Source organism: Vibrio sp. MA40-2, from assembly GCF_047302445.1.
In the GTDB taxonomy this organism is placed as follows: Bacteria; Pseudomonadota; Gammaproteobacteria; order Enterobacterales; family Vibrionaceae; genus Vibrio.
Map to the genome: position 1 here is coordinate 461370 of NZ_CP178628.1, position 115343 is coordinate 576712.

At 39.8% G+C, this 115343-nt stretch carries 99 protein-coding genes, 13 tRNA genes, 3 rRNA genes, 1 other RNA gene and 1 other annotated feature (1 of these 117 only partly in view); of the genes, 54 read left to right on the forward strand and 62 right to left on the reverse strand.

Going from position 1 to position 115343, the window contains the following annotated elements; all coding sequences use genetic code 11:
• A protein-coding gene (locus tag ACLKML_RS09580; RefSeq protein ID WP_413285145.1) for a thioredoxin fold domain-containing protein crosses the window boundary here: on the reverse strand, positions 1 to 575 show its 5' portion. The gene continues 247 nt to the left of window position 1, outside the view; the window shows 575 of its 822 coding nt (coding positions 1-575); the start codon lies at positions 573 to 575; its stop codon lies beyond the left edge, outside the window.
• Positions 576 to 612: 37 nt separating this feature from the next.
• The gene (xerD, locus tag ACLKML_RS09585) at positions 613 to 1506 is read right to left on the reverse strand and encodes a site-specific tyrosine recombinase XerD (protein WP_413285146.1); all 894 of its coding nucleotides are present in this window, start codon (positions 1504 to 1506) and stop codon (positions 613 to 615) included.
• Positions 1507 to 1656: 150 nt separating this feature from the next.
• On the opposite strand from xerD, the gene fldB reads away from it, so the two are divergent.
• The 3 genes from fldB to srmB all read left to right on the forward strand — a co-directional run bounded on the left by fldB (position 1657) and on the right by srmB (position 4320).
• The gene (gene fldB / locus ACLKML_RS09590; protein WP_413285147.1) at positions 1657 to 2175 is read left to right on the forward strand and encodes a flavodoxin FldB; all 519 of its coding nucleotides are present in this window, start codon (positions 1657 to 1659) and stop codon (positions 2173 to 2175) included.
• Between the two features lie 45 nt (positions 2176 to 2220).
• Positions 2221 to 2976 carry a tRNA1(Val) (adenine(37)-N6)-methyltransferase gene (locus ACLKML_RS09595; protein ID WP_413285148.1) on the forward strand — a complete coding sequence of 252 codons (756 nt, stop codon included), beginning with the start codon at positions 2221 to 2223 and terminating at the stop codon, positions 2974 to 2976.
• Positions 2977 to 3090: 114 nt separating this feature from the next.
• Positions 3091 to 4320: an ATP-dependent RNA helicase SrmB gene (gene srmB / locus ACLKML_RS09600; RefSeq protein WP_413285149.1), complete on the forward strand. Its 1230-nt coding sequence runs from the start codon at positions 3091 to 3093 to the stop codon at positions 4318 to 4320.
• 122 nt (positions 4321 to 4442) lie between these two features.
• Here the strand turns inward: srmB and yaaA are convergent, their stop codons facing one another.
• Positions 4443 to 5219 carry a peroxide stress protein YaaA gene (gene yaaA, locus ACLKML_RS09605; protein ID WP_413285150.1) on the reverse strand — a complete coding sequence of 259 codons (777 nt, stop codon included), beginning with the start codon at positions 5217 to 5219 and terminating at the stop codon, positions 4443 to 4445.
• Positions 5220 to 5368: 149 nt separating this feature from the next.
• Positions 5369 to 6787, reverse strand: coding sequence for an alanine/glycine:cation symporter family protein (locus ACLKML_RS09610; RefSeq protein WP_413285151.1), 1419 nt, complete (start codon positions 6785 to 6787; stop codon positions 5369 to 5371).
• Between the two features lie 268 nt (positions 6788 to 7055).
• On the opposite strand from ACLKML_RS09610, the gene ACLKML_RS09615 reads away from it, so the two are divergent.
• Positions 7056 to 7241, forward strand: a complete 186-nt coding sequence (locus ACLKML_RS09615) for a DUF3545 family protein (protein WP_413285152.1) — start codon at positions 7056 to 7058, stop codon at positions 7239 to 7241.
• Positions 7242 to 7342: 101 nt separating this feature from the next.
• Here ACLKML_RS09615 and ACLKML_RS09620 read toward each other — a convergent pair whose 3' ends face one another.
• The 3 genes from ACLKML_RS09620 to nfo all read right to left on the reverse strand — a co-directional run bounded on the left by ACLKML_RS09620 (position 7343) and on the right by nfo (position 10038).
• Entirely contained in the window at positions 7343 to 7888 is a 546-nt protein-coding gene (locus ACLKML_RS09620; RefSeq protein ID WP_413285153.1) for a hemerythrin domain-containing protein, read from the reverse strand.
• Between the two features lie 105 nt (positions 7889 to 7993).
• Entirely contained in the window at positions 7994 to 8683 is a 690-nt protein-coding gene (gene ung / locus ACLKML_RS09625; protein WP_413285154.1) for a uracil-DNA glycosylase, read from the reverse strand.
• A 497-nt stretch (positions 8684 to 9180) separates the two neighbouring features.
• Complete coding sequence (gene nfo, locus ACLKML_RS09630) at positions 9181 to 10038, reverse strand: deoxyribonuclease IV (RefSeq protein ID WP_413285863.1); 858 nt, start codon at positions 10036 to 10038, stop codon at positions 9181 to 9183.
• Positions 10039 to 10387: 349 nt separating this feature from the next.
• On the opposite strand from nfo, the gene grcA reads away from it, so the two are divergent.
• Positions 10388 to 10765, forward strand: coding sequence for an autonomous glycyl radical cofactor GrcA (gene grcA / locus ACLKML_RS09635; RefSeq protein WP_413285155.1), 378 nt, complete (start codon positions 10388 to 10390; stop codon positions 10763 to 10765).
• A 116-nt stretch (positions 10766 to 10881) separates the two neighbouring features.
• On the opposite strand, the gene ACLKML_RS09640 is transcribed toward grcA, so the two are convergent.
• Positions 10882 to 11040 carry a hypothetical protein gene (locus ACLKML_RS09640; protein ID WP_413285156.1) on the reverse strand — a complete coding sequence of 53 codons (159 nt, stop codon included), beginning with the start codon at positions 11038 to 11040 and terminating at the stop codon, positions 10882 to 10884.
• A 153-nt stretch (positions 11041 to 11193) separates the two neighbouring features.
• On the opposite strand from ACLKML_RS09640, the gene ACLKML_RS09645 reads away from it, so the two are divergent.
• From ACLKML_RS09645 to ACLKML_RS09670, 6 genes are all read left to right on the forward strand, one after another.
• A complete protein-coding gene (locus ACLKML_RS09645) occupies positions 11194 to 11757 on the forward strand; it encodes a hypothetical protein (protein WP_413285157.1) in 564 nt (187 codons plus the stop codon).
• A 233-nt stretch (positions 11758 to 11990) separates the two neighbouring features.
• Positions 11991 to 12386: a hypothetical protein gene (locus ACLKML_RS09650; protein WP_413285158.1), complete on the forward strand. Its 396-nt coding sequence runs from the start codon at positions 11991 to 11993 to the stop codon at positions 12384 to 12386.
• Positions 12387 to 12490: 104 nt separating this feature from the next.
• Positions 12491 to 12778, forward strand: a complete 288-nt coding sequence (locus tag ACLKML_RS09655) for a hypothetical protein (RefSeq protein ID WP_413285159.1) — start codon at positions 12491 to 12493, stop codon at positions 12776 to 12778.
• Positions 12779 to 13304: 526 nt separating this feature from the next.
• A complete protein-coding gene (locus ACLKML_RS09660) occupies positions 13305 to 13499 on the forward strand; it encodes a hypothetical protein (RefSeq protein ID WP_413285160.1) in 195 nt (64 codons plus the stop codon).
• 360 nt (positions 13500 to 13859) lie between these two features.
• Positions 13860 to 14111: a type II CAAX prenyl endopeptidase Rce1 family protein gene (locus ACLKML_RS09665; protein ID WP_413285161.1), complete on the forward strand. Its 252-nt coding sequence runs from the start codon at positions 13860 to 13862 to the stop codon at positions 14109 to 14111.
• A gap of 284 nt (positions 14112 to 14395) precedes the next feature.
• Positions 14396 to 15610, forward strand: a complete 1215-nt coding sequence (locus tag ACLKML_RS09670) for an MFS transporter (RefSeq protein WP_413285162.1) — start codon at positions 14396 to 14398, stop codon at positions 15608 to 15610.
• A 59-nt stretch (positions 15611 to 15669) separates the two neighbouring features.
• Here the strand turns inward: ACLKML_RS09670 and thrC are convergent, their stop codons facing one another.
• From thrC to ACLKML_RS09690, 4 genes are all read right to left on the reverse strand, one after another.
• Positions 15670 to 16953, reverse strand: coding sequence for a threonine synthase (gene thrC, locus ACLKML_RS09675; protein WP_413285163.1), 1284 nt, complete (start codon positions 16951 to 16953; stop codon positions 15670 to 15672).
• Complete coding sequence (gene thrB, locus ACLKML_RS09680) at positions 16950 to 17906, reverse strand: homoserine kinase (RefSeq protein WP_317717683.1); 957 nt, start codon at positions 17904 to 17906, stop codon at positions 16950 to 16952. Before thrB ends, thrC begins: the two co-directional genes overlap by 4 nt.
• An 18-nt stretch (positions 17907 to 17924) precedes the next feature.
• Positions 17925 to 20384: a bifunctional aspartate kinase/homoserine dehydrogenase I gene (gene thrA / locus ACLKML_RS09685; protein ID WP_413285164.1), complete on the reverse strand. Its 2460-nt coding sequence runs from the start codon at positions 20382 to 20384 to the stop codon at positions 17925 to 17927.
• A gap of 29 nt (positions 20385 to 20413) precedes the next feature.
• Positions 20414 to 20532: a sequence feature (Thr leader region), on the reverse strand.
• Between the two features lie 395 nt (positions 20533 to 20927).
• Positions 20928 to 21410: a putative 4-hydroxy-4-methyl-2-oxoglutarate aldolase gene (locus tag ACLKML_RS09690; protein ID WP_413285165.1), complete on the reverse strand. Its 483-nt coding sequence runs from the start codon at positions 21408 to 21410 to the stop codon at positions 20928 to 20930.
• An 862-nt stretch (positions 21411 to 22272) separates the two neighbouring features.
• On the opposite strand from ACLKML_RS09690, the gene arcA reads away from it, so the two are divergent.
• Positions 22273 to 22989 carry a two-component system response regulator ArcA gene (gene arcA / locus ACLKML_RS09695; RefSeq protein WP_413285166.1) on the forward strand — a complete coding sequence of 239 codons (717 nt, stop codon included), beginning with the start codon at positions 22273 to 22275 and terminating at the stop codon, positions 22987 to 22989.
• 102 nt (positions 22990 to 23091) lie between these two features.
• Here arcA and arcB read toward each other — a convergent pair whose 3' ends face one another.
• The 3 genes from arcB to ACLKML_RS09710 all read right to left on the reverse strand — a co-directional run bounded on the left by arcB (position 23092) and on the right by ACLKML_RS09710 (position 28253).
• The gene (gene arcB, locus ACLKML_RS09700; RefSeq protein ID WP_413285167.1) at positions 23092 to 25434 is read right to left on the reverse strand and encodes an aerobic respiration two-component sensor histidine kinase ArcB; all 2343 of its coding nucleotides are present in this window, start codon (positions 25432 to 25434) and stop codon (positions 23092 to 23094) included.
• Positions 25435 to 25509: 75 nt separating this feature from the next.
• Positions 25510 to 27255 (reverse strand): diguanylate cyclase domain-containing protein, encoded by a 1746-nt coding sequence (locus ACLKML_RS09705; RefSeq protein WP_413285168.1) that lies wholly within the window; start codon positions 27253 to 27255, stop codon positions 25510 to 25512.
• Between the two features lie 41 nt (positions 27256 to 27296).
• The gene (locus ACLKML_RS09710; RefSeq protein ID WP_413285169.1) at positions 27297 to 28253 is read right to left on the reverse strand and encodes a TIGR01212 family radical SAM protein; all 957 of its coding nucleotides are present in this window, start codon (positions 28251 to 28253) and stop codon (positions 27297 to 27299) included.
• A 579-nt stretch (positions 28254 to 28832) separates the two neighbouring features.
• Here ACLKML_RS09710 and gltB point away from each other — a divergent pair.
• From gltB to ACLKML_RS09740, 6 genes are all read left to right on the forward strand, one after another.
• On the forward strand, positions 28833 to 33380 hold the full coding sequence (gene gltB, locus ACLKML_RS09715) for a glutamate synthase large subunit (protein ID WP_413285170.1): 4548 nt from the start codon (positions 28833 to 28835) through the stop codon (positions 33378 to 33380).
• On the forward strand, positions 33380 to 34852 hold the full coding sequence (locus tag ACLKML_RS09720) for a glutamate synthase subunit beta (protein ID WP_413285171.1): 1473 nt from the start codon (positions 33380 to 33382) through the stop codon (positions 34850 to 34852). Before gltB ends, ACLKML_RS09720 begins: the two co-directional genes overlap by 1 nt.
• A gap of 209 nt (positions 34853 to 35061) precedes the next feature.
• Positions 35062 to 35757: a 5'-methylthioadenosine/S-adenosylhomocysteine nucleosidase gene (gene mtnN, locus ACLKML_RS09725; RefSeq protein WP_413285172.1), complete on the forward strand. Its 696-nt coding sequence runs from the start codon at positions 35062 to 35064 to the stop codon at positions 35755 to 35757.
• 5 nt (positions 35758 to 35762) lie between these two features.
• Entirely contained in the window at positions 35763 to 36716 is a 954-nt protein-coding gene (locus ACLKML_RS09730; RefSeq protein ID WP_413285173.1) for a cobalamin biosynthesis family protein, read from the forward strand.
• 2 nt (positions 36717 to 36718) lie between these two features.
• Positions 36719 to 37546: a vitamin B12 ABC transporter substrate-binding protein BtuF gene (btuF, locus tag ACLKML_RS09735; protein ID WP_413285174.1), complete on the forward strand. Its 828-nt coding sequence runs from the start codon at positions 36719 to 36721 to the stop codon at positions 37544 to 37546.
• 77 nt (positions 37547 to 37623) lie between these two features.
• A complete protein-coding gene (locus ACLKML_RS09740) occupies positions 37624 to 38244 on the forward strand; it encodes a TRIC cation channel family protein (RefSeq protein WP_413285175.1) in 621 nt (206 codons plus the stop codon).
• Positions 38245 to 38329: 85 nt separating this feature from the next.
• Here the strand turns inward: ACLKML_RS09740 and ACLKML_RS09745 are convergent, their stop codons facing one another.
• A complete protein-coding gene (locus ACLKML_RS09745) occupies positions 38330 to 38812 on the reverse strand; it encodes a CinA family protein (protein WP_413285176.1) in 483 nt (160 codons plus the stop codon).
• A gap of 264 nt (positions 38813 to 39076) precedes the next feature.
• Between ACLKML_RS09745 and mutS the strand changes: the two genes are divergently transcribed.
• Entirely contained in the window at positions 39077 to 41638 is a 2562-nt protein-coding gene (gene mutS, locus ACLKML_RS09750) for a DNA mismatch repair protein MutS (protein WP_413285177.1), read from the forward strand.
• 75 nt (positions 41639 to 41713) lie between these two features.
• Here the strand turns inward: mutS and rpoS are convergent, their stop codons facing one another.
• From rpoS to rlmD, 13 genes are all read right to left on the reverse strand, one after another.
• On the reverse strand, positions 41714 to 42709 hold the full coding sequence (gene rpoS / locus ACLKML_RS09755; RefSeq protein WP_413285178.1) for an RNA polymerase sigma factor RpoS: 996 nt from the start codon (positions 42707 to 42709) through the stop codon (positions 41714 to 41716).
• A 63-nt stretch (positions 42710 to 42772) separates the two neighbouring features.
• Complete coding sequence (locus tag ACLKML_RS09760) at positions 42773 to 43729, reverse strand: peptidoglycan DD-metalloendopeptidase family protein (protein WP_413285179.1); 957 nt, start codon at positions 43727 to 43729, stop codon at positions 42773 to 42775.
• 3 nt (positions 43730 to 43732) lie between these two features.
• Positions 43733 to 44359, reverse strand: coding sequence for a protein-L-isoaspartate(D-aspartate) O-methyltransferase (locus ACLKML_RS09765; protein ID WP_413285180.1), 627 nt, complete (start codon positions 44357 to 44359; stop codon positions 43733 to 43735).
• On the reverse strand, positions 44352 to 45104 hold the full coding sequence (surE, locus tag ACLKML_RS09770) for a 5'/3'-nucleotidase SurE (protein ID WP_413285181.1): 753 nt from the start codon (positions 45102 to 45104) through the stop codon (positions 44352 to 44354). Before surE ends, ACLKML_RS09765 begins: the two co-directional genes overlap by 8 nt.
• A gap of 3 nt (positions 45105 to 45107) precedes the next feature.
• Positions 45108 to 46196, reverse strand: coding sequence for a tRNA pseudouridine(13) synthase TruD (truD, locus tag ACLKML_RS09775; RefSeq protein WP_413285182.1), 1089 nt, complete (start codon positions 46194 to 46196; stop codon positions 45108 to 45110).
• A gap of 4 nt (positions 46197 to 46200) precedes the next feature.
• Complete coding sequence (gene ispF, locus ACLKML_RS09780) at positions 46201 to 46677, reverse strand: 2-C-methyl-D-erythritol 2,4-cyclodiphosphate synthase (protein ID WP_413285183.1); 477 nt, start codon at positions 46675 to 46677, stop codon at positions 46201 to 46203.
• 50 nt (positions 46678 to 46727) lie between these two features.
• Positions 46728 to 47435 (reverse strand): 2-C-methyl-D-erythritol 4-phosphate cytidylyltransferase, encoded by a 708-nt coding sequence (gene ispD, locus ACLKML_RS09785; protein WP_413285184.1) that lies wholly within the window; start codon positions 47433 to 47435, stop codon positions 46728 to 46730.
• A gap of 24 nt (positions 47436 to 47459) precedes the next feature.
• A complete protein-coding gene (gene ftsB / locus ACLKML_RS09790) occupies positions 47460 to 47741 on the reverse strand; it encodes a cell division protein FtsB (protein ID WP_413285185.1) in 282 nt (93 codons plus the stop codon).
• A 304-nt stretch (positions 47742 to 48045) separates the two neighbouring features.
• Positions 48046 to 49344 (reverse strand): phosphopyruvate hydratase, encoded by a 1299-nt coding sequence (gene eno, locus ACLKML_RS09795; protein ID WP_413285186.1) that lies wholly within the window; start codon positions 49342 to 49344, stop codon positions 48046 to 48048.
• A gap of 78 nt (positions 49345 to 49422) precedes the next feature.
• Entirely contained in the window at positions 49423 to 51075 is a 1653-nt protein-coding gene (locus ACLKML_RS09800) for a CTP synthase (protein WP_413285187.1), read from the reverse strand.
• Between the two features lie 421 nt (positions 51076 to 51496).
• Positions 51497 to 52288, reverse strand: coding sequence for a nucleoside triphosphate pyrophosphohydrolase (gene mazG / locus ACLKML_RS09805; RefSeq protein ID WP_413285188.1), 792 nt, complete (start codon positions 52286 to 52288; stop codon positions 51497 to 51499).
• A 92-nt stretch (positions 52289 to 52380) separates the two neighbouring features.
• On the reverse strand, positions 52381 to 54606 hold the full coding sequence (gene relA / locus ACLKML_RS09810) for a GTP diphosphokinase (protein WP_413285189.1): 2226 nt from the start codon (positions 54604 to 54606) through the stop codon (positions 52381 to 52383).
• Between the two features lie 160 nt (positions 54607 to 54766).
• Positions 54767 to 56176: a 23S rRNA (uracil(1939)-C(5))-methyltransferase RlmD gene (gene rlmD, locus ACLKML_RS09815; RefSeq protein WP_413285190.1), complete on the reverse strand. Its 1410-nt coding sequence runs from the start codon at positions 56174 to 56176 to the stop codon at positions 54767 to 54769.
• A 134-nt stretch (positions 56177 to 56310) separates the two neighbouring features.
• Between rlmD and barA the strand changes: the two genes are divergently transcribed.
• Positions 56311 to 59097 (forward strand): two-component sensor histidine kinase BarA, encoded by a 2787-nt coding sequence (barA, locus tag ACLKML_RS09820; protein WP_413285191.1) that lies wholly within the window; start codon positions 56311 to 56313, stop codon positions 59095 to 59097.
• A gap of 89 nt (positions 59098 to 59186) precedes the next feature.
• Here barA and acpS read toward each other — a convergent pair whose 3' ends face one another.
• The 11 genes from acpS to rpoE form a co-directional block, all read right to left on the reverse strand.
• Positions 59187 to 59573: a holo-ACP synthase gene (acpS, locus tag ACLKML_RS09825; protein ID WP_413285192.1), complete on the reverse strand. Its 387-nt coding sequence runs from the start codon at positions 59571 to 59573 to the stop codon at positions 59187 to 59189.
• A gap of 4 nt (positions 59574 to 59577) precedes the next feature.
• Positions 59578 to 60309 (reverse strand): pyridoxine 5'-phosphate synthase, encoded by a 732-nt coding sequence (gene pdxJ / locus ACLKML_RS09830; protein WP_413285193.1) that lies wholly within the window; start codon positions 60307 to 60309, stop codon positions 59578 to 59580.
• Positions 60306 to 61034 (reverse strand): DNA repair protein RecO, encoded by a 729-nt coding sequence (recO, locus tag ACLKML_RS09835; protein ID WP_413285194.1) that lies wholly within the window; start codon positions 61032 to 61034, stop codon positions 60306 to 60308. The genes pdxJ and recO overlap by 4 nt, the downstream gene beginning before the upstream one ends.
• A 72-nt stretch (positions 61035 to 61106) precedes the next feature.
• The gene (era, locus tag ACLKML_RS09840; protein ID WP_317717611.1) at positions 61107 to 62078 is read right to left on the reverse strand and encodes a GTPase Era; all 972 of its coding nucleotides are present in this window, start codon (positions 62076 to 62078) and stop codon (positions 61107 to 61109) included.
• Entirely contained in the window at positions 62071 to 62751 is a 681-nt protein-coding gene (gene rnc, locus ACLKML_RS09845) for a ribonuclease III (protein WP_413285195.1), read from the reverse strand. The genes era and rnc overlap by 8 nt, the downstream gene beginning before the upstream one ends.
• Before the next feature lie 10 nt (positions 62752 to 62761).
• The gene (lepB, locus tag ACLKML_RS09850) at positions 62762 to 63658 is read right to left on the reverse strand and encodes a signal peptidase I (protein WP_413285196.1); all 897 of its coding nucleotides are present in this window, start codon (positions 63656 to 63658) and stop codon (positions 62762 to 62764) included.
• Between the two features lie 83 nt (positions 63659 to 63741).
• Entirely contained in the window at positions 63742 to 65535 is a 1794-nt protein-coding gene (gene lepA, locus ACLKML_RS09855; RefSeq protein WP_413285197.1) for a translation elongation factor 4, read from the reverse strand.
• Between the two features lie 145 nt (positions 65536 to 65680).
• Positions 65681 to 66160, reverse strand: coding sequence for a SoxR reducing system RseC family protein (locus ACLKML_RS09860; protein ID WP_413285198.1), 480 nt, complete (start codon positions 66158 to 66160; stop codon positions 65681 to 65683).
• A 5-nt stretch (positions 66161 to 66165) separates the two neighbouring features.
• Positions 66166 to 67158, reverse strand: a complete 993-nt coding sequence (rseB, locus tag ACLKML_RS09865) for a sigma-E factor regulatory protein RseB (protein WP_413285199.1) — start codon at positions 67156 to 67158, stop codon at positions 66166 to 66168.
• Positions 67155 to 67778, reverse strand: coding sequence for an RseA family anti-sigma factor (locus ACLKML_RS09870; protein ID WP_413285200.1), 624 nt, complete (start codon positions 67776 to 67778; stop codon positions 67155 to 67157). Before ACLKML_RS09870 ends, rseB begins: the two co-directional genes overlap by 4 nt.
• A gap of 43 nt (positions 67779 to 67821) precedes the next feature.
• On the reverse strand, positions 67822 to 68400 hold the full coding sequence (gene rpoE / locus ACLKML_RS09875) for an RNA polymerase sigma factor RpoE (RefSeq protein WP_317717604.1): 579 nt from the start codon (positions 68398 to 68400) through the stop codon (positions 67822 to 67824).
• Between the two features lie 412 nt (positions 68401 to 68812).
• Between rpoE and nadB the strand changes: the two genes are divergently transcribed.
• The gene (gene nadB / locus ACLKML_RS09880; protein ID WP_413285201.1) at positions 68813 to 70426 is read left to right on the forward strand and encodes an L-aspartate oxidase; all 1614 of its coding nucleotides are present in this window, start codon (positions 68813 to 68815) and stop codon (positions 70424 to 70426) included.
• Between the two features lie 49 nt (positions 70427 to 70475).
• Here the strand turns inward: nadB and ACLKML_RS09885 are convergent, their stop codons facing one another.
• Positions 70476 to 70793, reverse strand: coding sequence for a hypothetical protein (locus ACLKML_RS09885; RefSeq protein WP_413285202.1), 318 nt, complete (start codon positions 70791 to 70793; stop codon positions 70476 to 70478).
• A gap of 73 nt (positions 70794 to 70866) precedes the next feature.
• A complete protein-coding gene (locus ACLKML_RS09890; protein ID WP_317718697.1) occupies positions 70867 to 71127 on the reverse strand; it encodes a succinate dehydrogenase assembly factor 2 in 261 nt (86 codons plus the stop codon).
• Between the two features lie 176 nt (positions 71128 to 71303).
• On the opposite strand from ACLKML_RS09890, the gene ygfZ reads away from it, so the two are divergent.
• On the forward strand, positions 71304 to 72269 hold the full coding sequence (ygfZ, locus tag ACLKML_RS09895; protein WP_413285203.1) for a tRNA-modifying protein YgfZ: 966 nt from the start codon (positions 71304 to 71306) through the stop codon (positions 72267 to 72269).
• A gap of 794 nt (positions 72270 to 73063) precedes the next feature.
• Positions 73064 to 73270, forward strand: coding sequence for a DUF1107 domain-containing protein (locus ACLKML_RS09900; protein WP_413285204.1), 207 nt, complete (start codon positions 73064 to 73066; stop codon positions 73268 to 73270).
• Positions 73271 to 73423: 153 nt separating this feature from the next.
• Here the strand turns inward: ACLKML_RS09900 and ACLKML_RS09905 are convergent, their stop codons facing one another.
• From ACLKML_RS09905 to ACLKML_RS09915, 3 genes are read right to left on the reverse strand one after another with little or no spacing between them, the layout of a single operon-like run.
• Positions 73424 to 74653: an FAD-dependent 2-octaprenylphenol hydroxylase gene (locus ACLKML_RS09905; RefSeq protein WP_413285205.1), complete on the reverse strand. Its 1230-nt coding sequence runs from the start codon at positions 74651 to 74653 to the stop codon at positions 73424 to 73426.
• A gap of 3 nt (positions 74654 to 74656) precedes the next feature.
• A complete protein-coding gene (gene ubiH / locus ACLKML_RS09910; protein ID WP_413285206.1) occupies positions 74657 to 75832 on the reverse strand; it encodes a 2-octaprenyl-6-methoxyphenyl hydroxylase in 1176 nt (391 codons plus the stop codon).
• Positions 75833 to 75841: 9 nt separating this feature from the next.
• Positions 75842 to 76414: a YecA family protein gene (locus ACLKML_RS09915; RefSeq protein ID WP_413285207.1), complete on the reverse strand. Its 573-nt coding sequence runs from the start codon at positions 76412 to 76414 to the stop codon at positions 75842 to 75844.
• Positions 76415 to 76665: 251 nt separating this feature from the next.
• Here ACLKML_RS09915 and ACLKML_RS09920 point away from each other — a divergent pair, with 251 nt between their 5' ends.
• From ACLKML_RS09920 to serA, 5 genes are all read left to right on the forward strand, one after another.
• Complete coding sequence (locus ACLKML_RS09920; RefSeq protein ID WP_413285208.1) at positions 76666 to 76962, forward strand: cell division protein ZapA; 297 nt, start codon at positions 76666 to 76668, stop codon at positions 76960 to 76962.
• A gap of 59 nt (positions 76963 to 77021) precedes the next feature.
• Positions 77022 to 77207: non-coding RNA, 6S RNA (ssrS, locus tag ACLKML_RS09925), on the forward strand.
• A gap of 3 nt (positions 77208 to 77210) precedes the next feature.
• Entirely contained in the window at positions 77211 to 77795 is a 585-nt protein-coding gene (locus tag ACLKML_RS09930; RefSeq protein WP_413285209.1) for a 5-formyltetrahydrofolate cyclo-ligase, read from the forward strand.
• A gap of 264 nt (positions 77796 to 78059) precedes the next feature.
• A complete protein-coding gene (gene rpiA, locus ACLKML_RS09935; protein WP_413285210.1) occupies positions 78060 to 78716 on the forward strand; it encodes a ribose-5-phosphate isomerase RpiA in 657 nt (218 codons plus the stop codon).
• A 219-nt stretch (positions 78717 to 78935) separates the two neighbouring features.
• The gene (gene serA / locus ACLKML_RS09940; protein WP_413285211.1) at positions 78936 to 80165 is read left to right on the forward strand and encodes a phosphoglycerate dehydrogenase; all 1230 of its coding nucleotides are present in this window, start codon (positions 78936 to 78938) and stop codon (positions 80163 to 80165) included.
• A 114-nt stretch (positions 80166 to 80279) separates the two neighbouring features.
• Here the strand turns inward: serA and ACLKML_RS09945 are convergent, their stop codons facing one another.
• On the reverse strand, positions 80280 to 81176 hold the full coding sequence (locus ACLKML_RS09945) for a LysR family transcriptional regulator ArgP (RefSeq protein ID WP_413285212.1): 897 nt from the start codon (positions 81174 to 81176) through the stop codon (positions 80280 to 80282).
• Positions 81177 to 81291: 115 nt separating this feature from the next.
• On the opposite strand from ACLKML_RS09945, the gene ACLKML_RS09950 reads away from it, so the two are divergent.
• On the forward strand, positions 81292 to 81909 hold the full coding sequence (locus tag ACLKML_RS09950) for a LysE/ArgO family amino acid transporter (protein ID WP_413285213.1): 618 nt from the start codon (positions 81292 to 81294) through the stop codon (positions 81907 to 81909).
• A gap of 98 nt (positions 81910 to 82007) precedes the next feature.
• Here ACLKML_RS09950 and mscS read toward each other — a convergent pair whose 3' ends face one another.
• From mscS to tkt, 5 genes are all read right to left on the reverse strand, one after another.
• On the reverse strand, positions 82008 to 82868 hold the full coding sequence (gene mscS, locus ACLKML_RS09955; RefSeq protein WP_413285214.1) for a small-conductance mechanosensitive channel MscS: 861 nt from the start codon (positions 82866 to 82868) through the stop codon (positions 82008 to 82010).
• A gap of 409 nt (positions 82869 to 83277) precedes the next feature.
• Positions 83278 to 84354 (reverse strand): class II fructose-bisphosphate aldolase, encoded by a 1077-nt coding sequence (gene fbaA, locus ACLKML_RS09960; protein WP_413285215.1) that lies wholly within the window; start codon positions 84352 to 84354, stop codon positions 83278 to 83280.
• Between the two features lie 156 nt (positions 84355 to 84510).
• Positions 84511 to 85674, reverse strand: a complete 1164-nt coding sequence (locus tag ACLKML_RS09965) for a phosphoglycerate kinase (RefSeq protein ID WP_413285216.1) — start codon at positions 85672 to 85674, stop codon at positions 84511 to 84513.
• Positions 85675 to 85802: 128 nt separating this feature from the next.
• Positions 85803 to 86840 (reverse strand): erythrose-4-phosphate dehydrogenase, encoded by a 1038-nt coding sequence (gene epd, locus ACLKML_RS09970; RefSeq protein WP_413285217.1) that lies wholly within the window; start codon positions 86838 to 86840, stop codon positions 85803 to 85805.
• 202 nt (positions 86841 to 87042) lie between these two features.
• Complete coding sequence (gene tkt / locus ACLKML_RS09975; protein WP_413285218.1) at positions 87043 to 89052, reverse strand: transketolase; 2010 nt, start codon at positions 89050 to 89052, stop codon at positions 87043 to 87045.
• Between the two features lie 352 nt (positions 89053 to 89404).
• Between tkt and metK the strand changes: the two genes are divergently transcribed.
• The 6 genes from metK (at position 89405) to ruvX (ending at position 94098) form a co-directional block, all read left to right on the forward strand.
• Entirely contained in the window at positions 89405 to 90556 is a 1152-nt protein-coding gene (gene metK, locus ACLKML_RS09980; protein WP_413285219.1) for a methionine adenosyltransferase, read from the forward strand.
• Positions 90557 to 90717: 161 nt separating this feature from the next.
• A complete protein-coding gene (locus ACLKML_RS09985) occupies positions 90718 to 91221 on the forward strand; it encodes a SprT family zinc-dependent metalloprotease (RefSeq protein ID WP_413285864.1) in 504 nt (167 codons plus the stop codon).
• Between the two features lie 116 nt (positions 91222 to 91337).
• Entirely contained in the window at positions 91338 to 92069 is a 732-nt protein-coding gene (rsmE, locus tag ACLKML_RS09990) for a 16S rRNA (uracil(1498)-N(3))-methyltransferase (protein WP_413285220.1), read from the forward strand.
• A 32-nt stretch (positions 92070 to 92101) separates the two neighbouring features.
• Complete coding sequence (gshB, locus tag ACLKML_RS09995) at positions 92102 to 93055, forward strand: glutathione synthase (RefSeq protein ID WP_317718716.1); 954 nt, start codon at positions 92102 to 92104, stop codon at positions 93053 to 93055.
• A 48-nt stretch (positions 93056 to 93103) separates the two neighbouring features.
• Entirely contained in the window at positions 93104 to 93667 is a 564-nt protein-coding gene (locus ACLKML_RS10000; protein ID WP_317718717.1) for a YqgE/AlgH family protein, read from the forward strand.
• Positions 93667 to 94098 (forward strand): Holliday junction resolvase RuvX, encoded by a 432-nt coding sequence (ruvX, locus tag ACLKML_RS10005; RefSeq protein ID WP_317718718.1) that lies wholly within the window; start codon positions 93667 to 93669, stop codon positions 94096 to 94098. Before ACLKML_RS10000 ends, ruvX begins: the two co-directional genes overlap by 1 nt.
• A gap of 50 nt (positions 94099 to 94148) precedes the next feature.
• On the opposite strand, the gene ACLKML_RS10010 is transcribed toward ruvX, so the two are convergent.
• Positions 94149 to 95189 (reverse strand): type IV pilus twitching motility protein PilT, encoded by a 1041-nt coding sequence (locus tag ACLKML_RS10010; RefSeq protein ID WP_413285221.1) that lies wholly within the window; start codon positions 95187 to 95189, stop codon positions 94149 to 94151.
• A 24-nt stretch (positions 95190 to 95213) separates the two neighbouring features.
• On the opposite strand from ACLKML_RS10010, the gene ACLKML_RS10015 reads away from it, so the two are divergent.
• From ACLKML_RS10015 to hemW, 6 genes are read left to right on the forward strand one after another with little or no spacing between them, the layout of a single operon-like run.
• On the forward strand, positions 95214 to 95924 hold the full coding sequence (locus tag ACLKML_RS10015) for a YggS family pyridoxal phosphate-dependent enzyme (protein ID WP_413285222.1): 711 nt from the start codon (positions 95214 to 95216) through the stop codon (positions 95922 to 95924).
• A gap of 24 nt (positions 95925 to 95948) precedes the next feature.
• A complete protein-coding gene (gene proC, locus ACLKML_RS10020) occupies positions 95949 to 96767 on the forward strand; it encodes a pyrroline-5-carboxylate reductase (protein WP_413285223.1) in 819 nt (272 codons plus the stop codon).
• Positions 96768 to 96823: 56 nt separating this feature from the next.
• Complete coding sequence (locus ACLKML_RS10025; protein WP_317718722.1) at positions 96824 to 97378, forward strand: YggT family protein; 555 nt, start codon at positions 96824 to 96826, stop codon at positions 97376 to 97378.
• Positions 97378 to 97665, forward strand: coding sequence for a DUF167 family protein YggU (gene yggU / locus ACLKML_RS10030; protein WP_413285224.1), 288 nt, complete (start codon positions 97378 to 97380; stop codon positions 97663 to 97665). Before ACLKML_RS10025 ends, yggU begins: the two co-directional genes overlap by 1 nt.
• Positions 97666 to 97700: 35 nt before the next feature.
• The gene (locus ACLKML_RS10035; RefSeq protein ID WP_317718724.1) at positions 97701 to 98300 is read left to right on the forward strand and encodes an XTP/dITP diphosphatase; all 600 of its coding nucleotides are present in this window, start codon (positions 97701 to 97703) and stop codon (positions 98298 to 98300) included.
• A gap of 3 nt (positions 98301 to 98303) precedes the next feature.
• Positions 98304 to 99452 carry a radical SAM family heme chaperone HemW gene (gene hemW, locus ACLKML_RS10040; RefSeq protein ID WP_413285225.1) on the forward strand — a complete coding sequence of 383 codons (1149 nt, stop codon included), beginning with the start codon at positions 98304 to 98306 and terminating at the stop codon, positions 99450 to 99452.
• A gap of 99 nt (positions 99453 to 99551) precedes the next feature.
• Here the strand turns inward: hemW and trmB are convergent, their stop codons facing one another.
• Positions 99552 to 100271, reverse strand: a complete 720-nt coding sequence (gene trmB, locus ACLKML_RS10045) for a tRNA (guanosine(46)-N7)-methyltransferase TrmB (RefSeq protein ID WP_413285226.1) — start codon at positions 100269 to 100271, stop codon at positions 99552 to 99554.
• Between the two features lie 165 nt (positions 100272 to 100436).
• Here trmB and mutY point away from each other — a divergent pair, with 165 nt between their 5' ends.
• From mutY to ACLKML_RS10105, 12 genes are all read left to right on the forward strand, one after another.
• Complete coding sequence (mutY, locus tag ACLKML_RS10050; RefSeq protein ID WP_413285227.1) at positions 100437 to 101516, forward strand: A/G-specific adenine glycosylase; 1080 nt, start codon at positions 100437 to 100439, stop codon at positions 101514 to 101516.
• Positions 101513 to 101785, forward strand: coding sequence for an oxidative damage protection protein (locus tag ACLKML_RS10055; RefSeq protein WP_413285228.1), 273 nt, complete (start codon positions 101513 to 101515; stop codon positions 101783 to 101785). Before mutY ends, ACLKML_RS10055 begins: the two co-directional genes overlap by 4 nt.
• A gap of 57 nt (positions 101786 to 101842) precedes the next feature.
• On the forward strand, positions 101843 to 102982 hold the full coding sequence (gene mltC, locus ACLKML_RS10060; RefSeq protein ID WP_413285229.1) for a membrane-bound lytic murein transglycosylase MltC: 1140 nt from the start codon (positions 101843 to 101845) through the stop codon (positions 102980 to 102982).
• Between the two features lie 192 nt (positions 102983 to 103174).
• A tRNA-Phe gene (locus ACLKML_RS10065) sits at positions 103175 to 103250 on the forward strand.
• Positions 103251 to 103305: 55 nt separating this feature from the next.
• Positions 103306 to 103381: transfer RNA gene (locus tag ACLKML_RS10070), tRNA-Thr, on the forward strand.
• 5 nt (positions 103382 to 103386) lie between these two features.
• Positions 103387 to 103462: transfer RNA gene (locus tag ACLKML_RS10075), tRNA-Phe, on the forward strand.
• A gap of 39 nt (positions 103463 to 103501) precedes the next feature.
• A tRNA-Asn gene (locus ACLKML_RS10080) sits at positions 103502 to 103577 on the forward strand.
• A 660-nt stretch (positions 103578 to 104237) separates the two neighbouring features.
• Positions 104238 to 104313, forward strand: a tRNA-Phe gene (locus ACLKML_RS10085).
• Between the two features lie 47 nt (positions 104314 to 104360).
• Positions 104361 to 104436: transfer RNA gene (locus tag ACLKML_RS10090), tRNA-Thr, on the forward strand.
• Positions 104437 to 104453: 17 nt separating this feature from the next.
• Positions 104454 to 104529, forward strand: a tRNA-Asn gene (locus tag ACLKML_RS10095).
• Between the two features lie 51 nt (positions 104530 to 104580).
• Positions 104581 to 104656 (forward strand) — tRNA-Thr (locus ACLKML_RS10100).
• A gap of 13 nt (positions 104657 to 104669) precedes the next feature.
• A tRNA-Asn gene (locus ACLKML_RS10105) sits at positions 104670 to 104745 on the forward strand.
• Positions 104746 to 105595: 850 nt separating this feature from the next.
• On the opposite strand, the gene ACLKML_RS10110 is transcribed toward ACLKML_RS10105, so the two are convergent.
• The 9 genes from ACLKML_RS10110 to ACLKML_RS10150 form a co-directional block, all read right to left on the reverse strand.
• Positions 105596 to 105672, reverse strand: a tRNA-Asp gene (locus ACLKML_RS10110).
• A gap of 92 nt (positions 105673 to 105764) precedes the next feature.
• Positions 105765 to 105880: ribosomal RNA gene (gene rrf, locus ACLKML_RS10115) — 5S ribosomal RNA — on the reverse strand.
• Positions 105881 to 106175: 295 nt separating this feature from the next.
• Positions 106176 to 109065 (reverse strand): 23S ribosomal RNA (locus ACLKML_RS10120).
• Between the two features lie 438 nt (positions 109066 to 109503).
• Positions 109504 to 109579: transfer RNA gene (locus ACLKML_RS10125), tRNA-Val, on the reverse strand.
• A gap of 61 nt (positions 109580 to 109640) precedes the next feature.
• A tRNA-Lys gene (locus ACLKML_RS10130) sits at positions 109641 to 109716 on the reverse strand.
• A 21-nt stretch (positions 109717 to 109737) separates the two neighbouring features.
• Positions 109738 to 109813 (reverse strand) — tRNA-Glu (locus ACLKML_RS10135).
• Between the two features lie 156 nt (positions 109814 to 109969).
• Positions 109970 to 111510 (reverse strand): 16S ribosomal RNA (locus tag ACLKML_RS10140).
• Together the 16S, 23S and 5S rRNA genes with 4 tRNA genes alongside form the textbook arrangement of a ribosomal RNA operon.
• 628 nt (positions 111511 to 112138) lie before the next feature.
• Positions 112139 to 112753 carry a LysE family translocator gene (locus ACLKML_RS10145; protein ID WP_413285230.1) on the reverse strand — a complete coding sequence of 205 codons (615 nt, stop codon included), beginning with the start codon at positions 112751 to 112753 and terminating at the stop codon, positions 112139 to 112141.
• A gap of 297 nt (positions 112754 to 113050) precedes the next feature.
• Positions 113051 to 114010 (reverse strand): OmpA family protein, encoded by a 960-nt coding sequence (locus tag ACLKML_RS10150; RefSeq protein WP_413285231.1) that lies wholly within the window; start codon positions 114008 to 114010, stop codon positions 113051 to 113053.
• 595 nt (positions 114011 to 114605) lie between these two features.
• Between ACLKML_RS10150 and ACLKML_RS10155 the strand changes: the two genes are divergently transcribed.
• Positions 114606 to 115127 carry a DUF2058 domain-containing protein gene (locus tag ACLKML_RS10155; RefSeq protein WP_413285232.1) on the forward strand — a complete coding sequence of 174 codons (522 nt, stop codon included), beginning with the start codon at positions 114606 to 114608 and terminating at the stop codon, positions 115125 to 115127.
• Positions 115128 to 115343 lie beyond the last annotated feature (216 nt).

Consider the following 115343-nt stretch of genomic DNA (forward strand, 5'->3'; position numbering starts at 1 on the left):
ATTTGTTGAGCAACCGGGCCGTTAGGTCCTTGGCGTGGATACGCTAAATAACGAACCGTAATGCCTAAATCATTATATTGCTCCATTTGACCATGCAATCTTACACAGTAGCCACAGGTTGTGTCGGTAAATACAGTGATAACGTACTTTTCATTTTCTGCCGGATAAACGATCATGTCATCGACATATTGTTCAATTTTTGCTGCATTTAAAGGGGCTTTTCTCTCAGCAATAACGTCCACATATTCACCGTGATCATCTAAAGCATACAACGTACCCGCAATAAATTGATTACCTTGTGCATTAGAGAAAACCAGACCACCACTGGTATCGACTTCAAATAACCCATCAATACTTGCAGGCATAATAGAAATGACTTCTACTCCCATTTTTTCAAATTGAGCTTTTAATGCTTGCTCGTCAAAAGTAGCAGAATTAGGCGTAGATTCACTATCTGTTATCGTCGTTGTTCCAGCTTCGCTGGTGGTTTTTTCTCCTTCAGTTACTTCATTTGCATCACATGCTGCAATGAAGAATGGAAGACTTAAAATCAGTAGATTGCGTAACACGCTCATTAATATCACCTTAATTTTTATTGCTGCTGTATTGGATTTACGCTCTAGGATGATGCTGCGAGTGAATGAGTTTTAATCGCTCAGTTGCAACATGAGTATAAATTTGTGTCGTTGATAAGTCACTATGTCCTAATAACATTTGTACCACTCGGAGATCGGCTCCGTGATTAAGTAAATGAGTCGCAAACGCGTGTCGTAACACATGGGGAGAAAGCAAATCAGTATCGATACCCGCAATAACTGCGTAGTGTTTGATACGATGCCAAAATGTTTGTCGAGTCATCTGTTTAGCTCGTTTACTCGGAAACACCACATCAGAACTCAGCTCACCTAACAAGGTAGACCTTCCATCTTGTAAAAAGGTTTCAATCCAATCCACCGCATTTTCACCCATTGGTACTAATCGTTCTTTATTACCTTTACCGATTACACGAACAACGCCTTGACGAAGACTCATATTTTCCATAGTCAAGCTCACCAATTCTGTTACACGTAATCCCGTTGCATACAGAAGCTCTAACATGGCTTTGTCTCTTAATTGTAAAGGATCGTTGGGATCGGGCGCATCTAAAAGATCATCGACTTGTTGCTCAGAAAGGTCTTTGGGTAGCCTTTTAGGTAACTTAGGACTAATTAAAAGTGCGCTGGGATCATCACTTCGCACTTTTTCCCGATAAGCGTACTGAAATAATCGGCGTATCGCAGATAACATTCTTGCTCTAGATGCTTGCTTATAACCTTTATCAGTCAACCACGCCTGATAATCTTGCAGATCCGTAATAGACACAGAGCTAAAAGACAGGTTTTCAGTTTGCATCCAATTGATTAACTTGATCAAGTCATGTCGATAGGAAGATAAAGTATTTTCCGATAACCCCTTCTCCATCCATACTGAATCTAGAAATTGTTCTATAAAAGCTTGGTCGTTCATCTTCCGTTATCACTCGAAACCGTTGTCAAAATAAATCAGAAAAAACTAAATTACTAACTAAATTAACTTAAAAAGCAACTAATGACTGCAATCATACCTTGTTTGTAGGTAAAATCCTTAGTAAACAGTAAATATGCGAATGAGTATCATATGAAAATTGGACTTTTCTACGGTTCAACAACCTTCTATACCGAAATGGCAGCAGAAAAAATACGAGCAATAATTGGCGAAGAACTCGTTGATATTTATAATGTTAAAGAAACACCATTAGATTTAATGACAGATTATGACTTACTCATTCTCGGCATTTCTACTTGGGACTTTGGCGAACTGCAAGAAGATTGGAGTGCAATTTGGCAGAGTATTGCCCCTATCTCACTAAAAGGTAAACACGTCGCTTTGTTTGGTCTGGGCGATCAAGAAGGGTATGGCGAGTGGTTTCTTGACGCGATGGGGCTGTTACACGATGAACTCAAACCGACTCAAACACAATTTTTAGGGTATTGGCCTACTGACGGATACACATTTGAGGCTTCTAAAGCACTAACCGAAGATGGAAAGAAGTTTGTCGGTTTAGCCCTAGATGAAGACTCTCAATACGAACTCAGTGATGAACGTATTGCCACCTGGTGTGAACAAGTGCTTACCGAATATCAAAACACGCTTTAGTTTTTAAACTTTACTAACTTGTCACCGATACAGCGCAGAGAGACGATGGTTTCCGATAGAACCGCCACCAAAGATTTTTCGTTTAAGCAATTCACTGTGCACGGTGGATTTTCTGGTATGCCGGTGAGTACTGATGGCGTGTTGCTCGGAAGTTGGATTCAAGCGGCTCACAATGCCACCATTCTTGATATTGGAACAGGGACAGGTTTACTGTCGTTAATGTGCGCGCAACGCTTTTACCAAGCGGATATTCATGCAATAGAAATAGATAAAGACGCCTATGACGCGGCGTCACATAATTTTTCACAATCACCTTGGCATAAACGACTCCAATTAACCCATGCGGATATTTTAAGTTGGACTGAATTATTCAAACTGTCGGATAACCTTTTCGACATTATAATCTGTAACCCTCCCTATTTTAATCACGGTCAATCCTCCAAACTAAAACAAAGAGCAATCGCCCGACACACCAATTCATTACCACATAAAGATTTATTGCAAAGTTGCCAAAAAGTATTGAAGCAACAGGGCAAAGCAAACTTTATTCTGCCGCGAGTAGAAGGAGAGGCATTCATTACTCTAGCGAGTACTTTAGGCTGGAAAGTATCCCGCCTTTGCCTAGTATCACCAACAGAATGTAAACCGGCTAATCGTTTACTGATAGAACTATGCCAACAAGATGAAACCATTAATACAAAACAACTTGAAACGGAGCACTCAGAGTTAGTAATTAATCAATGCGGAAAGTACTCCGATAATTTTATTGCACTGACAAAAGCGTTTTATTTAAAGATGTAATAATATAATGATGTAGATATAAGCATTATTCCTCTATAATGCGCGACCGCGTATACTGCTTCATTCAATATATGCACCACCAAACTTTTAACTACTGCTTGTGGAGATCCTATTGTGATCAATAATTTTGCTGACCTTGAGCTAGACGATAACCTCGTTAGAGCAATAACCGATATGGGGTTTGAGCGCCCAACTCAAATTCAGGCCGAGGCGATCCCACTGGCATTAGATGGCCGAGATATCTTAGCTTCTGCGCCAACCGGTACGGGAAAAACGGCAGCATTTGCTCTTCCTGCTTTACAGTACTTACAAGATTTTCCACGCAAAAGAGCGGGTCCTGCTCGCGTACTAATTTTAACGCCAACACGTGAACTCGCCATGCAGGTAGCCGATCAAGCTCGTGAGCTAGCAAAAAATACCAACTTGAATATTGTCACCATCACCGGTGGCGTCATGTATCAAGAACACGCCGATATATTAGCTAAAACTCAAGATATTGTTGTAGCGACACCGGGTCGATTAATGGAATACATTGAAGCGGAACGCTTTGATTGTCGAGCTATCGAATGGCTGATTTTAGACGAAGCCGACCGTATGCTTGATATGGGCTTTGCACCTGTTGTCGACCGTTTGGCAGGAGAATGTCGTTGGAGAAAGCAAACACTGCTCTTTTCTGCCACATTAGAAGGAAAAGGTGTAGAAGGTTTTACCGCGGATCTGTTAACAGACCCAGCTAAAATTGAAGCCGATCCATCTCGTCGTGAACGTAAAAAGATCACCCAATGGTATCATCGTGCCGATACACTAAAGCATAAAAATGACTTGCTTAAGCATATTCTAACTGAACAGGCAGAGCGTTCTATTGTATTTGTAAAAACACGTGAACGTTTAGCCGAAGTGCGTTCATTGTTAGAAAGTGCGCAAATTCCTTGCAGTTGGATACAAGGAGAAATGCAACAAGATCGCCGTAATAACGCGATTCGTCGTTTTCATGATGGTGAAGTCAACGTACTGATAGCAACTGATGTAGCAGCTCGTGGGATTGACCTTCCTAATGTTTCTCATGTAATTAACTATGATCTTCCTCGAACGGCTGATGTCTATTTACATCGTATTGGCCGTACAGCTCGTGCAGGTAAAAAAGGCAATGCAATATCTTTAGTGGAAGCTCATGACCAAGGCATGATGGCTCGTATTGCGCGTTACGTACAGGAAGATGTAAAAGAACGTTTTATCAAAGATATGCGTCCAACGCACAAAAAGCCGAGCATTAAAAAGAAGAAAAAAGTGAAAGCCAAAGTAACGACTAAAGCGTCACCAAAGAAAAAGAAGAAGAAAAAATAACGCCAATTAAGCGTAAAACTGCTAGTCATTAAAATAATAAAGGGCTCATGCCCTTTATTATTTTCAAATCAAACCACACGTTTTTCTGGTACTAATTGTATTTTTCTACTAATAATTGAAAGCTATTTCTGTTCTTCTCTTTTAAACACCAATTCTGTTGCGCTAGACTCTTGTTCTACAAAATAGTATCCAGCTACATCGAAGTTAGTTAGTGATTCAATAGAAGAAATACGATTATCGATAATATATCGAGCCATCATTCCTCGCGCCTTTTTGGCATAAAAGCTAATGACTTTATATTGACCATTTTTACAATCTTTAAAGATTGGCGTAACAACGTTACCATTGAGCTGTTTGGTTTTAACCGACTTAAAGTACTCATTAGAAGCCAGGTTAACCACAATATCGTCTTCTTGTTCACTTAGTGCATCATTCAGTTTGTTAGTAATAATATCGCCCCAAAACTGATACAAGTTACTACCGCGCTCATTCGCTAATCGACTGCCCATTTCTAAACGATAAGGTTGCATAAGATCAAGCGGCCTTAGCAATCCATACAGACCTGAAAGCATACGAAGATGAGACTGAGCATAATCGAAATCATCTTCACTCATGGTTTGAGCTTCAAGGCCAGTATAAACGTCGCCTTTGAACGCCAATATTGCCTGACGAGAGTTTTCAGGAGTAAATGTTTCACTCCATTGCTCAAATCTAGCCACATTCAACCCTGCAATTTTATCGCTAACTTTCATTAAAGTAGCAATATCAACAGGAGTTAACTTACGACACTCGTTAATTAGCAATTTCGACTGATCAATTAATTCTGGTTGCGTGTACTTTTCAATAGCAAGTGGCGAGTCATAATCCAGAGTTTTTGCTGGAGAAACAATAATGAGCATAATTTTCTTCCATCGAAGTTCGATTGATTTATAGCTAGAATATATAAAAAACACCGCTTAGTCAGCACGACTTTTTCAATTTGTTTAATAGCCGAAGCCAATGAAGATTGCGTGCGGTTAGTTTCTATATAGCTAACGATTCATAAACACTAATCGCGCCAAACACCTTTTTCTAATTGCGCTATGAGTTCTGGATATTCTTTCGATTTAAATTTAGGTACCCGTCCCATATTTATTTGCCGGTTATAATCCTTGGCCAATTTAATCACGATACTTGAAAGCAACATAATGGTCATTAGGTTAACCATAGACATCATCCCCATAGAAAGCCCAGCTAACGCCCAAATCATGGGCAAAGAATCTACCGCACCATACATCACCATAATAAGAACCAGAACACGTAAAATAGTCTTATTAATTTTATGATCTTGCTTTAAAAACGTCAGATTGGTTTCTGCATAAGAATAGTTAGCGATAATAGAAGTAAAAGCGAAAAAGAAGATAGCAACGGCAATAAATATACTTCCCCAGTCGCCTACCTGAGAGCTCAAGGCATTTTGAGTTAACTCAATACCTGTGACCGGTCCACCTTGTTGATACTCTCCAGAAAGCAGTATGATAGCGACGGTTGCAGTACATATGACAATCGTATCAAGAAATACACCAAGCATCTGTACATAACCTTGCGAAACAGGATGAGGTGGATAAGGTGTTGCGGTTGCCGCCGCATTAGGTGCCGATCCCATTCCCGCCTCATTAGAAAAGAGACCGCGTTCTGCTCCATTAATAACGGCTTGAGAAATAGAATAGCCGACTCCACCAGCAATAGCTTCTTGAACTCCGAACGCACTCTTAAAGATTAAACCAAGTGCACCAGGTACTTTATCTAAATTAAGAATAATCACTACCGATGCTAACAATAAATAAGCTAACGCCATGAGAGGAACAATTATTTCAGCTGTTTTAGCAACCGTGCGAATACCACCAAAAATAATAAAAGCCGCTAATAAAACCACAAATACGCCAACGTACAAAGAATCCCAGCCGAAAGCCGTTTCCATAGCATGAACAATAGCGTTCGCTTGAACCGCATTAAACACTAACCCAAAGGTAATAATGAGTAGCACAGAGAATAATGCCCCTAACCAACGCATACCTAACCCTTTATGCATATAGTAAGCTGGCCCACCACGAAAATGACCATTATCATCTTTGATTTTATATAACTGAGCTAAGGTACTTTCTGCAAAAGAGGTCGCCATGCCAAACATGGCAATCAACCACATCCAAAAAATAGCACCTGGCCCACCGGCGGTTAAAGCAATCGCCACTCCCGCCATATTTCCTGTGCCAACGCGAGCAGCAAGGCTGGTACATAATGCTTGGAAAGATGAAATTCCTTCTCCTTCAAAACGCCGGCTATTTCTAAGCACAGAAAATAAATGGGTAAAATGCCTGAACTGGATAAAGTCTAATTTGACGGTAAAGTAAATTCCTACACCAGCCAAAATATAAACAAGAATCGATCCCCATAAAAGATCATTAAGTAAACTTATCGTTTCTGCCACAAGGTCCTCTCCGTGGATAATGGCGGATAGCTAGAACAGCTAATTAACTTCATTCTGATTCAACGAGTACAGATGTCAACCTTCCTGATCTCTAGTTTGAGTCGATTTTTTGTCCATTAAAAATATACAAATTGTGAATTACAGTGGATTCTCTAACAAAAGCTTCATCTAAGAGAAACAAATGAGAAATACATCATAGCTATTCTTATCGTGTTTATGGTACTTAAAAAGCTCCGTTAGGAGTACATTAAATACAAGTGAGGTCAAGATGGAAGGCTTTCTACTCGAAGATATAATGGAAACGGATTCACATTCGATTCGTTCTAGCCGTGCAAAACCAGTCAAACGCAGATGGCGTGAAATAGAAGCGATAAAAGATCGTCGACGATTACAGAAAGAGTTAATGGAACTCGATGTTTGCAATGATTACAATTTAGACGAAATTGATTTTTAACGAGGCCGATTTATAAATCGCCGATATTATTAGCTCCAGAAAACAGGCACTTTAGTGCCTGTTTTTTTTTATACAATTCAATATTGAAATCAATGGTGCACTTAGTCTTTTTTTACTTGCCTTACTATCTCTGCAAGTTGTTTGTATCGCTCGGCTATGTTGTCGCCAAATACAGGATCATCATCACTCCGTTGCCATTGACTCTCAACTTCTTGCCAATCTTGTGCGGTAAAAGTACTTTTAATTAACGGAAATATTTCTTTTTCTTCGTAATCTAAGTGATGTTTCTGATTCTGTATAAATGCTTCTAACTGAGCTATAAATACGTCTTGAGGCACAACAGCGTCTTGCAGGATCATCTCCACTGTTAATATAAAATCCTGGGTTTTATCAGATAATTCTTGATGCTCAATTTGCAGATCTTTCACTTTAGCACTATCAGGATAATGCTCGATAAAGTAACGATAAAGGATATCTTCTTTAGGATGATGTACGCTTTCGGAATGAGTAGAAAGATAATCAACAATCTCTTTCAACAAACTGTAATTAATCGGTTTCTCGTTGTTAAGTGTATTCCAGTTACTCTTCAAAATGGCCAATAAGCGAACCATATAGCCGTGTTCTCGGTGAATTTGTTCCATCATCATGATTTTCTAAGCTCCTTTTATAGTACAGAGTACGGCACCCAGTTTAACTAAAGAATAAAACCCGTGTTTTGATTTTAGTCGATATTCAGACAACTAATAGGGACTTTATTGCGTATGGGTAATTTCCGGTAATCGCCAATCAATCGGTTTATATCCCGTTTCAATTAAAATCTGGTTAGTTTTTGAAAAATGCTGACAACCAAAAAACCCTCGGTAAGCGGAAAGAGGCGATGGATGAGGTGCAGTTAAAATATGGTGTTTTTTTCTATCAATCCTTTTACCTTTATTTTGAGCATGAGTACCCCACAACAAAAAAACCACATCTTGGCAATGTTCATCGATTAGAGAAATAATTGTATCGCTAAACGATTCCCATCCCGTTTTTGAATGTGAATGTGCTTTGCCTCTTTCAACCGTTAAAACGGTATTAATTAGCAAGACACCTTGTTCTGCCCAGTGTTTTAAATAACCATGCTTCGGAGCTTCAAATCCTGCTATATCTTGGCTTAGCTCCTTGTAAATATTAGCCAAAGAAGGGGGTATTTTTATTCCAGGTAAAACAGAAAAGGACAATCCATGGGCTTGATTCGGACCATGATAAGGATCTTGACCGATAATCACGACTTTAACATCAGTAAGTTGAGTCAATTGAAAAGCACTAAACACATCAGCATCAGCAGGGTATATTTCTTTGCCACTATCTCGCTCAGATTGAATAAACTCTAGAGTCTGCTTTAGATAAGGTTTCTGTTTTTCTTGTTCAATCAGACTCTGCCAAGTCACGTTATTACTCATTTTTACACCCAGTAAGGTTAAGCCTAAGGCATATCATAACCAAGTAACAGGAAATCAGAAAGAGCACATTGCAGTACATCAAAATGCTAGATATGTGAGTTTACCCATTAACAGGTAAAAGCAATTATAGGTAAGTAAGTGTCAATTGTAGGTAGGTAAGTAAGTGTAGCTAGCTATTTGTCGGATAACAATCTCAGTCAGTTCGTCATTCCCGTTCTCACGGGAACAACACATAGTCAATTCAGTAGTACAACCTACTCCGCTATTAAGCATGTTTTTGAGGGGTTCTAAAATGACCGCGACCTTGCACATGACGATATGGAACTGGAGTTCTAGGGCGACTAGGTGAAATCAATGATAAATACATATTGGCATCCTCTTATGGCGAATATTATCACTGACAAAGATCAGAAGGATCCTTGTCTATAATAACCATGAAAAAAAAGTGCCAACTTTTTACAATCACAAAAAATTAGTGAACTAGCTAAAAATAAACTTTATTTCATCGACTCTAAATGACGAAGAGCTTGAATCTCATCTTGCCAAATTTCGGGTTCAATTGTTTCTAATATCAAAGGGATAGAGTCAAAACGATCATCTTGAGCGATATATTCAAAACAGTCCCAACCAATTTTTCCTTTGCCCAACGAGTGATGGCGATCAACATGGCTATCAAAATCAACTTTTGAATCATTAAGATGCATCGCTCTCAAATAGTGCATACCTACCACACGATCAAACTCGGCAAATGTTTCATCACATGCCTCTTTTGTTCGTAAGTCATATCCGGCGGTAAAAGTGTGGCACGTATCTAGGCAAACCCCGACCCTTTGCTTATCTTCAACCCGCTCTATAATTGCAGCCAGATGTTCAAACCGCCAACCTAAATTGGTTCCTTGTCCTGCCGTATTTTCAATCACCGCAATGACATCAGGAACCGCTCTATGAGCCAAATTGATAGATTCAGCAATCAATGCCAAGCAATCTTGCTCTGAAATTTTCTTCAAATGACTCCCAGGATGAAAATTCAACAAATTGAGCCCCAGTTGATGACACCGTTCCATTTCATCAATAAATGCAGCTCGAGATTTTACTAGCTTTTCTTCTTCAGGCGCACCGAGATTAATTAGATAAGAATCATGCGGCAAAATTTGTTCTGGGCCAAAAGCAAATTTTTCACAGTTATTTTTAAACGCATTGATACTCTGTTCTGTTAATGGTTTGGCTACCCATTGCCTTTGATTTTTGGTGAATAGTGCAAAAGCATTTGCACCAATCTCTTTCGCTCGAATTGGTGCATTTTCCACTCCACCAGCAGCAGATACATGCGCCCCTATAAATTTATTACTCACAATTTCGACTCTTTTTTTAGCGAATTATCCACAATTTTATTGTTACCAATTAAACAATAAAATATCCATTTGGTTAAATAAAAGTAACCACCCGTTAACGACTTGATAGCAGAATGTAGTAAGTCTACTACACTCCTATTAATGACAAAATTATCATACAGAACAATATTTTACCTAAACCATATGAAAAATAAGGTTTTTTGATATACATCAATAAAATTTACACAAAAAAAATAAGGTTTTTAGTTGTCTTTTGACTTAAATCAATATTATCATAGTCCCAACAAGTTAAACGATACACCAAAAAAAAATTATTAATTGAATCATATTCTAAGTGAACTAGGAGACAATCATGATCCAAGGTATTCAAATTACTAAAGCTGCAAATGATGATCTATTAAACTCAATCTGGCTATTAGATTCAGAGAAAAATGAAGCTCGTTGTGTTGCTGCTGTAGCTGGTTTTGAAGCTGACCAAGTTGTTGCATCATCTGATTTAGGCGAATTCGAAAGCCGTGAAGTAGCGATTGAAACTGCTCCTCGCGTTGAAGGTGGTCAACATCTAAATGTTAATGTTCTAAAACGTGAAACGCTAGAAGACGCAATCAAAAATCCTGAGAAATACCCTCAGTTAACAATTCGTGTTTCTGGTTACGCAGTGCGTTTCAATTCATTGACTCCAGAACAACAAGCAGACGTTGTTGCTCGTACTTTTACTGACAGCTTGTAATAGTTACCATGAAGAAAAGCTTAGTGTTTACTAGGCTTTTCTTTTATAACGACATCACTAACCACTCTGTTTCGTCCTTTCTGTTTTGCCTCATAAAGTAAACTATCCGCTCGATTTTATGCATTATCTAACGATTCTTTTTGCCGCCAAAATGTAAGCCCAATACTAACGGTAAATTGAATTTCTTGGTGTTCATAAATAACGGTCCTTTTTTCAACCAGTTTACCAATTCTATTTACGACAAACTCTGCTTCCTTAGTATCAATCTTATTCAATTGAACACATGAAGTCTTCATGGATGTAAGAAATTAAGATTTTGTTTAACAACCCATAATAATTACATACTTAATATTATTGGTCGTTAGTAAGTTTTGGGATTTATTTACATCCTTGCTCTTTTATTCTTCAATACTAAGTGAGGTCTATGTATGAAAAAAGTAATTTGCAACCAAGTAAGAATGCTATCTGAAGATGAACTTCAACATGTTATTGGTGGTGGAAATACATCTAATAGCATTCAAACAGCAATCAGTGGTGACCGAGGTTGTGGTGCAGGAGCTTCTGACGCAAATAAAAATAAGGATAATAATCCGTACTCTGGAAACAATAACTATAAAGGTGGTTGTGGTTCAAGTGGCTCAAGTGGTAGTAGAGTCATCTGTACTCATTTCTATAAAAAAGGCATGATGGATAGAGTATTATGGAAAGCAGATCTCAAATATACTCAAGAACATTTACCTTCAATTACTGTTCGAGGATATCATTTCTGGGCAATTCCATACGTTGAATTAATGCGTAAAAACAGTTTATTCGAAAAGGTCATGTTTCCTATTGCCAAATATCGAGCAATTGAACTTGCATATCAAATGAAAGTTATTGATAAAGGATCACTACGCGGAAAATTAATAAGGTTAATCGTTGAGCCTAGCTGTTATATTATAGGCCTATTTTGCAAACAAAAAAGCTGGGAATACCTTTGGGTTAAACAGTAATAATGTCAATAGTATTTATTATATAATCAATTACTTTTATGTCCGTAAATATAATTCAATCTGGATTTTTACGGACATACTCTTACTTTAAGAGCCAGTAAAAAATATACGCCCCATGCAATTAAATTTAAATCGGTTCATAAAAATTCAGAGATTCGTTTTTTAAACATACTTTGTTCGTAGTCACATTGCTATTTTTCATACTCTATTGATAACTAAAAGAAGAGCCAATCATGATATTCCGAAAACCTTATAAAACGACTGATTTTAAAATCAGTGACACTGAACTAAAAATCAAAAAAAAACGCTACCCTTTGAATAGAATTATTCAGGTAGAAGCACGAAAATTAGGTTTAAGGGGAAATTTAACCAATGTCATCTGCTTGGCCTTAGTTTTATCCGCAGTCACGTGGGCGTTTGTACCTCAGTTTGGCTTTATCGCATTTATTGTTGCGCTGTTTTTTAGTCTATTTTCATGGCGAAGCTACGAACTGAGAGCACTGTTTAGTGCTACAGATGAGGCGGGAGACTATTGGGTATGTCTTGCTACTTGTCGCACAGCTCAGGAGTTCGACCTCATAAAGTCCATACATTTACAAATCGCCCGTCTATTAAACATGAAATCATAAAAAGCATTTGTTTTTTATCAATTTTTTGCAAAAAACATCATTATCTAAGTTTGCATTCTTCACTTCCCTCCTTAAAGCTTGACGAAAACAATGGAGACTTACACATGCCTGCATTTCAGTTTTATATAAACCCTGAGATTGGAAAATCTGGTTTTACCTATTTGCAAATGGGTACTAGCCACTTTTTGAATGAAAAAGTTCTGCTATTAGAAGAAGGCTTTGAAGTCGACGGCGATCCGATATTCGCAGATTCTGCTCAAGGAGCGGTGGATGAATACCAGTTTGGCATCGCTGGGGTAATAGATGAATATGCTAAATCAGACCCCAGTTATGCTCTGGTTCGTGTCGTTATAGATCTCTATCGTTCACTATTTAGGTTTACTTTACGATAGGTAGAGCTAATTAGACAAGCGTTAAATTAAAGAGATAACTCTATCCATAGAATCAAGCGTTTCCTAACTATGTGAAATAGTAATTCGGGTCATTTGTAGTTCATTAACATAGTTGATTGTACAGAACAATAACCCATATATTAGGATAGAGAAATAATACCCTAACGTTACTTAATATCAATATTAATATTAATGATTTTCTAACATAGTAGATCAGAGCGGCGTTTATTTATGGTAAACGTTATATATACAACTTCCATTTCACAGATAACATAAAATACATTGCCATCACTTCAACTTAATCAATTATTCTATATTTAAATCGTTAAAAACTTAAAAATAACAACTCACCTACGTTAGTTTTTTATTGAACCAATCAACAAGTTAAGACGTATTATCATGTAAACACCAAGCAAACAAAGATATATTTTTTATCATGAAAAATATCATACTACCTATTTTATAAGGAGACATAAATTCCAGATTTATTAACAAATGAAATAGAACTAGTTCATGGGGTCGCAGTATGAATGATTTCTCTGGCTGGCTGGCACAAAATCTAAGTAACTTTAACAGTGCGCAGGCTAAAAGAAACTATCACGAACATCGAAGAAAACGAGATAGTTCTAATGACAGAGCATCGCGGCAAAGAGCTCGTTCTAGAAGTGATATGAACTCTGCTGGAGATCAAAGATCAAGTGATAGACCAGGCGATCGATAAATTTGTATACACTTAAATTAGTAGTCATTTTATTTCTTATTATTCTTGAGCCTTATTTATTTTATAAGGCTTTTCCAGATTGCTTTTATCTGTAACTGTTGAGAATAATTTTATCCTCAGTCACATAGAAACTTCCTATTTAGTACTCAAGCTATTGACGTACGCAACACTTATTGCAGTTTGTTTAAAGGGTATTTTAATTAAACCACCGCCCTTAAGATACAAGTTAACCCTTCCACTAATTTTAGTAATACTGAGCGCTTTTTTATTTACCTCCTTCATTGCCAATTATATAGACGGAGTAATACTGTTAATTGTCGACAAAGAGTATCTATACAAATTAAATATCAATAGCGACCCATGTTCGACACGAATGAAGATGGTATCAGCTGGTATTCAGTTTTCAGTGCTGCGTTAGTGTATTGCGTCTTAATACCTATATCCGAAGAGTTGATTTATCGGAGAATACTGGTCAATGCTTTCAGTCAAAAGGTTCCTGTTTTACTTGCCTTTACACTTTCTAGTATTATGTTTTCGCTCCACCATGAAAGAATCATTGCGTCGTTTTTCTTGGCTTTGTCCTGTGTTACATCTATCGTAACGTTGGGTTAATGGTCTCGATTATTGTTCATATTGGCTATAACTTGTTTATATTGGTCTACGCCCTACTCTATTTCAAGACAGTCGGTCACCATTACTTTTCCATCACGCAGGAAAGCCTGATACCTAGTTACAAGGTTATACTCTCGACAGTTATCATAATTGTTCTAGCTCGAGTAATTTGGAAGAGAGCAGGTTTACACGCAGTAGACAAAACACAGTACCCAAATTGATTTGTTTCATCATACAATAAGCGTTACTCTACACTCCCTAATTCGGCTGACTGTAGACACAAAATGAGCGCTCTATTTCGAACTAGCCTACTGATATTGCTAGGTATCCTTTTCTTAGCGCTAAATCTCCGAGCCCCATTTACTAGCCTTGCTCCTGTACTGACGCAAGTTATGGAAAGTTTAAACTTAGCCTCCGCTGCAGCAGGTTTTCTAACCGCATTACCTTTACTTTCTTTTGCTATTTTTTCGCCGATGGTCAGCAATGTATCTCGAAGAATAGGAGTAGAGCCGAGCTTAATTCTGGCTTTAATTCTCATTTCGCTTGGGGTTATTCTTCGGTCTTGGGGAACAATACCTACACTGTATTGCGGCACTGTTTTACTAGGTATAGGGATTGCTACCGGTAATGTTCTTTTGCCTGTTGTGGTTAAAATCAATTTCCCAACCCGTATTGCCACCGTAACATCATTATATATTTTCACCATGGGTATTGGTTCAACAATGAGCTCTAGCCTAATGGTTCCAATTTCTAACTTTTCTATTACTCAATCGGACCTATTTTCACAAGGGTTTAATGGTTGGCAACTTGCACTATTCGCTAACGTTATTTTTCCTATCCTCGCACTAACAATTTGGCTACCGAGGATAAAAAATAAAACATCGAAAATAAGTCACTCCTCACAAAGTGAACCGACTATTTCGATGCGAAGCATGCTCAAAAGTAGCGTCGCATGGCAAGTAACATTAGCATTAGGCCTCAATTCATTTACTTTTTATTCTTTGGCTGGTTGGCTACCCAAAATATTAGGTTCGCTTGGTTATAGCGAAATTAATGCCGGTTATATTTACGGATTTTTACAGTTTTCCACTATGCTTCCCGGCATATTGTTGCTGCCAATATTAAGCCGAAAAAACAACCAACAACTTCTTGTTAGCCTTTGCGCATTTTGTGTGCCCACTAGCTTAATAGGCTTACTTTACTTACCTCAGTTTGCCATTTTTTGGGTTGGTTTATTTGGGTTAGCTAACTGCTCTACCTTTATTATTGTGCTCTCTTTTATTGGCTTAAGGACATCAAACGGAAGCCAAGCGACGTCACTTTCAGGCATGTCTCAAGGTATTGGGTATGCCTTAGCGGCAACTGGCCCAACAATGGTGGGACAAATTCACGTACAAAGTGACTCATGGTCGACGCCTATCTTACTTATTGCTTGTGTCGGCGTTATTTGCACTTGTTTTGCCGCTTTAGCGGCGAGAGACAGAAAAATATCCTGTTAAAAAAAAACGGATAACTCTAGTGAGTCATCCGTTTCTGTTCGTTTTGAGTAAGCGTTACGTTATTTGTGGGCTTTTCTCAATACCGCTTTTAGGGCTTCAAAATCGGCATCTAACTCTTCTGATAAATTTTCCATTACTGCATGTTTTGCAAGTGGTGCAGGAACGTCAATATCTTTATCTAGAATCTCATCGACTACTTCTTTGAATTTAGCTGGATGAGCGGTGCACAAGAATAAGCCGGTTTCGCCTTCTTGAAGTTGCTCTTTTAACGTGCGATAAGCAATGGCACCATGAGGTTCACATAAGTAGCCAAGATCATTCAACTCTTGGACTGATTCTGCGCTTTGCTCGTCCGTTACAGCACCTTTGCCTAAAGTATCTAAACCCCAACCTTTAATACGACATAACTCTTCAATGCGAGGCCAGTTATTCGGTTGACTTACGTCCATAGCATTAGACGTTGTTGCGATAGTTGGTTTTGGATCCCACTCACCCGTTTCAAGGTAACGCGGAACGGTATCGTTAACGTTAGTTGCCGCAATAAAACGTTTAATTGGTAAGCCCATTGCTTTGGCTAACAACCCTGCCGTTAAATTACCAAAATTACCGCTTGGTACAGAAATAACTAGATTTTCACGTTCAGCTGCGCTCATTTGAGCTACCGCTTCGAAGTAATAACAAATTTGCGCCATCAAACGACTGATGTTGATAGAGTTGGCTGAATTTAAGCCGATCTCTTCACGTAATGCTTGATCGTCAAAAGCTTGTTTAACTAACGACTGGCAAGCATCAAAATCACTGCTAATCGATACTGTATGGATGTTTTTGCCAAGAGTACAAAAGAGTTGCTCTTGTAGGTGGCTAATCTTTCCCTTCGGATAAAGGATAACTACGTTAATGTCTTCCATACCATAGAAAGCATGAGCAACTGCAGCACCAGTGTCACCAGAGGTGGCGGTTAGAATAGTGATTTTACCGCCGTTAGTCACCGCAGCTAGTGATTGCGCCATAAAACGACCACCAAAGTCTTTAAACGCTAAGGTTGGACCATGAAACAGTTCCAATGCGTAAACACCATCTTTGACACTTTTGATTGGTGCTGGAAATTGAAAAGCATTGCCAACAAGTTCAAGTACTTGCGCTTCGCTGAGTTCATCTCCAATTAAGGCTGATAGAATTTTACTACTACGCGGTATAAAGTCTTCTGCTAGCAGTGCATCTATGTCGTTAAATGTTGGTAATTCTGATGGAAAAAATAGACCTTGATTACGGCCTAATCCTTGGCGCACGGCTTGGCCAAAGGATACTTGTTCGTCATTTTCTTTGATGTTGTAAAGCTTCATAGCTCACTTCCTGTCACGACCGATCCTTGTTTGTCTAAGCGACAAATATGGACGAATCCTTCTTCATTTTGTATGTAATTTTGTTCTAACCAGCGAGCAACTCGCTCAGCAACACTTTTCTCTTTGCAGATACTAAACAGTGTCGGGCCTGAACCAGAAATGCCTGTCGCTAATGCCCCTGCTGAAGTGGCATATTGACGAGCATTGGCAAAACCGGGCAATAGTTTCTCACGATATGGTTCTGCGATCACGTCTTTGATCATTTTTGCCGCCAGTTCTGGCTGACCAGAATGGCAAGCATGAATAAACCCAGCCAGGTTACGTCCATGAGCAATAACGTCTTGACGGCGATACTGTGATGGTAAGATAGAGCGAGCTTCTGCTGTAGACACTTTTATACCAGGATAAGCCATCACCCAAAACCAGTCGTCAAAACAAGGGACTTCTTGGCTAATAATCCCCAGTTCTTCTAGCATCAATTGCAAACCACCTAAATAACATGGAGCAACATTATCGTAGTGAACACCACCTGATATTTTTCCTTCCATCTCCCCCATTAAAGCTAATAATTCCATTTCATTTAATGGTTGAGCATGGAAACGATTCAGTGCATCAAGTGCAGCGGTAATAGAGCAAGCACTTGATCCTAAACCGGATCCGATCGGCATATTTTTCTCTAACGTCATTTCTAATGGTTTAATTTCAACGCCTTTTTTGTCTAATTCTCGGGCGAAAACTAACCAACAGTCATAAACAATATTTTCTTTTGCCTCGGTAGGCAATTTGGAAACAAAATTGCCTGAGGTTTTTAATTCAAATGGTGTGTTACCAGCTTTGACTAAAACTCTATCACCTAACAATGTGCCATCAATAGGCGAAACCGCCGCTCCCAACACATCGAAGCCAACGCTAACATTTCCGATAGAAGCCGGAGCGTAAACCACAACATCCATATCACTTGAATTCATTTGTTAAACTCCTAATTTCCAGCCTAGGGTACGCATTACATCAGCAAATACACCTGCAGCGGTCACTTCTGTACCAGCCCCGTAACCACGAAGTACTAGTGGAATAGGTTGATAATAACGGCTATAGAAGGCCAGAGCATTCTCACCATCTTTAATTTTGTTCATTGGATCATTTTCATCAACCGCAAGGATCCTTACTCGACACTTGCCTTGATCGATTTCACCAACATAACGTAGAACTTTACCTTCTTGAGATGCTTTTTCTACTAACTCAGAGAAATAAGCATCTGCTTCTGGTAAACGAGCCATAAACTCATCCACAGAACCAGAATCATCAAAACCTGGTGGTAATGCTTGTTCAACAACAACGTCTTCAAGTTCTATAGCCATACCAGCTTCACGAGCCAGAATAAGCAGTTTACGCGCTACATCCATCCCAGATAAATCATCACGAGGATCGGGCTCTGTGAATCCATTGTCTTTGGCAATATTAGTGGCTTGGCTGAGTGTTAAGCCTTCATCTAACTTACCAAAGATAAATGACAATGAACCAGACAGAATACCGTTAAACTTCTCTAATTCATCGCCAGCAGAAATTAGATTTTGTAGGTTTTCAATAACTGGTAAACCTGCACCAACCGTTGTTTCATACAACAGCTTACGACGAGAACTACGGGCAACCTGACGCAATTGATGATAATAGGCCATGCTAGCTGTGTTAGCTTTTTTGTTTGGTGTTACGACATGAAAACCAGCCGCTAAGAAATCAGCATATTGCTCTGCAATGGTTTCACTGGAGGTACAATCAACCAAAACAGGGTTAATAATATGATTGCGCTGCACAGTAGAGGTTAAGGTTGCAAGCGAGAACTCTTCTGATACATGGCCCATGCGATCACGCCAGTCATTAAGCGGGAGACCTTTCGCGTCTAGTAACACCCCTTTACTGTTGGCTAATCCGCATACGCGAATAATAATACCTTTTTGCGCCAATTTGGCTTGTTGACGCTGAACTTGATCAACCAGTTCTCCACCAACACCACCAACCCCAACAATAAATAGATCCAAAAAGTGTTTAGAATTAAAGAAGTTTTCGTGGCAGGCTTTAATCGCTTCTGACACTTTAACTTCTGGTATGACAGCAGAAATAGCACGCTCTGATGAACCCTGAGCAATAGCAACAATATTGACGTTTACTTCCGCTAACGATGAGAAAAACTGAGATGCAACACCTTTAGAGGTACGCATACCATCACCAACCAGTGTAACGATAGCAACATCATCAATGTACTCAACTGGTTCTAACAAACTTTCTTTTAATTCTAATTCAAACGAATCATGCAGCGCTTGTTCAGCTTTTTGCTTATCTGCAGCTTCAATACAAAAGCTGATGCTGTATTCAGATGATGATTGAGTAATTAAAACAATAGAGACACCAGCCGATGACATCGCACCAAACACGCGACTTGCCATACCAACCATGCCTTTCATACCAGGACCTGATACGTTTACCATGATCAGTTTATTGAGCGTTGTAATTCCTTTGATAGATAAGTTATCTTCGCCTGTATCTTGGCCAATAAGTGTACCTGGACCTTGAGGGTTGAAGCTGTTCTTAATAAGACAAGGAATATGAAATTGAGCGATAGGAGCGATAGTCTTGGGATGAAGTACTGATGCACCAAAATAAGAAAGCTCCATCGCTTCTTGGTAGCTCAGCGATTTCAACAATCTTGCGTCATCAACTAAACGCGGATCACAATTGTAAACACCATCCACATCGGTCCAAATCTCACAACAATCTGCTCTTAAACAAGCCGCTAAAACGGCGGCTGAATAGTCAGACCCGTTACGACCCAAAGTAACCAATTCGCCAGTTTTATTACCAGCCGTAAACCCAGGCATGATATTCACATGTCCAGTAGGAAGCGGGTCATTGATAAAGTTTTGAGTGGATACATCCACATCAACCATTGCTTCTAAATGATCCCCTTTGGCATAAAGGTACTTCACTGGGTCAATTAGACTTGCTGCTTGGCCTTTGGCTTCAAGAACAGCTTGCATCAGTTTGATAGAAATTCTTTCACCCTTGCTGATAATACGAGCATTGGCGTTATTAGGGCACATGCCTAGAAGTGCTATACCATGAACAAATTGACGTAATTGAGCCATCGAGACACTTACTTGCTCATCAAAACTGGTGCTGTCTATCGTTGGTAAAACGGCTTTAATTTCAGAAAAAAGTTGAGCAAAGGAGCTCTCTAACTCAGCAATTTGTAAGTCAGCATCACCATTTCTAAGTGCACCTTCAATAACCGCAACTAATTTGTTGGTTGTTTTACCCGGCGCGGATAAAACCACGGCTACTTCTTCTTGTTGCGCATTATTTGCAATAATGTCTGCCGCCCTAAGAAAACGGTCAGCATCTGCCAACGATGATCCACCAAACTTGAGAACTCGCATCCCTACCTCCAGTATGTTTAAGATTCGTATAAAAAAAGGCCTGTATCTTCGTGGATACAGGCCTTTTTTTGAAATTTCTTTCGTTTAACAGCCTGCCCCAACATTGGTAATGTCGGTAATAATGGTTGTGGTAATCATTATTGAATGGCGTACTGTATTCATTTTATATTTGTGCTTATGTCATTATTTTTCGCTTACCCATACGTTTACCGACTTTCAGCGATAGAGTCAATTGAAAGTTGATTTTTTTTCAAAATAGGTAATTTTTTATGAAATAAAAATGACAAGTAATAACACTAGGTTATGGCTAATAACGCAAAAATCGTATAGCGATTCTGATATTTCAATTTGCATACCACTATCGTTACACAACAGTGGCTGCAATATATTGAGGTTCAGCTAAGTATATTAACGTTCAAGTACACATATTGAAGTTCAGGTACACATATTGAAGTTCAGGTACAAATTGAAAGTATGGCTAAAAAATCAAAAGTAACGCTAGTAATGGAATCTAGCTACATTTGATATGTAAACGTTTTGCTTTTAAACGTCTAATAACTGATCTGACAATAAAATGCCATTCCAATCCGCATAGATGAAGTCACCTGGATGAACGGTTTGTCTATTCATTGTTAAACACACGTTTATTTCACCAGCTCCTTTTTTCTCGGTTTTAAATGGGCAAGCAGCTAATGCTTTTACACCAACATCCAGCTCTGATAATGCGGCAACATCGCGTATAGCACCATAAACAATAATGCCTTGCCAGCCATTCTCAATCGCTAAAATGGCGAGTTGGTCCCCTAAAAGTGCTTTTTTAGTCGAACCGTTCCCATCAACAAATAGAACTTTACCTTTTCCATCTTGTTCCAAGATTTCTTTTACTTTCGAATTATCATGGAAACAACGTACTGTAACCACTTCACCAAAGAAAGCATCGCGCTGACCAAAGTTTTGTAGTGGTAAGTCTAGCAACGTGACTTGCTCTTCATACTTGTCACATATATCTGGAAGTATATCGTTCATTTTTCCTCCTTGATTTTCACAGTCTTTCACTAAGCGGATTAACTATGATTGATTTTAAATTCTGTTCTCTAAAAATGGCTTTTTAATTGGCCTAAATAATTATCACTATTGATATTTATATTAAATTTCGCTTATAAACAGTCCATCATAAAGATGTAACATTCTGTTTTTTATATAAATATATAGGTTTATTTTAATTTTCAAGTGCACTATACATGGCGTTTCGCTGATACTTTTTCAAGCTTTACAAATCGCTTATGAGGTTTTTTTACAACGGAGTTTTTTTCAAGCGACACTCTTTTTAAATCACCAACCGACAATTTGCAATAATTAAAATCATATAATTTGTGCTACATGCTGATAAATTCTCATTTAGAAAGATAGGAAATAGAAGAGCGATGAGCACCTTAAATATTGCAATCATAACTATAAATAACAGAACAACATTTTGATTATAAAAGAATAAATACTTGCACGATTTGAATTGATTTAATTGTTATCCTGGACTCATTTTTCTTTGGTAAACGGCTCAATTAACAAAAAAATGTTATTTTATCTCTATTGATGTAAATCAACAAAGTGAAAAGAATTAACAAACTGTTATTGTTGCGGTGCCTTTAAGATAATAATATCCGACTTAAATATAGCAAAAATGTAAAAAGATAGAGTCAACAAGCTGGTTATCATACAAAACAGCTGTTGTTGTCCCCAAATAGGTAACAACCACGGACTGGCGTGCCTAGTTAGAGTGTTTCGTAACAATTTTCGTTACCAAGTATCGTAAACACTTTACCCATATGTTATTTTTTGCTTAAAGTTTCTAAAAAATATATACAATTTTGTTACAATTTAGGTATCGCCAATGCAAACCCCACAAATACTCATCGTTGAAGATGAGCAAGTTACTCGTAACACGCTAAAAAGTATATTTGAAGCGGAAGGATATACAGTATTCGAAGCTAGTGATGGTGAAGAAATGCACCAAATACTTGCAGATAACCCTGTTAACTTGGTTATTATGGATATTAATCTTCCCGGTAAAAATGGCCTACTGTTAGCAAGAGAATTACGTGAGCAAGCTAATGTTGCTCTCATGTTCTTAACTGGTCGAGATAATGAAGTTGATAAAATCTTAGGCTTAGAAATAGGCGCCGATGACTACATTACTAAACCTTTTAATCCTCGCGAACTCACCATACGAGCTCGCAATCTGCTTACTCGTTCAATGAGTGAAAATGCCGTTGCTGAAGAAAAACGCAATGTTGAAAAGTATGAGTTTAATGGCTGGATTTTAGATATTAATAGCCGCTCATTGGTTAGCCCACTGGGTGACAGTTATAAATTGCCACGTTCGGAATTTAGAGCGCTTCTTCATTTTTGTGAAAATCCAGGCAAGATACAAACTCGAGCCGATCTTTTGAAAAAAATGACTGGACGAGAACTCAAACCACATGACCGTACGGTTGATGTTACGATTCGTCGTATCCGTAAACATTTTGAATCCATCACTGACACACCAGAAATTATTGCCACTATTCATGGTGAAGGTTACCGTTTTTGTGGTGACTTAGAAGAATAATACTGCACTTTACTAGTGGTAAGCTGTCACGGCTATAAGCTACCAAGGTTATAAGCTACCAAACCAGATAGGCTTACCGCTAGGTAAAGTTTCTTAGATTCACTATGATTGTTGCTTCAACCACTCTTTCAACACACTAATATCACTCTGATACTCATTCTTAATTTCATCAACCCAATCGGCTATATTTTCCCACCAGGCCGGCATATCTGGCGATTGAGCTTTTTGGGCTACTTTTTGAATATGCATTAAACCAATAGATCCCGCTGCCCCCTTTATTTTATGCGCTTCAGATACAATACCGTCTTGATCGGCAGCAATCATATTCGAGTCGAGAATATCAATGTATCCAGGCATCATCTCTTCAAACATTTTAATACTATCAAATACTGGGTCTGTTCCGACTATTTCTACATAAGATTCTAACATATCGATATCCAAGATTTTCGAAGCAACTTTGACAGCGTTGGCCTCGTTTATTGAGTTTTTTTGTTGGATAACCTGTTCAGGTTCGGAAGAAAGACACCACTGTTCAATAACTCTTTGAATCGCTTTAACTGACAGCGGCTTACTCAAAGCATCATCCATACCTTTGTCGATATAGTCTTGTTTATTTTTCATCACGTTGGCCGTGAGTGCCACTAAAGGTGGCAGTTGATTAAATTGCTCTCTAAAATGAAGAGCGATATCGAAACCTGTCATATCAGGCAACTGAATATCCAATAAAACAAGGTCATAATTGCTAGGAGAGAATAATGCAATGGCATCTTCCCCGTTCATAGCAACATCAACAGAATGCCCTAAACTTTCGAGTAATGATCTGGCAACGGTAATATTTAATTGTATATCTTCAACCATAAAAATACGTTGCGCTTGTTGTTGTTTCGGCTTAACTTTCATTTCAATTTCATCAACCACAGGAACGCGTATATTTAACGTAAAAGTACTACCAAAACCTTCTTCGCTGCTGGCCGTAATATCGCCATCCATCATATTGACTAGCTGTTTAGAGACCGCAAGACCTATGCCTGTTCCAACCGCATGTAAATTGTCTTTACCTGATTTAACTTGGTAATACATCGCAAATATTTTGTTTAATTCAGCGTCAGGAATACCAATCCCAGTGTCTTCAACTTCAAAGATTATATCCGCCATATTGTTTTCCACATCGACGCTAACACTCATTACCACACCACCTTCTTTGGTAAACTTGGTCGCGTTGCCGATTAGGTTCCATAGCACCTGACGTAATCGAGTTGCATCCACTTCAATGTAAGATGGAAAGTCTGTTAACCGTTCTAAATCAAAACGCAGCCCTTTTTGTTCTGCCATTAGTGCAGAAATACTTTCCATTTCTGATATAAAATCTTCTAAGTTTATAGCCTTAGGTAATAATTCTAATTTTCGGCGATCAAATTTATCCATATCAATAATATCGTTAAAAATATTACCTAAGGTGATAGCACTGACATTGATGGTTTGCATATGTTGTCTTTGTTCATCGTTTAAAGATGTATCTAACAGCATACGGCTGAGCCCTACGATACCGTTCAATGGTGTACGTAGCTCATGGCTAACCGTAGAGACAAAAGTGGTTTTATCTCTACTTGCTTTTTCTAATGCATCTTGATATTTCTTCCGCTCGGTTATATCGCGACCAAACCCTACTAAACCTAAATGACGCCCTTCTTTGCTATAAAATGGCACCTTTCTAAGTTCGAAATATACCTTTTTTCCATCAGGGTATTCTAACCACTGTTCGTAAGTGATCTCTTCATTATCACTAAACACCATTTCATCAGTCTTGACGACTTCCTGAGCTATTTCTTTGCTGTAAACATCCCACGGTGTTAATCCAACTAATTCTTGCTCAGAACGGCCTGTAAGCTCTTCAACAGCACGATTACAACCTGAAAAAATGCCATCCGCATTTCGGTAATAAATAAGATCTGGAGAGGTATCAATAAAAGATCGTAATAATGTGGTTCTTTCGGCAAGTTCTAACTGAGTTTGCTCTCTTTGATAAACTTCATTTTCTAAATCATGAATCGCGACCTGTCTCGCTTCTTCTGCTTTTTGTCTTTCCTCTATTTCTTGATTTAGTTTAATAATATTTTGCTGCAACTGATTATTCAGCTCTTGATCTCGTGAACGCATGTCATTTAACTTCGCCACTAATTTTGACAATCTCTGCCGAGATTCTTCTAACTGATCAACCACTACAGATAGAAAATAAACCGCCCAAGGCGTGACTAACAACCCAAAAAATACCGAACGAATAATATCGATATGCCCAACATTGCCTTGTAAGGCTAGTGTTATCCCTACCTGAACAAATACCGCCAATGCCACCAAAGCTAACGCTAATAAAATAGAAAAACGGAGAATGCCTAGCTTAACAAGTAGGTCCACATAATACTGAGCTAAGTTTTTAATTTGTTTCATTCATTTCTCCATACCAAACACCGTAACGGAATTTTTTTTAAAAGCACAACAGTCCAACTTTCAACCATTTTCTTATTATGCAGAATATTCATGGTACTGCGTTTGGTTCCTACCTTGTTTTTTAGCGAGGTATAAGGCTTGATCGGCAAGCTCTATGATTTGTTCTGGTGTGTCTTTATGGCTCGGTTCTATCGAAATAGCACCAAGGCTTAATGTAATTCTATCGCTTACTAATGAAAATTCATGTTCAATCTGCAACTCTTTCACTGCATTATGGATATTATTAGCCAACACTTGTGCGCTAGTTCGATCTGTATCCGGTAGAATAAAAGCAAACTCTTCTCCACCGTATCTTGCAACACAGTCTGATGCGCGAGTTAGTACACCTTGAAATGATTGAGCCACTTTTTGTAAGGTACTATCGCCTTGTTGATGACCATAATTATCATTATAGTTTTTAAAATAATCGATATCGCAAAGCATCACGGTAAGTGGCATTTTCTGTCTTTTGTGCAAATTCCAAATAATATCTAGCTGCTCATCAAATCGCCTTCTATTGGCGATTTGAGTTAAACCATCTAGAAAGCTTAACCTTTCTAATTCCTGATTCATTTCAGCTAATTGCATCTCAGCAATACAACTATCGGTAACGTCTCGCGCCCATATAAGCACACCATTGGCTCCAGACGTAGGATCTTGATACGGTGACTTAACCACATCAAACCAACGAGGCTGATCATTTTCATCTTTTATTTGATCTCGATATCTCAGTGAACACCCTTCTCTCATTACCTTATTGTCACTAGCAATAAAATCTTGGTATGTCTGTTTTAAGACCACTTCTTCTATTCGTTTTCCGAGCAATATCGTGTGGTCATCAATACCTAGATAATTGGCGAATGCTTGATTACACGCTTCGTAGATCCGGTTCTCATTAAATAGAGCAATGGCATCAGGAGAGGACTGCAATAAAGATTGTAAAATAGTGTCTCGTTGAGCCAATGCTATCTCAGTCCCTTTCCTTTTTTCCATTTCAGCACGTAAATCCTGCTGCATTTTGAACCAGTCAGTAACATCATGACTAATACTTAATGAACCTAATTCATCTCCATCATTCGATATAAGTTTAGATTCGGTTGTTTCCAACAAACACCCTCTACCTTGGGGATCCGTTGTCCACCATCGTTGAGTTCTCAGCCCGGAAAGTACACCATCAAATTCCACCGTTGCTTCATCGTAACGGTCTTTCCAAAACTTATCGAATGCTCGGTTAGTATCCACAACTTCACCAGAATTATCTTTGATATAGATAAGTTCAGATAATGAGTCCAGTGCAGTACGCGCCACTCTTAAAGAGGTTTTTACTCGTTCGCTGTCAGAACTCGATTCTTGATGAGCAGTCGCATATAACAACCAACAATTTTTACTTTTATAACGAATTTTCCGTCCTGAAAAGTCCACCACAGAACGAAATACATCGGTGATTGCCCATTCTTGTTCAAGGTGCTGAAAATATTTACCACTGATTTTTTGTAAAGACTGTAAAAATGAATCTTGAGCGAATGCAGAAGGAAAAATATAGTGTCTACCAACTTTTCGAATGCCAAGCAATTGCATAGCATTACGATTGGATAACAACAGTTTGCCTGAGTTAATATCAATAATTAACATCGAGATAGGTGAGTCTTGATAGTAAGATTCTAATTGATTTTTAAATCTTATTTTTTGCATGATGATCATCATCAAGGCAATAGCAACAATCAAAATTTCAATTCCAGCAAAATAAAACCAATCAGCTATCAGAGGCAACAAGCTATCCATTTTTTGTGATTCTTTTCCATTTATGACGAAAGCTAAATATATCAGTTTGTGCTGTTGTGTTCTCTAATTATTGGTTTGCTATAAACAAATGGCTGTTGTATTAACGAACCTTGTGCGCCATCTCGATCAAGAGCTCTACCAATTTCAGTCATTCCTAACCAACGATTCTCACACCAAAGAGGCGAAAGTAGCGTTGGTCGCCTCGCTGCAGCAGAAACACGATGGTAAACGATTTCAGATGGTGTTCGACGTATTATTTCACTGGCTATACTGACATAATCGTCCATTTCTGGGGCTTGTAATCGGCCAGCCTTCCAAGCTTTTGCCATTGAGCTACCCTCCACTATATGTAGTGGATGTAGTTTTACACCGTCAGTGCCTACCGCTAGCACCTTATCTAGCGTTTCGAGATAATCCTCTCGGGTCTCTTTTGGCAAACCGATAATAAGGTGCGTGCACACTTTTATGCCTAATTGACGTGCTTTTTGAGTAATGTCGGCATAACACTCAAAATCGTGTCCTCTATTAATTCGCTTTAATGTCTTATTGTTGGCGGTTTGCAAACCTAACTCTAACCAGATCTCATAACCTTGCTGGACATAGCCTGACATTAAATCTAATACCGAACTTGGTACGCAATCAGGGCGAGTACCGACACACAACCCGACCATATCAGCTGATTTCAATGCTTGTTCATACATACTTTTTAGTATTTGAACTTCTGCATAAGTGCTGGTGTACGCTTGAAAGTAGGCTAAATATTTTTTTGCTCGATGCACTTCACCCGCACGTTCAGTCAATTGTTCAGCAATACTCTGTTGCTGTGTTGCTTCATCCGAAAATGAGGAAACATTGCAAAAAGTACATCCACCACGTCCAAGCGTGCCATCCCTATTTGGGCAACTAAAACCACCATGTAAAGTCAATTTATGTACTTTTTCCCCATATCGCCGCTGTAAATCTTGGCCAAGAGTATTAACTAATTCGTGTAACTGCATTCAACTAACTACCTAAAAAATAATAAGATCATAAAATTACGCTGCATATGAACGTTCCTACTTGAGCAGCTTAAGCGGCAGGATTATAAATAGAGCAGGAATTGTATTCGCTATCCCATATCAATAAATACTTTACTCGACACAGATAAAAACCGGCAAATTCAATAAACATGCATTCGATCTGCCTTAAACAGCTTGTTTTAACTGATTTTTACTGTTTGTTATTCATATGCTTATTAAAAAAACAGAATCTAGGTCAACTTTTTGATGGAATTAAGTGACACAAAATTGTACGATGTAAAAATATCCGCATCTAAAAACCCTAGGAAAGGGACCAACTTAAATGTGGAATGTTCTGTGATAATCTAATCCCACCAATACAAACCACTATAAAGTGGTCTAATAACAATGGATGTCACTGACGGAACTGTTTTCTTCACAAATATATTTCCTGTGAAGAACGGAATGGACTCAAGCTAGCTATGCTTAGCGATGCTATGAACTATACAAATAATAAAATAACAGGGTCGAAACGCCTCTGGCATGTCTCGCCTGAAATTTAATTGGAAGGATGTATCTATGGTAGATAGAGAGCAGAAAACACAAGGTCTTTATACTCCTGAACTGGAGCATGACGCTTGTGGTATCGGTTTTGTTGCTCACTTAAAAAACCGCAAATCGCACGAAGTTGTTACTCAAGCGCTAGATATGCTAGCGAGAATGGAACACCGTGGCGGTCAAGGTTGTGATCCATGTAGCGGAGACGGTGCAGGGATTTTGCTTCAAAAACCCCATGAATTTTTACTGGAAGAAACGGTTAAGCTAGGTATTACCCTACCTTCGTTCGAAAAATACGGGGTGGGTGTTGTCCTCTTCCCTAAAGATGAATACAAACGTCAGCAATGCCGTGATATTTTAGAACGTAATGCCCGTCGCTTAGATCTAGAGATTTTAGGCTACCGTATTCTGCCCGTTGATAATTCAATGTTAGGCGACGATCCGTTAAGCAGCGAGCCTCAGTTTGAGCATGTGTTTATTTCAGGCGGACCAGGCACAACACCAGAAGAATTAGAACGAAAACTGTATGTTTTACGTAATTATACGGTGCGTGTTTGTCTTGAAAGTGTATCTAACATTAAAGATGAATTCTATATCAACTCAATGTCTTATAAGACATTAGTTTATAAAGGTCAGCTAACAACTGAGCAAGTACCGCAGTACTTCTTAGACCTTGGTAACCCAACCATGGTAACGGCTCTGGCATTAGTACACTCTCGCTTCTCTACGAATACATTCCCAAGATGGCGACTAGCGCAACCTTTCCGTTATATCGCGCACAACGGTGAAATTAACACCGTGCGTGGTAACTTAAACTGGATGAAGGCTCGTGAAGCGATTCTTGAGTCAGACCTGTTTACTCAAGCTGAAATTGACATGCTACTTCCTATTTGTCAGGAAGGAATGTCCGATTCATCTAACTTTGATATGGCATTGGAACTATTGGTTCTTTCTGGACGTTCGCTGCCCCATGCGTTAATGATGATGATTCCAGAAGCGTGGCAAGAAAACAAAAATATGGATAAAACGCGTCGCGCATTTTATCAATATCACGCTAACCTAATGGAACCATGGGATGGCCCGGCATCTGTGTGTTTCACCGACGGTGTACAAGTAGGGGCAACATTAGACCGTAATGGTTTACGTCCTTCTCGATATACAGTTACCAAAGATAACTTCCTAGTGATGGCTTCTGAGTCTGGTGTGGTAGAAATTGCCCCTAGTAATGTGGAATATCATGGCCGCTTACAGCCAGGACGTATCTTTGTTGCAGACCTTGAACAAGGTCGTATTATTTCTGATGAAGAAGTAAAAGATAGCATCGCATCAGCGCAACCTTATCAACAGTGGGTTAAAGATAATCTACTAAGCCTGAAAAAGTTACCTGAAGCTGACAATATGCACCACCAACCTTCAGCAGAACGTTTGCTACATAATCAGCAAGCATTTGGTATTACAGCAGAAGAAATTAACGAAATTATTGTGCCTATGGCAAGAGACGGTAAAGAACCTCTTGGCTCTATGGGAGCTGACTGGCCATTAGCAATTCTTTCGCACCAGTCACAACATTTATCTAACTACTTTAAACAGTTGTTCGCTCAAGTAACTAACCCGCCGATCGACCCAATTCGTGAACGTATGGTTATGTCTTTGAACACTTACCTAGGTAAAGATCAAAACTTATTAACCGAGTCGCCTGAACATTGTCAAAAAGTAGAACTGGAATCGCCTGTATTATCGAATTCAGAATTAGAAAAATTACGTGCTATTGATAACGAATATCTTCAAGCAAAAACACTGGATATTGTATTCCGTGCGAGTGAAGATGAAGGTAAATTAGAGCGCGCTCTAAAACGTATCTGTCAATATTCTGAAGATGCGGTTAATGATGGGTACTCAATTATTCTTCTTACTGACCGTTCAACCAACTCAAACCACGCTGCAATTCCTGCAATGTTGGCTGTTGGTGCGGTTCACCACCACTTGATTCGCAAAGGCTTACGAGCTAAGTGTGACATCGTAGTAGAAACTGGTGATGCACGTGAAACTCATCACTTTGCAACACTGATTGGTTACGGTGCTAATGCTGTTAACCCTTATCTAGTGATGGAGTCGATTGTTGATCTTCAGAACAAGAAGAAGCTAGACCAAGAAATACCGTCGGAAGAGTTATTCAATAACTACCGTGCTGGTGTTAATGGTGGTCTACTGAAAATATTCTCTAAAATGGGTATCTCGACACTTCAGTCATACCATGGTGCTCAAATTTTTGAAGCACTAGGTATTAATAAATCAGTGGTTGATAAATACTTCACTGGTACGGTAACTCGTATCCAAGGTTTGACCATTGATGATATCGCTAAAGAAGTGTTAGTGCGTCACCGAATTGGTTTCCCTACTCGTGAAATTCCAGTACAACTTCTTGATGTTGGCGGTGTTTACCAGTGGAAACAACGTGGTGAGAAACACTTATTTAACCCAGAAACAATTTCGTTACTGCAAAAATCAACACGAAATAAAGACTACAATCAATTTAAGCAATACACCAACGCGGTAGATGCCCAAGGTGATAATGCGGCGACATTACGCAGTCAACTTGAGTTTGTTAAAAATCCAACTGGATCTGTACCTCTAGAAGAAGTAGAACCAATTGACAATATCTTGAAACGTTTTGCTACTGGAGCAATGAGCTTTGGTTCAATCTCTTACGAAGCACACTCAACGCTTGCCGTTGCTATGAACCGTATTGGAGCAAAATCGAACTCAGGTGAAGGTGGTGAAGACCCAGATCGTTTCGAAAGAAAAGAAAATGGTGATTGGGAACGTTCTGCGATTAAGCAAGTAGCATCTGGTCGTTTTGGTGTAACGTCTTACTATCTGACTAATGCCGACGAAATTCAAATTAAGATGGCTCAAGGGGCAAAACCTGGTGAAGGTGGACAACTTCCTGGTGATAAAGTCGATGATTGGATCGGAGCAACACGTCACTCAACACCTGGAGTAGGGTTAATTTCCCCTCCACCACACCACGACATCTATTCAATCGAAGATTTGGCTCAGCTTATCTACGATTTGAAGAATGCTAACCGTGAAGGCCGAGTGAACGTGAAACTCGTATCTGAAGCAGGTGTGGGTACCATTGCCTCTGGTGTTGCAAAAGCAAAAGCCGATGTGGTGCTTATCGCTGGTTTTGATGGTGGTACAGGTGCTTCACCTATCTCATCTATTCGTCATACTGGTCTTCCGTGGGAACTTGGTTTGGCAGAAACGCATCAAACATTACTGAAAAACGGTTTGCGTAACCGTATCGTTGTTCAGTCTGATGGCCAAATGAAAACACCACGAGATCTTGCGGTAGCAACATTACTTGGTGCAGAAGAATGGGGTGTAGCAACAGCCGCCTTAGTGGTTGAAGGCTGTATTATGATGCGTAAGTGTCATAAAAACACCTGCCCAGTAGGTATCGCAACACAGAACAAAACATTGCGTGAGCGCTTCGACGGCCGAGTTGAAGACGTGGTGACTTTCTTCCAATATATGGCAGAAGGGTTACGTGAAGTGATGGCTGAACTTGGTTTCCGCACAATTGAAGAAATGGTTGGGCAATCTCACAAGCTGAAAGTTCGTGATGATATCAAACATTGGAAATATAAGAACTTAGACCTTTCACCTGTTCTGCATGTAGAAGCACCACGTGAAGCCGATGGCATATATAACCAAATCAAGCAAAATCATCAGCTTGAAAACGTTATTGACCGTAAATTGATTGAAATAGCCAAACCTGCACTAGAAAAAGGTGAAGCGGTTTCTGCTGAATTACCAATAATTAATACCGACCGTAGTACGGGTACGATGCTTTCGAACGAAATTTCGAAGGTCTACAAAGACCAAGGATTACCTCAACCGATGAATGTCAAATTCACAGGTTCTGCCGGTCAATCTTTTGGGGCTTTCTTATCAAAAGGTGTGAAATTTGAAGTAGAAGGTAACGCCAACGATTATTGGGGTAAAGGCCTTTCAGGAGGAACGTTAGTACTCTATCCTGATTCTAATACCAGTATTGTGGCAGAAGATAATATCGTTGTTGGTAACGTATGTTTCTATGGTGCAACATCAGGCGAATCCTTTATTCGTGGTCTGGCTGGCGAGCGTTTCTGTGTTAGAAACTCAGGCGCTAAAGTGGTTGTTGAAGGTATCGGAGACCACGGTTGTGAATACATGACAGGTGGTACAGCAATCATACTTGGTTCAACAGGTCGTAACTTTGCAGCCGGTATGAGTGGTGGTACTGCTTATGTTTGGGATAAAGCAGGTGACTTCGAAAGTAAACTGAACCCTGAATTGGTGGATCTTGATCCTATCGAGCAAGAAGACAAAACCATTCTTATCGATATGCTAACCAAACATGTTGAGTTTACAGGAAGTACCGTAGCAAAAGCTTTCCTAGATGATTTCGATACAAATCTAGCAAACATGATTAAAGTAATGCCTCGTGATTACAAAGCGGTATTACAAAAACGCAAAGCACAAGCGCAAGCAGAGCACACGGAAGAGTTGGAGGCAGTATAATGGGTAAGGCTACTGGATTTTTAGAGCATGGTCGTGAACTGCCAAAGAAGATCGACCCAAGTGTTCGTATTCAAAATAATAAAGAGTTCGTTTTAAACGAGGAGTTTGGTAAAAACATCAATACTCAAGCATCTCGTTGTATGGACTGTGGTGTACCGTTTTGTCATAGCGGTTGTCCTATAGGTAATATCATTCCTGAATTTAACGATGCCGTTTATCGTGATAGTTGGGAAGAAGCATGGCATATTCTTAGCAGTACTAATAACTTCCCTGAATTTACCGGAAGAGTTTGTCCTGCACCTTGTGAAACCGCTTGTGTTCTTGGAATTAACCAAGATCCAATCACAATCTGTAATATAGAAAAAACGATTGTAGAAAGAGCGTACAAAGAAGGTTATGCCGTTCCTAAAAAACCCCGTATTCGTTCAGGTAAAACGATTGCGATTATAGGGTCAGGCCCTGCAGGGCTTGCAGCGGCAGAACAATTGAATAGTGCAGGACATTGCGTCACCGTTTATGAGCGCGATGAAAAAGTAGGTGGTTTACTTCGTTTTGGTATTCCTGACTTTAAACTGGGTATGGATGTAATTGACCGTAAAGTCAGTTTAATGGAAGAAGCGGGGATAATCTTTGAGACCAACTCTCATGTTGGTGTAGATATCAATGCACTTCAACTTCGACAAGAATTTGATGCAATATTGCTAACGGGTGGCTCAACGGTTCCTCGTGATCTTCCTATTCCGGGACGAGAGCTAAAAGGCGTTCATTTTGCTATGGAATTCCTTGGACAAAATAACCGCCGCGCCAACAACATGGATCTAAAAACTGAAGAAATTCATGCTAAAGATTGCCATGTTGTCGTTATTGGTGGTGGTGATACAGGCTCAGACTGCGTTGGTACCTCTAACCGTCATGGTGCTGCAAGTATCACTCAAGTTGAAATCATGCCTATGCCTCCAGGACAACGTCCTGCTAATGCTCCATGGCCTGACTATCCAATGATTCTTCGTACTTCTACTTCTCATGAAGAAGGATGTGATCGTCATTGGAATATCCTCACTAAAGAATTCATTGGTGATGAGTCTGGTAAAGTAACCGGTCTGCGTTTAGCTGATATCGAATGGGAAGAAGCTAAACCTGGCGAACGCCCTAACTTCAAAGAAGTTGAAGGTAGTGAACGTGTTATCCCATGTGACAAAGCTTTCTTAGCGATGGGTTTCCTTCATCCAGAACCAACCGGTGTTCTAGCTCAACTAGACATTAAATTGGATGAGCGAGGAAATGTTGCTACTGAAGATTTTGCAACTAACCAAAAAGGTATCTTTGCGGCAGGCGATATGCGCACAGGACAATCATTAGTGGTTCGTTGTATTAACGAAGGTCGCGAATGTGCTCGTGCTGTCGATGAGTTCTTGATGGGTAATACTAACTTGGAAGCTAAAGCGGATTCGTTAATGCTTTCAAACGCATAATATTTTTACTATGTAAAAATTATAACAAAGGTTTCCTTCCAAACTTTGTTTTGGCCAGCGACTAGCTGGCCTTTTTTATGCCCATAATTCAAACCATTTTATTACTCTCGTTAAAACCACCCCTTGAGAATCAATCACGTTCTCCTCTGCTTGAATCTATATGCTACAATCTGATCCAAGTTATCTAATCAAATGGCTAAGAGACATTTATGAAAATCGGCATTATTGGTGCAATGGAACAAGAAGTTGCTATTTTAAAGCAAGCATTATCTAACTGTGTAGAAGAGAAAAAGGCCAATTGTCACTTTTTTTCTGGTCAAATCAATGGCGTAGAAGTTGTTCTACTGCAATCGGGTATTGGTAAAGTCGCAGCGTCTATTGGGACCACCATTCTTTTACAACACTATGCACCCGATGTTGTTGTTAACACAGGGTCGGCCGGTGGCTTTGATTCAAGCTTAAACCTTGGTGATGTAGTAGTTTCAACCGAAGTTCGTCATCACGATGCAAACGTAACCGCCTTTGGCTACGAAATGGGGCAAATGGCTGGTCAACCTGCTGCATTTATTGCAGACAAAAAACTGATTGAAATAGCAGAACAAGCGATTGCAATGAAACCCGACCAACATTCTGTTAGAGGGTTAATCTGTACTGGTGATGCGTTTGTTTGCACAGAAGAGCAACAAGCCACCATTCGTCAATATTTTCCTTCCGTGATAGCAGTAGAAATGGAAGCAGCAGCAATCGCTCAAACTTGTCATCAATTTAACGTACCTTTCGTTGTCGTTCGTGCGATTTCCGACGTTGCGGATAAAGAATCACCGATGAGTTTTGATGAATTTTTACCCCTCGCAGCCAAAAGCTCATCTGAGATGGTAATGAATATGGTTGGGTTACTTAATTAATTTTTATGCAGCAGGTTTTTGAGCACCTATATAGTAACGGCGCCCTACTAGTTCTGTGGGGTGCTTTACTATTTCATTTAGTTTTACCTATTCCGGCCTCCTCTCATCCGACGGTATTGTGGCGTGCATTTGCCAAAATAATTACCGATAAAGTCAACGTCAATAGCCACTACTCACAAAGCCTTATTTCAGGAACCTTGTCTTGGATGCTGATGATGATTCCTGCATTTGCAGTATTGGTCGCCTTGAAACCTTTGGTCTGGCAACCACAATTATTCGATTTGGCTTTACTATTACTCGCGCTTGATTGGCGAAACAATGAAAAATTAGGGCATCAACTGACTGATGCGCTAGCCAAACAAGATAAAGCGCTGGCTCGCCGTCTTTTAGACCCAATATTAAATAGAAAAACCAGCTCCTTATCAGCATTAGGCTTAGGTAAAGCAGGAGCAGAAACTATCATATTAGGCTATGGTCGCAATGTGGTTTGTATTGTATTTTGGTATGGACTCACAGGAGGTATCGGCGCATTACTGTTTCGTTTTATGTCCGAATTAGCAAGAGCATGGTCTCCTACTCGTGCTGAATTTTTACCATTTGGCCTTCCTGCAATACGACTACTAGCGGTATTCGAATTTATCCCACTACGCCTGTTTAGCTTCATAATCATTTTGGGTAAAAACATACACAAGATTTTTCCTCTAGTACGTAGCCAAAGTAAAACATGGTCAAGTCCTGGTCCTGCTTGGTTGCTGTCCGCGGTAGGAAATAAACTGGAACTCTCTTTAGGTGGCCCTGCCATCTATAACGATAAAAAAACCGTTAGAGTGAAATTAGGTGGTCGCATTGCTCCTTCGGCATTCCATATAGGGCAAATTCAAAAATTATTAGCTTGGCGATTATACGTTTGGATAGTGATTCAAAGTATTGTGATGTTTCTCTTCTATCAAGGGCTGTAAAAATGCGTTTTCTTCTTTTTCTGTTGCTATTATCCATCGCTCCGTTTAGTTACTCCATAGAACGAATCATATCTCTTGCACCCTCTTCAACTGAATTAATTTATGCGGCAGGATTAGAAAATAAATTAATTGCAGTAAGCGCTTACAGTGACTATCCAGAACGCGCTAAATTACTTGAAAGAGTGGCTAGCTTTAACAGTGTGAATATAGAACGCATTGTGGCTCTTAATCCCGAACTTATCGTTGCTTGGCGTTCAGGTGGCTCGATTAAAGCCTTAAATCAATTGAAACAACTCGGCTTTACTATCTATTATTCTGACACAACCCATTTAGCTGAAATTGCCAATAAGATTGAAGAACTAAGCCAGTATGCAGATGACCCATTAGTAGGTAAGAATAACGCTCAACAATTTAGGGATAAGTTACATCAACTCCAGTATAAATATTCAAATCTAGATCCAGTACGCTATTTTTATCAACTCAGTAGCAAACCGATTTATACCATTGCAAACAATCACTGGCCCAGTGAAGTATTTTCATTGTGTGGCGGAAAAAATAGCTTTGAGGAATCTCCCGTTGCCTATCCTCAAGTAGGAATAGAACAGGTGGTTGTTTCTGCTCCAGAAGTCATTTTTACCTCACCGCATACTATACAAAACACTAAAATGTGGCAGCAATGGCACAATCAAATCCCAGCGGTTGAAAATAACTTTATGTGGTCGTTGAATGCCGATTGGTTAAACCGCCCTACTCCTCGATCTTTACAAGCTGTTGAGCAAGTATGCCAATATTTGAACATTGTAAGAAACACACATAGCAGCAAGGATTAGAAAAAATACATCGTCATTACCAGATAAATTGAAGTAGAATCGCACTTAATTACTCCGTAAACTGTTTTCTAACTAGCATGAACTCAACATTACTCTACTTCATTGACATATTTGGTACTGCTATTTTTGCCATTTCAGGCGTATTACTCGCTGGGCGATTAAAAATGGATCCATTTGGCGTCATTGTACTAGGCAGTGTTACCGCAATTGGTGGGGGCTCAATCCGAGATATGGCTTTAGGAGCAACGCCAGTATTTTGGATAACTGATACCACTTATATATGGGTAATTATTGTTACTTGCATAAGTACCATGTTAATCATTCGTCGGCCGCGTCGTTTACCTTGGTTTGTTCTACCCGTTTGTGATGCGATAGGTTTAGGTGCTTTTGTCGGTATTGGTGTTGAAAAATCGTTACTATTTCAAGATTCTTATTTAATCGCCGTCATTATGGGAGTCGTTACTGGTTGTGGCGGAGGAATTATCCGGGATGTTCTCGCTAGAGAAGTCCCTATGGTTCTAAGAAGTGAAGTTTATGCTACTGCGTGTATTATTGGTGGCGTCATTCATGTTACTGCGCTGTACTTAGATTACAGTAACAAGATGGCCTTTTTATCTGGTGCACTTTCAACCTTAATTATTCGCTTAGGCGCGATAAAATGGCACCTTTCTTTACCTACTTTTGCTCTTCATCGATAAATAGAATACCAGTATTCTATTTTCCAACTAGAACAGCACCAATAATAGAAATCTTCGTTAAGAAGGGGCTTTAAATAGTCAGCGTTTAATTTAACAATTCAATTAAACGCTTTAGTGCATGGCAACAAGCTTGCTGCCGAACTTGAGATCTATCACCAGAAAAACACACCATTTCTTGGGTCTCAACATCATTGCCGATTTTCCAGCCAAACCATACCGTGCCTACCGGTTTTTGCTCGGTTCCACCATTAGGCCCAGCAATACCGCTGACAGAAATAGCAATCGTGCCATTAGAAAATCTTAATGCACCAGCAGCCATCTCCTCTACTGTCTGTTGACTAACTGCACCACAGATATTGAGTGTTTTCGGGTTAACCGCAAGCATATCCATTTTGGCTTCATTGCTATAAGTAACAAATGAACGATCAAACCAAGCAGAACTGCCAGAGATATCAGTAACTGCAGCCGAAATGCCTCCTCCAGTACAAGATTCAGCAGTAACTAAAACATGACCTTTTTCAGCTAATAAACTGCCGACTATTGTACTTAGTTCTGTTAATTGTAACATCGTTAAAAAACCTCAAATTAGCCTTACTCGTATGCTGTAACAGCGTATCCTAACTAGTTGGACAACAATGTCAAAGAACTCATTTCTTTATGTCGATTCTAATAGCCATTTAAGGCATATATATTTCAGTCGCAAATAAGGTAAACAGAAGCAATTGCCAGCGCTATTATTTGACCTATACGACACATTTCATCTTGCCTGTGTTCTTTATTCACGTATCCTTAATCTTTCTAAAAATAGACCAGAAAAAAGACTAAGGCCACCATGGTAAAAGCAACACAAACACATACGCCAATGATGCAACAATATTTGAAGTTAAAGGCGGAAAATCCTGAAATATTATTGTTTTACCGTATGGGTGACTTTTACGAGCTTTTCTATGATGATGCAAAAAGAGCATCGCAACTTTTAGATATCTCTCTCACCAAGCGAGGAGCTTCCGCAGGTGAACCTATTCCCATGGCAGGCGTACCTTTTCATGCCGTCGAAGGGTACTTAGCCAAGTTAGTTCAACTTGGTGAGTCTGTGGCTATTTGTGAGCAAGTTGGCGACCCAGCTAGCAGTAAAGGCCCGGTTGAACGTAAAGTGGTACGTATCATTACTCCCGGCACAGTAACCGATGAAGCGTTATTATCTGAACGAGTAGATAACCTCATAGCCGCAATCTATCATCTAAAGGGGAAATTTGGCTATGCGACTCTAGATGTTACTTCTGGCCGTTTTCAACTTTGTGAACCAGAAACACAAGAAGCCATGCAGGCAGAGCTCCAACGTACTTCACCTAAAGAGCTGCTTTTCCCGGAAGATTTTGAACCGATGGATATACTGGCTAATGTTAAAGGGAGCCGACGTCGTCCTGTTTGGGAGTTTGAACTCGATACGGCTAAGCAACAGCTCAACCAGCAATTTGCTACACGCGATCTTATCGGTTTTGGTGTAGAGCAAGCCCAATTCGGTTTATGTGCTGCCGGATGCTTAATTCAATATGTGAAAGACACACAAAAAACCGCACTCCCTCATATCCGGTCATTGACGTTCGATAATCAAGATAATTCGGTCATTCTTGATGCCGCTACCAGAAAAAATTTAGAAATAACTCAAAACCTATCTGGAGGCTATGACAATACTCTCGCTTCGGTTATGGACCATAGCTCAACCGCAATGGGCAGTCGTATGCTGCAACGTTGGTTACATCAACCGACTCGCTGTAAAGAAACCGTAAATCAACGTCTTGATGCAATAACCGAAATAAAAGATCAAGCTGCATTTGTAGAGATAAAACCGATCTTAAAACAGATCGGAGATATTGAACGAATCATTGCTCGTTTAGCCATTCGAACAGCAAGACCGAGAGATTTAGCCAAGTTACGTCATGCTTTGCAGCAGCTTCCCGAGCTTGCCGATACGATGCAAAATTTATCTCACTCTTATCTCACTAAGTTAGCTCTTTATTGTAAACCAATGGATGATATGTGCGCCTTATTAGAGAAAGCGGTCAAAGAAAACCCACCAGTGGTGATTAGAGATGGAGGAGTAATCGCTCAGGGTTACAATGAAGAGTTAGATGAATGGCGCTCACTAGCAGATGGGGCAACTGAATATTTAGAAAAAATGGAAGCAGAGGAACGAGATAAACATGGAATCGATACTTTAAAAGTTGGCTTCAACAATGTGCATGGCTTTTATATTCAAGTAAGTCGTGGCCAAAGCCATTTAGTGCCACCACACTATGTTCGTCGTCAAACTTTAAAAAATGCTGAACGCTATATTATTCCTGAGCTGAAAGAACACGAAGACAAAGTTTTAAGTTCTAAATCAAAAGCGCTTGCGATTGAGAAGCGACTTTGGGAGCAATTATTTGATCTGCTTTTACCTCATTTGGAGGCATTGCAAAACCTTGCTTCTGCGGTTTCTCAATTGGATGTCTTGCAGAATCTAGCCGAACGCGCGGATAGCTTAAATTATTGTCGTCCACAAATGACCGACTCTGTTGGCATTGAGATAAAAAATGGCCGACACCCGGTAGTAGAGCAGGTAATGGATGAACCTTTTATTGCCAATCCTATCAAGCTTAATCCAAAGCGAAAAATGTTGATCATTACAGGGCCTAATATGGGAGGTAAATCCACCTATATGCGCCAAACTGCACTTATCGTATTATTAGCTCATATTGGTTCATATGTTCCTGCAGAGCAGGCTGAAATAGGGTCTATTGACCGTATTTTTACTCGCATAGGTGCTTCAGACGATCTTGCTTCTGGCCGTTCGACCTTTATGGTTGAAATGACAGAAACCGCGAATATTTTGCATAACGCCACACCACATAGCCTAGTATTAATGGATGAGATAGGTCGAGGAACCAGTACTTACGATGGTTTATCGCTTGCTTGGGCAAGTGCGGAATGGCTGGCTAATCAAATTGGCTCTATGACTTTGTTCGCAACGCATTATTTTGAATTAACCGAACTGCCGAATCTAGTAGACCATCTAGCGAATGTTCACTTAGATGCAGTTGAACATGGCGAGAGTATTGCCTTTATGCATGCGGTACAAGAAGGCGCTGCAAGCAAGTCTTACGGATTAGCGGTTGCAGGTTTAGCTGGTGTACCTAAAACCGTAATTAAAAATGCTCGAGCTAAATTAAAACAACTGGAAAAACTCGCCGACCAGCCAAACAACGCTCCCACTAATATCGATATTGCCAATCAACTGAGTTTAATACCCGAACCGAGTGAAGTGGAACAAGCCATTGCCAATATTGACCCTGATGAATTAACACCAAGACAAGCGTTAGATGAACTGTATCGTTTAAAAAAACTTATTTAAGCGTGCAAAAAGGGCGTAACGAATTTTACTATCGCAACGCCCTTATCAATAACACTTAGACTAAGCTAGTATGTCTTATACTTGCTCAACATCAAACAAAGACTCCATATTCAGTCCTTGCTTAAGAAGAATTTCTCGCAATCTGCGTAAACCTTCCACCTGTATTTGACGTACCCGTTCACGAGTTAGATTTATTTCTCGACCGACTTCTTCTAACGTTGAAGGTTCATAGCCTAACAAACCGAATCGTCTCGCAAGTACTTCTTTTTGCTTAGAATTCAATTCATCCAACCAATTAACCAATGAACTTTTAATATCATCATCTTGGGTAGACACTTCGGGATCTGAATGGTTAGTATCAGGAATTATATCTAACAAGGCTTTTTCGCCATCGCCTCCCATAGGCGTATCGACAGAGCTCACTCTTTCATTTAGCCGCAACATTTTATTTACGTCACTGACTGGCTTATCGAGTTTTTCGGCTATCTCTTCTGCTGTAGGTTCATGATCCAACTTCTGAGAAAGCTCTCGAGCCGTTCTTAAGTAGATATTGAGTTCTTTAACGACATGAATAGGTAAACGAATGGTTCTCGTTTGATTCATTAATGCTCTTTCTATTGTTTGGCGTATCCACCAAGTAGCATAAGTTGAGAACCTAAATCCGCGCTCAGGATCGAATTTTTCGACTGCACGTATAAGGCCTAAATTGCCTTCTTCAATAAGGTCAAGTAAGGCAAGACCGCGGTTACTGTAACGACGAGAAATTTTCACGACAAGACGTAAGTTACTTTCGATCATACGTTTACGAGCGGCTTCATCTCCGCGTAATGCTCTGCGGGCGTATAAAACTTCTTCTTCGGCGGTTAATAATGGAGAGAAACCAATTTCTCCAAGGTAAAGTTGAGTTGCGTCCAGAGTTTTGGCGGTTGCCTCAAACTCTTCTTGTGGTTTTTTCTTGGTTGAATGTTGGGTGGGTTTAGTTACTTTAACAAGATCAGAATTAGAGGTTACTGCGCTCTGTTGTCTGGTCTCAAACTCTTCGACTTTTTCTACTGCATTGCTGATACTCATAGTGCCTCCCCTTGGCGAGCTAGCAAGACATTCCTTTATAAATGTCGCTGAATTGATTTTATCTTAAGGCAAGTACCGATTTGGATTAACAGACTTACCTTGGTAACGAATTTCAAAATGAAGTCTCACACTGTTGCTACCCGAACTACCCATGGTGGCAATTTTCTGTCCTGCTTTAACATTTTGTCCTTCACTTACTAGCAAACGTTCATTGTGGGCATACGCACTCAAGTAATTATCATTATGTTTCACTATAATTAAATTGCCATAACCTCGTAGTGCATTTCCAGAGTAAACAACTTTCCCGCTTGCCGTAGAAACAATTGATTGACCTCGCTGCCCTGCTATATCAATCCCTTTATTTCCTTGTTCTCCAACAGAAAACTTCTTAATTATTCTCCCTTTAGTTGGCCAAAGCCAATTGCTTATTTTGTTATTTACAGGCTCTACTTTATTGACCTTTTTATTAACATTTTGTTTACTCTTAGGATCAACATACTCTTTTGATTTACTCTGATCAACTGTCTTCTTATCGGTATTTTTAGCTAAATTTGAATTTTTTGATGTTGGTTTTTTGGGGGATACCGGGGGTTTTGGGGTGACTTTAGCAATAGACTTCGGTTCAGGAACTGATGTAACGCTCACTCCTGAGTTTACCGTACCCACTGCGGTTACTGATGCGACAGCCGCTGAAGATGTCGTTGATTTCGTCTCCCCATATACTGGAGCAGCATAAATAGGTTGCCATAATTTCAGTTTTTCACCGGGTCTTATAGTATAAGGTGCGGATAAATCATTGTAACGAATAAGGTCGTTTACATTCTTATCTGTGACATAGGCAATAAAATAAAGAGTATCTCCTTTTTTAACTTCATAATAACTTCCCTTGTAACTGCCTCTTTCTATAGCGTTATAATCTTTATGAATACTTGAAACTGGCGCAGGATCAGTTGCAGCACACCCAACAAGTAAGGTGCTACAAAAAATCATTGTCCATATCAACTTCAAATTATTTGCCATTCTCTACGCTAAATCACCTGCAACTAAAGGAACAAAACGAACTGTTTCAATAACTGAAGATACAAATTCATTGCCTTGTCTTACGATTTTCAGTAACTGTTGGTTTTCTTCTCCAACAGGAATAACTAAACGACCATTATCCGCTAACTGCGCTAACAAATCTTGTGGTACTTGCGCGGCTGCAGCGGTAACAACAATAGCATCAAACGGTGCTTGAGTCGGCCAACCTTTCCAACCGTCAGCATGTTTGGTTACAACATTATAAATATCTAACCGTTTTAAACGTCTTTTCGCATCCCATTGCAACGATTTTATACGCTCAACAGAATAAACTTTATCAACCATCTGAGCTAACACTGCGGTCTGGTAACCAGACCCTGTCCCTATCTCTAATAGTTTTGAATCAGACTCAAGCTGCAATAATTCCGTCATTCTTGCCACAATATAAGGTTGTGAAATCGTCTGCCCGTAACCAATAGGCAAAGCATTATTATCATATGCTTGATGCATTAGTGCTTCTGAAATGAAATGTTCTCTCGGTACTCTTCTAATCGCATCGAGTACTTTAGGACATTGAATCCCATTCGAGCAAAGGAATTCGACTAATCGATTTGCTTGAGGGTTACTCATTGCTACTACCTTTTAACCAAGATGCCATACTTCTTATCGATTCATGCGCGGTTAAATCCACCTGCAAAGGAGTAATTGAAACCATACCATGTTCTACCGCATGAAAATCCGTCCCTTCACCAGCATCTTGTTGCTGACCAGGAGGGCCTAACCAGTACACGTCTTGTCCTCTTGGATCTTTCTGTTTAATCATGTTTTCAGCATGATGACGAGCACCAAGACGAGTCACTGCCTGACCGTTAAGTTCTGAAAACGGGCGGTCAGGAATATTCACATTCAGCAGACGATTAGTCGGAATTGGCGATTGAATATGTTGATCCACTATTGTGCGGACGATTGTTGCTGCAGTCGAAAAATGTTGATGTCCAACTAAAGAAAAGGCTATGGACTGCACTCCTAAAAAATGTCCTTCCATTGCCGCGGCAACGGTACCTGAATACAGCACATCATCGCCTAAATTAGCGCCATGATTGATCCCAGAAAGTACTAAATCAGGCAAATCATCTTTAAGCAATTCATTTAGGGCAAAATGAACACAATCTGTCGGAGTTCCTTGAACCGAATACCAATTTGGTTCAATTTCAATCACTCTTAATGGGTTTTCAAGCGTTAACGAATTTGAAGCGCCTGAACGATTTCTATCGGGGGCAACAACGATGACATCAGCGATATCCTTTAAACAATCAGCCAAAGCTTTAAGACCATCGGCATGCACTCCGTCATCATTACTGAGTAGAATCTTCATTACTTATCCTTCGTTGAAATGGCGCTCTACAGGAATTTCTTCAATCAACTCTCTGACAATAGACGTTGCAAAACTACCAGAGCTCAGTGAGAAACATAGTACCGCCATCTCATCTTTTATTGTATAGCTAAAATCAGAAGGCTTTAATAAAACATCTCGTCTATCATGACGCATTCTATTACTACGAATTAAAGCCATTAAATCCGGTTCTGCGTCAATAAACTCTTGTTCAAGACAAAGGGCATCTTGTTTTGTTGGCAAAGAATTATCCCCTGCCAAAGCAGCCGTTAACGCTACGTTATCAAGAGCTATTTCCGCCTGCATTGCAGTTAGATTATCGCTATCAATAACGATGGTCGACTCTCTCTTATTAGGCATCTCATCTAGACCAACGGTAGTATTTAGACGGACAATATCACCTAACATCAAACTAGATAATTGATTGACGTTTATCCGTTTGGATACTATTTGGTTAAAGATCCAAGAGCGAGCAGCAGAAAGGTATAAACTGCGTTTATTCTGATTTTTACTTCTAACGTTCTCTTTTCCCCAACGTCGAGCTTCTGTTAAGTTATTACCTTCACGACCAAAACGTTGTGAACCAAAGTAATTCGGCACGCCTTTTTCTATGACTTGTTTTATTCTCGATTCTAAGCTTGAAATATCACTTACTTCCGACAAGGTTACTTGAAACTGGTTGCCACTTAAATCACCAGGGCGAAGTTTTTTATTGTGCCGAGTGGTTTCAAGAATTTGAATACTTGGGTATTGCCTCTCAAATGCAGTGAAGTCGGGTGTATCTGCTTTGGGTAAATAAACACTTAACCATTGTTCTGTTACTGCGTGTCTATCTTTTAGGCCAGCCCAACCAATATCTTTTGATTTAACACCACATACTTTTGCTAATTCATTGGCGACAAAACTGGTATTTTCACCAGTTTTGCCAATCTTAATCATCAAGTGTTCGCCTGTACCTGAAAATTCAAAGCCCAGTTGCTCTTTGACTACAAAGTGCTCTGGCTTGGCTTTTAGCTTCGCTTTACAAGTGGGCTGTCCATGTAAATATGCCAATTCGGCAAGAATATCTGTCATTAATTTATATCTTCTTTAATAAAACAACCGCTTCACAAGCAATACCTTCTTTTCTTCCGGTAAAACCAAGCTTCTCTGTTGTTGTTGCTTTTACATTGACATTTTCAATGGTCGTTTCTAAATCTAACGCTATCGTTTCACGCATAGACTGAATAAATGGAAGCATTTTAGGTGCTTGCGCAATGATAGTCACATCTAGATTGCCTATTTGGTAACCTTTCTGCTGCACCAATCGATAAACTTCTTTCATCAAGTCACGACTATTTGCGCCTTTCCACTTCTGATCGGTATCAGGAAAATGACGACCAATGTCACCTTCTGCTATTGCGCCTAATAGCGCGTCGGTTAAAGCGTGCAGTGCTACATCACCATCAGAATGAGCAAGTAAACCTTGCTCATAAGGAACCTCGATACCACCAATAATAACAGGCCCGGCACCACCAAATTTATGGACATCGAAACCATGACCAATTCGGATCATTTCTTTTTCCTTATTCGAAATTCAAATGCTTTTTGCTCAATAAGTTGTGGTTAAATTGAATCTTCACTTAAATAGAAAGCCGCTAAAGCTAAGTCTTCTGGTTGAGTTATTTTAAAGTTATCCGCCCTTCCCGCAACTAATTTAGGTTTTACACCCGCCCATTCCATCGCAGAAGCTTCATCGGTAATGTTTACCTTGGCTTTCAACGCCAAAGATAATGCATCATATAAGGGTTGAGCCTTAAACATTTGCGGTGTTAATGCGTGCCAGAGGTCAACTCTATTTACCGTTTCATTAATCTCATCTTGATCATTACTACGTTTCATCGTGTCACGCACAGGAGTAGCTAAAATGCCACCGATGTCGGTTTGAACAACTTCAGTAATTAACTTGTCAATATCACTTAAATGAATACATGGCCTAGCGGCATCATGTACCAAAACCCAAGCCTGGGGTTGTTTAATATGATTGAGTATATAACTTAGTCCAGATAACACTGAATCGGCGCGCTCTTTACCACCACTAACTCGAATAACGTTATTATTTGACGCTAATGAAAGGTCCGAAAAATATTCGTCATTTTCTGATACGGCGACAATGACTTTATCAATAAGCGAATGTGCTAATAATTTATCAATCGTGTGTTGTAAAATTGTCTTGTTATGCAATTGAAGGTACTGCTTAGGACAATCAGTCTTCATTCTGCGGCCAATACCCGCAGCGGGAACTATGGCATAAAATTTATTATTTGTTTGCATCACTATTTTACTTACTCATTCGAGCTACTGAGAGTTTTCATCAATAATTCGGTAAAAAGTTTCACCCTCTTTAACCATACCTAATTCGTTTCTTGCTCTTTCTTCTATCGCATCTAGTCCTTGTTTGAGATCTTCTATCTCTGCAAACATTTTGGCATTTCTATCAGATAACTCTTTATTTACCGACTGCTGGACTTCAATTTCGTTCAATATTTGTCGATGCTCTAGCACGCCATTTTTACCCCATACAAGAGTATAAAATAACACAGCCAATAACAGTAAAAGTGCCAGAGTAAATAAACGCACGCTAGAGAGTTCTCATGAGTTAATTAGAGGGAGATATGCTTGTATATATATCATAAATGCTTGATTGAGACTAGGTTTGACAGGTATTGCCATTCATATAGGCAACGCTTTTTATTGAGATGATAACCTTTTAACTTTACGTCGTGCTCTTTCAATTTAAATTACGCTCTTTCAACTTAGCTAACACTTTAAATGGTATCGACCACAAACTTTCCGGTAAAAAAAAGCGCCTCTATGGATAAGAGACGCTTATTGCATTAACTTTTATAAAAAATTAATAATCAAATCACCTTATAAATAAGGATTATTGACCTTTAACTTCTTTAAGACCGTTGAAAGGAGCACGTGCACCTAGAGCTTCTTCGATACGGATAAGTTGGTTGTACTTAGCAACACGGTCAGAACGGCTCATAGAACCTGTTTTGATTTGACCTGCAGCTGTACCTACTGCTAAATCAGCAATAGTTGCATCTTCAGTTTCACCAGAACGGTGAGAGATAACAGCAGTATAACCAGCATCTTTAGCCATTTTGATAGCAGCCAAAGTTTCTGTTAGAGAACCAATTTGGTTGAATTTGATAAGGATAGAGTTAGCAACGCCTTTCTCAATACCTTCAGCAAGGATCTTAGTGTTTGTAACGAATAAATCGTCACCAACTAGTTGAAGTTTATCACCTAGAAGTTCAGTTTGGTGCTTAAAGCCATCCCAATCTGATTCATCAAGGCCATCTTCGATAGATACGATTGGATATTGGTTAGCAAGATCTTGCAAGTAGAAGTTGAACTCTTCTGAAGTGAAGACTTTACCTTCACCTTTCATGTTGTAGTTTCCAGCTTCTTTGTCATAGAACTCAGATGCAGCACAGTCCATAGCAAGTGTTACGTCTTTACCTAACTCATAACCTGCAAGTTCTACGGCTTCTTTGATTGCAGCTAGAGCAGCAGCATTAGATTCTAGGTTAGGAGCAAAACCACCTTCATCACCAACAGCTGTACTTAGACCTTTAGATTTAAGTACTTTCGCTAGGTTGTGGAATACTTCAGCACCGATGCGTAGAGCTTCTTTAAGCGTTGAAGCGCCAACAGGTTGAATCATAAATTCTTGGATATCAACGTTGTTATCAGCGTGCTCGCCACCATTGATGATGTTCATCATTGGAAGAGGCATAGAGAACTGACCAGCAGTACCATTAAGTTCTGCAATGTGCTCAAATAAAGGCATGCCTTTAGCCGCTGCAGCTGCTTTTGCGTTTGCAAGTGAAACCGCTAGGATTGCGTTAGCACCAAATTTAGCTTTGTTGTCTGTGCCATCTAAGTCGATCATAACTTGGTCAACTTCAGCTTGAGCTTTAGCGTCTTTACCAACTAGTGCTTGAGCAATTGTACCGTTTACTGCTTCAACTGCTTTAAGAACACCTTTACCTAGGAAACGTGTTTTGTCGCCGTCACGTAGCTCAAGAGCTTCGCGAGAACCAGTAGATGCGCCAGATGGAGCAGCAGCCATACCGACGAAACCGCCTTCTAGGTGTACTTCAGCTTCTACTGTTGGGTTACCACGTGAGTCGATGATTTCACGACCTAGAACTTTAACGATCTTAGACATTGATGTTTCCTCTCGTTCAATTTTTATGTCAAAACTAAGGATAACGACACCTCATGTGTCATTATCCGGATTCCTGTATTACTTATTCTGTTCTGTATCGAATTCACCACGTTGATATTGACCTGCGGCTTTAATAAAGCCAGCGAACAACGGATGTCCATCGCGAGGCGTAGACGTGAATTCAGGGTGGAACTGAGAGGCAACAAACCATGGATGATTTGGGTTCTCAATTACCTCAACAAGCTTTTTGTCTGCAGATAAGCCAGATACTTTTAAACCAGCTTTTTCAATTTGCGGACGAAGATTGTTGTTTACTTCATAACGGTGACGGTGACGTTCATGAATTGTCGCGCTACCGTATAACTCTTTAGCTAATGTGCCTTTTTCAAGGTGACAAAGCTGAGAGCCAAGACGCATAGTACCACCTAAGTCAGATAGCTCAGTACGTTCTTCAACTTTACCTTCACCATCTACCCATTCGGTAATTAATCCTACCACGGGATACTTTGTATCTTTGTTAAATTCTGTTGAATGTGCGCCTTCTAGGCCAGCAACATTTCTCGCAAACTCAATTAAAGCCACCTGCATGCCTAAACAAATACCTAAATAAGGCACGTTATTTTCACGCGCATATTTAGCGGCAAGGATTTTACCTTCAATACCACGATCACCAAAACCACCAGGTACAAGAATCGCATCTAAATCTGCGAACATTTCTTCACCTTTGCTCTCTACATCTTGTGAGTCGACATATTTAATGGTGACATTTAAGCGGTTTTTCAACCCTGCATGTTTCAGTGCTTCATTGACGGATTTATAAGCATCTGGAAGTTCTATATATTTACCAACCATACCAATAGTTACATCTGCGGTAGGATTCGCTTCTTCATAGATAACTTGTTCCCACTCTGACAGATCCGCTTCTGGTGCTTGAATACCAAAACGAGTACAGACAAGATCATCCAATGCTTGAGCTTTGATTAATTGAGGGATTTTGTAGATAGAATCTACGTCTTTCATTGAGATAACAGCTTTTTCTGGTACGTTACAGAACAGCGCTATTTTTTTACGTTCATTTGCAGGGATCATACGATCACTACGGCAAACCAAAATATCTGGCTGGATACCGATAGAAAGTAATTCTTTTACAGAGTGCTGAGTTGGCTTGGTTTTCACTTCACCAGCTGCAGCTAAATAAGGTACTAAAGTCAGATGCATAAACATGGCACGTTCACGGCCAACTTCTGCAGCTAACTGACGAATTGCTTCCATAAATGGCAGAGATTCGATATCACCAACAGTGCCACCCACTTCAACGATTGCCACATCATGGCCTTCTGCGCCATCATAAACACGATCTTTTATTGCATTAGTGATATGAGGGATAACTTGAATCGTTGCACCTAAGTAATCACCACGACGTTCTTTTCTCAGTACGTCAGCATAAACACGCCCAGCAGTAAAGTTGTTGCGCTTGCTCATTTTGGTACGAATGAATCGTTCATAATGACCAAGATCGAGATCGGTTTCTGCACCGTCTTCGGTAACAAATACTTCACCATGTTGAGTTGGGCTCATTGTGCCGGGATCAACGTTGATATAAGGGTCAAGCTTCATCATGGTCACTTTAAGACCACGAGCTTCTAAAATAGCCGCAAGAGATGCTGCTGCAATACCTTTACCTAGTGAGGATACCACCCCGCCAGTAACAAAAATGTAATTTGTCGTCATGTTTAACCTGAAATTGGTTGAATGAGGGAAATTGGTGCTGTCTGGACGGGATGCAAATATACCAGAAGCCCTTTAACGCCACAACGTGAAACTTATCACACTTGGTTAATTTATTTTTTGCTTCAAATCAATTCAACAAGCCATTAACCTATGTCTATCACTAGTTGATGCTTATCCCTACTTAAGTTTAAGTATACAAATCAACTATCTTATGGCGCAAAGTATAGCCACCGTTGAGTAAAACAAGCAAGTAATCGATAACTGGTCAGAGTATAACTTTCCACCAGTCTAAAATTTAAAACAAGTTAAACAATAACGCAGTTATTTTTAGCATTCGACTTGATAGTTTATAGATGTTATTCACCAAATTTCAGATGTGACTTACCGAATTGTTTTGATCATAATGATAATTACATCAATATCATTGACCTTTTTTAACTTCATCCCACATGGCATCTAACTGTTCTAGATTGAAATCATCCAATTGCTTTCCTTGCTCGCGAACTAGACGCTCAACACCTTTGAAGCGAGTTGCAAATTTATCGTTTGCTTTACGTAAAGCGACTTCTGGATCTTTGCCTAAGTGACGAACTAAATTTACGGTAGCAAAAAGAAGGTCGCCTAATTCTTCTTCAATCGCTTTCTCATCAGGAGTGACTTGGAGAACTTCATCAAGCACTTCATCTAATTCTTCTTTTACTTTATCCACAACAGGGCCAATGGTATCCCAATCAAAACCATGCTTAGCACAACGCTTTTGTATTTTATTGGCTTTAGAAAGAGCAGGAAGAGAGTTAGGCACAGAATCTAATACACTTTGTTCCACTTTACCCAACTTGGCCTTTTCTTTGGCTTTTTCCTGCTCCCAATTGGAATTTATCTCTTGTTCAGAGTCGAGTGTTAAATCAGAAAAAACATGAGGGTGGCGACGAATTAATTTTTCGTTCACTGTTTCAACAACATCGTTAAACTCAAAAAGCTGTTGTTCTTTAGCTAATTGACTGTAAAAAATCACTTGGAACAACACATCACCGAGTTCTTCTTTTAAGTTTAGCCAATCTTTATTATTGATCGCGTCTACTAGTTCGAATGTCTCTTCGATTGTGTGGGGAATAATAGAATCGAAATTTTGTTTTAAATCCCAAGGACAGCCTTTTTTAGGGTCACGCAGTTGAGACATAATATTTAAAAGTTGCTGTACACTATCCGCCATTTAACCGTTTCTCACTTTATATTCTGTTTATTTGTGTATTTTTTATGCTGAGCGTTTTTCTGACAGACCGCTAGCGCTTGTTCTTATGATCTTTAACGTAAGCGTCTTACCGAAATAACGTCTCGAATTTGTTCAATTCGAGAAATCACCCGGCTAAGAAGTTCAACATTTTTCACTTCTAAGTTGAAATCCATAATAAGCATTTGACGCTTATAATCATGACGACTTTTCATACTTGACACATTCAACTTCTCATTGGCTAACAGTGTGGTTATATCTTTAAGTAATCCACCGCGTTCTAACGCATCCACTCTAAGAGTGAGGATGAAGTTACCTGAATAAGATCCTCCCCAAACGGTATCAATAATACGCTCTGGAGCATGTAACCTTAGTTCAGCCAATTGCTCGCAATCACTTCTATGTACCGAAATACCTCGGCCTTGGGTAATATAGCCGGCAATGGTATCTCCTGGGATAGGTTGACAACATCTTGCTAAGTGCGACATTAGGTTATCAACACCTTCAACGACAATCGCATCTTTATGAGGTCTATTTTGAGCCGACGATTTAGCCCCTTGCTCTTGCAATTTTTCTAAAGCTTGCTTATCTTCTTCTTCGGCTGTTGGCTTATTAACTAATGCATTAATGTGATTAATGACTTGGTTAATTCTTAAATCACCGCTACCAATCCCAGCATAAAGCTCATCCGGTGTATTAACATTAAAACGCTTAAGAGCATAATCATCCGCATGTTTTAATGTTGCGCCTATTTTACTTAATTCTAACTCTAAAATCTCTCGACCCGCTTCTATGTTTTTCTCGCGGCTTTCTTTTCTAAACCAAGCATTTATCTTTGCTCTCGCTCGACTTGAATGGACAAATCCTAAAGATGAGTTTAACCAATCTCGCGATGGATTCGGTTCTTTTTGGGTAATAATTTCAACCTGATCGCCCATTTCTAATTTGTGCGTAAATGGAACAATTCGCCCACCGACTTTGGTTCCGATACAACGATGTCCAACTTCAGAGTGAATGTGGTAAGCAAAATCAAGTGGAGTTGCGCCCATTGGCAAATCAACCACATCCCCTCTTGGCGTAAAGGCATATACTCTGTCATCGAATACTTGGCTACGCAGTTCATCTAGCATCTCACCAGAATCTGACATTTCTTCTTGCCAATCAATCAGCTTACGAAGCCAAGTGATTTTCTCATCATAACCACTACGTCCACTACTTGACGCGCCTTCTTTATACTTCCAATGCGCAGCAACACCCAGTTCAGAATCTTCATGCATTTGCTTGGTTCTGATCTGAATCTCTATGGTTTTCCCTTCTGGCCCAAGAATTACGGTATGAATAGATTGATAACCATTCGGTTTAGGATTGGCAACATAGTCGTCAAACTCATTAGGAAGATGCTTGTATTTAGTATGTACAATCCCTAAAGCCGCATAACAATCTTGCAGTTGATCGGCGATGATACGCACTGCTCGAACATCAAACAGTTCATCAAAAGCCAGATTTTTTTTCTGCATTTTACGCCAAATACTATAAATATGTTTTGGCCGTCCACTTACTTCCGCGTTGATATTGGTCGCTTTCATCTCAGACATTAAATCGGTAACAAAGTCATCGATATATTTTTCACGCACAATTCGTCTTTCTGAGAGTTGCTTTGCTATTTGCTTGTAAATATCCGATTGCTGATAACGGAAAGCGTAATCTTCAATTTCCCATTTTAACTGACCGATACCTAAACGGTTGGCGAGAGGTGCGTATATATTAGCGCACTCTTTGGCGGCTATTTGACGAACTTCTTCTGGTTTGTCTTTCACTTCACGTAAATTACAAATACGCTCAGCTAATTTGATAATCACACAGCGAAAATCATCTACCATTGCCAGCAACATTCTGCGCACATTATCTATTTGACCTGATGCTGCTGCCCCTTCAAATGTTACATTAAGTTGACCGATGGCGGCCATTTCTTCCACTCCATCAATCAGCTTAATGATCTCTTTACCATAAACCTCTTCGAGCTCTTCTTTTTCGAAAAAACCACTGGAGACGACAGGAAATAACTGTGCCGCAATCAAGGTCGCTCTATCCATAGATAAAGTGATTAAAATTTCGATCATTTCCCGACCACGCCAAAGCAATAGTGGTGCTTGTTCTCGTCCTTCTAAGTGAGATTCGCACTGCTTATAGACTTCTATTAGCCGTTTACTGGTTTTTTGATCTTGCTCTAGGCTGGTGACCCAAGCTTCTAATTCAAATTTTTCATCTTTATTTAAGTGCGCACTGCGTACCGCAACCATGTTATTTCCCAACTTTTCAATTCAAGACAGGCACTATTCGTTGTATCTATTTCTTACCTATCATGTTTGTTATTTAACTAAAACCTGCACAATATTGATAGCGCTTAATATTTTCTGTATTTACTACTAGATTTTCAAACTTAGTTTAAAATTCATTTGTTCAACGAGTACGTTTAACCTTCTGTTTTTCAAATAAAGCCATCGATTCTAAATGGCTAGTATGAGGAAACATGTCCAACATTCCTAATCGAATCAATTTGAAACCTTGTTCGAGTAAAGACTGAGTATCTCTGGCAAGCGTAGCAGGATTACAAGAAACGTACACTATTCTGTATGCTCCAAGTTTCGCAAGTTGCTCTACAACACCTGCTGCACCAGCTCTTGCTGGGTCGAGTAGTACTTTATCAAACTTTGATTGCGCCCAACTATTTTCAGTTATGTCGTTTTCTAAATTAGCGTGGTAAAACTGAATATTATTAATATTGTTGAGTTTAGCATTGTCTTCTGCCTGCTCGACCATTTCTTGAACGCCTTCTACTCCCACCACTGATTGCGCTTTTAATGCAATAGGTAAGCTAAAATTACCAAGACCACAGAATAAGTCGAGCACTCGATCTTCAGGTTCAGGGTTTAACCATTTTATCGCTTGTTCAACCATCTGCTGGTTCACTTTCCTATTCACTTGAATAAAATTAGTCGGTAAAAAAGGAATAGTAAAACCCCCTTCACTGTAGGACGGTTTTTCACCGAAAATAAGCTGCAATGGCTCTTTTTCTACCAATAAATACATGCTCAACTGGTTTGTTTTAGCAAACTGGACCAATGCGGACAAATCTGGTTCTGGTAAGGCTTTCATCACTCGCAAAGTAACTACAGGTTGCTTGTCACCTAACGCAAGCTCAACATGTCCTAACTCTACTGGTTTTTTAAAACGTGAAAGGAGTATGTAAAGATCAGGAAGCAATTGGTTCAATTTAGGCTCTAATGCGGCACATTGTGTAATTTGAACAATCTGTTTACTTTGCTTCTGCCGAAAACCAAATTCAAGCTGGGCATTTTTTTTATTTAGATACAGACTGATTCTCGCTCTTCTTCGATAACCAAGCTGCTCACCGGTAATGAAAGGCACTTGTTCTATTTCTTGAACGAATTCGGTGCTATCAGCAAGATCGCTTTGCTTTCCGGAATGTGCTTTGCCTCTAGAATCATTTTTTTTAGTAGTAAATTTAGTGACTAGTTGATTTAATGATTGCTGTTTATATTCTGTTTGCCCGTCATAACTCAAATGCTGCATATTGCAGCCACCACACTCTTTATAGTGAGGACAAAATGGCTCTATTCTTTGTGGGCTTGGCGTTAAAATTTTTATCAGTTTAGCTCGAGAAAATTTACTTTTACTTTCGGTCAATTGAACCAATACTTTTTCGCCAGGCAATGCTCCTTCAATAAAAACTGGTTTATTTTTTAACCACGCTATACCCGCTCCATGGTGATCTAACCTTTCAACATCAAATTGTTGATGCTTGGTGTCCAATACAATTTTCTTTTTTGGTTGATAAAAACGTGCCATGTGGGTCTCTTTTGTCCTAGTATCACTATTCTAACGCTGCGTGATTGTGGAATATTAATGCTTTGTTTAAGCTATTAAGATATTTTCCCATATCCAGACTCTATTGTAATCAGAGAATAAGTAATCAGGTAAAAATGACAAGATATGGCTTGCGTGCCCGTGTAATCACTCTAACTTTAGCCCCTACTCTCATCGTAGGCTTGCTGTTGAGTACTTTTTTTACGTCCAATCGTTACAACGACTTGGAAACACAATTAATATCGTCTGGAACCAGTATTTTAGAACCGCTAGCAATTGCCAGCGAATATGGCATGACAGAACAAAGCCATGAAGCGGTTCGACGCATCATTAGTTATGCCCATAGGAAAAACTCAAATATAGTACGCAGTATCGCGGTATTCGATGCCAACCATCAACTGTTTGTGACATCAAACTTTCATCCAAACTTTGAATCTTTAACTTTTCCTAATGACAAACCGATCCCACTTTTAACCGATATAGAACTGATCGATTCCCACTTAATTTTACGTGCTCCAATTATCGCTGAAGGTAAATTTTCTTTACAAAATGAAACGGCAACCGATCCTAATTTACCGCTTGGTTATATTTCTATGGAGTTGGATCTTTCTTCATTGCGACTACAACAATACCAAGAAATTTTCACCGCTTTGGTTGTATTGGCGTTGGGTCTAGGACTTTCCAGCGTTTTTGCCTACCGGTTAATGCATGATGTCACCAAACCAATCACCAATATGCAAGAAACCGTAGATCGTATACGCCGAGGACACCTCGATTCTCGTATAGAAGGCACCATGCATGGTGAGCTAGATTCGCTTAAAAATGGTATTAATGCCATGGCAATGTCGTTATCTGAATATCATGTTGAAATGCAGCACAGTATCGATCAAGCCACATCAGATTTAAGAGAAACTTTAGAGCAATTAGAGATACAAAATGTAGAGTTAGATATTGCTAAAAAACGCGCCCAAGAAGCAGCCAGGGTAAAATCAGAATTTTTAGCAAATATGTCACATGAACTACGAACACCACTAAATGGGGTTATTGGTTTCACTCGACAAATGTTGAAAACGCAACTTACTTCCAGTCAAACCGATTATTTACAAACCATTGAACGTTCAGCTAATAATCTGCTGAATATCATCAATGATATTTTAGATTTTTCTAAACTCGAAGCCGGCAAATTACTATTAGAAAACATCCCCTTTGAATTCCAAGAAAGCTTAGAAGAAGTGGTGAGTTTACAAGCCACAAGTGCGCATGAAAAAGGCTTAGAGATCACTTTAAAAGTTGATCCAAAAATCCCAGCAGGACTTATAGGCGATCCATTAAGAATTCAACAAGTGCTAACAAACTTGATGGGTAACTCAATTAAGTTTACTGAACGAGGCAATATCGACATCAGTGTTGAACTGCGAGCTCAAAAAGACGACATTGTCGAGTTGCAATTTATGGTTAGAGATACAGGGATAGGTATATCTGAAAGACAACAAGCTCAGCTTTTTCAAGCCTTTAGTCAAGCCGATGCCAGTATTTCAAGACGCTATGGTGGGACTGGATTAGGCTTGGTTATTACCCAAAAATTGGTTGGTCAAATGGGCGGTGAAATAAGCTTAACCAGTCGATTACATCAAGGGTCTACCTTTTGGTTTACTCTGCGCTTAGCCAGTACGGATTTACCTCAATTGCACCAAGTAGAAAGCCAATATTTACGCAATAAACGAGTTCTATTAATAGAACCCAATATGCAAGCCGCCTCTATTGTTCAACAACAATTAGGTCAGGAAGGCTTACTGGTGACCTACCAAACTAACGTGCCAGATAGTTTTGAAAAGCAAGATTGTGTTCTTATTAGCCTCTCTCCTAAAAAAGAAAATAGCTTTGAAGAAGTTAGTCAGTGGGTTGCCATTACTCAAACTTATACGGACCAAGTTATCGTAGCAATACCAAGTACAGAACTGGCATTAGCAGAAAAAATCTCTGCGACTTATCAAGTTCAATGTATGACCAAGCCATTATCGAGAAGAAAATTACTCAGCTCGCTGGCAAAACACCAACAACAAACGGGCGCGCTATTAAAGCAATCCGTCATAGCTCAACCAACGGAAAATCATCAATTAGGTCTTAATGTGATGGCTGTCGATGATAATCCTGCCAACTTAAAACTGATTACCGCCTTACTGAGTGAACGCGTAAAACATGTCACATCATGTTCTAGTGGCAAAAAAGCCGTTGAACAAGCAGAGAAACAAAAATTTGATATGGTGTTAATGGATATCCAAATGCCACACATGGATGGTGTGACGGCAAGCAAAAAGATCAAACAAACCAAGCTCAATAGTGACACGCCTGTTATTGCAGTGACTGCGCATGCAATGAGTGGTGAGCGCGATCGTTTGCTCAATGCAGGAATGGACGATTACTTAACCAAACCGATTGAAGAACACATATTGCAACAAGTGTTAGTCCACTGGAATCCGAATGAAAATGAAAGTGTGAATAAACTGGATCTTCCCGATGAAATTACTACAGAGAGCAGATTAGAAGGCGCAGAATCTGACATTATAATTGATTGGCAAATGGCGTTAAAACAAGCCGCGAATAAAGAGGATCTAGCCAAAGAAATGTTGCAAATGCTGATGGATTATATTGCTGAGGTAACAGACGTGGCGCATCAAGCTTTAGACGATAGTAATTATCCGCTAGAGGATCTTTTACATCATATACACAAACTTCATGGCAGCTGCTCATACAGTGGTGTACCAAAACTTAAAGCGGTGTGTGCAGAAATCGAAAAGCTGTTACGTTCAGGAAGTAGTGTAGAAGAAATTGAACCCGAGTTGTTTGAATTACAAGATGAAATGCATAAAGTAACCACAACGGCTCAGCTTTATTTGCATTAGTTACGATTTGCATTAGTTACGATTGGCATTAGTTACGCGACTTGAATTGTGTTGTTATCTCATTGACGCCATTATACCTTTGAGATGGTTTATGTCTTTGACTCCATCACTACCGTGGCTAAGGCATAATGCCTTTCATCTGAAATAGAAATATGGATACTCGATACCTGTTTGCTGTGTGCGATTTGCTGCGCTTTATTACAAAGCACCAGAATCGGCTTGCCATTGTCATCATTACTCACAACGAAATCATGGAATGTTACACCATGAGCAATACCCGTTCCCAGTGCTTTTGCCGCGGCTTCTTTTGCAGCAAAGCGTTTGGCTAAATAGCGACCTTGCTGCTTAAGTGTTAAATAAATCTGAAATTCAGATACCGATAAAATTCGTTCAGCAAAAGCATGACCATTTCTAGCCAATGCTTTTTCTATTCGTTCAATTTCTGCTATATCTGTACCCAGTCCAACAATCGCCATTAATTTATCGTCTAGCTTCTATCATAATCGATTTCATATCTGCAACAGCTTTGTCTAGGCCATCAAACACTGCTCTTCCCATAATAGAGTGACCAATGTTTAACTCATACACTTCAGGCAGAGCGGCAATAGCAGCCACATTATGATAAGTCAGGCCATGACCCGCATTCACGGTTATACCTAAATCGTTAGCGTAACTCGCAGCCGCTGCAATTTTTTTTAGTTCATCTTGTTGGTCTTGTTCTGTACTTGCATCAGCATAATGACCAGTATGAAGTTCGATAAATGGAGCTTGGCACGCTTTTGCAGCATCGATTTGTTCTCGATCTGCATCAATAAACAATGAAACTTTAATACCAGCAGCAGTTAATTTTTCGGTGGCGGCTTTAATTTTTTCCAGCTGGCCTTTTACATCTAAACCACCTTCTGTGGTTAATTCTTCACGTTTTTCTGGTACTAAGCAAACAAATTCAGGTTGAGTTTGAACCGCAATATCGACCATTTCATCAGTAACAGCCATTTCTAAGTTCATACGTGTTTGAATTGTCTCTCGTAGAATTCGAACATCACGATCCAATATATGGCGACGATCTTCACGTAAATGGACGGTAATGCCATCTGCTCCCGCTCTTTCTGCTATTTCTGCAGCATGAACGGGATCGGGATATTTAGTGCCGCGTGCATTTCGTAAAGTCGCAATATGGTCAATATTGACCCCTAATAAAATAGAGCTCATTTTTCTATACTCCGTAATTTGGGATTTGCTGCTCTGACAACAAATAGTTCCCTACTTTTTAATGGTTTTCCGCCAAGATAAGGCTTTAAGGCTATTCGTGTAAAGCGTTTTGCCGCTTTTAACTGCTCTCGAGTCAAAAAACGTCTTTCTGCTATGGCGATCAATTCGTTACCGTAAAAGGTAAGGTTGTCATTACGAACGCTGGCTATAAACCCTTTTTGTTCACGAAATCGATAAGTCATATCGGGATCAACCGGTTCTCCACTCCCTGCACAGTGCATAAAATCGACGCCATAGCCTAATGCGGATAATAGCGACAATTCAAAACGTCGAAGGGCTGGTTCTGGGTTTTCTGTTTGAGCAAGCTCTGTTAATACGTGTAGATAATCATGAAAAAGGGCTGGATATGGTGTTTCATTTTCTATAACACGGCCAAGTAACTCATTGACATATAAAGCAGAGTAGAGATTTATTCCATGTATTGGAAGCCCTAAACTTATCGGCTCGGCTTGACGAAGTGTCTTCATTCCACTTTTACCAGACCATTTCAACAATAAAGGAGTAAAAGGTTGTAGAGCGCCTTTGAGGTTTGAGCGCTTGCCGCGTGCACCTTTTGACATCAAAGTGACACGTCCATATTCTTCGCTGAACACGTCTAAAATTAAACTGGATTCACTGTAGGGACGTCTATGAAGAACAAAGCATCGTTGTAAATTATCACTCATAGAATCGCCCTAACTTTAGATGTCTGGCCTCATAAGACTGAGACCAGGTCTAACTAAAAGATACGTGACTTATTAAACGTCATCCATGTAACCAAGAGAACGAAGTGCTCTTTCGTCGTCTGCCCACCCAGATTTCACTTTTACCCATGTTTCTAAATACACTTTTCGACCAAATAATTCTTCCATATCTAGTCTAGCTTCACGACCAATCGTTTTAATTTTTTCGCCACCTTTACCTATAACCATCTTCTTCTGGCCACTACGCTCAACCAGAATCAGAGCATTAATATGGAAGCCGTCCGTATCAGGATTATAGTCAAATAGCTCTATTTCTACTGTCACCGAATACGGTAGTTCGTCGCCGGTAAAACGCATCAATTTTTCACGTACTATTTCCGAAGCCATAAAACGTTGTGAACGATCAGTTACATATTCTTCAGGAAAATGATGTTCAGCTTTAGGTAAATGCTCTCGTACATGTTTACGCAATACATCAGTATTTTTACCATTTTTGGCAGAAATAGGCACAACGTCGACAAATTCCATTTTGCTAGAAAGTTCGTGCATATGGCGCATAACATCATTCGGATCTTTGACGTTATCGACTTTATTCACGCACAAAACAACAGGAAAGTTAGCTTTGTTCAGCTTCGTTAACACCATTTCATCGTCATCAGTCCAATGCGTTCCGTCAACCAAGAATAACACCAAATTAACATCACTTAATGAGCTGTTCGCAGCACGGTTCATTAACCGGTTTATCGCTCGTTTTTCTTCAATATGCAGTCCTGGCGTATCGACATAAATCGCTTGAAAATCACCTTCGGTTTCAACACCCATAATTCGATGACGAGTCGTTTGTGGCTTACGAGATGTTATCGATATTTTTTGCCCTAACAAATGATTAAGTAACGTTGACTTGCCCACGTTAGGACGACCAACAATGGCGATAAAACCGCAATGTTGGTTTTCTGTAGATACCGTCTCTTGCTCATTTTTAGCAAAATAAGCATCTAAATCGAATTCGTTATTATCATCAGACATTGGATATTTTCTCCAGAGCAAGTTGCGCAGCGGCTTGCTCTGCTTTGCGACGACTAGTCCCTACTCCAATAACCGGTCTATCTACACCGGATAAGTTACAAGATACGGTAAACTCTTGATTATGAGCTTCACCTTTTATATTCGTCACAGTGTAAACGGGTAAAGGTTTTTTACGCCCTTGTAAAAATTCTTGCAGCCGTGTTTTCGGATCTTTTTGTGACACACCTGGTTCAATCGAATCAAGACGAGATTTGTACCAAGCGAGAATTATCCCTCTTACTACCTCAATATCACTATCAAGGTAGATTGAACCAATAATCGCTTCTACTGCATCAGCAAGAATTGAATCACGGCGAAAACCACCACTTTTTAACTCACCTGGACCTAATTTTAAGTAATCTCCTAAGACAAATTCTCGCCCAAGTTCAGCTAGGGTTTTTCCTCGGACAAGAGTAGCACGCATGCGGCTCATGTCCCCTTCGTCTATTTTAGGGAAACGATGATAAAGATCGTCTGCTATGACAAAACTTAAAATTGAATCGCCCAAGAATTCAAGACGTTCATTATGTGTTCCATTGGCGCTACGATGTGTTAGCGCCAAATGAAGAAGACCAGCATCATTAAAATGATAACCGATCTTTTTCTCTAACTTGGAGATAGGGATAGTAACCATGCTCTCTCTATTAATCTATGCCACCGACGCGACTAAAACGCACACCAGTAGGGATCCATGAAGGCAGTGCACTACTTGCACTACGTTCAAACTCAAAGCTAATCCAAATACCGACAGCTTTACCAACTAAATTCGCTTCAGGTACAAAACCCCAAAAGCGGCTATCTGCACTATTGTCACGGTTATCGCCCATCACAAAGTACTGTTCTTTAGGAACAACCCACTCAGCAACACCACTGCGCGGTTTATAAGCCGCAGTCTGATCTTGACGTAATGGATTGACCAAAATTTGATGCTCAACACGACCAAGTTTCTCATCTAATTGAATCAGAGGAATATTATGTTGTTGAAACTGACTTTCTACAACATTAGATAAAGCAACTTGTGTGCAGCTTGTTTCGCCCTGAGGCTGAATACATATTTCTTTTTTACTATTATAACGTACAGTATCACCCGGCATACCTACTACACGCTTTATATAATCGATATTAGGTTGAGGGGGATATTTAAATACCACCACATCACCGCGCTCTGGTTTACCTGTTTCAATCAATTTAGAACGAAATACAGGATCTTTAATACCGTAGGAAAACTTTTCTACTAGGATGAAATCACCAACTAATAACGTTGGCATCATAGAACCAGATGGAATTTGGAAAGGTTCATAGATAAAAGAGCGAAGAATCAGTACAAACCCGATAACAGGAAAAATAGAAACGCTGTTCTCTACCCACCAAGGTTGTGCAGTGATCTTATTTGCTACATCATCAGATAGCCCGCTAGTTTGCGCTTGTACTTCTGATGCTTTTAATTGTCGCTTTTTTCCCCATACTAATTTTTCTAGCAACCAAATAACACCGGTAACCAAAGTAACCAGAACCAAGATGAGTGAAAATGTATTAGCCATGGGTTTCCCTTTATTTCCAAAAAGAAGAAAGGGCATTCAATTCAATACCCTTTCTTTATTACTATTTACTTATCGATGTAGGATTAATCTTTACCTACGTGAAGAATAGCTAAAAACGCTTCTTGTGGTAACTCTACATTACCAATCTGTTTCATGCGTTTCTTACCTTCTTTTTGCTTCTTCAACAATTTTTTCTTACGGCTAATGTCACCACCATAACACTTGGCAATTACGTTTTTGCGCAGCTGTTTTACTGTTGAACGAGCAATAATATGACTACCAATTGCAGCTTGAATGGCAATATCAAACATTTGACGAGGAATAAATTCCTTCATTTTCTCAACTAACAAACGTCCTCTAGATTGAGCGATGTCTTTATGAGTAATAATCGCAAGAGCATCAACCGTTTCACCATTAAGTAGTACATCAACTCGAACCATATTTGATGCTTCAAAACGTTGAAAATTATAATCAAGAGAAGCGTAACCACGAGAAGTTGACTTCAAACGGTCAAAGAAGTCTAAAACCACTTCGGCCATTGGCACATCATAAGTCACAGCCACTTGATTACCGTGATAAACCATATCAACCTGAAGACCACGTTTTTCTACACATAGTGTAATGACATTACCGAGGTATTCTGATGGTACTAGAATATTACAACGCGCGATTGGTTCACGAATTTCATCAATATCGTTAATTGCAGGAAGTTTCGCTGGACTATCAACATACAGAATATCACCGCTGTTAGTCTTCACTTCGTACACAACGGTTGGAGCCGTAGTGATCAAATCGAGATCGTATTCACGCTCTAAACGTTCTTGGATAATTTCCATGTGCAGCATACCCAAGAATCCACAACGGAAACCAAAGCCAAGTGCTGCTGAGCTTTCTGGCTCATAAAATAATGACGCATCGTTTAAGCTTAATTTACCTAATGCATCACGGAAGTTTTCATAATCATCTGACGATACCGGAAAAAGACCAGCGTAAACCTGAGGTTTAACTCGTTGGAAGCCAGGTAATGCTTCTTCGCAGCCTTTTTTAGCGTGTGTTAGCGTATCACCAACAGGAGCACCTAAGATATCTTTGATACCACAAACTACCCAACCAACTTCACCAGTGCTCAACTGATCAGTATCTAATCGCTTAGGTGTAAATATACCAATTCGATCTACACCCCAATCTTGACCAGTACTCATCACTTTTATTTTATCATTTTTCTTTAATACGCCATTTTTAATACGTACTAAAGAAACAACGCCAAGATAATTATCAAACCAAGAATCAATAATCAACGCCTGTAATGGTGCATCTGGATCACCTTCAGGGGCAGGAATTGCTCGAACAATATTTTCTAATACCAGATCAACGCCAATACCTGTTTTAGCCGAACAACGAGTCGCTTCCAGTGAATCAATACCAACAATTTCTTCTATTTCTTCAGAAACACGCTCTGGATCAGCAGCAGGTAAATCTATTTTATTCAGAATTGGAACGACTTCTAAGTCCATATCAATCGCTGTATAGCAGTTTGCTACGGTCTGAGCCTCAACACCTTGCCCAGCATCAACCACTAGTAAAGCACCTTCACAAGCAGCAAGCGAACGAGAAACTTCATAAGAAAAATCTACGTGGCCAGGAGTATCGATGAAATTAAGCTGATAGGTTTCACCATCTTGTGCTGTATAGTCTAATGTGACACTTTGAGCCTTAATGGTTATACCTCGTTCGCGTTCTATATCCATAGAATCAAGAACTTGTACATCCATTTCCCGTTCACTTAATCCTCCACAAACTTGGATTAAACGGTCAGATAGTGTCGACTTACCATGGTCGATATGGGCGATAATCGAAAAATTGCGAATGTGCTTCATAGGTTGGCGTGAGTTAACTCTTTGTAAAATTGAATGGGAAAAATACACATCTTTGATGGTATTTCGATCAAGTTGGGCGATTCTACCGAATTTCGGCCTCTGTCGCTATCTTCATTTACATGCAAATAGTTAATTGAAGTTATTTTTATTTACTAAGCTCTATGGTTTCACCTAAAACACGGAGTAAAGTGATTACCTGCTCTGATTCAGATTTAAGTCTAGTGGATAACGCTTTCGCAATCCATATACCGGCAAACATAAACAAAGCAGAAGCTAAAATAGTCCAACCTTCTCCACCACTTAATGCTGGTCTAATCAATTGCTCACCGAACAAGGCGCCAAGCATGAGCATGAATAATGGTAATAGATACACAAGTGATGCAAATTGAATCAAGTCTTTTTCCGGTAAACCAATCTCTATTACCTGGCCAGGCTTTACCGCAACCGAAGAAATGAGTTGCCATTTATGGCTTTTACTACCAATAGCTTTTGACACCATCCCTGTTCCGCAACTTTTTTTAGACGCACAACTAGTACAGCTTGTTTGTTGTTCACAAGACAAGTCTATTTTGTACCCGTTGTTTGTCTCTGAGACGGACACAACGGTAGCGAGTGCTGTCATCATTTTATTTATTCCTCTTTAACTTGAGAGGCTGCTTGTTCTGGATTTTTGGTTTCAATACTAAATACAACTGACGTTGCTATTTTTGCAGCCGTAGCAGGTGGAATATCACCTACCACTGTAATTTCTCGTTCACCTTTAACAACACTATGTAAGGTTCTACGTCCCTGACGTACTAATTGACTCTTTAACGACAGATCATCGCTATCAGAAACGTACACTGAAAAACTAAACAGGCCATCACTATACATTTGGCTTTCCACAGTTTTGTGTGTAATAACCATGTTATAGCGATTTAAACTGTGCGATTCAAATCCAGCAGGAATCCATTTTACAGCCCAAAATGACTGTGTAGATTGCTGTTTAGGCATAGAAATAACATCAGGTAGTTTTACACTATCTAACTGTTCAAGAACAGCCGCAATACGTTGGTTAACGGTATAAGAAATCGTCCGATACTGCTCGATAATGTCACCATCACGATCAAGTAAATCGGCTCTAAGCGGTAATTTAGATTTTTCATCAATCCACATTACGTAAGAGTATCGTTGACCATCTTTAGGGACAACACGGACAACTTGAGTCGCAGCGCCAGCTTCTCTTGAGCGACCAACAAGAACAAAATCGTAGAACTCGCTCAATGCGCTTATGTCACTATCAATCATAGGAATCAGAGGAGCAATCATATTACCCGATTCGATCGAAAAAGGCTCAACCCCTGGTTCGATGTAACTCACCTCATTATCCAGACGTATCACTTCTCTAATCGGGCCACTTAAATAGACCAAATGAGCGTATTCAGTGTCTTGATTCAGCGCATGCATATATCGCAAAGGCTCAATGCTATTTTTCTTAATTAAGATATAAGACAGTTCATAATTTAAGTGCTGACTTGCATGGTTCATTTGATGCAACAAAGCCTCAGCTGATATTTCTTCAGCAGAGGCTTGGGTTGGAATCAAACTGAACAGTGTCAAAGCACTGATCAGAAATTTTTTCATTCAATTACCGATTCTGTTTTACTAACGCTGGATTTCTCAGATGATAAACGAAGCTGTAACTCGTAATCTTGCAACATAGCATTAATACGACGTCGTTGTTCTGTTAGTTGAGTATCGCTATTTTTGTCTGCTGAAACCGATTCTCTGGTTAAACTTACTGGTTCGACACTACCAGAAAACGGTATAGTTTGTAGTACTGGCTGTGATGCTAAAGCACGACTTGATGATTCTGAATCACCATATTGTTGTACACCCACTATAACCATTAATGAAACACAAGCCGCAACACCAACTTGACCAATTTGCGTTAACCACGCTGGTAGCTGTCGTCTAACTTCGGCTGGTGTTGGTTGTGACTCGACATGTGGCGTGGTGCTTGAGCTATGAGTAGAACGGACAGAATCCGAACTATGTGCCGGTTCGGCGTCTAATGCAGCCGCCACACTTTCAGCAATATTCCAATTTACTGTTTCAGGAGACTCACCTCTCATAACATCGCCAATGAAGTGATAATTTTTCCAAGTATCCTGACTTTCAACATTCTGCTCTAATTCAGTAATAAGAGCGTCATCAACCGTATTTCCATCCATGAGTGCTGAAAGTAGTTCTTTGTCAGCCATTCGATTCACCATATTAGTATTCTGATTGGTACCAGAAAAAACATTAATGTTGCAAAAGGGGTTGAATTTTCTTTTCTACCGCTTCCCTTGCGCGAAAAATTCGTGAACGGACTGTCCCAACAGGGCAATCCATAACTTCAGCAATATCTTCATAACTTAAGCCATCGAGCTCTCGTAAAGTCATTGCTGTTTTTAAATCTTCCGGCAGTGCTTCTATCGCATTAAAAACAACGCGCTTCAGTTCCTTGGACAACGCTAAGTTCTCAGGGTTCGATATTTCTTTTAATGCACTGCCTGTTTCGTAATATTCAGCGTCATCAGCGTCCACATCGCTAGCAGGAGGCCTTCGACCTTGCGCTACGATATGGTTCTTCGCGGTATTAACGGCAATTCTATAGAGCCAAGTATAAAACGCACTTTCCCCTCTAAAATTGGGAATGGCACGATAAGCTTTAATAAACGCCTCTTGTGCTACGTCTTGTACATCGCCAGAATTCCCTACATACCTAGAAATAAGATTACATACTTTATTTTGATATTTTATAACCAAAAGATTAAAAGCTTGTTTATCTCCATTCTGAACTCGCTCAATGAGTACTTGATCTGTCAACTGCTCGTTCATTCGAGCACATACTCCTATGTTATTGGCCTTATCTTCTCAGATATGAGCTTTTATTATGCAAAATGTAGTGTTGACACCACCACTTACATGAGCACTATTGTGACTCTAGCAAATTTAAAAAGTTCAATGATTATTCAATATAATATCAACTTTATTGAACTAAGTGATGCATTTACCCGCTTTAAAAGAACTGAGTTATGATTACAAGCACATTATTAATGCACTTTTAAACCAACTCTGTGTTCCATTTCATGTGGATAGTGAGGGCGAAAATAAGTAAATGCAACTATTCTTGCACTCAATTGATGAAAGATATTTGAAGGCAAAGCCTTTTAGTCACATAATCAATAATGTAGTCAAGGCATTTTAAGGGGGCGAAGTTTTCGCTTCTAAACAGGAATTATATAAATTTATGGACACGAATAGAGATCACCAGTGCGATGTATTAGTTGTTGGTAGTGGAGCTGCCGGTCTTTCCTTAGCTTTGCGTATCGCAGAACATGCAAAAGTCATCGTATTAAGTAAGGGGCCTAGAAGTGAAGGCTCAACTTTTTATGCTCAAGGCGGAATTGCAGCAGTATTTGATGAATCAGATAGTATCGAATCTCATGTGGAAGATACTCTTATCGCTGGAGGTGATCTTTGCGAAAAAGAAACCGTTCAGTTTATTGCTCAAAATGCAAAAGAGTGCGTACAGTGGCTAATTGATGGTGGCCTTCCTTTTGACCGAGATGAAAATTATTCCGATGAAAAACCTCGTTACCATTTGACCCGTGAAGGTGGACATAGTCACCGCCGCATTTTGCATGCCGCAGATGCCACCGGAATGGCGATGCAAACATCGCTGCAAGATAATGTACTCAACCATCCAAACATTACCATATTCGAACGTTATAACGCGTTAGATCTTATTACTGAAGATAAAGTTGGCGGTAACAAAGATAAAGTTATCGGAGCCTACATCTGGAATCGTAATGATGAGCACGTTGAGTCTGTACGAGCTAAATTTGTGGTATTGGCAACTGGCGGGGCATCTAAAGTTTATCAGTATACTTCTAATCCAGATGTTTCATCTGGTGATGGAATCGCCATGGCATGGCGTGCAGGTTGCCGCGTAGCTAACTTGGAATTTAATCAATTTCACCCAACCTGTTTATACCATCCAGAAGCACGTAATTTTTTACTCACCGAAGCCTTAAGAGGTGAAGGTGCTTTCCTTCTTCGTCCTGACGGCACTCGTTTTATGCCCGATTTCGATGAAAGAGGAGAGTTGGCACCAAGAGACGTGGTTGCCAGAGCAATTGACTTTGAAATGAAACGTCTGGGTGCTGATTGTATGTTCTTAGATATTAGCCACAAACCGGCTGAATTTATTGAAAAACATTTCCCGACTATTCATTTACGATTACAAGATCTTGGTATTGATATGACCAAAGAGCCAATTCCGATTGTCCCTGCTGCGCACTATACTTGTGGCGGTGTAATGGTTAATCAACAAGGTCAAACCGATCTTAAGCAGTTATATGCGATTGGTGAAGTAAGTTATACCGGACTCCACGGAGCCAACCGAATGGCGTCGAATTCTCTGCTTGAATGTGTTGTGTACGCTTGGTCAGCGGCAAAAAACATTCTCGCTAATATAGATGGAGCTAAATTACCTCCAGAAGTTCCCGCTTGGGATGAAAGCCAAGTCTGTAATTCCGATGAAGAAGTGGTAATTCAACATAACTGGCATGAACTAAGATTATTCATGTGGGATTACATGGGAATAGTTCGAACAGATAAGCGTCTGGAGCGTGCTATGCGACGGATCCAAATGTTGCAACAAGAGACGCATGATTATTATAGTAACTTCAGAGTGTCGAATAACTTACTTGAGATGAGAAATCTACTCCAGGTGGCCGAATTGATGGTTCGTTGTGCCATGCAACGTAAAGAGAGCCGAGGACTACACTATACCCTCGACTATCCTGACAGAGTTGAGCACTCTGGCCCAACCATATTAATTCCAAATGACGACGACTAAAGTGAAGATTATCGACAACGAAAGTTGAAGTGAAAAGGAGTGATTTAAGTCACTCCTTTTTCTTTTGCATAAAAAGATCAATCATAACCAATAACTGTCTGTAATCGCTCTCCTTACAGCTATCACGCCAAATGCTGATTTTATTACCTTTATCAGTTTTAATTTGAATCATGAAAAACTTATATAGAGTGACAACGCTCTTACATTTATCTGGTTTATTATTTAGGCTCAATTCACCGTTTGAATGAATCTCTAATTTTCTCATTCTTGTTTCAAGATGAGAATTAAAAAGAGCATAAACAAGGCTTCCGATAAGGCTGAGTGACGCAACCATTGGCATAGGTGAAGAGAGAATGGCCCATATCATCCAAGCTAACATTACGCTTTGGATAACATGAGCGGTTCTCGAGTCAGTCAGATATAAATTAACGTGTCGGCGACTAGCGCAATTTACTGCGGTTATGCGCAACTATTTTATCTATCATATTAGCTAACCTTTCATCATCACTCCGACCATGTTGCATAACCCAATTGAACAAATCTGGGTCATCACATTCAAGCAAAGCAATAAAATCGTGTTGTTCAGTTTCAGAAAGTGAATCAAAACATTCATCAAAAAATGGCATTATAACTACATCTAACTCTAGCATTCCTCTACGACACGCCCATTTAATACGTGCTTTTTCTTCTGGTTTATACATCTAATTACCTCAATTGAACCCTTTATACTGAATAATATCGCTATCGAGATATAATAACTCTAATACATGACTTAAAAACATTATTGAAACGATAGCTGACAAAAATTTGTAAGCGGATTAACATTATAGACATAAGACAATAATTCTAATCATCAAATAGCCTAGGCGAACCTACTATGGAATGGCAAAATCGATTCACAAAACTTGAAATCAATTCAAACGATGCATTACCCGATGTAATTATTTCCAACCTACACTCTTGGAAGTCAATCTCGGTAACGGGAGAGGATCAATTATCCTACTTACAAGGACAGCTTACTTGTGATGTTGTTTCATTAGGTAAAGAACGTTCATCTCTTGGTGCACATTGTGATGCAAAAGGAAAAGTGCTAAGTATTTTTCGTTGTTTTCATCATAAAAATAATATTTCTCTCATTCAGCACGCATCAACTATTGAAACTTCGTTTAAAGAAATAAAAAAATATTCGGTTTTTTCCAAGGTTGATATCTCTATTAGTCAAGAAATAGTGCTCGCTATTATTGGCACTAAAGCGGAACAAACCGTTAATGATCTAACTTCCGAACGCGGAGATGTAAGAACAATTACGGGAGGAACTGTGGTTAAAGTTGATGATCAACGTTGGTTAGTACTTATTGATGAAGACTCACTTTCGCCACTACTCGATTCGTTAAACCATGCTGTTTTTGCTGATCAAGATATTTGGGATAAATTGGATATAGAAAGTGCCACGCCAAGAATTGTGGAATCAGTACAAAACAGTCAAATCCCTCAAGCATTCAACCTTCAGGCTATAGGTGGCATTAGCTTTACCAAGGGGTGTTATACGGGCCAAGAAACTGTCGCAAGAGCTAAATATCGAGGCACCAATAAGCGTTATATGGCAATAGTTAAAGGGGTTTTAGATAAAGCGCCCAATTGTAAATTAGAGCTTGAACGCAGTGTCGGAGAAAACTGGCGAAACTTAGGTTCGCTATTTGTGCAATACCATTATGCAGACGGCGTAACCATTGGCTTAATTATTTTACCTAATAATTTAGAACCCGATACACAACTACGTGTCGTCGACCAACCTAATTCACAATGGCAAATCGAAGCTCTACCCTATAGTTTAGAAGACTAATTCTGTACTGCTAGTGAAGCTTCAACGACAAAAAATCCCGCAGCAGTTATTAAAGAAGAAAGAGCGATACGGCGTAGTCGTTAGCTCTTCTTCTATTTCAACACCAACCGGCTAACAGTATATTCAATAACTATTCATTATCTAGTTTCACTATGCAAACGACCACCAAAGCCATCAAACCAATCATAATCGACCGTTTTAACATTGAGAATCAATGTAACAAACAACATAAAACCTAGTGCAAAGTCACAATCCATTAATGTTAGCCATTGAATTTTTATTCTAATTTAAAATATAGCTATTCATTAAAAGATAACTACTATATTCTCGCCTTTCTGCTCATATACTCCATATTTACCTATGAGCAGGCAAAGTGAATCCACTGATAAGTCAGTAATATCCACTTTTATGTAATGCATCTGTGATTTTTTCGCCCGTCAACTGTAGACGGGCTTTTTTTTACTTACTATTATCTTTCTCAAATTATCACAATCCATCTATACTGTTAGAGTTATTAATAGCAACGTTAATCACTTTTTTTAACATTCATTCACTTTTTGAATAACCGATCACTTTTTAAATTATAGGGAGTTCTGTTATTTACCAATTGCTAAACAATGCGTTTTTTGAGAGATACATCACGCCACGATAGAGATAACTCTCCATATTTGATGAATTCGACACAAAAAACCAATAAAGTCCATATTACAAAGGTATTCCACCATGTTAATCACAATACCTTCATATATCAGAAGGTATAATCTGCTTCATGCGGTATATAATAAGGATTAATTATGAGACTGTTTAAACGCTATACACCAAGTATGATAGCTAAACATATAAGCCGACTTTTTAAAGGTAAAATTTATATATACGGGATTGGTAAGTTTGAATTTGATAATGGTAAGTTGATCATTCCTGACAAAGCAGATAAAAGGCATTTCCGCACAGTTAAAGAAGTAAACCAAGAAATAATGAGACTCCGCTGCGCATACTCATAATGCATAACGTTCAGATAATGAAGCATTATTTAGCCAGCCAGTTGACTTAATAGACCATGAACACTGGGTAAAATAAAGATTGCTAGCAAAAAGCAAAGAGGCCATCACTACCTTTTTGCTTTTTTATGGTTAGATGGGAGATTTACCAAACGACTAAGAATAATAAAGGGTATTTTTTTCTTTGGCTAATTCAGGTAAATTGCCTTTTAAGCCTAGCGCCCGTTTCATAACCTCATCTTTAGCACCAGGCAACTGATCGGCCAAAGCCATACCTAACCCTCTGATAAATTTCTTGGCTGGATTTCCCCCTTCAAAAAGATCTTTAAATCCTTGCATCGCGGCAATCATTTTCGCAGCTTCGGCTTTACGCCAACGTTCATAATTGCGTAAATTACTGCGACTGCCAATATCTTCTCCTGCATTCCATAAACGTAGAATTTCTTGAGCAAGACTGGCAGCATCTAGTAAGCCTAAATTCACACCTTGTCCTGCCAAAGGGTGTATAGTGTGAGCCGCGTCTCCAACTAACGCCATTCGCTCTAACACAAAATCTCTTGCGTATCTCATCTTGAGTGGAAAAGCTTGTCTTTCACCAACTAATTGACAACGACCTAATCTCATATCAAATTCAGCACTCAATTGTTTGTTGAAGTCATTGGCTGACATTGAAAGCAATTGTTCTGCTCGTTGAGGGTCTGTCGACCATACAATTGAGCTCATTTTACCATCGGTTAATGGCAGAAAAGCCAACGGACCAAGTGGTGTAAACACTTGCCTTGCCACTTGAGCGTGACTTTCGGTTGTCTGAATATTAGCAACTAATGCACTGTGGCCATAATCCCAATGAGTCAAAGGAATATCAGCTTGTTGTCGAACCCATGAATTGGCACCATCAGCCCCAATAACAAGCTTAGAAGTTAAAGATTGTCCGTTATCTAACGTTAACCACGCTTCGCTTTCCCCCATAACAAGAGAATTACATTTCATTGGCATAAAAAGAGAAACATTAGATTGAGCTTTCACTTGATCTAACAAAGCCAGTTGAACTACTCTATTTTCGACAATGTAACCAAAATTCGGCTGACCTAACACTGTTGAATTAAATTCAATTCGAGCAAAACTATCTTTTTCCCACACTTCCATAGCTTGATAAGGTGCGGCTCTTCTTCGCTCGATACCTACCCATGATCCTATATTTTTTAATATTTGTTCACTGGCTCGGCTCAGAGCAGAAACTCGCACATCAGGCAATGCTTGCAATTCACTTTCAGGTTCAATACCTTCAACCACTGCAATCCGTAGATCGGTATCCTTAAGTGCCGCAGCAACAGTCAGCCCGACCATTCCCCCGCCAATAATCACAATATCAACACTTTGCATCATAATTTATTTTCTCACTAACCCCATCGTTCTTCCAAGCAATGGTGATTTAAATAAACGACTATTATCCATAGCCATAAGAGCAACGTTTCGCCCTAGTTGAAGAGGAAACCAATCATTAGAAAAAATATGCACCATCGTTGAAATTAACTCAATGGTGTTATCACGATCATCTTCACGGCACTTTCTATACTGACTCAGCAGTGAAAAATCACCTACATCTTTCTGCCCTACAAGGGTATTTACTAGGCTTTCTACATCTCGGATACCTAAATTAAAACCTTGGCCTGCAATAGGGTGTAATAGTTGAGCGGCATTACCGACTGTGGCAAATCGATGCGATACTATCTGCTGTTTTTTCTTTAAAATTAAAGGGTAGCTGGCTTTTTTACCAACTCGTAATATTTTGCCAAGTCGCCAACCAAACTGAGTTTGTAATTGAGCAATAAACTGTTCATCAGAAAAAGTTAAAGTTTGCTTAGCTTGTTCGGGGTTTAAACACCACACCACCGACATCCGGTTATTAGACATAGGCAAAAATGCTAAAGGGCCACCAGAGGTAAAACGCTCGAAAGCTCTACCGTTATGCTGTTCAGATATTTCCACATTGGTAATAATGGCAACTTGTTCAAAGTCATACTCTGTCTGTTCATGACCTAATAAATTACAACAGGTAGAATCTGCACCATCAGCAGCAACTAAGATTTGGCAAGACACAACTTCACCACTAGTCAGCGTAACTAAGTTAAAGTCTTGCTCTTTACTAATATGAGTAACCGAATCAGGGCACAAATAATCGATCTGTTTACAGTCGCGAATGCGTTGCTGATATAACGCTCCTATATCGGCTAGCTCAACCACATAGCCTAATGCAGGAACACATTGTTCCGCTTTATCAATATGGGCAACGCCAACGTGCCCACGGTCAGAAACATGAATCTGATTAATAGCAGTGGTGAGCGGCTCGATGGCAGACCATAGTTGAAATTTTTCTAAAACCAACTTGGTTCCATACGATAAAGCTATCGACCGAGAATCAAACCCAGGGTGTGAATCATTGTCAACCGCGTAAGGCTCAATGACAGCAATAGAGAGCCTTTGTTGGGAGAGGTGATCTAAGGCTAACGCTAACGTTGACCCAACCATTGCCCCACCGGCAATAACAATATCGTACTGTTTCATTTTTTTACCTTAATGAATGGTAGGATTGCTTTCTTGTTGAGGCATTTTTTTGCCAAATTCAGCATGAATAATCAACACACATGCTTTTACATGTTCGATCACTTGCTCAAGTAAATCCGCTTGCTCAACTAAGTCATCATCTTCATCTATACCTAATTTACTGATCTCTTCAAGATCAGTTAATGCTTCTTTTACATCGGTTGGCATATTTTTTAGCGTGACATTCACTAGGCCAAGGCCAGAAATAAAGTGATTAACCCATTCAGACAACGCATCGGCCATTTCCATCAAATCGGCATCATCATCAGGAAGCAACATAGATAACTCTATGTCTGTACCACTCAATTCAGTGGTACTCAGTGCTAAAGCCGATTCTGCATACTTTAACGCTTTATCAGGCCAACCCATACCATCATTGGTATAATCAAAGAGCAGTGGCTGCCAGCTTTTATCGGTAAGAGATAATCCTCCACTCAACATTCCCACCAATAAACCGTGTAGTTCAGCGGGAGTAACAGAGAGACTTGAGGATTGAAGACCTGATGCAATAGCTACGTAATCAGGGAGAGTTGTTTTACTCATGGTTGCTCACATTAGTGATTTAAAGTTACCCTATTCTAGCATTTCAACATGATAGCGAAAACCGTAACAATATATGGTTAGCAATTGTGCAATTTGTCGAATTACTGTGTGTTTAAGTACTCATTTTACCAGTAATAGTGTGAAAGGCTTGAATCTTTAGAGAGCATTTTCTATAGTGCTTGCTCTACGATGAAACAAATAATAACCCAACACCTGAGTTTGAGTTATTAAGTGATAAGAGTTCATTCATTATGAGTAATAATGCAGTTGAAATTGAAATATTGGGCAAACTGACCCGAGTAAATTGCCCGGCAGGGGAAGAGGACTCGTTACGTCAAGCTGCACAGGATCTTGATAATCGATTGCAAGAAATGACTGAGCGGACTAAAGTATCAAATATAGAAAAGCTACTTACTATTGCCGCACTGAATATTTGCTATGAATTGCAGCAGATAAAAAGTGAAAAAGACAATGGTCAAGAACAAATAACGAAACGCCTTGAACAGCTAAGTGCATCACTCGATGAAGCTCTTAGTCCAGAAAAATAAAACCTTGGTCATTAGACTGAGTAAGTAAAATGTAAGTAGCAGAAATAGCGTTAAACCAATTTACCCTGGGGTGTTTGTCAGCAGGATTTAAGTCCCTGAGCCGATAAGCAATACCCAAGGGTTAGTACTTGAATACTATTGAGCAAGCTCGGCTCGTATCGAGAAGCCTACGGTATTCATTGCTGATCCGCCTTGAACCAGCTGGTTCAAGGGCCATTAATCCTCAACGGCACTCTGGGGTATCCTCTATGCAAGATATACGATTAGCGATACGCAAAGAAATTAGACAACAAAGAAACGCTCTTTCCTCTTTCGATCAGGTTAGCGCAGCAAAACAACTTCTCGCTCAACTCAAATGCTTACCAAAACTGAATCACGCTAAGAATATCGCTCTTTACTTATCTGTCGATGGAGAGCTTGACACCAAGCCCGTCATTGAATATTTATGGCAACAAGGAAAACACGTATTTCTACCTGTATTACATCCATTTTCTAAAGGTCACTTACTTTTTCTTCGTTATGAACAAAACACGGTAATGACATTAAACGCCTTTAAAATACCAGAGCCAAAATTAGACCTAAGCAAGGTTATACCAATAGCTCAGCTTAATATCATATTCACGCCGCTAGTGGCTTTTGATGCGTATGGAAACCGGCTAGGTATGGGCGGAGGTTACTATGATAGGAGCCTTGCTCATTGGCATAAAACCGGCGAAGGCGCAATTCCTATAGGCATTGCTCATAACTGTCAACAAATCGCCAAAGTACCAACGGAAAGTTGGGACATTCCACTGCCTTTCATCGCAACACCATCAAAAATATGGAAATGGTAAGGATGCTATTGGGCAATGACCGAATAAGCAGCTATAATTCTCCGCACTTAAACTAGCTATTATGATTAGTGGGCTCGCTTAACCAATCGTAACGGCTGACATTCCCCCTATACCCAAAATCATTGGAGTTGCATTGAGGCGACAAGCAAACGAAAACCCATGAGCATAAATTTATTATGTGATTGAGGAGCGTAGCTTGGTCAACAAAGAGGCACCTTAAAGGATAACGGGTATATAAATTATATACACGTTCTGGAGAACATCATGACACAAGATGAAATGAAGAAGGAAGCTGGCTGGGCGGCGTTAAAATATGTTAAAGCAGGAAGCATTGTCGGTGTAGGTACAGGCTCTACAGTTAAACACTTCATCGATGCTCTCGGAACAATGAAAGATGAAATTAAAGGTGCGGTTTCTAGCTCTGATGACTCAACAAAAAAATTAGAAGCATTAGGAATTGAAATATTTGACTGCAATGAAGTGGATAAACTGGATGTTTACGTTGATGGCGCCGATGAAATTAACCCAGCAAAAGAGATGATTAAAGGTGGTGGAGCTGCTCTAACTCGTGAAAAAATTGTTGCAGCAATATCGGACAAATTCATTTGTATTGTTGACGGAACAAAAGCCGTTAACGTACTAGGTGAGTTCCCATTACCTGTTGAAGTTATCCCTATGGCTCGTTCGTATGTTGGACGCCAAATCGTTAAACTTGGTGGAGACCCTGCCTACCGTGAAGGCGTTGTAACAGATAATGGCAATATAATCATTGACATATATGGTTTAAAAATCACTGAGCCAAAACAACTTGAAGATCAGATTAATTCAATTGCAGGTGTGGTGACCGTTGGACTTTTTGCCCACCGGGGTGCCGATGTAGTTATAACAGGTACGCCTGAAGGCGCAAAAATCGAAGAATAATGTAAATCCTTTGCGTAATTTGATAACAAACGGTGCTAAATATGCGCCGTTTTTTATTATTTATTCCGTAATATTCTTACCCTTTTATCTTTTTTTTTGATAATTTAGGTGTCAGAAAATAGACAGCAGGATCGTTTGGCATTTAAGACAAACAAGTGCTGCCTGTTACTTACTATTATATTGTGCCGAAAAGCCCCCTCATTTTAAGGACGAGAATTAATGGCTAGAGTATCACTGGAAAAAGATAAAATTAAAATTCTTCTACTCGAAGGTCTGCATCCTTCAAGTGTCGAAGTGTTTGAGTCTGCAGGTTATAGCAACATTGAATACCATAAAGGTTCATTGTCTGATGAAGACTTATTAGAAGCTGTCAAAGATGTCCATTTTATCGGTATTCGCTCGCGAACCAACCTATCTGAAGAAGTTTTTCAAGCGGCAAATAAATTAGTTGCTGTCGGTTGTTTCTGTATTGGAACCAACCAAGTCAATTTAAAAGCTGCCGCAAAACGAGGTATTCCAGTATTTAACGCACCATTCTCTAATACTCGTAGTGTTGCAGAGCTTGTACTAGGCCAGATTTTATTAATGCTACGTGGCATTCCAGAAAAAAATGCCCTCGCTCATCGCGGTCTTTGGAAAAAATCAGCGGATGCTTCCTATGAAGCTCGCGGTAAAAAACTGGGTATTATCGGTTATGGTCACATCGGTACGCAGCTCGGTATTATTGCAGAAAACCTAGGGATGAGAGTTTACTTCTATGATATTGAAAACAAACTTTCTCTAGGTAATGTCACCCAGGTTCAAAGCATGGAACAACTTCTTAATCAATGTGACGTTATATCGCTTCACGTACCAGAAACAAATGGTACAAAGAATATGATGGGAGCTGAAGAGTTTGCTCAAATGAAACCAGGGGCCATCTTTATCAATGCAGCTCGCGGTACTGTGGTTGATATTCCTGCCCTTTGCGACGCTTTAGAGGCTAAACATTTAAGCGGTGCGGCTGTTGACGTATTCCCAACAGAGCCAAAAACCAATGCTGACCCATTTGAATCACCATTAATGAAGTTCGACAACGTTATTCTAACGCCTCACGTTGGTGGTTCAACTCAAGAAGCACAAGAGAACATCGGAATTGAAGTGGCAGGTAAACTGACCAAATACTCTGACAATGGCTCAACGCTGTCATCAGTCAACTTCCCAGAAGTATCACTACCAATACACAAAAGTTCATCAAGACTATTACATATCCATGAAAACCGTCCTGGTATATTGACCCAAATTAACACCATCTTCGCTGAAGAAGGCATTAATATTACCGGCCAATACCTGCAAACAACGTCTGAAATGGGTTATGTGGTTATTGATGTAGAAGCCAGCCGTTCTGAAGAGGCACTGGTCAAACTAAAAGAGATTGAAGGAACGATTAGAGCAAGATTGCTACACTAATCATCTATCATCATTTTAGCTAAATCAAAGCAAGTAAAGGCATCGAATACGATGCCTTTTTTATTTTCCTATCTTTGTTTTGAGCCGCGATTTAATGATGTCAGTGTAATTAAATTATTGAGGTAAGGTATGCTTTGCATGTTGAATAATAGCTTCTGATAAATTCTTCAACACGCCACTTTCCAAATTCCAATGATGCCAATACAGCTTATTTGCAATACTAAATTCAGGTGAGATATTAACCAGTAATCCTTGTTTTAGTTCTTGTTCAATTTGTAGTTTAGGAATTAAAGAATAAGCCACACCTAAAGTCGTCATCTTAACAAATGCTTCCGAACTTCTTACCGTATGCTTAGTCACATTATTTATAGATAACGAAAAATATTGTTGAATGAAATGTTCATGCATATGATCATGCTGATTGAAAACTACCGCTGGCGCTGCTAACAAAGATTCTGGTGATACACCATTTGCAAAAAATCGTTGGCAAAAATCAGGACTAGCGACACAAATGTATTCCGTTACTCCTAAATAATCGGCAGTACAACCGGGTATGGAACGATTATCTACCGAGATTGCTCCAACAACTTCACCTGTTCTAAGTTTTTCCAATGTTCTATTTTCATCATCAACCACAAAATTTATAGCAATTTGAGACGACTTCAATAAATCAGCCAGACTAGGTAACAACCATGTCGCAAGACTATCCGCATTTGTTGCAATAGAAACATCAACGGCAACCTTTACATCTTCACTCATCAACTCAGGAAGAAGATCTTGCTCTAGCAAAGAGACTCTTCTATACAGACCTAACAACTTCTGACCAGTAAGTGTCGGCTTAGGTGGCTGTTCACGGATCAACACTGGCTGTGAAGCCCATTGCTCTAACTGTTTTATTCGTTGTGATACTGCAGATTGCGATATAGATAAAACCTTTGCTGCCTTATCAAAACTTCGATAACTAATCACAGCATCAAGTGCCACAATCCAACGATAATCTATACCTCTCATTTAAGGCACTCTGATAGTAATAAGTTAAACTTATTATATATTAATATCATTAGATATACTTATTAAAAAGAATTCATTATCCTTTGGTGAAATTAAAAATAAGACAGAGGTTTTTGTGAGTTTTTGGATTGTTTTTCAAGGATTTAGTTTAGGTGCTAGTATGATTATTCCAATAGGAGCCCAAAATGCTTATGTACTTAACCAAGGAATAAAAAGAAACCATCATTTAACGACAGCGGCAACATGTAGTCTAATCGATATACTACTCATATCGTTAGGTGTATTTGGGGGAGGAAGCTTATTTTCTCAGAATGAAATATTACTCAATATTGTCACCATTGGCGGGATATTATTCCTGACTTTTTACAGTTACCTATCGGTAAAAAGTGCTTTTCAATTCAAAACCGAAGCGGTTGATGCCAACTTATCAATAAAAAGCCGGCGTGCAGTTATAATAGGAGTATTAGCCGTCTCGTTATTGAACCCCCACGTTTATTTAGACACTATAGTGGTTCTCGGTTCAATTGGTGGTCAATTTACTGGCTTAGAACGGCTATCTTTTGCTGTTGGAACCATGATCGCGTCTTTAGTTTGGTTTTTTTCCTTATCAATAGCCGCATCAAAACTCGCAAATACATTGTCAAAACCAAAAATAAAAATGGCAATAGATCTCACTGTTGCGCTCGTTATGATGTTAATTGCGATATCTCTTAGCAAAGAATTTTTTAATTAGTAGGTGGTTAAAGTCAACATCTAATTATCGACTATTGAATATAAAAACGCTCCTAAAAGGAGCGTTTTCGGCTATGTTATCAAATAAGGTTAATGAGCTTAATCAACTTTATTTAAATGCACATCCATTTGCGGGAATGGGATCTCAATACCTTCTTTATCCAACTCCTCTTTTATAGCTTGTAGTGTATCGAAATAAACTGCCCAGTAATCTGCAGTACGACACCAAGGACGAGCAACAAAATTTACCGATGAATCAGCAAGAGCAACCACACCAACCGTAATACCAGGCTGCTTTAATATACGCTCATCTGATTCTAAAACACGAGTGATAACCGCTTTCGCTTTTTGTAAATCAGCACTATAAGAAACACCAATAACATGATCGATACGACGAGTATCGTGGTGTGAATAGTTAACAATCGCTCCACCAATAACTGAGCCATTAGGAACTACAACCATTTTGTTATCTGGTGTAGTTAAAACGGTCTGAAAAATTTGTATAGAGCTAACAGAACCCGCTACACCACCAATTTCAACATAATCACCCGACTTAAATGGACGGAAAGCAACAATCAATACGCCGGCAGCAAAGTTAGAAAGTGAACCTTGTAACGCTAGACCTACCGCTAAACCAGCCGCACCAATAACTGCAACAACCGATGCGGTTTGCACACCTAGACGACCTAGAGCGGCGATTAAAACAATAACAAACAATAAGTAACGCACTAAAGCATGCACAAAATCGACAACGGCTTTGTCCATTTCTTTCTTGTTTAAAACTTTCGCTACACTATTTGCAATCGCTTTAACAATAATATTACCGATGAAAAGGATCAGAACTGCTGAAATAATGTTCACACCATACTGAATTAGTAAGTCTGAATTATCAGTAAACCACTTTTCAGCCACCGAAAAGGTTTCGGTAACATTTACCATCGTTATTTCTTCACTTGCCATTAATTTTTCCTCAGGTTTTCTTTTATAAAATCACATTTTCGCAGCAACAGACATTATTGATACGCTGTGATTTTGTTAAATTCTAAAGTAGATAGTGTTATTTGTTATTATATTCAATTATATTCATACTGAACAGCAACGCGTTAACAGTCACATCAAAAATAAATTACTATTGAACGCTAAGATACGTATCTATAGAAAATAAATCTAGACTCTTAATTGAGAAATTAAGTATTTGTTAAAAAAAACCACATTTCATTAACCACCACAACTTGATTTTTGCTATTCATGCTCATTTTTATTTAGTTTGAAATATAGAGATGTAAAAAAACCGCTCTTAAAGAGCGGTTTATATCATTTTCGTTATAAATAATTTATTTTTATAACTTTCGCATTAAAGACGATTGATTTATAAAACGTCAACAGCGTTAAGGTCAGCAAATGCTTTTTCAAGACGAGTAACCATTGATACTTGACCAGCACGTAACCAAACACGTGGATCATAATATTTTTTGTTTGGTGCAGCTTCACCAGTTGGGTTACCAATTTGGCCTTGTAGGAAATCACGGTTAGCAGCTTCGTATTCACGAATACCATCCCAACATGCCCATTGCGTATCAGTATCGATGTTCATTTTAATTACACCGTAGCCAATAGATTCTTGAATTTCAGCTTCAGAAGAACCAGAACCACCGTGGAATACAAAGTTAAGTGCATTTGGTGCAATGCCAAATTTTTCAGAACAGTATGCTTGAGAATCACGCAAGATAGTTGGAGTAAGAACAACGTTACCTGCTTGATAAACACCATGAACATTACCGAAAGAAGCAGCAATAGTGAAGTTAGGGCTAATAGCTACTAATTTTTCATATGCGTAAGCAACATCTTCAGGAGAAGTGTATAGCTCAGATGCATCCATATCAGAGTTATCTACACCATCTTCTTCACCACCAGTACAACCTAATTCAATTTCAAGCGTCATACCCATTTTAGCCATACGAGCAAGGTATTTAGCTGAGATCTCGATATTTTCTTCTAAAGACTCTTCAGAAAGATCGATCATATGAGAAGAGAAAAGAGGCTTACCTGTTTGCTCAAAGAACTCTTCACCAGCATCTAGTAATCCGTCGATCCAAGGAAGTAATTTTTTAGCTGCATGGTCAGTATGCAAAATAACTGGAACACCGTAAGATTCGGCTACAGCGTGAACATATTTAGCACCAGCAACGGCACCAAGAATAGGACCAGCAGCGCCTTCTAAAGGAACGCCTTTACCTGCAAAAAAAGCAGCGCCGCCGTTAGAAAATTGAACAATAACAGGCGCTTTAACTTTAGCTGCTGCTTCTAACACTGCGTTTACAGAGTCAGTACCTACACAGTTAACAGCAGGTAGAGCGAAGTTGTTTTCTTTCGCAACTTCAAATACTTTCTGTACGTCAGCACCAGAGATAACACCAGGTTTTACGAAATCGAAGATCTTAGACATGGAATGAGTCCTATTTTCTGTCGTTTTAAATGAATTTCTTACAAGTTTTTTTACAAATGTAGCAATCGTTTACTAATTATACGCACGGTATTCTAACAACAAATAACCAACCTCAGCAAACAGAAAGGCGGAAGTAAACTTCCGCCTTAAAAATACTTATGCTTTAGCACGTTCTTCTAGCATGGCTACTGCAGGAAGTACTTTACCTTCAACAAACTCAAGGAATGCACCACCGCCAGTCGAAATATAAGAAACATCGGCTTTAATACCAAACTTATCGATAGCAGCCAAAGTATCACCGCCACCAGCAACAGAGAAACCTTCTGAATCTGCGATTGCTTTAGATATACCAGCTGTGCCTGCTTCAAAGTTCTTAAATTCAAATACGCCAACAGGTCCATTCCAAAGAATCGTCTTTGCATTGCCAATAATCTCAGCCAGTACCGCTGTTGAGTCTGGGCCAAGGTCAAAAATCATGTCATCATCTTGTACATCGGCAACATTTTTAATTTCAGCTTCTGCATTTTCATCAAACGCTTTTGCACACGCAACGTCTGTGGCGACAGGAATAGAACACTCTTTCATTAATTTCTGAGCGGTTTCAATAAGATCTGCTTCGTATAAAGACTTACCTACATTGTGACCTTCAGCAGCGATAAATGTGTTGGCAATACCACCACCTACAACTAATTGATCCGCTATTTTTGATAGCGATTCAAGCACGGTTAATTTAGTTGACACTTTAGACCCGCCAACAATAGCGACAAGTGGACGAGCTGGATTATCCATCGCTTTACCTAATGCTTCTAACTCAGCAGCAAGTAAAGGACCAGCACAAGCAATAGGTGCATAAGTACCTACACCATGAGTCGATGCTTGAGCACGATGAGCGGTACCAAATGCATCCATTACAAATACATCACAAAGCGCTGCATATTTTTTAGATAGCGCTTCTTCGTTTTTCTTTTCACCTTTATTAAAGCGGACATTCTCAAGAACAACCAACTCGCCTGCGTTTAGTTCTAGGCCATCTAAATATTCTTTGGCTAATTTAACGTCACAATCAAGTGCATCGTTAAGATAGTTAACAACCGGAGCCAAAGAGAACTCTTCTGCATATTCACCTTCAGTAGGGCGACCTAAATGAGAAGTAACCATTACCTTAGCGCCAGCTTCTAGGCATAGCTTAATAGTAGGAAGTGATGCAAGAATACGTGCATCAGAAGTTACTTTGCCATTTTTTACTGGCACATTGAGATCCGCACGGATAAATACACGTTTACCTGCTAGATCCAGGTCAGTCATCTTGATTACAGACATGGTTTGTCCTCTCGATTGATAAATTTAAGAAAGTTTGTATAGCTCGGTATTATACCAAGCGTAGAAATTCTTTAGCTACTTCTCTTGTGAGTATAATATCAATTTATTTTACTGCGTAAATAAATTATTTATAAACCTTGCTCTTCACATGAAAGCATCGCTATTGCGGTGTCTAGCATTCTATTGGCAAAACCCCATTCGTTGTCGCACCAAACTAACATTTTTACTAAACGACCATCGCTCACCCTAGTTTGAGAACCATCCACAATCGCACTATGCGAATCATGATTGAAATCGATCGAAACTAGCGGCTTTTCAGTATAGTCAACAATGCCACGTAATGTACACTGAGATGCCTGTATGATGGTTTGATTTACGTCATTAACTTTCACTTTTGTATTAATTGTAACGCTTAAATCCATTGCTGTTACATTAACAGTAGGAACTCGAACCGATATCGCTTCAAATTTGTTAGAAAATTTCGGAAATATTCGTTCTATGCCTTTATGTAATTTTGTATCAACAGGAATAATAGACTGGCTTGCAGCTCGAGTTCGGCGAAGATCAGAATGATAAGCATCAATCACTTGTTGATCATTCATTGATGAATGAATAGTGGTAATCGTGCCCGAATCGATACCAAATGCCTCATCTAGCACTTTAATAATCGGCACTATACAATTTGTAGTACAAGAACCGTTAGATACAATGTGATGCTCCGGTAATAAAGATTGCTCATTAACACCATAAATAATCGTATTATCCAGATCATTGGCTCCTGGATGAGAAAAAAGGACCTTTTTAGCGCCTGCGGCAATATGCTGTAAGCCATGCTCTCGATTGCCATAAACACCGGTGCAATCTAAAACAATATCAACCTCAAGATCTCTCCATGGAAGTAACTCAATATCAGCTAGATGAAGAATTTTAACTGAATCAAATTCTCCATTCTTATGATGGATAAAAATGTGCTGTTGGTCATTGCTGATCTTTTTTTCGAATCGACCGTGACTGGTATCATATTGCAGTAAATGCGCCATCGCATCCGGTTGTGCCAACTCATTGACCGCAACAACATGAATCTTGTCGTTTCTTCCACTTTCATACAATGCACGCAGCACATTACGCCCTATCCGGCCAAATCCATTAATCGCAATTCTCAACATCAACTACACTCTCATCCCTAAAACTTGAACACGGATAATACGGGATCTTAATTAAAATCGCATGCATAAAAAAACCGAGCATTACGCTCGGTTCAATAAATAATGATCACTTAACTCAGCTGAGTTTCAATTAGATAGCATTTCAATTGCTATGCTATCTATAACCATTGAATAAATCGCTGTTAATTATTTGTAGTAATAATTAAGCAAGTACTTCTTTGGCTGTGTTAACTACGTTGTCTACAGTGAAACCAAACATCTTAAACAGTTCACCTGCTGGTGCTGATTCACCGAAGCTATTCATACCAATAACACGACCATCAAAGCCTACGTATTTGTACCAGTAATCAGCAATACCTGCTTCGACTGCAACACGTGCTCTTACGTCAGATGGCAATACCGATTCACGGTAAGCGGCATCTTGCTTATCAAACACATCCGTTGCCGGCATAGAAACAACGCGGACTTTTTTACCCTCTGCACTCAATTGCGCCGCGGCTTCTACCGCTAATTCAACTTCTGAGCCAGTCGCAATTAAGATAAGCTCTGGTTGGCCATCACAGTCAACTAAAACATAACCACCTTTCGCGATAGCCGCGACTTGAGCGTCTGTTCGGGCTTGCTGTGCAAGATTTTGACGAGAGAAAATAAGCGAGGTTGGGCCATCTTTACGTTCAATCGCAAATTTCCACGCTACCGCCGATTCCACTTGGTCACATGGACGCCACGTGCTCATATTTGGTGTTAAACGAAGTGAAGAGACTTGCTCTACTGGTTGGTGGGTTGGACCATCTTCACCTAAACCAATTGAATCGTGGGTATACACTTGAATGTTTTGTACTTTCATTAATGCAGCCATGCGCAATGCATTACGAGCGTATTCCATAAACATAAGGAAGGTCGCGCCGTAAGGAACAAACCCACCGTGTAGAGCTAAACCATTCATAATGGCGGTCATACCAAATTCGCGAACACCGTAATGAATATAGTTACCCGATGCATCGTCTGCTGATACAGATTTAGAACCAGACCACATGGTTAAGTTAGAAGGAGCAAGGTCAGCCGAGCCACCCATAAACTCAGGCAACATAGTACCAAACGCTTCTAGCGCATTTTGCGACGCTTTACGTGAGGCGATATTGGCAGGATTAGCTTGTAAATCAGCAATGATTTGCGTGGTTTTTTGTTGCCATTCAGCAGGTAATTCACCGTTTATACGACGGGTATATTCTGCTGCAAGCTCTGGAAACTCGCTCGCGTACGCTGAAAATTTCTCATTCCATGCCGCTTCTTTTGCTAAACCCGCTTCTTTTGCATCCCACTGAGTATAAATATCTGCAGGGATCTCGAAAGGCCCATGCTTCCAGCCTAGAGCTTCACGAGTGGCCGTGATTTCATCGGCACCTAAAGGTGCACCATGACAATCATGCGTTCCCGCTTTATTTGGCGAGCCAAAACCAATCACAGTTTTAGTACAAATCAGGGTTGGTTTGCCTGTTTCCGCTTTTGCTACTTCAATGGCTGCATTGATTGCCACAGGATCATGACCATCTACGGCAGGAATAACATGCCAACCATACGCTTCAAAACGCTTAGGTGTATCGTCGGAGAACCAACCTTCTACTTCACCATCAATAGAAATGCCATTGTCATCCCAAAAAGCAATCAGTTTACCCAGCCCTAATGTGCCAGCTAATGAACACGCTTCGTGAGAAATGCCTTCCATTAAACAACCGTCACCCATAAACACATAAGTATTATGGTCAACAATCTGATGTTCAGGTTTATTAAACTGCGCGGCCAAAGCTTTTTCAGCCAACGCCATACCAACACCGTTAGTGATGCCTTGGCCTAAAGGTCCAGTCGTGGTTTCGATGCCAGGTGCATAACCATATTCTGGGTGGCCCGGCGTTTTCGAATGTAATTGACGGAAGTTTTTCAAATCATCAATAGACAAGTCATAACCTGTCAAATGAAGCAGAGAATAAATCAGCATAGAGCCGTGACCGTTAGAAAGCACAAAACGGTCACGATCTGCCCACTGTGGATTCTGTGGGTTATGGTTTAAATGACCACGCCAAAGTACTTCAGCGATGTCAGCCATCCCCATTGGTGCGCCTGGGTGACCTGAGTTGGCTTGTTGTACGCCGTCCATGCTAAGCGCGCGAATTGCGTTTGCTAGCTCTTGCTGAGAAGGTTGTTGAGAAGGCATGTCTGCTCCTGGTAAGTAAGCGAATTCAATAATATAAACTAACGCTATTTATATCCTATTTAATAGCGGTCGCTATTCTCTCAAAGCAAAATTAGGACTGCAATCCTTTCCTTAGTGAATAGTGCTAAGGCCCCAGTTTTTAAGACTACGAACTCAAAGTTCGCAAATAGAAATATCAGCACTTTATGATCCACCTCAAAAAAAACTTGTATTTCTAACTGCAAATACTAGAATAGACGTCTAGATGTAGAAACGCCTATTAAAATAGAGTTTCGCACTGAACATTTATCCTATTTTGAAAGATGCATTGTTTGCATCTTTTTTTAACGTTTTAATAACGGAGCTATCTATTATGGCTAAGCACCTGTTTACTTCTGAATCTGTATCAGAAGGTCATCCAGATAAAATCGCAGATCAAATATCTGATGCAGTTCTTGACGCAATCTTAGAGCAAGACCCTAAAGCACGCGTAGCTTGTGAAACTTATGTAAAAACAGGCATGGTTATGGTGGGTGGCGAAGTAACAACATCCGCTTGGGTAGATATTGAAGAAATTACTCGTCAAACCGTTCGTGAGATCGGTTACGTAGGCTCCGACATGGGTTTTGATGCTGACTCTTGCGCAGTACTAAACACTATTGGTAAACAATCTCCTGACATCAATCAAGGGGTTGATAAAAGTGACCCTAAAGATCAAGGGGCTGGCGACCAAGGTATTATGTTTGGTTACGCAACCAATGAAACTGAAGTATTAATGCCTGCTCCTATTACTTACTCTCACTTATTGGTACAAAAACAAGCTGAAGTTCGTAAAAATGGCCAATTAAGCTGGTTACGTCCAGATGCAAAAAGCCAAGTTACTTTCCAGTACGATCAAGGCAAAATCGTCGGTATTGATGCAGTAGTACTTTCAACGCAACATTGTGAATCAATTTCTACGCCGGATTTACGTGAAGCAGTAATGGAAGAAATCATCAAACCAGTACTTCCTTCTGAGTGGCTTAATAAAGAGACTAAATTCTTTATCAACCCAACAGGCCGCTTTGTTATCGGTGGCCCAATGGGTGACTGTGGCCTAACCGGTCGTAAAATTATCGTTGACACATACGGTGGTGCAGCTCGCCATGGTGGTGGTGCATTCTCTGGTAAAGATCCTTCAAAAGTTGACCGTAGTGCTGCTTATGCAGCACGATATGTTGCTAAGAATATTGTTGCCGCAGGTCTAGCTGATCGTTGTGAAATCCAACTTTCTTACGCTATTGGTGTAGCTGATCCAACATCTATTATGGTTGAAACGTTCGGTACAGAAAAAGTCTCTCACGATGTTATTATTCAAGCCGTCCGTCAGTACTTTGATCTTCGTCCATACGGCTTACAAGAAATGCTAAATTTACTGCAACCAATCTACAAAAAAACGGCAGCTTACGGACACTTTGGCCGTCAAGAGTTCCCTTGGGAAGCGACTGACAAAGCAGAGCTCCTACGTGATTTCGCTGGACTGTAACTTTCGAGATGTTGTGCATTTCTGATAGATGAACGTTTTTTAATAGACTGTAATTTTACAATAAATTACAAACTTCAAAATAGTCATCACATGAAATTCGCTTTATAATTGACGCCTCAGATTAACCTGAGGCGTTTTTTTTGGAGTCTTCTTTGGCCAACATACAGCAAGTTTTTCTACTCAGTGAGCAAGCCGAGCAAGCATTACGCCACTACGTTTCTATAGCCAATCAATATTTTGAACAACACTTTCCAGTACCGAGCATTAATTTTAAACTGCGAGGAAAATCCGCCGGAAAAGCACTATTACAACTCTGGGAAATTCGTCTTAATCCGGTATTATTTAATGAAAATCAACAGCAATTCTTACATGAGGTTATTCCTCATGAATTAGCACATTTGATTACCTTTGCGCTATTTGGTCGAGTAAAGCCACACGGAAAAGAATGGAAAATGGTGATGGAGCGTGTTTTTTCTCTTGCAGCAAAAACCACTCATACTTTTGAAATCACCTCGGTTCAAGGGCGTACTTATGAATATAAATGTCATTGCGATATTTATGCTTTAACTATCCGTCGGCACAACAAAGCGCAAAAAGGTCAAGCACGCTATCATTGCAGGCAATGCCGACAGGAATTGATATATACCGGTATACAACTAACCTAAATCGTTTACTAGACTAATCAGGAATATCTTAGACAAACAACCTGTATCAATACCCTTGTTTTTTGCATCAAACGCATCCATCTTAACAAAAGAGTTTTATATTCAGGGCCCTATCCATGCGCGTACCGAGAATTTATCATCCAGAAATTATAGCAAAATTAGGCATCCTCGCTTTAGCTGAAGATGCCGTCGGCCATGTGGGTCGAGTATTACGAATGAAACCCGGGCAGGAAGTCATCTTATTTGATGGTACCAATGCGCAGTTCCCGGCCAACATAGTAGAAGTCAGTAAAAAGTCTGTTTTAGTAGAGATAACGCAAAGAATTGAATACAGTGCTGAATCCCCATTAGATATCCATTTAGGCCAGGTGGTATCTAGAGGAGATAAGATGGAATTTACCATCCAAAAATCGGTTGAACTTGGCGTTAACACAATTACGCCACTAATATCAGAAAGATGCGGTGTAAAATTGGATCAAAAAAGATTTGAAAAGAAACTGCATCAATGGCAAAAAATTGCGATCGCAGCCTGTGAACAGAGTGGCAGAAATAAAATTCCAACCATTCGTCCCATTATGCAGCTAGAACAATGGTGTGCAGAAAATGAGTCTGGGCTAAAACTTAACCTTCATCCTAGAGCAAAGTACAGTATTAATACTCTTCCTGAACCGGTAGAAAAAGTAAGATTACTAATAGGACCAGAAGGTGGTTTATCAGCAAAAGAAATCGCCATGACCAACAATCATCAGTTTGAAGAAACAATATTAGGCCCTAGAGTACTAAGAACAGAAACAGCCGCACTAACGGCAATCACTGCATTACAAGTTCGTTTTGGCGATCTTGGTTAATATATCGGCCACCTTAAAAATAGGAACATGAAATGATCAAATTAGGCGTAGTAATGGATCCAATTACATCCATTAACATCAAGAAAGACTCTAGCTTTGCCATGATGCTTGAAGCCCAAAAGCGCGGATATGAAATACACTATATGGAAATGAATGATCTTCATTTAGAGCAAGGTGTCGCTATTGCCGATACTAAAGTAGTGACGTTAAAAGAAGATCCAGCATCATGGTTCGAATTTACTTCAGAACAAACCATCGAATTATCTGAACTAGATGCGGTATTGATGAGAAAAGATCCGCCTTTTGATACCGAATATATCTACGCCACTTATATTTTAGAGCGTGCAGAACAAAACGGCGCTTTAATTGTTAACAAACCACAAAGCCTACGTGACTGTAACGAAAAATTATTTACCGCATGGTTCCCAGAACTAACACCAACGACCATTGTGACTAGAAAAGCAGAAAAAATTAAGGCCTTTCAACAGCAACATGGTGATGTCATTTTAAAACCGCTTGATGGTATGGGTGGTGCTTCTATATTCCGAGTAAAACAAGGCGATCCAAATATTTCAGTGATCATTGAAACGCTGACTAATCACGGTCAAACCTACGCAATGGCACAAACTTTTGTCCCTGATATTAGCAATGGTGATAAACGAATATTGATTGTTGATGGAGAGCCAATGCCTTATTGCTTAGCTCGTATTCCTGCTAAAGGAGAAACACGAGGCAACCTCGCAGCAGGCGGACGAGGAGAAGCAAGACCACTGAGTGAAACCGATAAGAAAATAGCGCTTGCTGTCGCCCCAACATTAAAAGAGAAAGGGCTCATCTTTGTTGGTTTAGACATCATTGGTGACAAGTTAACCGAGATCAACGTAACCAGCCCTACTTGCATTAAAGAAATTGAGGCCGCCTTTGATATATCAATTACGGGCAAACTAATGGATGCAATTGAGCGTCGGGTAAAAGAACATAATTAAGTCATTATCCCACAAAAGGTAACAGTACAAAGGGAGACAGGAATTTATATGAATTTAGTCAATCATTTTTTAGTAGCAATGCCCGGATTAACAGACGGCCCATTTGAGCGTTCTGTTATCTACATCTGTGAGCATAACAAAGAAGGTGCAATGGGAATTATTGTCAACGCACCTATTAATCTGACTATAGGTGGAATGCTTGACAAAGTGGATGTAGATTCCGTCCATCCCAGAGTACATAAAGAAAGTTTACAAGCGACCGTTTTAAGTGGTGGCCCTGTATCTGAAGATCGAGGGTTTATACTCCATGAGCCAAAAGATAGTTACCAATCGAGCATTCAGATGACAGAACATATAAGTGTCACCACATCAAAAGATATTCTTAGCGTTTTAGGTACAGAAGCAGAACCTAAACACTATATTGTCGCGTTAGGTTATGCAGGTTGGACTGCTGGCCAGTTGGAGAATGAATTAGCCGAGAACTCTTGGTTAACCGTTGAAGCTGATCCAGAAGTTATCTATCAAACACCAATAGAGGAACGCTGGCAAGCTGCGGTAAAAATGTTAGGTGTAGAACCAAGTCAACTTTCCATTAATGCAGGGCATGCTTAATGAGTAAAAATTCAAGAACCATTATCGCTTTTGACTTTGGTACCAAAAGTATCGGCAGTGCGATAGGGCAAGACATAACGGGAACGGCTACGCCATTAAAAGCATTTAAAGCTAACGATGGAGTCCCCAATTGGGACAACATAGAAAAATTACTCAAGGAGTGGCAACCCGATCTTATTGTCGTCGGGTTGCCAACCGATTTGCATGGCAAAGAATTAGATAGCATCACTCCTAGAGCGAAAAAATTTGCCAATCGGCTGCACGGTCGATTTGGTTATCCTGTTGAAATGCATGACGAACGTTTATCAACTGCAGAAGCAAGAGCGAGCTTGTTTGAAATGGGAGGATATAAGGCTCTAAACAAAGGTAATATTGACTGCCAATCTGCGGTAGTTATATTACAAAGCTGGTTTGAAGCACAGTGGTCTTGAATAATTTAATGGTCTAAATATTAACGATGCAATAGTTTAAATACATAGACTTAAATAAATGCTATCGCATCAGACCCTATCTTTTTACTGACTTCTTGTGCATCAACAACGCCATTCTTTAGTAACTTATTGGCGCTTTGTTGCATTGTGATCATGCCTGATGCAGAACCTGTTTGAATAATCGAATACATTTGCGCCACTTTGTTATCACGAATCAGATTTCGAATAGCAGGTGTCGCCATCATGATTTCATAACAAGCGACACGTCCACCCGATTTTTTCTTTAGTAACTTCTGAGCAATTACTGTCGTTAACGATTCAGAAAGCATACTACGCACCATCGACTTATCATTACCCGGGAACACATCAATCACTCTATCGATAGTTTTGGCTGCAGAGCTAGTATGTAGGGTCGCAAAAACTAAATGCCCTGTTTCTGCGGCGGTTAATGCCAAGCTTATAGTTTCTTGATCTCTTAACTCTCCTACTAAAATGACATCAGGATCCTCTCGTAACGCTGAACGAAGAGCCACTTTAAAACCATGTGTATCGCTATGAACCTCACGCTGATTGATAAGGCATTTAATATTTGAATGCACAAATTCAATTGGATCTTCAATGGTTAAAATATGCTTATTAAGGTGTTGGTTTATAAAATTCACCATAGCAGCAACCGTGGTAGATTTACCGGAACCGGTCGGGCCTGTCACCAGTATCAACCCACTATCCCTTATCGATATTTGACTAAAAATACTAGGACAGCCTAAAGCCTCCAACGTAGGAATATCGACAGGAATGCTGCGAAATACAATGGCGCATCCTCGCTTTTGATGAAAAGCATTGACACGAAATCGGCCAATTGAAGCAATATCATAACAAAAATCCACTTCTAGTTTTTGTGCAAATTCCTTCTGTTGTGCCTCGCTCATAACCTCAAGTAATACATCATGTACTTCAGAATCACTCAAAGATGGCTTATCTAACTTCCTAACCTCTCCATCAATGCGTATCATAGGAGAAACGCCAGCTGAAAGATGTAGATCTGACGCATTATGTTTTACACTAAAAGCTAATAACTCTGTGATACCCATATAAATTCCTTATTGAAGTCCATTATGAATAGTATTCAAACAAATATTGAACAAACTCTAAGTCAAATTCGTACTGCCGAGCAAAAATGCGGACGAACACCAAACTCAGTGCAACTTTTAGCCGTTAGCAAAACCAAACCGATTGATGCAGTAGCTCAAGCAATAAAAGCAGGTCAAATAGCATTCGGTGAAAATTATGTTCAAGAAGGCGTTGAAAAAATTCAATATTTTTCAGATCTAAATGAAGGTCCCTCACTACAATGGCACTTCATTGGTCCTATTCAATCGAATAAAACCAAATTAATTGCAGAAAACTTCCAATGGATTCATTCTGTTGACCGCGCCAAAATAGCCCAACGCCTAAGCAGCCAAAGAAGTGAGCACCTTCCACCATTACAAGTATTAATTCAGGTTAATACCAGTGGCGAACAATCAAAAGCTGGCACGAACGAATCGGAAGTTTTTCAGTTAGCTGAGTTGATTTCTTCCCTTCCCAACCTCACCTTAAGAGGATTGATGTCGATTCCTGAAAATGTATCTAACTATCAATCACAGCTACATGCTTTTAATCAATTATCTGTATTACAGCAAAAGCTTGCAGTTCAATATAACGACATAGATACACTATCAATGGGAATGAGTGGCGATATGGAAGCCGCTATTCAAGCAGGCAGCACAATGGTACGCATTGGTACTGCAATATTTGGCGCAAGAGATTACTCAAACAAATCTTAATTTAAACAAGGATAAGGTCCGTATATGAAAAATAGAAAAATTGCCTTTATTGGTGCTGGTAATATGGCACGATCCATTATCGCGGGTCTAACCTCAAGCGGATATAATTCGAGTGATATCACAGCAACAAATCCACACCAACAACAACGCGATTTACTAAATTCATTGTACGGAGTCAATACCACTACAGATAATGTCGATGCAGCTAATAACGCTGACGTAATAGTTTTATCAGTAAAGCCACAAGTAATGGAATCGGTCTGCCTCGGGTTAACGGATATTGACCTATCTGATAAACTTATTATTTCTGTTGCAGCAGGTATTTCAGCCGAAAGAATTAACCAATACTTAAAAACAGAAGTAAATCTTATTCGTGTTATGCCTAACACGCCTGCGCTGGTTAATAAAGGCATGAGTGGTTTATACGCAACCCATTCGGTCAGTGAAGAAGATAAGATTTTTGCAGGTCAACTGATGCAAGCTGTTGGTGAAATATGTTGGGTGGAACAAGAATCAGGTATAAACAATGTAATTGCTGCAGCTGGCAGCGCTCCTGCGTATTTCTTCTTATTTATGGAAGCGATGCAACGTGAAGCGATTTCTCAAGGGTTCGATGAACACACCGCCAGATTATTGGTTCAACAATCGGCACTTGGCGCAGCCGAAATGGTAGTCGCCAACGCCGATATCGATATAGCAACATTAAGAGAACAAGTAACATCAAAAGGTGGTACAACAGCAGAAGCGCTGCGTTCTTTTAATGAACACAAATTAACCGAAATAGTCGCGACAGCGATGCGAGCGGCCGTTTCAAGAGCAGAAGAAATGGAAAAACTTTTCTAAACTCGATTAAACCTAAATCCCGTTAAACCAACTAGCGACAATTTTAAGGGCGCATAATGAACTCAATGAATTTTCTTGTCTCCACTGTCATCGATTTATATATCATGATAGTCCTTCTGAGGCTGTGGTTACAGGCCGCTCGTGCTGATTTCTATAACCCATTTTCTCAATTTATTGTTAAAGCAACCCAACCAATAATTAAACCTCTACGCCGTGTGATCCCATCGGTTGGCAGTATCGATTTGGCGACCTTAGTTTTTGCCTATGTATTATGCGTGATTAAATTCGTCGCCTTAATACTGATAGCCAACGGTACATTAGTGTTTAGCTTAGACTTCTTATTCTTCGGTCTACTGGCTTTGGTTAAAGCTGCAGGTGGTTTACTGTTCTGGGTTTTACTATTGAGAGCTATCTTAAGTTGGGTAAGTCAGGGGCGCAGTCCAATTGAATACGTATTTCATCAATTAACAGAACCAATGTTAGGCCCAATTCGTCGGTTTCTCCCTGATATGGGAGGATTCGATTTAAGCGTATTAGTGCTATTTATTATATTGCAATTCGCTAACTTCTTAATGGGCGATATTATTGGTCCAATTTGGTACCAATTGTAATGTCAGCAATAACTCAAGATTGTAATGATCTTGTTCTTAAGCTCTATATCCAACCGAAAGCCAGCAGAGACGCTATTGTCGGTTTACATGGAGAAGAGCTTAAAATAGCGATAACAGCACCACCTGTGGACGGTAAAGCTAATTCACATTTAACTAAGTATTTATCTAAGCAGTTTAAGGTTGCCAAAAGCCATATTCATATAGAAAAAGGGCAACTTGGGCGGCATAAACAAGTTCGCATAAGTGCTCCAATACATATTCCAGACATTATTAAAGCACTCTTGTAGTGCTTTAATAATGAATACAGGACGAAAATAAAATCATGACAAAAAAACTAGTATTAGCCACAGGTAACCAAGGCAAAGTCAAAGAGATGGCTAATTTGCTTTCAGAGTTTGGCTTTAACGTACTGCCTCAAAGTGAGTTTAATGTTTCTGAGGTAGCAGAAACAGGGACAACGTTTATTGAAAATGCCATTATTAAAGCTCGACACGCTGCAAAAGAGACCGGGTTACCAGCCATTGCCGATGATTCTGGACTTGAAGTGGATTATCTTTTAGGTGCACCTGGTATTTACTCTGCTCGCTACTCTGGTGAGGATGCAACCGATAAGGCTAACTTAGAAAAGTTATTGGTTGAGATGAAAGATGTGCCAGAACCACAAAGAACAGCACGTTTTCACTGCGTACTCGTCTTTATGAAACACGAACACGATCCAACACCAATCGTTTGTCACGGAAAATGGGAAGGTAAAATTCTTACCCAAGCAAGTGGCAGCAATGGATTCGGTTATGACCCAGTATTTTGGGTACCTGAAATGCAATGCGCCTCAGCAGAGTTGGATTCGTTACAAAAAAAACAACTCTCTCATAGAGGAAAAGCACTTAAACAATTATTCGCCACACTAAGTAGTGACCAATAATTTATGCTAATCCCACCTAACCTTAGCCTTTATGTACACATTCCTTGGTGTGTTCAAAAATGTCCTTATTGTGATTTCAACTCTCACGCGTTGAAAAGTAGCATCCCAGAAAAACAATACATTGATGCCTTAATCGAAGATCTCGAACAAGATATTTGTCGCTTTCAACTTCAAGGCGATGGCAGACCACTTCATTCTATTTTTATTGGTGGTGGAACACCGAGTTTGATTTCACCAAGTGAAATTGGCCGTTTATTAAAAAAAATTCAGCAGCGCATTGCTTTTAAAAACGATATTGAAATAACTTTGGAAGCCAATCCGGGCACAATTGAAGCAGAACGATTCAAACAATATCAGCAAGAAGGCGTGACTCGTATTTCAATTGGCGTACAGAGTTTCGAGCAAGAAAAATTACAGAAACTAGGTCGAATTCATGGCCAAGAAGAGGCAGTAAATGCGGCTGAATTAGCTCATACAATCGGCCTCAATAGCTTCAATTTAGATTTGATGCACGGTTTACCAAATCAAAGTATTGAACAAGCATTAACCGATCTAGAAAAAGCAATTGAACTTAATCCTCCTCACCTTTCTTGGTATCAATTAACGATTGAGCCCAATACTCTTTTTCACTCCAAACCGCCAATATTGCCAGATGATGATCAGCTATGGGATATTTTTGATTTAGGGCATAAAAAGCTTTCAGATGCTGGTTATATTCAATATGAAACATCGGGGTACAGCAAACCAGGTTATCAATGCCAACACAATCTCAATTACTGGCGTTTTGGTGATTATTTAGGTATTGGTTGTGGGGCGCATGGAAAGCTCAGTTTTTCTGATGGTCGAATCCTTAGAACCACTAAAGTCAAACATCCAAAAGGTTATTTAAATCTCATTAACCCTTATCTTGATTCCGAAACCGTAGTCAAAAGCGAAGAGCGACCATTTGAGTTTTTCATGAACCGCTTTAGACTCATTGAGGCTTGCCCAAAACAAGATTTCATACAAACCACTGGGCTAGCTATCGAGACTATTCAACCAACTATAGACTGGGCAGTTGAGCAAGGTTTTATACAAGACAACCATGAAGATTGGCAAGTTACGAAAAAAGGAAAGTTATTCTTAAATGATTTATTAGCCGGATTTATGTAGTTAGTCGGTATGGTTCATATAGCTAATAAATTTATGTCATATAGCTAGCAACTGTATATAAAAGAAAGCTTGAGAGTTTATCCCAAGCTTTCTTTCCATTTACCCAATGCGTTTATACTTAATATCCCAAACACCATGACCTAATCGGTGTCCTCGTGCTTCAAATTTAGTTAAAGGCCTATCTTCTGGACGGTCAATATAATCACCATCTATCGCGATATTGCTAAAATTAGGCGCTTGGTTCATGACTTCTATCATATGCTCTGCGTAGTTTTCCCAATCAGTTGCCATATGAAAAACACCTGACTCGACAATTAATTTTTGACGAACCATTTCAGCAAATTCAAGTTGAACGATACGACGCTTATGATGACGTTTTTTATGCCAAGGGTCCGGAAAGAACAGTTGTAATGTTGTTAAACTACTATCTGGAATCATATGCGCGAACACTTCCACGGCATCGTGACACATTACACGTAAATTAGTCACTCCCGCCTCACTAGCCGCACTCAAACAAGCCCCCACACCCGGGCTGTGAACCTCTATTCCGATGAAATTTTTCTCTGGTGCATTTTTAGCCATTTCAACTAAAGAAGCCCCCATACCAAAACCTATTTCCAATACAACAGGATTATTATTACCAAAAACTTGCTGCCAATCTAGCAACTGATTTTGATAATCAATGCCCATTGTTGGCCAACATTCTTTTAAGGCCGTTTCTTGGCCTTTTGTTAAGCGTCCTTCGCGACGAACAAAACTTCGTATTTTTCGAACTAATTTGCCATCGTCAGTATATTCGTTTGTCGTTACTTCGCTCATTAGATTTGCCTGTTCATTGTTCAATCAAAGCGTGGATTATCCAAAGATTCGTCCTAGGTGCAAGGAGTTTTCTTCATAAATACCCGCATTATTTATGTGTTTTACACTCATCATTAAATATGGTGCAATTTCACTTCAAATAAAAAATAACATAAAGAGATTGTCGTGACCCCATTTGCAAAGGCGATATTAACTTGGTACGAGTCTTTCGGTCGAAAGAACTTACCTTGGCAACAAGATAAAACTATATATAAAGTTTGGTTGTCAGAAATAATGCTTCAACAGACTCAAGTCACCACTGTCATCCCCTATTTTAAGCGATTTTTAGAAAAATTTCCTGATGTGAATGCGTTAGCTAACGCTCATCAAGACGAAGTTTTACACCTTTGGACTGGTTTAGGCTATTACGCAAGAGCTCGAAACCTACACAAAGCGGCTCAATTGGTTGTAGAACAGCATAACGGAGAGTTTCCACATGATATTGAACAGCTCAATGCACTTCCAGGTATTGGGCGCTCAACAGCTGCAGCCATTCTCTCTTCGGTATTAAAGCAGCCACATGCTATCTTAGACGGCAATGTAAAGCGAACCTTAGCAAGAGCATTTGCTATCGACGGTTGGCCCGGACAAAAGAAAGTAGAGAGTCAACTCTGGCAAGTAGCAGAAGAACACACACCTAACACAGATGTTGATAAATATAACCAAGCAATGATGGATATGGGGGCATTAATTTGCACCAGAAGTAAACCTAAGTGTGAGTTGTGCCCAGTACACATTTTTTGTCAAGCAAAGAAACAAAATCGTCAATTAGAATTGCCAGGCAAAAAACCAAAGAAAATTAAACCTATCAAAGAAACTTGGTTCATTATCTTATATTACAACAATCAAGTTTGGTTAGAGCAGCGCCCTCAAACAGGAATTTGGGGTGGCTTGTATTGTTTTCCTGACCATACTGAGTCAAACTTACAATACTCGTTATATCAACGTTCAATAGTAGAAAAAGATATTCAACAACAAGAAACGCTGATCACTTTTCGACATACTTTTAGCCATTATCACTTAGATATCACCCCAGTGCTTATCAAATTAACCAAACAACCCAGTTTGATTATGGAAGGAACGAAAGGTCTCTGGTATAACTTATCCCAACCGGAAGAGGTTGGTCTCGCTGCTCCTGTTAAGCAGCTAATAGAAAACCTTTCTTTAGAATTTAATTTGTTGGAACCAACCAAGGAAACATTATGAGTCGTACCGTATTTTGTGAACATCTACAAAAAGAATCTGAAGGTTTAGATTTTCAACTTTATCCTGGTGATTTAGGTAAACGTATTTTTGACCATATTTCAAAACAAGCATGGGCACAATGGCAAAGTAAACAAACTATGCTGATCAATGAAAAGAAACTAAATATGATGGATCCTGAACATAGAAAACTACTAGAACAGGAAATGATCAAGTTTCTGTTTGAAGGTCAGGATATTATTATCGAAGGTTATACGCCACCGAGCGAGTAATTCTACATTACCAACTTAAGATGGCTTTACGCCATCTTTCATCTCTTATTGCGCCCTATGAAAAAATATCTGTTTTTACTACTATTAATAACATTAACTGGCTGTAGCCGTGAGTTTATAGAAGAACACGTCTACACTATAGATTTTGAACCCACCAATCGATTTGCCAAAAACTTGGCTGAACTTCCGGGACAATTTCAAAAAGATAGCAATGCTCTAAACGCATTGATTGATAGCTTCTCTGGCAATATAGAAAAAAAGTGGGGCAGCAAAGAAATTCGCATAGCTGGTAAAAGTAACTATGTAAAATACATAGATAACTACTTGAGCCGGTCAGAAGTAAACTTTTCCGATGGCACCATCACAGTCGAAACCGTCTCACTAACGGAGCCTAAAAAACACCTAAAAAATGCTATAGTAACAACGTTACTTACCCCTGACGATCCTGCTCATGTCGACTTGTTTTCATCCTCTAGTATAAAGCTCGAAGGACAACCTTTTTTATACAAACAAGTACTAGACAATGAAAATCAACCGATCCAATGGCAGTGGAGAGCAAATAAGTTTGCTGACTATTTAATTGAAACACAAATTAAAAGTAAAAATGTAGACTTTAAAAAAGCCTATTACGTAACGATTCCAATGGTACAAGAACACTTTGAGTTACGTAGCTATAAATACGCTGATATCGTCCAACAAGCATCTAGAAAATACGATATTCCAGAAGACCTTATCTACGCAATAATAAAAACCGAAAGCAGTTTTAATCCTTATGCTGTCAGTTGGGCAAATGCTTACGGACTGATGCAGGTGGTTCCAAAAACAGCAGGTGCAGACGTGTTTAAGCTAGTAAAAAAACAACCTGGGATACCAACACCCGAGTACCTTTTTGATCCTGAAAAAAATATAGATACAGGCACCGCTTATTTCTATATTTTAAAAAACCGTTATCTCAAAGATGTTAAAAATTCACTTTCTTTAGAGTACAGCATGATCTCTGCGTATAACGGCGGTACAGGAGGTGTATTAAATACTTTCGACAAAAATAGCCGAACAAGAGCAATGAGCCAACTTAATTCGTTACAACCAAACCAAGTTTATTGGGCTTTGACTCAAAGACATAGTAACAACGAATCAAGACGATATTTAGAAAAAGTAACCAATTATAAGCAAGAATTTAGCAACACAAAAATCTAGACAAAAGTTTAGCTCGATAAACGCCTTGGCTAATTGATGTCGGCGATTTATCTCGGCGTCTCATATTTAGCTTAGATAAATCGAAAATCATCGTAAAATTGGTTAAATTCACATCAAATGAACACTATTTTACGGTTTTTCAAAAAAACCAGTTGACGATGGACTCAAAAATCCGTTTAATAGCGCTCCGTTGCCCGGATAGCTCAGTCGGTAGAGCAGAGGATTGAAAATCCTCGTGTCGGTGGTTCGATTCCGCCTCCGGGCACCAAAATTTAATCGTTGGTGTCAGTTTTGATTTCAACATAATTAGCAAAAATTAATGTGCCGACTTAGCTCAGTAGGTAGAGCAACTGACTTGTAATCAGTAGGTCACCAGTTCGATTCCGGTAGTCGGCACCATTTTTGCCTCGATAGCTCAGTCGGTAGAGCAGAGGATTGAAAATCCTCGTGTCGGTGGTTCGATTCCGCCTCGAGGCACCATATTATTGACAGTTAGTTTCCATATCTAGCTAGCATAATTCCCCTTTAGTTCAGTTGGTAGAACGGCGGACTGTTAATCCGTATGTCGCAAGTTCAAGTCTTGCAAGGGGAGCCACATTGAAAGGCCATCTCATTGGAGATGGCCTTTTTTGCTTTTCAATAGCCCACAAAACTCGTCTTAGATCAATTTATCTCTTGCTTAGATTACACAAGCTCCATCACTCTTAGTCCCAAAACTTCGGCTATTTTATAAAAACACGCATCCTTGCGTGTTTTTATCTTTTTAATATGCTTCTTAAAAAGAATCATAAAGCTTATCAAATTACATATGTTTGGATAACACCACGGCCATTACGCCGACAACCACACCGGTAATTAAACAAGCAATAATAATCGCTAGTAATGTCATATTTACGCCCTTTTTAATACATCAATCGTAGAGGCGAATACTACTTAGCAGCATTGATTGACATATAGCACTGTAACAACTTATTACAATTGATAGATAGAAAACTCGTTACTCGAATGAACCTATCATTAAAATGTATACAGTACACATGACGTTTAGTTTTACAGAATGAGTATCACTTATTAATTATGTAACTTAACCGACTACCAGGTTTGTTTTTTAGTCACTAAACTCTATATAGGTAAGCACTTATAAGCACACTTACCTACTGAAACCTTCGGTTAAGTATAAAAAACAATCAAACGCAATATTTTTTACTATTATCTATTGACCTTAACAACGAAAAACCGTTTAATACGCTCCGTTGCCCGGATAGCTCAGTCGGTAGAGCAGAGGATTGAAAATCCTCGTGTCGGTGGTTCGATTCCGCCTCCGGGCACCATATTAAAAACTGGTGTTTGTAGAACATTAGTTCAATAGAAAATTAGAGCCGACTTAGCTCAGTAGGTAGAGCAACTGACTTGTAATCAGTAGGTCACCAGTTCGATTCCGGTAGTCGGCACCATTTTCTAAACAAATAATTCCCTTTTAGTTCAGTTGGTAGAACGCCGGACTGTTAATCCGTATGTCGCTGGTTCGAGTCCAGCAAAGGGAGCCATATTAAAACATTATGCAATGGCTAATAAACTTGCGATGCATAATGAACGGAGCCGACTTAGCTCAGTAGGTAGAGCAACTGACTTGTAATCAGTAGGTCACCAGTTCGATTCCGGTAGTCGGCACCATATAAAAATTTGTTCCCTTTTAGTTCAGTTGGTAGAACGCCGGACTGTTAATCCGTATGTCGCTGGTTCGAGTCCAGCAAAGGGAGCCATTTTCCAAAAGCCATGTCTTTAGACATGGCTTTTTTGGTTTTAGTCTCTCGTCCTGAAATGTATTTATACATTGAGGACTTTAAACATGCACCACGATATAATTCGAATAATCATTCGGTATTTTATTCACTGTTAAATGAAGCACAAAATTAGCTATTGTAAGGCCACCTGAATAGCAATTGCCTCTCCTACCAATAAACGTAGCAAGAAATAACAAAAGAGCCACAGAGCTCCCTATAAGAAGCTAAATAGCATACAAACACAAATTCGATAAATTAGTTAAGTAGGATCTATCAGCAAAAAATTTTATCTTCTGAACAAACTAACTCGCTTTAAATACCACAAAACAGATTAAATTCGATAACGGAGTTCTGTAACATTCACATTACAATGGTGTTGATACAACTGTCGTTCACTTAAAAACTAAAACTATACTTTAACGATTTATGTTAATTATCAAATAACAGCTCTATAAAAGGCATAGAGGCAATTTATAGAACGTCATAGAGTTATAGCAACCACCTAGTTAAAGTCCCGCTAAGCAACTTCTCAAGACGTTTACCTTAGAATATCTTGAATAGATCATCCTATCCGCTTATATAGGTAACACCGACAACTGTTTTGGGAAAAATAGACTTGATTAAGTAAACGCTTAAGACAGCCAATTGTTCGAACTTAATTTGATCGTGCAGGCCATATTTGGTTAGTATTTCATCGAGCAGGTATAACTAATTCAGTTAATATGAAAAATAATTTGTAACCACATTTCAAGATGAAGCATCAAACGCAAAAAAGCCTCAACATTTCTGTTGAGGCTTTTTAAAATTCTTACTAGATTTCAATACCAAATGGCGGAGTGGACGGGACTCGAACCCGCGACCCCCGGCGTGACAGGCCGGTATTCTAACCAACTGAACTACCACTCCACATGGTATTGGTAACACTTAATAAAGTCTTATTGGTAAGCTTTATTAATGTTTGCCTTCATCTTCTCTAAAAAAGATAAAAGCGAATTAGAGCCTGGCGATGTCCTACTCTCACATGGGGAAACCCCACACTACCATCGGCGCTATTGCGTTTCACTTCTGAGTTCGGCATGGGTTCAGGTGGGTCCACAATGCTATGGTCGCCAAGCAAAATTTGGTATTAAACCTCCCGCTTGTGATAAAACTCGCTGGACTGCGTTAACTTGTTCACTCTTTCAGTTACTTACCAATGTAAGCGCCTTCAATCGTTACTCAAGTTGCCTTGCCAGCAAACTTTATCCCTGCGCTACCTAAAGCACTTGGGAAGTCTAAAAAACTTGGAAAGCTAATTATAAAAGTCTCTACACATTCAATGTTCTCTATCTGAGTCCACGACCTACACGGATGTAGGAAGTGCAGTAAATTGTCTGGAACAATTTCTGCCAAAACCCCTTGGGTGTTGTATGGTTAAGCCTCACGGGCAATTAGTACAGGTTAGCTCAATGCCTCACAGCACTTACACACCCTGCCTATCAACGTTCTAGTCTTGAACAACCCTTTAGGACACGTAAAGTGCCAGGGAAGACTCATCTCAGGGCTCGCTTCGCGCTTAGATGCTTTCAGCGCTTATCGATTCCGAACTTAGCTACCGGGCAATGCCATTGGCATGACAACCCGAACACCAGAGGTTCGTCCACTCCGGTCCTCTCGTACTAGGAGCAGCCCCCTTCAATCTTCCAACGCCCACGGCAGATAGGGACCGAACTGTCTCACGACGTTCTAAACCCAGCTCGCGTACCACTTTAAATGGCGAACAGCCATACCCTTGGGACCGACTTCAGCCCCAGGATGTGATGAGCCGACATCGAGGTGCCAAACACCGCCGTCGATATGAACTCTTGGGCGGTATCAGCCTGTTATCCCCGGAGTACCTTTTATCCGTTGAGCGATGGCCCTTCCATTCAGAACCACCGGATCACTATGACCTGCTTTCGCACCTGCTCGAATTGTCATTCTCGCAGTCAAGCGGGCTTATGCCATTGCACTAACCACACGATGTCCAACCGTGTTTAGCCCACCTTCGTGCTCCTCCGTTACTCTTTGGGAGGAGACCGCCCCAGTCAAACTACCCACCAGGCACTGTCCTCATCCCCGATTAGGGGACTAAGTTAGAACATCAAGCATACAAGGGTGGTATTTCAAGGTTGACTCCACTCCATCTAGCGACGAAGTTTCATAGTCTCCCACCTATCCTACACATGTAGGGTCAATGTTCAGTGCCAAGCTGTAGTAAAGGTTCACGGGGTCTTTCCGTCTAGCCGCGGGTACACTGCATCTTCACAGCGATTTCAATTTCACTGAGTCTCGGGTGGAGACAGCGTGGCCATCATTACGCCATTCGTGCAGGTCGGAACTTACCCGACAAGGAATTTCGCTACCTTAGGACCGTTATAGTTACGGCCGCCGTTTACCGGGGCTTCGATCAAGAGCTTCGTCCTAAGACTAACCCCATCAATTAACCTTCCGGCACCGGGCAGGCGTCACACCGTATACGTCATCTTACGATTTTGCACAGTGCTGTGTTTTTAATAAACAGTTGCAGCCACCTGGTATCTGCGACTCCCAATAGCTCCATCCGCTAGGGATTTCACCGTCAAGAGCGTACCTTCTCCCGAAGTTACGGTACCATTTTGCCTAGTTCCTTCACCCGAGTTCTCTCAAGCGCCTTGGTATTCTCTACCCGACCACCTGTGTCGGTTTGGGGTACGATTCCTTATAATCTGAAGCTTAGAGGCTTTTCCTGGAAGTATGGCATCAATGACTTCATCACCGTAGTGACTCGACATCGGGTCTCAGCCTAATAATTTCCCGGATTTACCTAAGAAATTAGCCTACACCCTTGAACCTGGACTACCATCGCCAGGCCCACCTAGCCTTCTCCGTCCCCCCATCGCAATTATAAGAAGTACGGGAATATTAACCCGTTTCCCATCGACTACGCTTTTCAGCCTCGCCTTAGGGGTCGACTTACCCTGCCCCGATTAACGTTGGACAGGAACCCTTGGTCTTCCGGCGTGGGGGTTTTTCACCCCCATTATCGTTACTCATGTCAGCATTCGCACTTCTGATACCTCCAGCAAACCTTACAGTTCACCTTCAACGGCTTACAGAACGCTCCCCTACCCAATGAAGTAAACTTCATTGCCGCAGCTTCGGTGTATAGCTTAGCCCCGTTACATCTTCCGCGCAGGCCGACTCGACCAGTGAGCTATTACGCTTTCTTTAAATGATGGCTGCTTCTAAGCCAACATCCTGGCTGTCTGAGCCTTCCCACATCGTTTCCCACTTAGCTATACTTTGGGACCTTAGCTGGCGGTCTGGGTTGTTTCCCTCTCCACGACGGACGTTAGCACCCGCCGTGTGTCTCCCGGATAGTACTTACTGGTATTCGGAGTTTGCAAAGGGTTGGTAAGTCGGGATGACCCCCTAGCCTTAACAGTGCTCTACCCCCAGTAGTATTCGTCCGAGGCGCTACCTAAATAGCTTTCGGGGAGAACCAGCTATCTCCAGGTTTGATTGGCCTTTCACCCCTAGCCACAAGTCATCCGCTAATTTTTCAACATTAGTCGGTTCGGTCCTCCAGTTGATGTTACTCAACCTTCAACCTGCCCATGGCTAGATCACCTGGTTTCGGGTCTATACCTAGCAACTCGACGCCCAGTTAAGACTCGGTTTCCCTACGGCTCCCCTATTCGGTTAACCTTGCTACTAAATATAAGTCGCTGACCCATTATACAAAAGGTACGCAGTCACACCAAAAAGGTGCTCCTACTGCTTGTACGTACACGGTTTCAGGTTCTATTTCACTCCCCTCACAGGGGTTCTTTTCGCCTTTCCCTCACGGTACTGGTTCACTATCGGTCAGTCAGTAGTATTTAGCCTTGGAGGATGGTCCCCCCATATTCAAACAGGATATCACGTGTCCCGCCTTACTCGTTTTCACTTAAAATGATGTGTCGGTTACGGGGCTATCACCCTGTATCGCGATACTTTCCAGAATCTTCACCTGCATCATTAAAAGCTTAAGGGCTAGTCCAATTTCGCTCGCCGCTACTTTCGGAATCTCGGTTGATTTCTACTCCTCCGGGTACTTAGATGTTTCAGTTCCCCGGGTTTGCCTTATTAACCTATGTATTCAGTTAATAATACTAGCTTATGCTAGTGGGTTTCCCCATTCAGAAATCCCAGACTCAAACGGTTATTACTACCTAATCTGGGCTTATCGCAAGTTATTACGTCTTTCATCGCCTCTGACTGCCAAGGCATCCACCGTGTACGCTTAGTCACTTAACCATACAACCCCAAGGGGTTTCTTTTTACTGTCACTTACGTGACGATAAATAAGCGTATGGCAAACAACCAAGGTGTTTATTGTTGTCTCATTATTTGAATGAGCGAGACAACGTTCGATTTTGCCGGACTCAAATATAAACAGCTTTCGCTGTTTCCAAGAACACTTGAATGTGTGTTGGTACCTATCACTCATAATGAGTCATAGGATTTGAGAACTTTTATTTGAATAATTCAATCGTCAGCGTTGAGCTGTTTTGTTTTACTTTTTTAAAAGTAAAAACGACTAAATTATTCGTCAGCTTTCCAAATTGTTAAAGAGCTAAATGTTGTGAGCTTATAAATAAGCTTGATACATTTTCTAAAGATTTTCAGAGTCTACAAAAAAACCAACAATGAATAATTATTGATTTAACAGACATGCCAAAAACACTTAGAGAATGGTGGGCGATACCGGGCTCGAACCAGTGACCCCCTCCTTGTAAGGGAGGTGCTCTCCCAACTGAGCTAATCGCCCACATTGTTTTTCTTCATTTACTCATGAAGTTAAACGATTTTAATTCCTTCGTGGGAAAGAATGGTGGGTCGTGCAGGATTCGAACCTGCGACCAATTGATTAAAAGTCAACTGCTCTACCAGCTGAGCTAACGACCCTAAATACTTCACAAAAGGAAGTGGTATCCCGTAGGGGAGTCGAACCCCTGTTACCGCCGTGAAAGGGCGGTGTCCTAGGCCTCTAGACGAACGGGACACAGGCTTGTAAAAGTGTTGGGCACTTTCACAACAACACCCGCAACTAAGCAGGTGCTTTGCTTTATCTTCATCAAAAAATGAACATAAAGCGCTCTCTTTATTTTCTAAACCTAATCAATCTGTGTGAACACTCATCAATCACAATCTTATCGTTTAAGGAGGTGATCCAGCCCCAGGTTCCCCTAGGGCTACCTTGTTACGACTTCACCCCAGTCATGAACCACAAAGTGGTAAGCGTCCCCCCGAAGGTTAAACTACCTACTTCTTTTGCAGCCCACTCCCATGGTGTGACGGGCGGTGTGTACAAGGCCCGGGAACGTATTCACCGTAGCATTCTGATCTACGATTACTAGCGATTCCGACTTCATGGAGTCGAGTTGCAGACTCCAATCCGGACTACGACGCACTTTTTGGGATTCGCACACTATTGCTAGTTAGCTGCCCTCTGTATGCGCCATTGTAGCACGTGTGTAGCCCTACTCGTAAGGGCCATGATGACTTGACGTCGTCCCCACCTTCCTCCGGTTTATCACCGGCAGTCTCCCCAAAGTTCCCGACATAACTCGCTGGCAATTAAGGATAAGGGTTGCGCTCGTTGCGGGACTTAACCCAACATTTCACAACACGAGCTGACGACAGCCATGCAGCACCTGTCTCTCAGTTCCCGAAGGCACAAGAAAATCTCTTTTCTCTTCTGAGGATGTCAAGAGTAGGTAAGGTTCTTCGCGTTGCATCGAATTAAACCACATGCTCCACCGCTTGTGCGGGCCCCCGTCAATTCATTTGAGTTTTAATCTTGCGACCGTACTCCCCAGGCGGTCTACTTAACGCGTTAGCTCCGAAAGCCACAGTTCAAGACCGCAACCTCCAAGTAGACATCGTTTACGGCGTGGACTACCAGGGTATCTAATCCTGTTTGCTCCCCACGCTTTCGCATCTGAGTGTCAGTATCTGTCCAGGGGGCCGCCTTCGCCACTGGTATTCCTTCAGATCTCTACGCATTTCACCGCTACACCTGAAATTCTACCCCCCTCTACAGTACTCTAGTTTGCCAGTTTCAAATGACCTTCCGGGGTTGAGCCCCGGGCTTTCACATCTGACTTAACAAACCACCTGCATGCGCTTTACGCCCAGTAATTCCGATTAACGCTCGCACCCTCCGTATTACCGCGGCTGCTGGCACGGAGTTAGCCGGTGCTTCTTCTGTCGCTAACGTCAAATGTTGCACGTATTAAGTACAACACCTTCCTCACGACTGAAAGTACTTTACAACCCGAAGGCCTTCTTCATACACGCGGCATGGCTGCATCAGGCTTTCGCCCATTGTGCAATATTCCCCACTGCTGCCTCCCGTAGGAGTCTGGACCGTGTCTCAGTTCCAGTGTGGCTGATCATCCTCTCAGACCAGCTAGAGATCGTCGCCTTGGTGAGCCATTACCCCACCAACTAGCTAATCTCACTTAGGCTTATCCAATCGCGGAAGGCCCGAAGGTCCCCTCCTTTCCCCCGTAGGGCGTATGCGGTATTAGCCATCGTTTCCAATGGTTATCCCCCTCAACTGGGCAAATTCCTAAGCATTACTCACCCGTCCGCCGCTCGACGCCAAATAGCAAGCTATTTTCGTTTCCGCTCGACTTGCATGTGTTAAGCCTGCCGCCAGCGTTCAATCTGAGCCATGATCAAACTCTTCAATTTAAGATTTTGATGTGTTTCTCTTTCATAAGAAAGAAAAACGGGCCTCAATGAATACTGACTTCAAATTGCCTTTACTTCTTGGTAGTAACCAAGCAGTAAATGGTATTTAAAGTTCCTATCATTCCAACAGAATGATAGATAAATAACTGTGCTTGATACTTAAGACACGTTAACTTAAAAAGCTAAAGTATCTGCCATCAAATTAGGTCACTGGTTCATTGATACCGTTGTGATTGTATATCCTAAGATACAAAATCGTGTCGATTATCATCAACAAGTGCCCACACAGATTGATATAGGTTTAAATTGTTAAAGAGCGTTGCTTCTTGGCTTTGCCTTGAAGCGGACGTGCATTCTAGCGATTTAAAGTGAAGAGTCAAATACTTTTTCAATTTAATTTCGAAAGGCTTTTTCAAGCAGCTCGTCTTACTGGTTTTAGCGGTAACCCTTGTGGGCTCTGCCGTGTCAGTGAGGCGCATTATAGGGATACAACAAAACTTAGCAACTGTTTTTTACCAAAAAACAGTTTTTTTTTATCTGTTTTTTTCATACACAACAATTCATAGTTAACTCACACTTTATTCACAAAACCTTGTGGATAAGATGGCGTTTTAGAGTACTTTGTTAGTTATGCTAGCCAAACGACCCTTATAGATAAGATGATTAAAACTATCCCAGAAAGCCTATCTATAATAACGGCTTTTTTTCGGAGCTTGTCTAGTAATGCTGGTGAAGAAAGCATAAAAGCAATAAAGGTGTACCACATCCCATCAACCAAGTAAGGTGTGCCTACAACTAGAAGTCGTCCTGATAATTCAGAGCCAACCGCGACAAACTGAGAAAATAGAGCGGTAAAAAACAACATAATCTTCGGGCTAGTTAAAGAAATAAGAAAGCCCTCTTTCGCGGACTGTAAAATACTAACTTTTTGTCCAGATTCTAATTTTTCAGCAACTCCTCCTTTAGAACTGAGAGCTTTTACTCCTAAATACGCGAGGTATATAGCGCCAAGATAGCTGATACCTTTAAATAAGACAGGGTTTTTATGCAACAAGGTCGCCAAACCAACCAAAGTAACTAAAGCATAAATAGCCACTCCAGTAGCATGAGCCCATGCAGTAGCCACCCCATTCATCCTTCCACCGGCTAAGCTATGCTTAGCAACAATAGCCAAACTGGGGCCTGGAGACATAGCTCCTAGAAAACAGATAGTAAAAAGTGATAGCCATATTGTAAATGTCATTTAAATATCCATATAAATAACGAAAAATAAATTAGTGAGAGAAGAGTAGCAAAGTATAGCGTTCAAATGAACGGTATATGCCCTAAACAGAGGTTTATTAAACTCAGGTGTTTTTTAAACTGAGAGATTCTTTGATTGTACTATTTATCATTTGCAATGAACGAATCATACAAAGCATTTTTCAATATTATATAAAGCCTAATGAAATAATGAACAAAAAAAAGACCAAGCAGCCGCTCAGTCTTTTTTGAGAGATCAAGTTAGTATTTAACAGTACCAACTTAAAGCTAATTTTAATTACTCAGTAATTTCGAACTCATCAATGATAACTTCAACTCGACGGTTTTCCATGCGCCCTTCCGCTGTATCATTTGATGCTTTAGGTTCAATTTCACCCATACCTGAAACAGTAACGCGAGATGATTCAATTCCTTGAGAGAACAAATAATCAGCAACTGATCCTGCACGTTTTTCTGACAATGCTTGGTTATATTTTTCTGAACCAACAGAATCAGTATGGCCTATAATGTGAGCGTGAGCTTGAGGATATTTTTTCATGACGCTAATTAACCAATCAAAATACTGCTCGCTATTTTCCGCTAATTTAGCGCTATCATTATCAAACAATTCTACGCCATATTCTTGGAATAGTTTTGGTTTAGGTGCTGGTTCTTCAACGACAGGTGCTGGCTCAACAACGACAGGTGCTGGTGCCGGCTCTTCAACAACCATTGGCACTGGCTCTTCGCTTGCACCAAACTTGTAAGTAAGACCAAAAAAGACCGAGTTAACATTCAAATTATCTACAATGCCAGCGGTAATATTATTAAGTCGTTGATATTCAAGTCTACCGAAAACATTGTCAGAAAATCCGTACTCTGCACCAATAGCAGTTAGCATTACCGTATCATTAACATCACCGTAATCAATTCTCGCAGTACCAATTTTACCAAATAAATCTAAGTCTCCAACAGGAATCATGAACTTAGGTGCCACAGTAAACGCTTTCATCGAATCATTAATTTCGGTAGCAAAATCACCTAAGTAATCAAACCCTACCTCTAAACCAAACGTATCACTAAAATCATACCCACCATATATACCACCAGCGAAGTCATCATCACTGCATGAACTATCAGTAGGGCAAGAGCCTTCTAACCAAGAGTGACCTACTTTTCCGCCAATATACGCTTCAGCTTGAGCGAGTTGTGGGGACAGTACCAACAAGGTTGATGCAAGTGTTACTAGCTTCTTCATAACTATTCCTTTTCAATTTTGTATGTGCATTTATATTTTGCACTCAAGTATAGGCTACTAATATTAAAAAAAAGTATCCATAAGTGTTTCTACAATATGTTAGTTTATCACATAATTTCATCAACACGTCTCAATAATGAGAATAATAATTGAAACATAACTTATGAGTGCAAACTTACGGAACTTTTAAACTAACCAGGTATCAGAACGAATCCATAATTACTTCGGCATCTTCTCAATCTAACCCGTAACAATTTTATGTATTACCATGTCGATGACATACTGGAGTAAATGCAATCATTACTCCGCCATCAGCAGCTTAATCCTCTTTACTTAAGTAACATTAACTCTAAGTACTTTTCCTTTATGTCTCGTTACGGTTTGCCAACTTAATCTTAGTTAAACATTATACTGTTCAAAACGGCTATAAATTCGACTGATTTTTGTATAATTGACAATGGGCGCTAGAATCCCACAATGTGATTTTTTATCAATATCATCAAGCAATACTAGAATATTTAAATTTGCTAATTAATTATGAGTGGTAATTACAGTAATAAATGAGAAAATAGTAAAAAACCAACTTGGAATCAAAATGGCAAAATTAAGCTTACAAGACCAGTTGCTTAAAGCTGGCTTGGTAAATGAAAAGAAACTAAAAAAAGCTCAAAAAGGTTCAAAAAAGTCAAGGGTTCAAGCTAGAGAAGCTAAGGCTGCTGTAGAAGAACAAAAGCAGGTTCAACGACAGCGGGATAAAGAACTCAGTGAACAAAGGGCACAGCAACAACTCAGTAAAGAGATGAAAGCACAAGTCAAACAGCTTATCGAAATGAATCAAGTTGATTTGGCGCATGGAGAAATAAAATACAACTTTACTGATGGAACCCTTATTAAATCTGTTTATGTAACTGCCGAAGTAAGAGCTCAATTGATTAGCGGTGTTTTATCTATAGCGAAATCCGCCAATAGCTACGCAGTGATCCCATCTTCGGTTGCTTATAAAATTGCAGAAAGAGATGCTGAAGCCGTTATAGAAAATAAATCTTCTTCCGAAGAATCACTCGCTGAAGACGATCCCTATGCTGAATTTGTCATACCAGATGATCTTATGTGGTAACAATCAAAATAGTATTTCCATTGAAAAGGCAACTAACTCGTTGCCTTTTCTTTTTTCAACTTAGTGAAAAATAACACAAAATACCGTATCCCATCCTGTAACATTACAATCGCAAACTTTCCATTCTGTAATTTTACAACTAAAAACTTAATTTTATTAGTAATACAAATAGCTGATTTTACTCAACTTTATGCTTAACCTCTCATTTATACCACT

Bases quoted from the DNA above. Each gene is read 5' to 3' on its own strand.
- xerD (WP_413285146.1), bottom strand. From the start codon at position 1,506: ATGAACGACCAAGCTTTTATAGAACAATTTCTAGATTCAGTATGGATG.
- fldB (WP_413285147.1), top strand. From the start codon at position 1,657: ATGAAAATTGGACTTTTCTACGGTTCAACAACCTTCTATACCGAAATG.
- ACLKML_RS09595 (WP_413285148.1), top strand. From the start codon at position 2,221: ATGGTTTCCGATAGAACCGCCACCAAAGATTTTTCGTTTAAGCAATTC.
- yaaA (WP_413285150.1), bottom strand. From the start codon at position 5,219: ATGCTCATTATTGTTTCTCCAGCAAAAACTCTGGATTATGACTCGCCA.
- ACLKML_RS09615 (WP_413285152.1), top strand. From the start codon at position 7,056: ATGGAAGGCTTTCTACTCGAAGATATAATGGAAACGGATTCACATTCG.
- ACLKML_RS09620 (WP_413285153.1), bottom strand. From the start codon at position 7,888: ATGATGATGGAACAAATTCACCGAGAACACGGCTATATGGTTCGCTTA.
- ung (WP_413285154.1), bottom strand. From the start codon at position 8,683: ATGAGTAATAACGTGACTTGGCAGAGTCTGATTGAACAAGAAAAACAG.
- grcA (WP_413285155.1), top strand. From the start codon at position 10,388: ATGATCCAAGGTATTCAAATTACTAAAGCTGCAAATGATGATCTATTA.
- ACLKML_RS09645 (WP_413285157.1), top strand. From the start codon at position 11,194: ATGAAAAAAGTAATTTGCAACCAAGTAAGAATGCTATCTGAAGATGAA.
- ACLKML_RS09650 (WP_413285158.1), top strand. From the start codon at position 11,991: ATGATATTCCGAAAACCTTATAAAACGACTGATTTTAAAATCAGTGAC.
- ACLKML_RS09655 (WP_413285159.1), top strand. From the start codon at position 12,491: ATGCCTGCATTTCAGTTTTATATAAACCCTGAGATTGGAAAATCTGGT.
- ACLKML_RS09660 (WP_413285160.1), top strand. From the start codon at position 13,305: ATGAATGATTTCTCTGGCTGGCTGGCACAAAATCTAAGTAACTTTAAC.
- ACLKML_RS09665 (WP_413285161.1), top strand. From the start codon at position 13,860: ATGTTCGACACGAATGAAGATGGTATCAGCTGGTATTCAGTTTTCAGT.
- ACLKML_RS09670 (WP_413285162.1), top strand. From the start codon at position 14,396: ATGAGCGCTCTATTTCGAACTAGCCTACTGATATTGCTAGGTATCCTT.
- thrC (WP_413285163.1), bottom strand. From the start codon at position 16,953: ATGAAGCTTTACAACATCAAAGAAAATGACGAACAAGTATCCTTTGGC.
- thrB (WP_317717683.1), bottom strand. From the start codon at position 17,906: ATGGATGTTGTGGTTTACGCTCCGGCTTCTATCGGAAATGTTAGCGTT.
- thrA (WP_413285164.1), bottom strand. From the start codon at position 20,384: ATGCGAGTTCTCAAGTTTGGTGGATCATCGTTGGCAGATGCTGACCGT.
- ACLKML_RS09690 (WP_413285165.1), bottom strand. From the start codon at position 21,410: ATGAACGATATACTTCCAGATATATGTGACAAGTATGAAGAGCAAGTC.
- arcA (WP_413285166.1), top strand. From the start codon at position 22,273: ATGCAAACCCCACAAATACTCATCGTTGAAGATGAGCAAGTTACTCGT.
- arcB (WP_413285167.1), bottom strand. From the start codon at position 25,434: ATGAAACAAATTAAAAACTTAGCTCAGTATTATGTGGACCTACTTGTT.
- ACLKML_RS09705 (WP_413285168.1), bottom strand. From the start codon at position 27,255: ATGGATAGCTTGTTGCCTCTGATAGCTGATTGGTTTTATTTTGCTGGA.
- ACLKML_RS09710 (WP_413285169.1), bottom strand. From the start codon at position 28,253: ATGCAGTTACACGAATTAGTTAATACTCTTGGCCAAGATTTACAGCGG.
- gltB (WP_413285170.1), top strand. From the start codon at position 28,833: ATGGTAGATAGAGAGCAGAAAACACAAGGTCTTTATACTCCTGAACTG.
- ACLKML_RS09720 (WP_413285171.1), top strand. From the start codon at position 33,380: ATGGGTAAGGCTACTGGATTTTTAGAGCATGGTCGTGAACTGCCAAAG.
- mtnN (WP_413285172.1), top strand. From the start codon at position 35,062: ATGAAAATCGGCATTATTGGTGCAATGGAACAAGAAGTTGCTATTTTA.
- ACLKML_RS09730 (WP_413285173.1), top strand. From the start codon at position 35,763: ATGCAGCAGGTTTTTGAGCACCTATATAGTAACGGCGCCCTACTAGTT.
- btuF (WP_413285174.1), top strand. From the start codon at position 36,719: ATGCGTTTTCTTCTTTTTCTGTTGCTATTATCCATCGCTCCGTTTAGT.
- ACLKML_RS09740 (WP_413285175.1), top strand. From the start codon at position 37,624: ATGAACTCAACATTACTCTACTTCATTGACATATTTGGTACTGCTATT.
- ACLKML_RS09745 (WP_413285176.1), bottom strand. From the start codon at position 38,812: ATGTTACAATTAACAGAACTAAGTACAATAGTCGGCAGTTTATTAGCT.
- mutS (WP_413285177.1), top strand. From the start codon at position 39,077: ATGGTAAAAGCAACACAAACACATACGCCAATGATGCAACAATATTTG.
- rpoS (WP_413285178.1), bottom strand. From the start codon at position 42,709: ATGAGTATCAGCAATGCAGTAGAAAAAGTCGAAGAGTTTGAGACCAGA.
- ACLKML_RS09760 (WP_413285179.1), bottom strand. From the start codon at position 43,729: ATGGCAAATAATTTGAAGTTGATATGGACAATGATTTTTTGTAGCACC.
- ACLKML_RS09765 (WP_413285180.1), bottom strand. From the start codon at position 44,359: ATGAGTAACCCTCAAGCAAATCGATTAGTCGAATTCCTTTGCTCGAAT.
- surE (WP_413285181.1), bottom strand. From the start codon at position 45,104: ATGAAGATTCTACTCAGTAATGATGACGGAGTGCATGCCGATGGTCTT.
- truD (WP_413285182.1), bottom strand. From the start codon at position 46,196: ATGACAGATATTCTTGCCGAATTGGCATATTTACATGGACAGCCCACT.
- ispF (WP_413285183.1), bottom strand. From the start codon at position 46,677: ATGATCCGAATTGGTCATGGTTTCGATGTCCATAAATTTGGTGGTGCC.
- ispD (WP_413285184.1), bottom strand. From the start codon at position 47,435: ATGCAAACAAATAATAAATTTTATGCCATAGTTCCCGCTGCGGGTATT.
- eno (WP_413285186.1), bottom strand. From the start codon at position 49,344: ATGTCTAAGATCGTTAAAGTTCTAGGTCGTGAAATCATCGACTCACGT.
- ACLKML_RS09800 (WP_413285187.1), bottom strand. From the start codon at position 51,075: ATGACGACAAATTACATTTTTGTTACTGGCGGGGTGGTATCCTCACTA.
- mazG (WP_413285188.1), bottom strand. From the start codon at position 52,288: ATGGCGGATAGTGTACAGCAACTTTTAAATATTATGTCTCAACTGCGT.
- relA (WP_413285189.1), bottom strand. From the start codon at position 54,606: ATGGTTGCGGTACGCAGTGCGCACTTAAATAAAGATGAAAAATTTGAA.
- rlmD (WP_413285190.1), bottom strand. From the start codon at position 56,176: ATGGCACGTTTTTATCAACCAAAAAAGAAAATTGTATTGGACACCAAG.
- barA (WP_413285191.1), top strand. From the start codon at position 56,311: ATGACAAGATATGGCTTGCGTGCCCGTGTAATCACTCTAACTTTAGCC.
- acpS (WP_413285192.1), bottom strand. From the start codon at position 59,573: ATGGCGATTGTTGGACTGGGTACAGATATAGCAGAAATTGAACGAATA.
- pdxJ (WP_413285193.1), bottom strand. From the start codon at position 60,309: ATGAGCTCTATTTTATTAGGGGTCAATATTGACCATATTGCGACTTTA.
- recO (WP_413285194.1), bottom strand. From the start codon at position 61,034: ATGAGTGATAATTTACAACGATGCTTTGTTCTTCATAGACGTCCCTAC.
- era (WP_317717611.1), bottom strand. From the start codon at position 62,078: ATGTCTGATGATAATAACGAATTCGATTTAGATGCTTATTTTGCTAAA.
- rnc (WP_413285195.1), bottom strand. From the start codon at position 62,751: ATGGTTACTATCCCTATCTCCAAGTTAGAGAAAAAGATCGGTTATCAT.
- lepB (WP_413285196.1), bottom strand. From the start codon at position 63,658: ATGGCTAATACATTTTCACTCATCTTGGTTCTGGTTACTTTGGTTACC.
- lepA (WP_413285197.1), bottom strand. From the start codon at position 65,535: ATGAAGCACATTCGCAATTTTTCGATTATCGCCCATATCGACCATGGT.
- ACLKML_RS09860 (WP_413285198.1), bottom strand. From the start codon at position 66,160: ATGATGACAGCACTCGCTACCGTTGTGTCCGTCTCAGAGACAAACAAC.
- rseB (WP_413285199.1), bottom strand. From the start codon at position 67,158: ATGAAAAAATTTCTGATCAGTGCTTTGACACTGTTCAGTTTGATTCCA.
- ACLKML_RS09870 (WP_413285200.1), bottom strand. From the start codon at position 67,778: ATGGCTGACAAAGAACTACTTTCAGCACTCATGGATGGAAATACGGTT.
- rpoE (WP_317717604.1), bottom strand. From the start codon at position 68,400: ATGAACGAGCAGTTGACAGATCAAGTACTCATTGAGCGAGTTCAGAAT.
- nadB (WP_413285201.1), top strand. From the start codon at position 68,813: ATGGACACGAATAGAGATCACCAGTGCGATGTATTAGTTGTTGGTAGT.
- ACLKML_RS09885 (WP_413285202.1), bottom strand. From the start codon at position 70,793: ATGATATGGGCCATTCTCTCTTCACCTATGCCAATGGTTGCGTCACTC.
- ACLKML_RS09890 (WP_317718697.1), bottom strand. From the start codon at position 71,127: ATGTATAAACCAGAAGAAAAAGCACGTATTAAATGGGCGTGTCGTAGA.
- ygfZ (WP_413285203.1), top strand. From the start codon at position 71,304: ATGGAATGGCAAAATCGATTCACAAAACTTGAAATCAATTCAAACGAT.
- ACLKML_RS09900 (WP_413285204.1), top strand. From the start codon at position 73,064: ATGAGACTGTTTAAACGCTATACACCAAGTATGATAGCTAAACATATA.
- ACLKML_RS09905 (WP_413285205.1), bottom strand. From the start codon at position 74,653: ATGATGCAAAGTGTTGATATTGTGATTATTGGCGGGGGAATGGTCGGG.
- ubiH (WP_413285206.1), bottom strand. From the start codon at position 75,832: ATGAAACAGTACGATATTGTTATTGCCGGTGGGGCAATGGTTGGGTCA.
- ACLKML_RS09915 (WP_413285207.1), bottom strand. From the start codon at position 76,414: ATGAGTAAAACAACTCTCCCTGATTACGTAGCTATTGCATCAGGTCTT.
- ACLKML_RS09920 (WP_413285208.1), top strand. From the start codon at position 76,666: ATGAGTAATAATGCAGTTGAAATTGAAATATTGGGCAAACTGACCCGA.
- ACLKML_RS09930 (WP_413285209.1), top strand. From the start codon at position 77,211: ATGCAAGATATACGATTAGCGATACGCAAAGAAATTAGACAACAAAGA.
- rpiA (WP_413285210.1), top strand. From the start codon at position 78,060: ATGACACAAGATGAAATGAAGAAGGAAGCTGGCTGGGCGGCGTTAAAA.
- serA (WP_413285211.1), top strand. From the start codon at position 78,936: ATGGCTAGAGTATCACTGGAAAAAGATAAAATTAAAATTCTTCTACTC.
- ACLKML_RS09945 (WP_413285212.1), bottom strand. From the start codon at position 81,176: ATGAGAGGTATAGATTATCGTTGGATTGTGGCACTTGATGCTGTGATT.
- mscS (WP_413285214.1), bottom strand. From the start codon at position 82,868: ATGGCAAGTGAAGAAATAACGATGGTAAATGTTACCGAAACCTTTTCG.
- fbaA (WP_413285215.1), bottom strand. From the start codon at position 84,354: ATGTCTAAGATCTTCGATTTCGTAAAACCTGGTGTTATCTCTGGTGCT.
- ACLKML_RS09965 (WP_413285216.1), bottom strand. From the start codon at position 85,674: ATGTCTGTAATCAAGATGACTGACCTGGATCTAGCAGGTAAACGTGTA.
- epd (WP_413285217.1), bottom strand. From the start codon at position 86,840: ATGTTGAGAATTGCGATTAATGGATTTGGCCGGATAGGGCGTAATGTG.
- tkt (WP_413285218.1), bottom strand. From the start codon at position 89,052: ATGCCTTCTCAACAACCTTCTCAGCAAGAGCTAGCAAACGCAATTCGC.
- metK (WP_413285219.1), top strand. From the start codon at position 89,405: ATGGCTAAGCACCTGTTTACTTCTGAATCTGTATCAGAAGGTCATCCA.
- rsmE (WP_413285220.1), top strand. From the start codon at position 91,338: ATGCGCGTACCGAGAATTTATCATCCAGAAATTATAGCAAAATTAGGC.
- gshB (WP_317718716.1), top strand. From the start codon at position 92,102: ATGATCAAATTAGGCGTAGTAATGGATCCAATTACATCCATTAACATC.
- ACLKML_RS10000 (WP_317718717.1), top strand. From the start codon at position 93,104: ATGAATTTAGTCAATCATTTTTTAGTAGCAATGCCCGGATTAACAGAC.
- ruvX (WP_317718718.1), top strand. From the start codon at position 93,667: ATGAGTAAAAATTCAAGAACCATTATCGCTTTTGACTTTGGTACCAAA.
- ACLKML_RS10010 (WP_413285221.1), bottom strand. From the start codon at position 95,189: ATGGGTATCACAGAGTTATTAGCTTTTAGTGTAAAACATAATGCGTCA.
- ACLKML_RS10015 (WP_413285222.1), top strand. From the start codon at position 95,214: ATGAATAGTATTCAAACAAATATTGAACAAACTCTAAGTCAAATTCGT.
- proC (WP_413285223.1), top strand. From the start codon at position 95,949: ATGAAAAATAGAAAAATTGCCTTTATTGGTGCTGGTAATATGGCACGA.
- ACLKML_RS10025 (WP_317718722.1), top strand. From the start codon at position 96,824: ATGAACTCAATGAATTTTCTTGTCTCCACTGTCATCGATTTATATATC.
- yggU (WP_413285224.1), top strand. From the start codon at position 97,378: ATGTCAGCAATAACTCAAGATTGTAATGATCTTGTTCTTAAGCTCTAT.
- ACLKML_RS10035 (WP_317718724.1), top strand. From the start codon at position 97,701: ATGACAAAAAAACTAGTATTAGCCACAGGTAACCAAGGCAAAGTCAAA.
- hemW (WP_413285225.1), top strand. From the start codon at position 98,304: ATGCTAATCCCACCTAACCTTAGCCTTTATGTACACATTCCTTGGTGT.
- trmB (WP_413285226.1), bottom strand. From the start codon at position 100,271: ATGAGCGAAGTAACGACAAACGAATATACTGACGATGGCAAATTAGTT.
- ACLKML_RS10055 (WP_413285228.1), top strand. From the start codon at position 101,513: ATGAGTCGTACCGTATTTTGTGAACATCTACAAAAAGAATCTGAAGGT.
- mltC (WP_413285229.1), top strand. From the start codon at position 101,843: ATGAAAAAATATCTGTTTTTACTACTATTAATAACATTAACTGGCTGT.
- ACLKML_RS10145 (WP_413285230.1), bottom strand. From the start codon at position 112,753: ATGACATTTACAATATGGCTATCACTTTTTACTATCTGTTTTCTAGGA.
- ACLKML_RS10150 (WP_413285231.1), bottom strand. From the start codon at position 114,010: ATGAAGAAGCTAGTAACACTTGCATCAACCTTGTTGGTACTGTCCCCA.
- ACLKML_RS10155 (WP_413285232.1), top strand. From the start codon at position 114,606: ATGGCAAAATTAAGCTTACAAGACCAGTTGCTTAAAGCTGGCTTGGTA.